Genomic DNA, 115,343 nt, shown 5'->3' on the forward strand with positions numbered 1-115,343 from the left:
GGGGCGGGGTGGGGGCGGTGCTCGGCCCGGGGGTGGCGTGGGCGGGCGCGGCGAGGGCCAGGACCAGCAGCGTCGTGAGCACGGCCAGCGGGGCGCGGGACGTCACAGCAGCCGCATCGCCGTGTACAGGTCCATGACCGCGAGCGCGAACGGCAGCACCGCGGCGATCCCGATGGCCTCGGCGATGTCGACGGCTCGGCGCGCGACGGGCGAGAAGCGCCGGCGGGGGACGACGACGCCGAGCACCAGGGCCAGCGCGCCCGCCGCGAGCGCCGCCGCCGGCACCGCGAGCACCGCGACCAGCGGGGGCGCGACGAGCAACCAGCCGACCAGCAGCCCGGCGCCGGCGAGCAGGGAGCACACGAGCAGCGCGACCGCCTGGACGCCGTTGGCGTAGGTGCGCGAGCGCAGGCCCAGCAGCGCGGTGAGCAGCGCGGCGAGGACCCAGCCGGCCACGCCGCGCCAGCCGCTCGCCGGCGCGAGGGCGATGACCGCGACCGCGCCCGCCGTCACCGCGCCGCACCCCAGGACCAGGCCCGACAGGGCGGCGTGGGCGCGGTCGGCTCGGCGCTCGATGTCGGCGTGCTCGGCGACCCCGGGGTCGTCGGCGAGCTCTTCGGCCGATCCGGGGACCCGCGGCAGCGGGAGGCGGGCGAGCGCGATGCCCGTGCGGGGCAGCAGCGCCGAGGCGACCAGCGCCAACGCGCCCGCCCCGGCCGCGATGCCGGCGGCGTCGCCCGCGTCGACGACGGTGGCGACGCCCGCGGCGAGGACCAGCAGCACGGCGGCGGTGAGGACGCCGAGCAGCGCGGCCACCCCGGTGCGCCCGGCGCTGCCCAGCGCCAGCAGGCACGTCGCGGCCGTGACGGCGGCCAGCGCGGCGCCGAGCAGCAGCTGGGGCGCACCGGACGTCGAGGTCAGCGGCCCCGGCCCGGTCCACGGCACGGCGGCGACACCCGCGACGCCGGCGAGCCCCACCGCACCCACCGCGAGCACCGAGCCCGCGCCGGGGTCGTCGAGCACCCGTGTGCCGACGATCGCCGCCGCGAACGCCCCCAGTGCCGCGACCCCGGCGACCGCCGCGGTACCGAGCCCGCCCGCGGTCCCCGGCGCCCTCCCGGCGACGACGAGCGCGAGCGCCGCCACCGCGAGGCCCAGCGCGAGCCCGCACAGCCCGAGCACCCGCGCGAGCCCCGGGCCCCACGCCCGGTAGCTCGCGGGCGTCGCCTCGGCGACCGCGTCCACGACGTCGTCGAACAGCGGCGGTGGCGCAGCGTCGGCACGGCGACGCAGGACCAGCTGGTCGCCGTCGAGGACGCCGAGCGCGGCGAGCGTGCGCGACGGGTCGACCGGGCCCTGGCCGAGCGGGGCGAGCGTCCAGCCCCCGCCGCGCACACCGGTCGCGGACTCGCCGGTCATGTCCAGCAGGACGGGCAGGAGGTCCGCGAGCGGGACGTCGGGCGGGAGCGCCACGTCGACGCGGGTGCGGGGCGCGAGCACCGACACCCGGCTCGCCGCGGCGACCGCCCCCGAGCCGGCGGGCAGCGACGTCCGCTCCGCCGGGGGCGCCACGCGCGCCTGCGCGCCGGTCAGGGTCCCGGGCAGCGCGGCACCCACACCACCGGCACCGCGGTGGTCGCGCCCGTTCCGGGCCGTGCCTGTCATGCGCTCCTCCCCGCTCGGGGTGCGGGTGTGCCGTTCGCCGATGTTCACCGAGACGGGCCCGGCGTGGCCCGTGGCTCCTTAGTATGGCCGGACCGAGGGGCTCCGGTGGTGCGAACGGGGGAACGGGGGGGTCGGGCGGTGGGCACACGGGTCTTCCGGCGCGCCGCGCGCCTGGCGCCCCCCGAGGTGCCCTCGGGAGAGGTGCACCTCGAGGCGCCCCCGGACATCCCCCGCGCGGTGCCCACCTCGCCGCTGCTGCGCCTGTTGCCGCTGCTCATGGTGGTCGGCTCGCTCGGCTTCATCGTCGTCATCGGCGTCGACAACCCGACGTCGTGGCTCTTCGGCGGGATGTTCGCGCTCTCGACGCTCGGGATGGTCGCCGGTGGGGTGACGCGCGGCGGTGGTCAGCGCCGCGCCGAGGCCGACGAGGACCGCAAGGACTACCTGCGCTACCTCGCGCAGATGCGCCGCCGGGCCCGCGACACCGCGGTCGAGCAGCGGCGCGCCCTCGAGTGGACCCACCCCGATCCCTCGACGCTCGTCGGGCTCGCCCGGGGCCCGCGGATGTGGGAGCGCCGGCCCGCGGACGCCGACTTCGTGCACGTGCGCGTCGGGCGCGGGTCCCAGCGCCTGGCGACGGCGCTCGTGCCCCCGCAGACCGGCCCGGTCGACGACCTGGAGCCGGTGTCGACGGTCGCGCTGCGCCGGTTCGTGCGCACCCACTCGATCGTCCCGGACCTGCCGACCGCGGTGTCGCTGCGCGCCTTCGTGTCGGTGGCGGTGGCCGGCGCCGACGCCGCGACCCGCCGCGGGCTCGTGCGGGCGCTCGTCGCCCAGCTCGTCACGTTCCACAGCCCGGACGACCTCGTCATCGCGGTCGCCGCCACCGGTCCGGCGCGCGCGGAGTGGGAGTGGGTGAAGTGGCTGCCCCACGTCGCGCACCCGCGCCTGACCGACGGTGCCGGGCCGGTGCGGATGGTGACGTCGTCGCTGGCGGCGATCGAGTCCTGGCTCGCCCCGGAGCTCGCGGGGCGGGCCCGGTTCGCCCGCGGCGCCGCGCCCGCCGCGGACACGCGCCACGTCGTCGTGGTGCTGGAGGACGCCGAGGTGACCGGCTCCGAGACACTCCTGCTCGAGGAGGGCCGCAGCGCGGTCACGGTGATCGACCTGTCGGACTCGCTCGGCACGCTGACCGCGCGGCGCGGGCTCGGGCTCGTCCTCGGGGAGGGCGGGGAGGACACGGGGGACGGCCGGATCGGCGCGGTGGGCCGGCAGGGCACGGAGTGGTTCGGGCGCCCCGACGTCCTCGGCGCGGCGGAGGCCGAGGCGCTGGCGCGGCGGCTCGCGCCGTGCCGCACCCCGGTGGTCGCGGGCGGCGAGGAGGAGCCGCTCCTCGCGAGCCCCGGCATCCTCGAGCTGCTCGGCGTCGACGGGGAGCCCGACACGTTCGACGTCGCCGCCGCGTGGCGCCCGCGCCCGCTGCGCGACCGGCTGCGCGTGCCGTTCGGGGTGTCGGCGGAGGGCGAGCCGGTCGAGCTCGACATCAAGGAGGCCGCGCAGGAGGGCATGGGCCCGCACGGGCTCTGCGTCGGCGCGACCGGGTCGGGGAAGTCGGAGCTGCTCCGGACCCTCGTCCTGGGCCTCATCACCACGCACTCGTCCGAGGCCCTCAACCTCGTCCTCGTCGACTTCAAGGGCGGCGCGACGTTCGCCGGGCTCGCGCCGGCCCCGCACGTCGCCGCCGTCATCACCAACCTCGCCGACGACCTGAGCCTCGTCGACCGCATGCAGGACGCGCTGGCGGGGGAGATGCAGCGCCGCCAGGAGCTGCTGCGCGCCGCGGGCAACCTCGCCAACGTCACCGAGTACGAGCGCGCCCGGGAGAACGGCGCGCCGCTCGAGCCGTTGCCGACGCTGTTCGTCGTCGTCGACGAGTTCTCGGAGCTGCTGAGCCAGAAGCCCGACTTCGCCGAGCTGTTCGTCGCCATCGGGCGGCTCGGGCGCTCGCTGCAGATGCACCTGCTGCTCGCCTCGCAGCGCCTCGAGGAGGGCCGGCTGCGGGGCCTGGACTCGCACCTGTCGTACCGGATCGGGCTCAAGACGTTCTCGGCGTCGGACTCCCGCGCGGTGCTCGGGGTCCCCGACGCCGCGGAGCTGCCGCCGGTGCCGGGCTCGGGCTACCTCAAGGTCGAGTCGTCGACGATGGTGCGGTTCAAGGCCGGCTACGTCTCCGCGCCGCACCGCACCGCCGAGCGCGTCGCTCCGGACCCCTCCCCGGTCGCGCGGGAGATGACGCCGCGTCCGTTCTCCGCGCGGTGGGTCGAGCCGGGGGAGACGGTGCATCGAGGGGAGCACGCCGATGGGGGAGCTCGACCGTTGACTGCTGCGCCGACCGTGCTGGAGGGCGCGCCCCGGCCCGACGACCGCGCGCCCGCGGTCATCGGCCCGCACGGCCCGTCGGCCCCGCGGGGCACGGGCGGCGGGACGCCGTCGGTGCTCGACGTCGTCGTCGAACGGCTGCGGGGGCAGGGCCCGCCGGCGCACGAGGTGTGGCTGCCGCCGCTGGCCGACCCGGCGACGCTCGACGCCCTGCTCCCGCCGCTGACCGAGACCCCCGACCGCGGCCTGACCGCCCCCGGCTTCCCCGCGAACGGCACGCTGACGGTGCCCGTCGGCATCGTGGACCGCCCCTACGACCAGCGCCGCGACGTGCTGTGGGCCGAGCTCGCGGGGTCGGCAGGGCACGTCGTCGTCGCCGGCGGGCCGCAGTCGGGGAAGTCGACGCTGCTGCGCACGCTCGTCGCGGGCGCCGCGCTCACGCACACCCCGGCCGAGGTGCAGTTCTACGCGGTCGACCTGGGCGGCGGGACGCTCGCGGGTCTGGCCGGGCTGCCCCACGTCGGCGCGGTCGCCGGGCGCGGCGAGCCCGACCTCGTGCGTCGCACCGTGGCCGAGGTGGCCGCGCTGCTCGCGGCGCGGGAGCGGTGGTTCCGCGAGGCCGGGGTGGAGTCGATGGCCGACCTGCGCGCGCGGCGGAGACGGAGCAATGGGGGGAGCACGCCGACAGGGGAGCTCGACCATCTCCTCCGGCGACGGGGCGAGCTCACGCCCGGCACCGGCGGGAGCGACCTGCTCGGCGACGTCTTCCTCGTCGTCGACGGCTGGCACGCGTTCCGCAGCGAGCACGAGCAGCTCGAGCAGACGGTGATCTCGCTGGCGACGGCCGGGCTGTCGTACGGCGTGCACGTCGTCATCACCGCCAGCCGGTGGGCCGAGCTGCGCCCGGCGCTGAAGGACCTGCTGGGTACGCGGTTCGAGCTGCGCCTCGGGGACCCGTCGGAGTCCGAGGTGGACCGCCGGACCGCGGCCGTCGTGCCCGCCGGGCGGCCGGGCCGCGGGCTGTCGCCGGACAAGCTGCACGTGCTCACCGCCCTGCCCCGCCTCGACGGGATCGCCGACGCGTCCGACCTGGGGCGCGCGACCTCCGAGCTCGTCGCCCGGGTCGCCGCCGCGTGGAGCGGTCCCGGCGCGCCGCGGGTGCGGCTGCTGCCCGAGCTCGTCGGGGTCGAGGCGCTGCCGGGTGCCGACGACGGGCCGCCGCACCTGCTGCCGCTGGGCCTGTCGGAGGACCGCCTGGCCCCGGTGCTGCTCGACGTCGCCGCCGACCCGCACTTCGTCTGCTATGCCGACGCCGAGTCCGGCAAGACGGCGCTGCTGCGGGGGCTGGCGCACCAGATCGTCACCCGGTACCGCCCCGACCAGGCGCGCCTCATGATCGTCGATTACCGGCGCTCGCTGCTCGGGGCCGTCGCGAGCGACCACCTCATCTCCTACACGTCCTCGGCGCCGGCCCTGACCGACGCGATGAGCGAGCTGGTCGGGTCGCTGCAGCGGCGCCTGCCCGGGCCCGACGTCACGCCCGAGCAGCTGCGGGCGCGCTCGTGGTGGACCGGGCCGGACGTGTTCGTCCTGGTCGACGACTACGACCTGGTCGCCGGCGCCGCCACCAACCCCCTCGCGGCGCTGCTCGACCTCCTCCCGCAGGCCCGCGACGTCGGGCTGCACCTGGTCGTCGCGCGGCGGACGGGCGGGGCGTCGCGGGCGGTGTTCGAGCCGGTCCTCGCCCGGCTGCGCGAGCTCTCCTCGCCGGGCATCGTCATGAGCGGCAGCCGCGACGAGGGCGTCCTGCTCGGCTCCGTGCGCCCGGGCCCGCAGCCGCCGGGGCGGGGCTGGCTCGTGGGCCGTCGTCACGGGGAGCGCCTCGTGCAGGTGGGGTGGCGCGCGCCCGACCCGCCGATCACCGGCCCGGCTCGTCCCGCCGGCCGCCCCGACCCGTGAGCGACGGACCGACGGTTGCGATCGACCTCGGGGTCACGACGGTCGCGGCGGCGGTCGACACCGCGTCGCCGGGCGAGCCCGTCGAGTCCGTCGACCCCGCCGACGTCCCCGCCGGCGACGGCGCGCCGGTCGAGCTCGCCGCGGTGTTCGCGCCCGCCGACGGCAGCGCGCTCGTGGTCGGCGCCGACGGCCGGCGCCTGGCGGTCACGGACCCGTCGCGCTACGAGCCGACGCCGCGGCTGCGCGTCGACGAGCCGGACCTGCTGCTCGGCACCCGGGTGGTGGGTGTGTCCGAGGCGTGGGGCGCGGTGCTCGCCGGGGTGCTCGACCGCGCCGGGCCGCTGCTGCGCGGCGGGCGCCCGCGCCGGCTCGTGCTCACGCACCCGACCGGGTGGGACGGCGGGCGCCGCGAGGTGCTGCGCCGGGCCGGGTCGGGGCTCGCCGAGGAGCTGAGCCTGGTCGCGGAGCCGGTCGCGGCGGCCGCGCACGCGACGTGGATGCGGCCCCGGGAGACGGCACGACCACGGCCGCTCGCCGTCCTCGACCTCGGCGCGCGCGGGGCGTCGGCGACCGTGCTCGCCCCGGAGCCCGGGCGCTGCGGCGGCGCGGCCGTGCTCGCCCACCGCGACGACGACCGCTTCGGCGGCGACGACGCCGACGACCTGCTCCTCGGCCACCTGCTCACGACGCTGGGCGGCGAGCCCGACGCCGACGTCGACCGGGTCCGCGAGGTCGTCGCCGGCACCACGCTCGCCGACCGCCGGCACCGCCAGGTGCTCCTCGACGACGTGCGCGCCGCGAAGGAGCAGCTCTCCGACGCCGAACAGGCCGCGGTCCCGCTGCCCGGGCGGGTCACGGCGTCGTGGCTGTCGCGGGGCGAGCTGACCGAGGTGCTGCGCCCGGCGCTGCGCGGGGTCGTCGACCTGCTCGCCGACACCCTCGCCGACGCGGGCACCGGCCCCGAGCACCTCGACGGCGTGTGGCTCACCGGCGGCGGCGCGCGGATCCCGCTGCTCGCGGCCCTCGTGCACCGCGAGCTGGGCGTGCCGGCGACCGTCGCGCCCGAGCCCCGGCTGGTCGTCGCGCGGGGCGCGCTGGTGGTGGCCCGCGAGGACGAGGGGGCGCGGTCCGGCGGGGCGGTGGCGTCGCGGGCGGGCGGGCCACGGCCCCGCGACCCGGTCGTCGCGTCGCCGGTGGGCGCGGCGGTGGGTGCCGCCTCGTCGGGCCTCGCCGCGGCGTGGCCGGCGGCGGGGCCCCTGCTGGACCCGCCGACGGTCGAGCTGCCGCCTGCCGAGCGGGCATGGGCACCGGCGCCGCGCGGGGGCGAGGTCACCGACGACCTGGGCGACGGGGTGGACGGGACGCCCGACTGGCTCACCCCGACGTCGCCGGGCCGTCGCGACGCGCTGCTGCCGGTGCGGCGGGTCGACCGCGGGGACGACGACCGCACCGGCCCCGCCGACCCGGTGCCGCCCCTCGAACCCGACGGTGCCGTCCCGTCGCGTCGGCTCCCCGCGCGCCGGCCGCGGCCCACGGCACCGGCGCGGGGACGGGTGGGCGTCGGCGCGGTGATCGTCGCCCTGCTGGCGGTGGTCGCCCTCGTCACGGGGGTCGTGCTCGGCGCCCGGGCCCTGCAGGGGCCGACGGGCACGACGACCGTCGTCGGCGGGCAGGCGTTCGTCGCGCCGCTGGGCTGGGTCACCGCGGGCGGCGACCCGGCGGCGCGCCGGGTGCTGCTGCGTCCCGCCGACGCGCCGCGCGGCACCGACCTGGTCGCGGTGCAGGAGAACCCGCTCGACCCGGCCGCGGCGAGCGACCCGGACCGCGCCCGCGCCCAGCTCGCCGCGCAGTACGAGGCCGCGCGGGCGGCGGGCGACCCCGTCGCCGACTACGAGCCGCGCGCGCAGTTCGGCGGCCGCGACGTCGCGCGCTACCGCCAGGACCCGGCGCCCGGGGTGCGGGTCGACTGGTTCGTCGTGCTGTCGTCGCCCTCGATGGTCAGCGTCGGCTGCCGTCACGGCACCGACGACGCCGACGCGCGCCGCGTCCTCGCCGCCTGCGAGCAGGTCGTGGAGACCCTCGAACCCAGCGGCTGACTTCTCCGAAACGGCCACCACGCCGCCCGCGCGGTCGTCATGCTCGATCCGCAGGCGAGCAGACGGGGCGAGCGCCCCGCGAGGGGAAGGAGGTGCGGCGTGGCTGGAGGATTCGGGACCCAGACCGGCGTCATGACCGAGGTGGCCAACCGGCTGGAGACCATCAACGGGGAGCTGCAGGGCCGGCTCCAGGCGCTGCGCGGGCGCGTCGAGCCGCTCGTCGCCGAGTGGCAGGGCCGGGGCTCCACCGCGTTCCAGGGGACGATGGCCACCTGGTCCACGGACGCGAAGCGCATCAACGACGCGCTCCTGGGCATCGCCGGGCGGGTCCGCGCCGGCGGCGTCCAGTACCAGGCGACGGAGGACGACATGAGCCGGCTGCTGAACGTCCTGGGCGACGGCGGCGGTGCCGGCGGCGCCGGCGGCGCCGGCGGGGCCGGTGGTGGAGCCCCGGCCGCGTCGTCCCCCGGGGCCATCAGCAGCGCCCTCGACGGCCGCTGAGCCCCCGCGCCCACCCACCCGAGACATCCGGAGACGAGGACGAGATGACCAGCCCCGACAACATCAAGGTGCGCTTCGGCGCCATCGCCCAGGCCGCCCAGGACATCCGCACCACCCAGGCGCAGATCGAGCAGGAGCTGGCGGACATCCGCACGGCGGTGGGCCGGCTCGCCGTGTGGGACGGCGCGTCGTCGGACTTCTACCGCACCCAGCAGCACGAGATCGACACGGCGTGGCAGGACCTGAACCTGCTGCTCAACAAGATCGCGACGAACACCCAGCAGGCCGGCGAGGGCTACGAGGACGCGGAGCGCCGGGTCGGCATGATGTTCCGCGGCTGAGCCGTGATCGGCCCGGCGGGGGGTGGTCGGTGTGCTCGGAGGAGGGACGCGTACCCTGGAGGATCGTTGCGCGGTGTACGTCCCGCGCCCGCTCGACCACACATCGGCCTCCGCGCCGACCCGCCCAGCCGTCCGTGACGAGGTAGCTTCCGTGCGCACGTTCAGTCCGAAGCCCGGCGACATCGATCGCGCCTGGCACGTCATCGACGCGTCCGACGTCGTCCTGGGGCGCCTGGCCAGCCAGAGCGCCCAGCTGCTGCGGGGCAAGCACAAGCCCACGTACGCCCCGCACATGGACACCGGTGACTTCGTGATCATCGTGAACGCGGAGAAGATCGCCCTCACGGGCGGCAAGCGCGACGACCGCTTCGTCTACCGCCACAGCGGCTTCCCGGGTGGGCTCAAGGCCCGCACCGTGGGCGAGGAGCTCGAGCGCTTCCCGGCGCGGCTGGTCGAGAAGGCCGTCAAGGGCATGCTCCCGAAGAACCGGCTGGGCCGTGCGATGGCCAGCAAGCTCAAGGTCTACGCGGGCCCCGAGCACCCGCACGCCGCGCAGAAGCCGGTGCCGTACGAGATTCGACAGGTGAGCCAGTGACCACCCCCGACGACCCGACCGACCTGCCCGAGGTCGCCGACAACGACGCGGCGCAGACGCTCGCGGAGGCTGCTGACCTCCCCGAGGGCGCCGAGGCCGCCGTCGGTGGCACGCCGACCTCGGCCACCGACGAGCCGGGCGACGACGAGGTCCTCGCCGACGTCGTGAGCTCGGACGCCGACGAGGACGCCGAGACCGACGTCTTCGGCGAGACCTCCGCTCCGGTGTTCGCCGGCATCGACCGGCCCGTCCAGACGGTGGGCCGTCGCAAGAAGGCCATCGTCCGCGTGCGCCTCGTGTCCGGCAGCGGGCGCATCGTGTGCAACGGGAAGGCCTTCGAGGAGTACTTCCCGAACAAGGTGCACCAGCAGCTCATCCGCGAGCCGCTGGTGGTCACCGAGCGCACCGAGCAGTTCGACGTCTTCGCGACCCTGCACGGTGGCGGCACCTCCGGCCAGGCGGGCGCCCTGCGCCTCGGCCTCGCCCGCGCGCTCACCGAGGTCGACCCCGACGACCGTCCGGGCCTCAAGAAGGCCGGGTTCCTCACCCGCGACCCGCGGGCCACGGAGCGCAAGAAGTACGGCCTGAAGAAGGCCCGGAAGGCCCCTCAGTACTCGAAGCGCTGATGGTGGGAGACGCAGCGGAGCGGAGCTCGACCCGGCAGGGGAGCGACGCTCCTCGTCTCTTCGGCACCGACGGTGTCCGGGGCCTGGCCAACGGCGACCTCTCGCCCGAGCTGGCGACCGCCCTCGCGGCGGCGGCGGCGGGCGTGCTCGCGGAGCACGCCCGCGCCGACGGTCGTCGTGGCGAGGCCTCCCGACCGGTGGCGGTCGTGGGTCGTGACCCGCGGGCCAGCGGTGAGATGCTCGAGGCCGCGGTCACCGCGGGCCTGAGCGCCGCGGGGGCCGACGTGCTGCGCGTCGGCGTGCTGCCGACGCCGGCGGTCGCGTTCCTGACCGGCGCGCTCGACGCCGATCTCGGCGTCATGATCTCGGCGTCGCACAACCCGATGCCCGACAACGGCATCAAGCTCTTCGCGGCCGGCGGGCACAAGCTGCCCGACGTCGTCGAGGACGAGATCGAGGCGCGCGTCCGCGAGGCCGACGGCTGCCCTCCCAGCGGCGCCGCCGCGCGGCCGACCGGGCGCGACATCGGCCGCGTCACCGACGTGCCGAACGCACTCGACCGGTACGTCGAGCACCTGGCGGGCGCGACGCCGACCGCGCTGGACGGCCTGCACGTCGTCGTCGACTGCGCGCACGGCGCGGCGTCGGCCGCGGCGCCCCGGGCCTACGCGGCCGCGGGTGCCCGGGTGACGGCGCTGCACGCCGAGCCCGACGGCTGGAACATCAACGAGGGCGTGGGCTCCACGCACATCGACGCGCTCGCCCGCGCCGTGGTGGCCGAGGGCGCGGACCTCGGCATCGCGCACGACGGCGACGCCGACCGGTGCCTCGCGGTGGCCGCCGACGGCAGCGTCGTCGACGGCGACCAGATCCTCGCGGTGCTCGCCCTCGACATGCTCGAGCGCGGCGAGCTCGCCGACGCCACGCTGGTCGTCACGGTGATGAGCAACCTCGGCCTGCACCTCGCGATGGCCGACGCCGGGGTCGCCCTGCGCACCACGGCGGTCGGCGACCGCTACGTCCTCGAGGAGCTGCGGGCCGGCGGGTTCTCGCTCGGCGGCGAGCAGTCGGGGCACGTGGTGCTCCCCGCGCACGCCACCACCGGCGACGGGCTGCTCACGGCGCTGCGGCTCATGGCGCGCATGACGCAGACCGGGCGCGCGCTCGGCGACCTGGCGTCGGTGATGACGCGGCTGCCCCAGGTGCTGGTCAACGTGCCGGTCGCGGACAAGGCCGCGGTGGGCTCGTCGCCCGAGGTCGCCGACGCCGTCGCCGCCGCGGAGGCCGAGCTCGGCGGCAAGGGCCGGGTGCTGCTGCGCCCGTCGGGCACCGAGCAGCTCGTGCGGGTCATGGTCGAGGCGCCGACGCAGGTCGTGGCCGGCGAGGTCGCCGACCGCCTGGCGGGCCTCGTCTCCACCGTGCGCTGAGGCCGGCGCCGGCGGATCGGTCCGCGCACGGCGACCGCACGGCGACCGCACGGCGACCGGACGGGCACGCACGGTGCCCGTGCGGGCCGGGTCCGATGCCGCGTGTCACCCACGTGGTCCCGCCGGTCCCGGGTTCCCGCCCACCGGTGTGCCGCCACGCGTTAACCTGGCGGTGGTCCCGCGGACCCGGGCGCCCGGGACGCGGACGTCGGCACACCCCCCGCGGCAGCGCGGGCCGGACGCGGAGGACGCGGATGGACTCGGTCCCGCCCGTTCACGGCCCGGCACGCGGCCTCGACGACGTCCTCGCCGAGCTCGGCGGCACCGGCGGTGCCGACGACACCGCCCCGGACGACGGCCCGCCCCCGGACCTGCCCGAGGTCGTGGAGGCGGTCAGCGGGCGCGCCCGCGACCTCCACCGCCTCGCCGACCGGCTGGGTGGGGACGACCCCACGACGGGCGGGCTCTCCGCAGTGGCGCTGCTCCGCGCGCACGCGGGCGCGGTGGGCGACCTCGCCGAGCACCTCCTCGCCGCCGGTGGCGAGCACGGCCGGGACGCCGCGGACGCCTCCACCCCCACGGGCGCGGACGCCGACGGGCCCGAGGGCGCCGACCCCGCGCCGGGCGCGCGTCCCGCGGTGCCGCGCGGTGTGCCGCGCAGCGTCGGGTGAACCGCCCCGACCGCCCGCTCCGGCTCGCTCCCGCCGCCGGCCCGGTCGACCTCGCGGGGCCGGACCGTCCTGCGCTCCTGGCCGCCGTCGACGCCGCGGTCGGCGTGCTGACCACCCACCTCGCGCGCTGGTCGGCGCTGCCCCCGCGCTGGCGGGGCGTCCCGGCCGGCCCGGACACCGACCCCGCGACGATCCGCCGCGCCGGCGCCGAGGCCCGCGAGCTGCCGGACCCGGCGGCGCTCGCCGCCCAGGCCGACGTGCTGCGCGAGGCCGTGACCCTGGTGCGCCGCCAGCACGTCGACACCGCCGAGGACCTCGGGCCGCTGTGGGACACGTGGGCGGGCCCGTCGGCCGACGCGGTGCAGCGGCGCGTCTCGGCGCTGGCGCGCTCCGCGCACGGTCTGGTCACCGAGCTCGGCGACACCGCCGACGTCTTCGAGGCCGCGGCGGCGCGCGTGGCGGCCGGGGTGCGCGACCTCGCCGCGGGCGCGGCCGCCGTCCGTCCCGCCGACCCCGTCGGCGGCCTGCTGCCCGCGCAGGTCGACGCCCTGCTCGCCCGCGTGCGCAGCGACCCGGCCGTCGAGGCCCCGCTGCGCGCCTGGGCCGCCGACCTCGAGGAACGGGCGAGCGCCTTCCTCGCGGCGGCGGCGCGCAGCCGCGCCGTCGGCCGGGAGGCCGGGGCCCGGGTCCGCGAGCGCCTGGCCGCGGGCGGGGGCGATCCGCTCAGGCCGAGCGGACCTCCGTCCCCTTGACCGCGCCGTCGAACGCCGCCGCGTAGCGGTCGTCGCCGCCGAGGCGGTGGAGCAGGAACCCGGTCAGCAGCGCGCGGGTCAGGGTGCGCGTCGCGGCCTCGCCCTTGCCGTCGAGCAGGACGTCGCTCCAGTGCTTGCCCTCGAGCAGGCCGAGGTGCGTGGCCTTCTTCAGCGTGCGCAGCGAGGAGTCGCCGGCCCAGGCGTCGTCGAGGAGCTCGGCGCCGGCGGCGGGCGGGGAGACGAGGTCGCGGCCGAACGCCAGGTGCATGCCGGGCAGGTGCACAGCGCGGGCGGCCTCGATCGCCGACGGACGGGTGTCGGTGAGCGCGATCGTGGCCACCGCCTGGATCGCGACGCCGTGCCCGACCTCCCAGTAGGGCTCGCCGACGGCCTGCACCCGGGTGTCCGCGGCGGGCACCGCGGCGGCGAGCACCGCCGAGCCCGCGCCCATCCCGTGGCCGGCGACGCCGAGCTTGTGCGGGTCGACGCTCACGGCGGCGCCGCGGGCGTTGCCGCCGAGGCGCACGCCGGCGCAGACGCCGAGCGCGGTGCGCAGGTCGTGGGCGAGGCCGCGGTGGGAGCCGACGGGCCCGCGCTGGGTGTCGGGCGCCGCGGCGACGATGCCCCACGAGGCGAGGTGGCGCAGGAGGCCGAGGTAGCGGGCGGCGGGCTGCAGCCAGTCGTGGCCGAACGCCACCGCGGGCAGCGCCGTGCCCGTGGCGGGCGTGAACACCACCCCCGGCAGGCCGACGAGCGCCAGCTCACCGCGCAGCACCGGGTAGGGGCCGGGCCGGGAGAGCTCGGCCACCAGCGCCTTGGGCGCGAGGGCCTTGCCTCCGATCACGCTCGCCATGGCCCGGGAACCTAGCGGAGCGGGCCGGTGACGGCCCGTCGTGACCCGCCCGGCGCCCCTGTCCGACGGTCCTCCGACCGCCGCCGCACGGCCGCCGGACCACGGGCGGGCAGGGCGCCGCGACGCCGTCGTTACCCTGAGGCGCGTGTGCGGGATCGTGGGATACGTCGGCTGGCGCGGTGCCCAGGAGGTCCTCGTCAACGGGTTGCGGCGTCTGGAGTACCGCGGATACGACTCCGCGGGGGTCGCCGTCGTCGACGGCAAGGGCGGGCTCGAGGTGCACCGGGCGGCGGGTCCGCTCGACAACCTCGTCGCGGTCCTGCCCGAGGACGGCGCCGTCGGCTCGGTGTCCGGCAGCTCCGCTGCGCTGCGTGCCACCACCGGCATGGGGCACACCCGCTGGGCCACGCACGGCCCGCCGACCGACCGCAACGCCCACCCGCACCGCGACGCGACGGGCAAGGTCGCGGTCGTCCACAACGGCATCATCGAGAACTTCGCCGCGCTGCGCGCCGAGCTCGAGGCCGAGGGCGTGGAGCTCGCCAGCGACACCGACACCGAGGTCGCGGCCCACCTGGTGGCGCGGGCGTTCAGCGCGGACCCCGACGGCGGCCTGACCGCCGCCGTGCGCGCGACGGTGGCGCGACTCGAGGGCGCGTTCACGCTGGTGTTCACGCACGCCGACCGGCCCGACGAGATCGTCGCCGCGCGCCGGTCGTCGCCGCTGGTGGTGGGCGTGGGCCAGGGCGAGATGTTCGTGGCGTCGGACGTCGCGGCCTTCATCGACCACACGCGCGACGCCGTCGAGCTCGGCCAGGACCAGGTCGTCACCCTCACCGCCGACGGCGCGGTCGTCACCGACTTCCACGGCGAGACCGCCCGCACCCGCCCGTTCCACGTCGACTGGGACATCGCGGCCGCCGAGAAGGGCGGCCACGACTTCTTCATGCTCAAGGAGATCGAGGAGCAGCCGGCGTCGCTGGCCGACACGCTGCGTGGGCACCTCGTCGACGGCCGGGTGGTGCTCGACGAGCAGCGCCTGTCCGACCAGGAGCTGCGCGACATCGACAAGGTGTTCGTCGTCGCCTGCGGCACCGCGTACCACGCGGGCCTGCTCGCGAAGTACGCGATCGAGCACTGGTGCCGCATCCCGGTCGAGGTCGAGGTCGCGAGCGAGTTCCGCTACCGCGACCCGGTGCTGGACCGCTCCACGCTCGTCGTCGCCATCTCCCAGTCCGGCGAGACCGCGGACACCCTCGAGGCCGTGCGCCACGCCCGCGAGCAGAAGGCGCGGGTGCTGGCGATCTGCAACACCAACGGCGCGCAGATCCCGCGCGAGTCCGACGCGGTGCTCTACACCCACGCCGGCCCGGAGGTCGGCGTCGCGGCGACGAAGACGTTCACCGCGCAGGTGATCGCCTGCTACCTCGTGGGCCTGGCACTGGCGCAGACGTTCGGCACGAAGTACGCCGACGAGGTCGCCCGCGAGTACGCGGAGCTGGAGTCGAGCGCCGACGCCGTGGCCCGGGTGCTCGAGGCGGTCGTCGAGCCGACCCGCGCGCTGGCCCGCGACCTCGCGCCGTCGAAGGCGGTGCTGTTCCTCGGGCGCCACGTCGGGTTCCCGGTGGCACTGGAGGGTGCGCTCAAGCTCAAGGAGCTCGCGTACATGCACGCCGAGGGCTTCGCGGCGGGCGAGCTCAAGCACGGGCCGATCGCGCTGATCGAGCAGGACCTGCCAGTGGTGGTCGTCATGCCCTCGCCCAAGGGCCGCGCGATCCTGCACCAGAAGCTGCTCTCGAACATCCGCGAGATCCAGGCCCGCGGCGCCCGGACGATCGTGGTGGCCGAGGAGGGCGACGAGACGGTGCGCCCGTTCGCCGAGCACCTCATCGAGGTGCCGGCCGTGTCGACGCTGCTCCAGCCCCTGGTCGCGAGCATCCCGTTGCAGGTCTTCGCCGCCGAGGTCGCCCGCGCCCGCGGCTACGACGTCGACAAGCCCCGCAACCTCGCGAAGTCGGTCACCGTCGAGTAGCGGGGTACGTGAGCAGTTACCACGCCCATAGGCGTGGCAACTGCTCACAGAGGCCGGAGGAGGCAGCCGGGGTGTACGGCGTCTGGACGCCCGAGCAGGTGCGCGCGGCCGAGGAACCGGTGCTGGCGCGCACCCCCGAGGGCGCGCTCATGCGCCGGGCGGCCCGGGGCGTCGCGCAGGTGGCGCTCGCCGAGCTCGGGCGCCGGACGGGCGGGGTGGCCGGGCGCCGGGTCGTCGTCCTCGTCGGCGCGGGCAACAACGGCGGCGACGGCCTCTGGGCGGGCTACGAGCTGCGCCGCCGCGGGGTCGCGGTCACCGCAGTCCTGCTCAGCCCGGACAAGGCGCACCCCGCGGGCCTCGCGGCGCTCCGGGCGCAGAGGGGCCGGGTCGTCACCGCCGTCGAGCACGGCGTCGCGGCCGTGGACCGCGCCGACCTCGTCCTCGACGCCATCGTCGGCACCGGCGCCCGCGGCGGCCTGCGGCCGGGGGCGGCCACGCTCGCCGACGCGGCGGCCACCGCCGGCGTCCCCGTCCTCGCCGTCGACACCCCCAGCGGCGTGGACCCGCTCACCGGGGTCGCCGCCGACGAGGCGGTCACGGCGGCCCTGACCGTCACCTTCGGCGCCCGCAAGCCCATCCACGTGCTCGCTGCGCCCCGCTGCGGCCCCGTGACGCTGGTCGACATCGGCCTGGGCCCCGAGCTGCCGCCCGCACCGATCACGGTGCTGCAGGACGCCGACGTCGCCGCGCGCTGGCCGGTGCCCGGACCCTTCGACGACAAGTACACCCAGGGCGTGGTCGGCGTCGCCGCCGGCTCGCGGACCTACCCCGGCGCCGCGGTGCTCGCCTCCGGCGCGGCCGCCCTGGCCACCAGCGGCATGGTCCGCTACGCCGGGAGCGCCGCCGACGAGGTGCGCGCCGCGTGGCCCGAGATCGTCGCCACCGACACCGTCGGCGAGGCCGGGCGCGTGCAGGCGTGGGTCGTCGGCCCGGGGCTGGGCACCGACGACGCCGGCGCGCAGACCCTCGCCGACGTCCTCGACGCGGGCCTGCCGGTGCTCGCCGACGCCGACGCGGTGACCCTGCTCGGGCAGCACGCGGAGCTGCGGGCCCGCGCGCGGGACACCCCGGTGCTCGTCACCCCGCACGCGGGCGAGTTCGGGCGGATCGCCACCCTCGGCGAGGACCGGGTGGCGTCCGCCCGGGATGCCGCCGCCGACCTCGGCGTCACCGTCCTGCTCAAGGGCAACGCCACGGTCGTCGCCGCCCCCGACGGCCGCGTGCTCGTCCACCCGGCCGGCAGCGCGTGGCTCGCCACCGCCGGCTCGGGCGACGTCCTGTCCGGCGTCGCCGGCGCCCTGCTCGCGGCGGGCCTCGACCCGTGGTGGGCGGGCGGCTGCGCGGCGTTCGTGCACGCCCGGGCAGCGGAGATCGGCGCCGGCGCGCAGGACGGTCCCGGCTCGCCCGTGCCCGCCTCGCACGTCCAGCGCGCCCTGCCGGCCGCGATCCGTCAGGTCAGGGAGGCCACGTGAGCGTCAGCACCGGTACGCGGACCCGCCCCCGCGTCGAGGCCCGCATCGACCACGACGCCGTGGCCCACAACATCCGGCTCCTCGCCGGCCTGGCGCGCGACTCGGGCGCCGCGACGATGGCCGTCGTCAAGGCCGACGGCTACGGGCACGGCGCGCCCGAGATCGCCCGCACCGCGCTGGCGAGCGGCGCCACCTGGCTCGGCGTCTGCACCCTCGAGGAGGCCGCCGAGCTGCGCGCGGCGGGCATCCGCGCGCCGGTGCTGTCGTGGCTGCACCTGCCCGACGAGGACTTCGCCCCCGCCGTCGCCGACGCCGTCGACCTCGGGGTCTCCTCCCGCGCCGAGCTCGACGGCGTCGTCGCCGGCGCGGGCCGGGCCGGGCGTCCTGCGCGCATCCACCTCAAGATCGACACGGGGCTGAGCCGCAACGGCTGCCCGCCCGGGGCGTGGGGCGACCTGCTCGCCGCGACCGAGGCGGCGCGCGCCGCGGGTGACGTCGAGGTGGCCGCCGTGTGGTCGCACCTCGCGCACGCCGACGCCCCCGACCACCCGACGATCGACGTCCAGGCGAAGCGCCTCGACGACGCCTGGCGCGCCGCGGGGGAGCTGCTCGGCGGCCCGCGCCCCTGGCGGCACCTCGCGAACTCCGCGGCCACCCTGACCCGCCCCGACCTGCACCTCGACCTCGTCCGGCCCGGGATCGCGGTCTACGGGCTCGACCCGCTCGAGGCTCCCGACCATCACGGTCTGCGCCCGGCCATGACGTTCCGCACCCGCGTGGCACTGGTCAAACGCATCGCGGCCGGGGAGGGTGTGTCCTACGGCCACGAGTGGATCGCGCCCGACGACCGGGTGCTGGCACTGGTGCCGACGGGGTACGCGGACGGCGTGCCGCGACGGCTCGGAGGAACGATGACGGTGCAGCTCGCCGGTCGGCGCCGACCGGTCGTGGGCCGCGTGTGCATGGACCAGGTCGTGGTCGACCTCGGCCCGGCGGAGGGTGACGTGCCCCCGGTCGCCCCCGGTGACGAGGTCGTGCTGTTCGGGCCCGGCGACGCCGGCGAGCCCACCGCGCTCGAGTGGGCGCGCTGGCTCGACACGATCCACTACGAGGTGGTCACGGGCGTGGGCTGCCGGCCGCGCGTGACCCGTACCCACGGGACGCCCTCGTGAGTGAGGACCACCGCATCTCGCCCGGCGGGGTCGCGGGTGCCGTCGCCGGCGCGGTGCTGGGCGGCGCGGCCGCGGCCGGTGCCGTCGGGGCCGGACGGGCCCGCTCGCGCATCCTGCGTCAGCGCGCGGCGCTGTCCGAGGAGGAGAAGGCCCATCCCTCGCAGCTCGGGCTGGTGCCGCCCGGGCGCGAGTCGTCGGTGGCCGCGGACGACGGCGTGCGGCTCTCGGTCGAGGAGGTCGACCCGGTCACCGAGGGCGCCCGCCCCGAGCTGACCGTGGTACTCGTCCACGGCTTCGCCCTGGACCGCAAGTGCTGGCACTTCCAGCGCCGCATGCTCTCGGAGCTCACCGAGCCGGCGGTGCGCACCGTGCTCTACGACCAGCGCCGCCACGGGCGATCCGGACAGGCGAGCGCGCGGTCGTGCACGATCGCCCAGCTCGGCGCCGACCTCGATGCGGTCCTGCGCGCGGTCGTGCCGGAGGGCCCGATCGTGCTCGCCGGGCACTCCATGGGCGGCATGACGATCATGGCGCTCGCCGAGCGCAACCCGAAGCTCTTCCGCGAGCGCATCGTCGGCGTCTCCCTGCTGTGCACCTCGGCCGGTGACGTCATGGCGGGGGGCCTCAAGCAAGCCGTGCTCTCGCACCGCAATCCCACGGTCAACGTGCTGGGCCGCATCGCGCACGCGCAGCCGGCGTTCGCCGACCGCGTGCGCCGCGTGGCCGGCAACGTCATCTGGGCGTTCGTGCAGGCCCTCTCGTTCGGCGACCGGAGCACCGACCCGGCGCTGGTCGACCTCGTCGACCGCACGATCGCCGCCACCCCGCTGGACGCGCTGACCTCGTTCGCCAACACCCTGTCCACGCACGACCGCCGCGCCGCGCTGGCGGGCCTGTCGCAGTGCGAGGTGCTGGTCGCGGGCGGCACGCGGGACCGGATGATCCCCTACGAGCACTCCGAGCTCATCGCCGCGGAGATGCCGCACGCCGAGCTCCTGCCCCTCGAGGGCGCGGGGCACATGGCGATGCTCGAGCAGCCCGGGGAGTTCGACGCCGCGCTGCTCGAGCTGCTGCGCCGCTGCACCCACCGCAGCCAGGTCCTGCGCCGGCTGCGCCCGGGCCGGACCGCGACCACCGACCGCCCGCGCCGCGGGCTGCGCCGGCCGCGGCGGCGGGCCTGATGGCGGCCGACGTCGTCACCGAGCGGCGCGTGCTCCTGCCCACCGCCGCGGACACCACCGAGCTCGGGCGCGCCATCGGCGCGCGGCTCGCGCCCGGCGACCTCGTCGTCCTCGCCGGCCCGCTGGGGGCCGGCAAGACCTGCCTCGCGGCGGGCATCGGCGAGGGGCTCGGCGTCGAGGGGCCGATCACGTCGCCGACGTTCGTCATCGCCCGCGAGCACCCGCCGCTGCCCGACGCCCTCGGCGGGCGCGGGGTCGTGCTCGTGCACGTCGACGCCTACCGGCTCGGCGTCGGGACCGGCGACCCGGACCCGCGCGAGGTCGCCGCCCAGCTCGACGACCTCGACCTCGACACCGACCTCACCCGCGCCGCCGTCGTGGTCGAGTGGGGCGAGGGCGTCGCCGAGCACCTCGCGAGCGAGCACCTCCTCGTCCGTCTCGACCGGTCCGAGGCCGACGAGACCCGCGAGGCGCACCTGCACGGACCCGCACGGTTGGTCGCTCCGTAGGGTCGGGCCCGTGCTCGTCCTGGCCCTCGACACCGCCACCGCCCGGATCACCGCCGGCGTGGTCGAGCTCGACCCGAGCGAGGGCCCCCCGACGACCCTCGCCGCCCGCGACGCCGAGGGCGCCCGCGCGCACGCCGAGCTGCTGGCGCCCGCCGTCGCCGAGGCCCTGGCGGAGGCCGGGCGCACGCGCGCCGACCTCGACGCGGTGGTCGCCGGGCTCGGTCCCGGACCGTTCACCGGGCTGCGGGTCGGGCTCGTCACCGCCGCGGCCGTGGGCGACGCGCTGGGCATCCCGGTGCACGGCGTGCCGACCCACGACGCGCTGGCCGCCGGCTCCGCTCCGCTCCGCGTCCCGGACGACGGGTCCGGCTCCGCTCCGCTCCGCGTCCCGGACGACGGGTCCGGCTCCGCTCCGCTCCGCGTCCCGGACGACGGGTCCGGCTCCGCTCCGCTCCGCGTCCTGGTGGTGACCGACGCCCGCCGCCGCGAGGTCTACTGGAGCCTGCTGGTCGACGGCGTGCGCACGCACGGCCCCGACGTGGTCGCGCCCGCCGAGCTCGCCGCGCGCCTCGCTCCGGACGGCGACCTGGGCCCCGTCGACCGGGTCCTCGGTGACGCCGCCGCCCAGGTGGGCGCCGGAACGGCGGAGACAACGGCGCTCGGCCCCACCCCTGAGGGCCTGGTCGCCGTCGCAGCGCCGGCCCTGCGGGCAGGCACCGACCCGGGCCCGCTCGTGCCGCTCTACCTGCGCCGCCCCGACGCCGTCCCGCCCGGGGCGCCGAAGGCCGTGACACGCGGATGACCACGCGGATGACCACGCGGATGACACGGCCGTGAGCGCCGTCGTCCTCGACGCGCTGACCCCGGACGACGCCGACCGCTGCGCCGAGCTCGAGGCGATCCTCTTCCCCGGTGACGACCCCTGGAGCGCCCGGGCGTTCCGCACCGAGCTGCGCGCCGGTCACCACTACCTCGCCGCGCGGGACGCGGGCGAGCTCGTCGGCTACGGCGGCATCGCCCTCATGCCCGGGCGGCTCGGCCAGCAGGCGGAGGCGGAGATCCACACGATCGGCGTCGACCCCGCCCACCAGGGCCGGGGGATCGGGCGCGCGCTGCTCGCCGGCCTGCTCGCCGCGGCCGACGCGATCGGGGCGACGACGTTCCTCGAGGTCCGCGTCGACAACGAGGCCGCGCTGGGCCTCTACCGCGGCACCGGCTTCGCCGTCCTCGGCACGCGGCGGCGCTACTACGCCTCGGGCGCGGACGCGTTCACCATGCGCCGCGACCCGCCTGCTCGCGACCCTCGTTGATGGCTTGGCACTCTCGGCGCTAGAGTGCCAATCAGCACGGCGTCGGAGCCGTTCCGGCACCCGCGACGGCGGGACGGCACCCCGGCGTCGTGATGGCAGAGGAAGCCATCCCGACCCCAGGACAGGTGGAGGTCACCGCTGTGGCCAGCGTGAACATCAAGCCGCTCGAGGACAAGCTCGTGGTGCAGGCCAGCGAGGCCGAGACCACGACCGCCTCCGGCATCGTCATCCCCGACACGGCCAAGGAGAAGCCCCAGGAGGGCAAGGTCCTGGCCGTCGGCCCGGGCCGCGTCGACGACAACGGGAACCGCATCCCGCTCGACGTCGCCGTCGGTGACGTCGTCATCTTCTCGAAGTACGGCGGCACCGAGGTCAAGTACAACGGCGAGGACTACCTGATCCTCTCCTCGCGTGACGTGCTGGCGGTCGTCAACTAGGACCCGCGCGCACCCACGTCGATCGCCGCCCCGGTGGCCCCACGGGGCACCGGGGCGGCGTCGTCTCCGCGGGACAAGGAAGGATCTCAGTGCCCAAGCAGATCACGTTCGACGAGACGGCCCGGCGCGCGCTCGAGCGCGGCGTCGACCAGCTCGCCGGGGCGGTGACGGTGACCCTCGGACCCCGCGGTCGCCACGTCGTCCTGGAGAAGAAGTTCGGTGGTCCCACGATCACCAACGACGGCGTCACCATCGCCCGCGAGATCGAGCTCGACGACCCGTTCGAGAACCTCGGCGCGCAGCTGGCCAAGAACGTCGCCACCAAGACCAACGACGTCGCCGGTGACGGCACGACGACGGCGACGGTGCTCGCCCAGGCGCTCGTGCGCGAGGGCCTGCGCAACCTCGCCGCCGGGGCCAACCCGGCCGCGCTCGGCGCCGGCATGGTCGCCGCGACCGAGAAGGTCACCGAGGTCCTGCGCTCTCGGGCGACCCCGGTGAACGGGCGTCAGGGGATCGCCGCCGTCGGCGCGGTCGCGAGCCGCGACCAGACGATCGGCGACCTCATCGGCGAGGCCATGGAGAAGGTCGGCGAGGACGGCGTCATCACCGTCGAGGAGGCCTCGACGCTCGCCACCGAGCTGGAGATCACCGAGGGTCTCCAGTTCGACAAGGGCTACATCTCGCCCTACTTCGTCACCGACAACGACTCGATGGAGGCGGTGCTCGAGGACGTCCAGGTCCTGCTGCACCGCGAGAAGATCAGTGCCATCTCGGACCTCCTCCCGCTCCTGGAGAAGGTCGTCGAGGGCGGCAAGCCGCTGCTGATCATCGCCGAGGACGTCGAGGCCGAGGCGCTCTCGACGCTCGTCGTCAACTCCATCCGCAAGACCGTCCGGGTCGCCGCGGTCAAGGCGCCGTTCTTCGGCGACCGCCGCAAGGCGTTCCTCGACGACCTCGCGGCCGCCCTGGGTGCGACCGTCGTCAACCCCGAGGTCGGCATCAAGCTGTCCGAGGTCGGCCCCGAGGTGCTCGGCACCGCGCGGCGCGCGGTCATCACCAAGGACACGACCACCCTCGTCGAGGGCGGCGGGCAGCGGGCCGACGTGGACGCCCGCGTCTCCCAGATCCGCCGTGAGATCGAGGAGACCGACTCCGACTGGGACCGCGAGAAGCTGCAGGAGCGGCTGGCGAAGCTCGCCGGCGGCGTCGCGGTCATCAAGGTCGGCGCGGCCACCGAGACCGAGATGAAGGAGCGCAAGCACCGCATCGAGGACGCCATCGCCGCCACCCGCGCCGCGGTGGAGGAGGGCATCGTCCCCGGTGGCGGCAGCGCGCTGCTGCACGCCGCGGCCGAGCTCGACGGCGGCCTCGGACGCACGGGTGACGAGGCCACCGGCGTGGCGCTCGTGCGCCGGGCGCTCTCGGCGCCGCTCAAGGCCATCGCCCACAACGCGGGCCTCGAGGGCTCGGTCGTCGCGGCCAAGGTGGCGGACGGGAGCTGGGAGACCGGTTACGACGCCGCGAGCGAGACCTACGGCGACCTCATGGCCGCCGGGATCATCGACCCGGTCAAGGTCACCCGCTCCGCCCTGGAGAACGCCACCTCCATCGCCCGCATGGTGCTCACCACGGAGAGCGCCGTCGTGGACAAGCCCGAGGAGGAGGAGCCGGCGGCCGCCGGCGGTCACGGGCACGGCCACGGGCACGGCCACTAGCCGGCCGTCACCCGGGCAGGGACGACGACGGGCCCCCATCGCCGCGAGGCGGTGGGGGCCCGTCGTGTCTCCGGTGCCCGGGGGCTCAGTTCAGGCGGCGGGGGCGGCCGGTCGCGGCCGCGACGCGCTCGGACTCCGACATGCCGCCCCAGATGCCGTACGGCTCGCCCGCGGCGATGGCGTGGCGGCGGCACGGCTCGAGGACGGGGCAGCTGCGGCACACGGCCTTGGCGCGGCGCTCGCGGTGGGCGCGGGCGGGTCCGCGCTCGCCGTCGGGGTGGAAGAAGAACGCGCTGTCCATCCCCCGGCACGCCCCGAGGCGCTGCCAGTCCCAGATGTCGGCGTTGGGTCCGGGAAGCCGGCGGACGTCGGCCATGCGCCACCTCCACGTCTGCAGGACCCGAGGGTCCGGCTGGGTCCGACGGGGCACGGCCGTCGCGGTGCCGGGGCTCCACACCGTGCCGTGCCTGGCGATCACGCTGCGTGCGCTCCTCGGCGCGCACCGCGATCGTCGGGGTGGACCCTATGGCGGTTGCGCACGACCCGTCCAGGGCATGCGACGTGCGCCATTCCCCGATCCATGCATCGGTGAGCGGTCGCCTACATGTCGGGGTGCTTGCCGAACCGGCTCCGATCCGTGATCATTCCCCGCACGCGGAGTACACGACGGTGTCGCCCGACGGTCGTATCCGGTGGATCTCCGGTCGTCACCGTAGGGTCGCCCGCACGTTGAACAGGGGGAGGGCCACCACACCGGCCGGTCGACGCAGCGGCCGGCGCCGATCAGCCGTGGAGGCCCTCGGCCCCATCGAGGCGTGGACCGTCCTGCGCCCGTCGAACGAGGAGAGCGCATGGACCGGCAGGCCGAGCGGGGACCCGACCGCGCACGCGAACCGGCCGGACGGCGGACCGAATTCGCTCCGGTCGGCGGGTCAAGCTCGGCGGCCGGTACGCCGATGGGGGAGAGTGCTCGCTCATCGGCTGCAGGGTCGCTGCAGAAAGGAGCTCCCGTGACCACGGTGCTGATCTGCGACGACCGTCGCAGCGTCCGTGAAGGCCTCACCAGGGTGATGTCCGCGGTCCCGGGTGTCCACCGCATCGACTGCGTCGCCCACGGCGACGAGCTGCTCACCCGCTTCTCGCGGCAGACGGTCGACGTCGTGCTCGTCGGCACCCAGCGCGCGGTGCCCACCGGCGTGGAGGCCACCCGCCGTCTCGTGGCCGCCCACCCGCAGGCCAACGTCATCGTCTTCGGCGCGCCCGACGACTCCGGCAGCATCGCCGCGGCCATCGCCGGCGGCGCCCGGGGCTACCTGCGCTGGGACGCCTCGCGGCCCGAGCTCGTCGCCGCCCTCGCCCACACGCTCGCCAGCACGTCGGTGCCCGCTCCCCGCACCCCGGCCGACACCGGCGTCCAGCTCACCGAGCGCGAGCTCCAGGTCCTGCGCGGCATGGCCCAGGGCAAGAGCAACGGCCAGATCGGGCGTGAGCTCTACCTCTCCGAGGACACGGTCAAGACCCACGCGCGACGCCTGTTCCGCAAGCTCGGCGTGCGCGACCGTGCGCAGGCCGTGGCGCACGGCTTCCGACGGGGCCTGGTCTCCTGACCGCGTCCCGGAACGACGGTCGCTCGGGAGGTCCGGCCGCCGTGACACGCGGGGTGCACGCCGGGTGGGAGACGGGGTATCAGGGGGAGCACGCCGACGGGGGAGCTCGACCCGTCGCCGACGACGTCCCGACGCCGGTCATCGGCATCCCGCGGGCGGTCCACCGCGCCGCGGACCGGTGGCGCGTTCCGGATCGGGGGAACGCCGCCCCGCCCCCGTCCTGGCCCGCGTCGGGTCCGCAGACGGCCCGCTACGCTGAGCCGACCATGTCGGCACCCGGCCCGCTCACCTCGGCCGGGGCGCCGGACCGTCCGGCGGTGGCCCCCGCGTCGATGGCAGTGCCGATGCGGCCGGAGTCGCCGCCCCGCGTAACACCGGGGCCACGTGCAGCGATGACTGACGCAGGGAACGATCTCGAGGGACTGGTGGCCGCCGCCAACGACGGCGACCGCTCGGCCCTCAACCGCGTTCTCGCGATCATCCGGCCGTTGGTCGTGCGGTACTGCCGTGCGCGCATCGGCCGGCAGGAACGATCGGCGGTCTCCGCCGACGACGTGGCCCAGGAGGTGTGTCTCGCCGTGCTCACCGCGCTGCCGGGATACCGCGACCAGGGCCGCCCGTTCCTCGCCTTCGTCTACGGCATCGCGGCCCACAAGGTCGTCGACGCCCACCGGTCGGTCGCGCGCAGCCGCTCCGAGCCCGTGGAGGAGCTCCCGGAGGAGCTCGATCCCCGGGACGGCCCCGAGCAGCGTGCACTGAACGGAGCGTTGTCCGTCCAGATGGGTCAACTGCTCGACACGCTGCCGCCCAAACAGAGGGAAATCCTCGTGCTGCGTGTCGTCGTTGGACTGTCGGCGGAGGAAACCGCGGAAGCGGTCGAGTCCACCCCCGGGGCGGTGCGGGTGGCCCAGCACCGGGCGTTGTCGAAGCTGCGGACCGCGGTGTCCGCGATCTCGGAAGAGGTGAGTTGAGTGGGCGGCCACCGGGCGTCGGGCGGGTCCGAGGGTGACCTCGTCGACGGCCCCGTCGACCTCGCGGCGGTCCGGGCGGACGACGCCCTGATCGACGCGCTCGCCGGCGGTGCCGGCGGGGCAGGTGACAGCGCGGCCTACGGCTTCGGCGGTACCGACGACGACCGTCTCGCGGCGATCCTCGCCGCGTGGCGGGCCGACATCGAGGCCGATCCGATGCCGGAGCTCGTGACGCTGGACGAGGCGGCCGAGGCCGTCGCCGCCGGCCACGAGAGCCGCGACCGGTTGCGCTCCCGCGGGCGGCGGCGCATGCCGTTCGCCATCGCGGCGGTCGCCGCTGCCGTGGCCTGCGCGGGCCTGACCGTCGCCGTCCACGGCGCCATGCCCGGCGACACGCTGTGGGGCGTCTCCAAGGTCTTCTTCTCCGAGCGTGCGCAGAGCGTCGAGCGCGTCGAGGAGGTCCGCACGCGGATCGAGGCCGCCAACGGCGCCCTCGCCCGCGGCGACACGCAGGCGGCCCGCAACGAGCTCGCCCAGGTCAACATCGTCATCCCGCAGGTCGCGCCCGAGGAGCGCGCCCCGCTGGTGGCCGAGCGCGACCGGGTGCAGAGCTCGATCGAGGCCGACCCGTCGCCGTCCACCCGCGAGCCCTCGTCGGGTTCGACGGAGCCGTCGCCGGAGGCCCCGGCGGCGGGTGCGGGCCAGACCCCGGAGGACACGGCCCCGCCGAGCCAGGAGGAGCCCGCGGCTCCCGCGCCCGAGGACCCGTCCTCGCCGGCGGCGGAGGACCCGGCGACGCCGGACACCCGCGACTCCGAGGAGCCCGGTACGAGCGACTCCACGCCCCCGGACACCACGTCCTCGACGCCGAACTGACGCACCACCCCGGACGCCGAACGGCCCGGCCCCCGCGAGGGGACCGGGCCGTTCGTGCGTGTGCGGGGTGTGCGGCTACTCGGCGAGGGTCGCGTCCGCGAAGCCCCGGCAGTACTCCCACGTGACGTAGGACGCCGGGTCCGGGTCGAACGGGGGCTCGTGGGGGCGCATGTGCCCCTCGTCGAGCAGCTGCTGCAGGCTCGCCCGCAGCAGGTCCCAGTCGTGGTAGTGCTGCTCGGAGCAGTCCTCGCAGTCGACGACGACGCCGCGGATGCCGCGCGGGGCGAGCAGCGCCTCGAACACCGCGAGGTCGCCGAGGTCGGCGACCACCTCGTCACGTTCGGCGTCGTCGAGGGGCGCGTCGTCCAGGGCGTCGGCGTCCTGTCCCCCGAGCGCGCGTGCGGGGTCCGCGGGATCTCCCGCGAACGGGTCGGGCGGCAGCGCTTCGTAGGCCACGACCAGCAATTTACCCGCCGTGGCGCGCGCGTCACCCAGCGGCGGTGTGCGCGCCCGGGGGACCCCGTCGGAGTGCGGACTACCATCGGGGTCATGGTGCTGTCGGACCCCGGTCTGCCCGAGAAGTTCGCGTTGCTCGGACTCACCTTCGACGACGTCATGCTCCTGCCGGGTGAGTCCGACGTCGTGCCCTCCGAGGCGGACACGTCGGCGCGCCTGACGCGCCGGGTCACCCTGCGGGTGCCGCTGGTCAGCTCCGCGATGGACACCGTCACCGAGTCGCGCATGGCCATCGCCATGGCGCGCCAGGGCGGCATGGGCGTGCTGCACCGCAACCTCCCGGCCGAGGAGCAGGCGGCGCAGGTCGAGGTGGTCAAGCGGTCGGAGGCCGGCATGGTCACCGACCCGGTCACGTGCTCGCCGGACGACACGCTCGCCGACGTCGACGCCCTGTGCGCGAAGTTCCGCATCTCCGGGTTGCCGGTCGTCGACGAGGCGGGGCGCCTCGTGGGCATCATCACCAACCGCGACATGCGCTTCGAGGTCGACCACTCGCGTCGTGTGCGCGACGTCATGACGGCCGAGGACCTCGTCACCGCGCAGGTCGGCGTCACCGCCGAGGCCGCGCTGGGGCTGCTGCGCCGACGCAAGATCGAGAAGCTGCCGCTCGTCGACGGGGCCGGCATCCTGCGCGGGCTCATCACGGTCAAGGACTTCGTCAAGACCGAGCAGTACCCGCTCGCCACGAAGGACCCGGACGGCCGGCTGCTCTGCGGCGCCGCGGTCGGCGTCGGCGACGACGCGTGGTCGCGGGCGATGGGCCTGGTGGACGCCGGGGTCGACGTGCTCGTCGTCGACACCGCCCACGGCCACTCCCGCGCGGTCACCGCGATGGTGGCGAAGCTCAAGCAGGAGCTCGGCGAGCGCGTCGAGGTCGTCGGCGGCAACGTCGCCACGCGCGCGGGCGCCCAGGCGCTGGTCGACGCGGGCGCCGACGCGGTGAAGGTCGGCGTCGGGCCCGGGTCGATCTGCACGACGCGCGTCATCGCGGGCGTCGGCGTCCCCCAGATCACGGCGATCCACGAGGCGGCGGCCGCGGCCGCGCCGGCGGGCGTGCCGGTGATCGGTGACGGCGGGTTGCAGTCGTCGGGCGACATCGCCAAGGCGCTCGCCACCGGTGCCAACACCGTCATGCTCGGCTCGCTGCTCGCGGGCACCGCCGAGACGCCGGGCGACCTCGTCCTGCTCGACGGCAAGCAGTTCAAGACCTACCGCGGCATGGGCTCGCTGGGCGCCATGCGCAGCCGCGGGCAGCAGGGGTCGTACTCCAAGGACCGTTACTTCCAGGACGACGTCCTCTCCGACGACAAGCTGGTGCCCGAGGGCATCGAGGGCCGCGTACCCTTCCGGGGGCCCCTCGCCCAGGTGGCCCACCAGCTCGTCGGCGGTCTGCGGGCGGCGATGGGCTACACGGGCGCGCGGACCACCGCGGAGCTGCAGCGCGCGCACCTCGTCCGGATCACGTCGGCGGGGCTCGCCGAGTCGCACCCGCACCACGTGACGATGACCGCCGAGGCGCCGAACTACGGCGCGCGCTAGCACAGGGGAGGCCTCCGCGTGCGCGAGCAGGTCGAGATCGGGCGGGGCCGCAGCGCCCAGCGCAGCTACGTCTTCGACGACCTCGACATCGTCCCGTCGCGGCGGACCCGGTCGTCGTCGGCGGTGTCGACGGCCTGGCAGCTCGACGCCTACCGCTTCGAGCTGCCGCTGCTGACCCACCCGACCGACGCCGTCGTCAGCCCGACCACGGCGGCGCGGGTCGGCGAGCTCGGAGGCCTCGGGGTGCTCAACGCCGAGGGCCTCTGGGCGCGGCACGCCGAGGCCGAGAAGGCGCTGGCCGAGGTCGCGGCGCGCGCCGCGGTCGACCCGGCCGAGGCCGTCGCGGAGCTGCAGCGCCTGCACGCCGCGCCCGTCCAGGCGTCGCTGGTCACCGAGGCGCTCGAGCGCGTCCGCGCGGCCGGGGCCACCGTCGCCGCCCGCGTCAGCCCCCAGCACGCCCGGGAGCTGACGCCGACCCTGCTCGCCGCCGGCGTCGAGGTGCTGGTGGTGCAGGGGACGATCATCTCGGCGGAGCACGTGTCGGGAGACGGAGCGGAGCGGAGCTCGACCCCGGGCGTGGGCGGCGAGGCGGAGGCCGAGGGCCCGCTGGACCTCGAGGACTTCATCGAGTCGCTCGACATCCCCGTCGTCGCCGGCGGGGTGGGCGACTACCGCACGGCGATGCACCTCATGCGCACCGGCGCGGCCGGCGTCATCGTCGGCTACGGGCAGTCCACGGCGACGTCCACCGACTCGGTGCTGGGCATCGGGGTACCGATGGCCACCGCGCTCGTCGACGCCGCCGCCGCGCGCCGCGACTACCTCGACGAGACCGGCGGGCGCTACGTCCACGTCATCGCCGACGGTGCGATGAGCACGTCGGGCGACATCGCCAAGGCCATCGCCTGCGGGGCCGACGCGGTGATGCTCGGCGAGCAGCTCGCGGCGGCCGAGGAGGCCCCGGGCGGCGGCTGGTACTGGACGCCGGCCGCGGCCCACCCGTCGCTGCCCCGCAGCGGCATCAGCCGCGTGCCGACGGTGGCGCCGGACCTCGCCACCGTGCTCACCGGCCCCGCCCGCTCCGGTGCCGGCACGATGAACCTGTTCGGCGCGCTGCGCCGCGCGATGGCCAAGACCGGCTACTCGGACCTCAAGGAGTTCCAGCGGGTGGGGCTGTCCGTCCGGCGCTGACGGGTTCGTTGCGGGGCTGCTGACAGGCCGCTGACCGGCTGCGATCGGTCGGTCTCCCACGGAAGTGGTCCTGGACAGGGCGCGAACGGTGCGCTTCGTTCTGGACCGTGAGGACGCGCGCGGAGCCCGGCGGGCCGCGGCGTGTCGCCCTCGGCCCGGTCTTCGTCGGACGCCGGGACGCGCTCGCCGTGGTCGACGCGGCGTACGAGGACGCGCGGGCTGGACGACCGGGCGTCGTGTGGGTCGAGGGCGAGGCGGGCGCCGGCAAGACAGCGTTCCTCGCGCGCGCCACGGCGGGGCGCCGGGCGGCCGCCGTCCTCACCGCCACCGGCGACGCGGACGAGAGCGGGCTCGCGCACGGGCTGCTCGACCAGGTGGTCGCGGGACTGCCCCCGGAGCTCGTCGAGCGCTTCCCGCTGCTGCGCGGTGACCGGGCGCCCCGCGCCGACCCGCTCGCCGTCGGTGCGGAGCTGCTCGGGGCGCTGGGCGCCCTGCCGAACGACGAGCCGGGCGACGACCCGGTGCTCGTCGTGCTCGACGACGTGCAGTGGGCCGATCCGGCGTCGGTGCGCGCGCTGGTGTTCGCGCTGCGGCGGCTGCGCCACGACCGGGTCCTCGTGCTCGCGGGCCTGCGCCGGCCCGCGGGCGGGCCCGGGGAGGTCGACGCCCGCCCTCCCCCGGACGCCTGGTGGGAGCGGCTGCCCGCGACCGGGCAGTCGGTGCACCGGGTGCGCCTCGAGGGACTCGACCCCGGCGAGCTCTCGGAGCTGGCCGCGGCCCTCGGCCGGCCGCTGGGCTCGATCGGCGCCGCCGACCGGCTGTGGCGGCACACGCGCGGGCACCCCCTGCACGCGCGGACGCTGCTCGAGGAGCTGCCGTCCGAGGTCCTGGCGGGCACGGCCGACGTGCTGCCGGCCCCACGGAGCCTGCCCTCGGTGCTGCTCGTGCGCCTCGCCCGCGCCGCGCCCGCCACCGCGGCCCTCGTGGTCGCGACGGCCGTGCTCGGCGAGAGCGCCCCGCTCGCCCTCGCCGCCGCCGTCGCGGACCTCGACGACCCGGGCGACGCGCTCGACGAGGCGGTCGGCCTCGGGCTGCTCGAGGAGCTCCCCGGCGGGCCGCCGGTACGCGTCGGCTTCGTCCACCCCCTCGTGCGCGCCGCGGTCCGCGGCGACCTGCCACCCGCGCGCCGCCGGGCCCTGCACGCCGCCGCGGCCCGCCGGCTCACGGGGCGCGCCGCGCTCGTGCACCGGGTCGCCGCGGCCGCCGGCCCGGACCCGGCGCTGGCCGCGGAGATCGAGGAGCTGGTCACCGGGCCCGGGCCCGGGGCCGCCCTCGCCGGCGCCGAGGCCGCGGACCTCCTGCGGGCCGCCGCCGACCTGAGCACCGAGCCCGCCGACCGCGAGCGCCGCCTGCTCGCGGCGACGTCCCGACTCGTCGCCGACGGCGAGATCGCCCGGGCGGTGGCGCTCGAGGAAGCAGTGACCGGGTGCGGGCCGAGCCCGTGGCGCGCGGCGGTGCTCGGGCAGCTGGCGCTGTTCACCGGCCGGTTCGGGGTGGCGCGGGAGTGGTTCGCCGCGGCGGCCGCGACCGAGCCCGGCGAGCCGGGGGAGGAGCGCCCGGGCGACCGGGCGCGGGCGGGCGCGGCGGCCCACCTCGCGGTGCTCCAGCTCCTGCAGGGCGACCCCGAGCGGGCGGTGACGATCGCGGCGAGCGCGCTCGCGCACGACGCCCGCGGCGACGACGTGCGCCTGCCCGCGGGCTTCGCGCTCGTCGTCGGGCTCGCGGTCGCGGGCCGCGGGGCGGACGCGCGCGCGGTGCTCGACCGCGCGCCGGGACCCGACGGTGGCCCGCCGCCGGTGGACGCGCTGCTGGTCCGGGGCGTGCTCGCGACCCTCGCCGGCGACGACGCCGCGGCGGCCGCCGACCTCGACGAGGCCGTCCGGCGGGCCCGCGCCGGTGAGCCCGTGCGGGGGCTGGCGCTCGCGCTGGCGTTCCGGCCCGCCGTGCTGGACCGCGTCGGCGTGCCCGACGGCGTCGTCGAGGGCTTCGAGCTCGCGGTCACCCTCGCCCGCGACGGCGGCACCGCGCTGCCCGGGGGGCTCGCCCACACCTTCGCCGCCGAGGCCCTGGCGCTGCGGGGACGCGCCGACGAGGCCCGCGCGCACCTCGCGGCCGCGGCGTCGTCGGGACCGCGGTGGTGGGGCCTGGACCTCTACAGCGCGATCGCCGCGGCCCGGCTCGCCGAGGTCGCGGACGACCCCGCCGCCGTGCTCGCGGCGCTCGCACCGACGCGCGATCCGGCGGTCCGGGCGCTCGCCGACGGGCTGGGGCTGCTCGCGCCCCGGGTCCTCGAGACCGAGGCGCTGCACGCGCTGGGCCGCGCCGACGAGGCGGCCGCGGCGCTCGCGACGCTGTCGGAGCGGGCTGCCGGGCGCTACCGCGTCGACGTCGCCCGATTGCGCCTGCTCCTGGACCCCGGTGGCCCGGTGCCGCGCTCGGTGTCCGAGGCCGGCGTCGACGGGATCGTCGCCCCGCACGGGCTCGCCCGGCTGGAGACCGAGGTCGGCCGCCGCCTGCTCGCCGCCGGCGAGCGACGCGCCGGCGTCGACCTCCTGCGCAGCGCCCGCGACACCCTCGCCCGGCTCGGGGCGGCGCCGTGGCGGGCGCGGTGCGAGGACCTCCTGCACGGCGCCGGGCTCACCCCGTCCGGCGCCGACGACTCGCTGGGCCTCACCCCGCACGAGGAGGCCGTCGTCGCACTCGTCGCCCGGGGCCTGACCAACCGCGAGATCGGGCGCGACCTCTACATCACCCCGCGCACCGTCGCGTACCACCTGTCCAACGTCTACGCGAAGCTCGGCATCACCTCCCGACGCGAGCTGGTCCGCCTCCGACAGCGCTGACTGGAACCCGGACTGGAAGGTCCGGACGGGGTGCCCGGCCCCTCCCGCGGCGCACGCTCGGCGGCGTCGCGGAGGAGGACGCCATGCACCTGACGGTCGATCTCCTCCGCACGGCCGACGGGCGTCTGGAGGGCACCGTGATCACCGAGACCGGTCGGGAGCAGCCGTTCTCCGGCACGCTCGACCTGCTGCGCATCCTCGAGGACCTGGAGCCCGCGCCGCCCGATGCCGACCGGTGGCCGCGGTGAAGCCGGCGACGCCGCGCTCCGCGGCGGTCCTGGGTCTCGTCTTCGCCGCCCTGTTCGTCGCGGCGCTCGTGACGGTCAACGGGGTCCCGCACCTCGACGCGCCGGTGTCGGCCTACGGCGCGTTCTACGACGGCGCCGGCGACACGGTCGTCACCGCCGTCGCCATCTACCTCGTGCCGCTGGCCGGGATCGCGTTCCTGTGGTTCGCCGTGGCGCTGCGCTCGGTCCTCGACGGGCCGGCGAGGACGCCGTCGGCGATGGCCGACGGGCTGAACCTGCTCTCGGGCGTGCTGTTCGTCGGGCTGCTGTTCGCCGGCACGGCCGCCCTCGCGACGCCGGTGCTGCTGACGACGATCGGCGGTGGCGCCCCCCTCGACCCGGAGATCGCCCGCGGGCTGTCGGCGTTCGGCTACGGCCTGGTCTTCCTGTTCTCCGTGCGCGGCGCGGGCATGTTCGCGCTGACGACGACCACCCTGCTGCGCGGCGCCGGTGTGATGCCCCGCGGCGTCGCGGTCCTCGGCTACCTCCTCGCGGCCTGGCTCCTCCTGACCGCGACCGACCACCCCGCGAGCCTGCTCGTCCTGCCGGCCTGGGTGGTGCTCGTCGCCGTCGCCCTGCTGCGCCACGACCGTCGGGCCCATCGCGCACCCGTCGACGCGAGCACCGACCCGAGCCCCACCACCCCGGACCCCGCCGTCCTGACCCCGAGGAGCGAGCCATGACCACCACCGCCGACGCGCCGGCTCGGCCCCTCGCCGCCATCCCGGGGCCGAAGCCGCTGCCGATCATCGGCAACGCGCGCGACATCGACACCCACCGGCTGGTCCAGAGCATCATGGCGCTGGCGGACCGGTACGGACCGATCTTCCAGCTGCACACCCCCGGCGGGACGACCTACGTCGTCTCCGGGCTGGAGATGGTCCAGGACCTCTGCGACGACAGCCGCTTCGACAAGCTCGTCGGCCGGGGCCAGCGGGAGATCCGCAAGACGCACACGAGCGCCGGTCTGTTCACCGCCGACACCGCCGACCCGCTGTGGAAGTCGGCGCACGACATCCTGCTGCCGAGCTTCTCGACCTGGGCGATGAAGGGCTACGTCGACCCGATGGTCGACATCGCCCAGCAGCTGATGCTCAAGTGGGAGCGGCTCAACCCCGACGAGCCGATCGACGTCGCGGGGGACATGACCCGGCTGACGCTCGACACCATCGCGCTGTGCGGCTTCGGGTACCGCTTCAACTCCTTCTACCGCGACACCCAGCACCCCTTCGTCGAGGCGATGATGGCGTCGCTCTCGGAGAGCCTCAAGCGCCAGCAGATGCTCCCGATCCAGATCAAGCTCCGCCGGGGCGCCCAGCGGCGCTTCCTCGCGAACGCGAAGTTCATGGACGACACGATCGACGAGATCGTCAAGGAGCGGCGTGCGTCCGGCGACCCCGGCACCGACCTGCTCGGGCACATGCTCGTCGGCACCGACAAGCAGGGGAACACGCTGCCCGACCACAACATCGTCGCGCAGTGCGGCACCTTCCTCATCGCCGGTCACGAGACGACGAGCGGGCTCCTGTCGTTCGCCGTGTACTACCTGCTCAAGCACCCCGAGGTGGTCGCCCGCGCCCAGGAGGAGGTCGACCGCGTGCTCGGCACCGACCCGGGCGTCGCGCCGACCGTGGCGCAGATCGGGCAGCTCGGCTACGTGCGTCAGATCCTCGACGAGACGCTGCGGCTCTGGCCCACCGCGCCCGCGTTCACGCGCCAGGCCCGGAAGCCGGGGGAGACGGTCGGTGGGTACGGCCCGTTCGACCCGGGGACGGGGATCGTCGCCCTGACCCCGATGCTGCACCGGCTCCCCGAGGTCTGGGGACCCGACGCCCGGGAGTTCGACCCCGACCACGTGGCGCCGGAGCGCCTCGACGCGCTGCCCCCGAACGCCTACCGGCCCTTCGGCTCCGGGCAGCGGGCGTGCATCGGGCGGCAGTTCGCACTGCAGGAGGCGGTCCTGGTGCTCGGGATGGTCCTGCAGCGCTTCGAGCTGGTGGACCACGCGGACTACCAGCTGAAGATCAAGGAGTCGCTGACGATCAAGCCCGAGGGGCTCACGATCACCGTGCGGCCCCGGGAGGGGCGCACGTGGGGGTCGGCGCCGCGGTCCGCGGCCGTGGCCGCCGCCGAGCCGCGGCCCGCGACCCTGCCCGTCACGCCGTCGGACCGGCACGGCACGCCGCTGCTCGTGCTCTTCGGGTCCAACCTCGGCGCGGCCGAGGACCTCGCCACCCGCATCGCCCGCGACGCAGGAGACCGCGGCTACACCTCGCGCACCGCCGCGCTCGACGAGGCCGTCGGGGAGCTGCCGACCGAGGGTGCCGTGGTCGTCGTGACCTCGTCGTACAACGGGGAGCCGCCGGACAACGCCGCGAAGTTCTGCGCGTGGCTCGACTCCGACGCGGCGTCGGCGGCGGGCGTGCGGTTCACCGTCTTCGGCTGCGGCAACCGCGACTGGGCCGCGACCTACCAGGCCGTGCCGACCCGCGTCGACGCCGGACTCGAGGCGAAGGGCGGCACGCGCGTGCACCCGCGCGGCGAGGGCGACGCGCGCGGCGACTTCGACGGGCAGTTCGACGACTGGTACCGCGGGCTGTGGGACGCCCTGGGCGTCGCGCTCGGGCTCGACGCGACGGCCACGGCGACCGCGGGGAGCGGTCCGCGGCTGGCGGTGGCGCTCGAGCAGCGTCGCACCGCGAGCCCGGTGCTGCAGTCGTACCGGGGGCAGGCGGCGACGGTGCGGGTCAACCGCGAGCTCACCGCGCGCGCCGGCAGCCCGGGCGGTCGCTCGGTGCGCCACCTCGAGATCGCGATGCCCGCCGGGGTCACGTACGGCACCGGCGACCACCTCGGCGTCCTGCCCCGCAACCCGATGGGGCTGGTCAACCGCGTCATCAGGCGGTTCGGGCTCGACGGCGGCCAGTTCGCGACGCTCACGGTTGTCGGTTCCCCCGCCCTCCCTGCCCCGACCCACCTGCCCGTCGGCGAGCCCTACCCGCTGCTCGCGATCCTCGCCGGCTGCGTCGAGCTGCAGGACGTGGCGAGCCGCGCCGGGATCGCGGCGATGGTGGCGGCGATGCCGGAGGGACCGGCGCGTGACGAGCTCGCGGCGACGGTCGGCGACGACGACGCCGCGAAGGAGCGCTACCGGGAGACGATCGCGAAGCCCCGCCGCACGCTGCTCGAGCTGCTCGAGGCCCACCCGGACTGCGAGCTCGAGTTCGCGGCGTTCCTCGACCTGCTGCCGCCGCTGCGCCCGCGCTTCTACTCGATCTCGTCGTCGCCGCAGATGTCGTCGGAGGTGGCGCTGACGGTCGGGGTGCTCGAGGGCCCGGCGCGCTCCGGCGACGGCACCTACCGCGGCGTGTGCTCGGGGCACCTCGACGAGGTGCCCGAGGGCGGCACGGTGTTCACGTTCGTCCGCTCGCCGAGCATCGCGTTCCGCCCGCCGGCGAACCCGCACGTCCCGATGATCATGGTGGGTGCGGGCACCGGTATGGCGCCGTTCCGGGGGTTCCTGCAGGAGCGCGAGGCGCAGCGGGCGAAGGGTGTGCCGATCGCGCGCTCGCTGCTGTTCCTCGGCTGCCGCGACCCCGAGGACGACCTGCTCTACGCCGACGAGCTCGCCGCGTTCGAGAAGGCGGGCGTCGCCACGCTGTTCCCGGCGTACTCGCGGGTGCCCGGCTACCCGTATCGCTACGTCCAGCACGCGCTCGAGGGCGCCGCGGACGAGGTGTGGGCGGCGATGCAGGACGACGCCGTGGTCTACGTGTGCGGCAACGCCTCGACGATGGCGCCCGGGGTGCGCGCGGCGTTGGTGGCGGTGTTCCGGGCGAAGACCGGTGCGGGCGAGGCGGACGGTGCGGCGTGGCTCGCGGGTCTGCGCTCGTCGGAGCGCTACCTCGAGGACATCTGGGGCGAGACCGCGGTGGTGTAGGCGCGGGGCACCACCGCGGCTCGGCTCGGCGGGTGACGTGCGAAGGGCCCCTCCGGTCGACCGGAGGGGCCCTTCGCTCGGTCAGGGTCAGGGTCAGGCGTCGAGGTCCGTGGCGAGGAGCTCGGCGAGGGCGTCGACGCTGGCCTGGGCGCCGTGCTCGCCGGTGTCCGCGCTGAGGGTGATCTCCTGGCCGCCCCGGACACCGAGCCCGAGCACCGAGAGCATGCTGCGGGCGTCGGCGGTGGAGCCCTCCGCGGTCCCGATGGTGACCTTGGCGGGCTGCGCGGCGGCGGCCTTGCAGAACACCATCGCGGGGCGGGCGTGCAGCCCGATCGGGGTGGCGACGACGACCTGGCGCGTGATCATGACGGTCTCCTGGGCCAAGGGGGTGCTCTGCGGGGCGCTCATGCGGTGGCCCCGGCGGGGGTGGTCGAGGACGGGCTGGACGACGCGCCGGCCGGGGCGGCCTCGGTCGGCGCCTCCCCGACCGGGACCGGTGTGCCGTCGTCGCGGCGGCGGGCGACGGTCTTGAGCAGCAGGACCAGGGCGGTCGCGACGAGCGTCCCGGCGACGACCGCGACGAGGAAGCCCAACGGGTTGCCCATCAGCGGCACCACGAAGACGCCGCCGTGCGGGGCGCGCAGGGTCGCGCCGAAGGCCATGGACAGGGCGCCGGTCACCGCGCCGCCGGCCATGATCGAGGGGATGACGCGGAACGGGTCGGCCGCCGCGAACGGGATCGCGCCCTCGGAGATGAACGAGGCGCCGAGCAGCCAGGCGGCCCGGCCGTTCTCGCGCTCGGCCTCCGTGAACAGCGACCCGCGCACCACCGTGGCCAGCGCCATCGCGAGCGGGGGCACCATGCCGGCGGCCATGACCGCGGCCATGATCGTCAGCGCGGTGGGCGAGGGCGTCGTGAGGCCGGCGACGGCGAACGTGTACGCCGCCTTGTTGACCGGGCCGCCCATGTCGAAGCACATCATCAGCCCGAGCAGCAGGCCGAGCAGGATCGCGTTGGTGCCCGAGAGGCCGTTGAGCCAGTTCGTCAGGCCCTCGGTGGCCGCCGCGATGGGGCGCCCGACGACGACGAACATCAGCAGGCCGACCACCGCGCTCGACAGCAGCGGGATGACGACGACGGGCATGATCCCCGCCAGCGCCCGGGGGACGCGCCAGGTCTTGATCCACATGACCAGGCCGCCGGCGGCGAAGCCGGAGACGAGGCCGCCGAGGAAGCCGGCGCCGGTGGTCACCGCGATGGCGCCGCCGACGAAGCCGGGCACGAGCGCGGGCCGGTCGGCCATGGCGTAGGCGATGTAGCCGGAGAGCACCGGGACGAGGAAGTTGAACGCCGCCGACCCGATGCCGAACGCCAGCGCACCCCACGCGGTGAGCGAGCCGGCGTCGAAGCCGCCGGAGAGGATCGTCTCGTACAGCGGCGCGTCCTCGGGCAGGTTGATCTGGTAGCCGCCGAGGGCGAAGCCCAGGGCGATCAGCAGGCCACCGGCGGCGACGAACGGGATGACGAAGCTGACGCCGGTCATGAGCCAGGCCCGGACCTTCGACGCGGCGCCGGGGCCCGCAGGGGCCTTGGCTCCGGCGGGGGCGCCGGCCGCCGCCGGGGCGCCCGCCGTCGCGCGTGCCGGCGCGTTCGCGGCGGCGTCCTCGGCCTGCGTGATGAGCCCCGGGGCGCCGGAGATGGCCTTCTTGACCCCGACCGCCACGAGCGGCAGGTGGGCGAAGCGGTCCTTGTCGCGCACCTCGACGTCGGCGGCGAAGATCGCGGCGTCGGCCTCGGCGAGCTGGGTCGCGGTCAGGGGCGTCGAGCCGGCCGAGCCCTGGGTCTCGACGACGATCGAGTGCCCGGCCTCCTCCGCGGCGGCCTCGAGGGCCTCGGCGGCCATGTACGTGTGGGCGATGCCCGTCGGGCACGCGGTGACGGCGACGATCTTCACGCCGACACCTCCTTCGCGATGAAGTCGGCGGCCTCGGCCGCGTCGGTGGCGGACCGCAGGGTGTCCTTGAACGACGACCGCACGAGGCGGCGGGCGAGTGCGGCCAGCACGGTCATGTGGGCGTCGCCGCCGCCGGCGGGCGCGGCGATGAGGAAGACGAGGTCGGCGGGGCCGTCCTCGGCGCCGAAGTCGACGCCGGCGGCGCTGCGGCCGAAGCCGAGGGTGGGCGCGGTGACGGCGGCGGAGCGGCAGTGCGGGATGCCGATGCCGCCCTCGAGCCCGGTCGGCATCTGGGCCTCGCGGGCCTCGATGTCGGCGAGGAACTGGTCGAGGTCGGTGACGCGGCCGGCGGCGACGAGGCGCTCGGCGAGCGAGCGCACGACGGCGGCGCGGTCGCCGGCGGGAAGGTCGAGGTCGACGAGGTCGGCGGTGATGAGGGCGGTGCTGGTGGTCATGCTGCCTCTCCGGTGAGGTCGAGGGACTCGGGCGGCGCGGACGCCGGTTTGACGGACGTGACGTCGACGTCGGCGGGACCGGGCACGGCGGTGCCGGGCAGTCCGACGGCGGCGGCCCCGCAGGCCACCGCGTGCACCAGGGCGTCGGCCGGGGACGCGCCGGAGGTGCGGGCGAGCAGGTAGCCGGCCAGGGTCGAGTCGCCGGCCCCGACGGTGCTGCGCACCGCGGTGACGGGCTCGGCGGCGCAGTGCCACGTGCCCTCAGGGGCGGCGACCAGGGCACCCGCGGCGCCCATGCTCACGAGGACGGTCCCGACGCCGCCGGCGCGGAGCTCGTCGGTGGCGGCGAGGACGTCGGCGAGGCGGGGCAGCGGGTGGCCGACGAGCTCGGCGAGCTCGGCGACGTTGGGCTTGACCAGGTCGGGCCCGGCGGCGACTGCGGCCGCGAGTGCGGGCCCGCTGGTGTCGACGGCGACCCGGGTGGCGGGGCCGCCGCCGCGACGGGCGGCGGTGACGATCCGGGCGTGCAGGTCGTCGGGCGCCCCGCGGGGCACGCTGCCCGCGGTGACCACCCAGGCCGCCGGGGCGGCGTGGACGGCGACGGTGTCGACGAGGACGTCGACCTCGGCCGCGGCGAGCTCGACGCCCGGCTCGTTGACCTTCGTCGTGGTCCCGTCGGGCTCCACGAGCGCGGTGTTCACCCGGGTGACGCCGCGCGCCGGCGTGCTGACCGGCTGGATGCCCGCGGCGCGCAGCAGCTCGGCGAGCTCGCCGGTGCCGCCGGGCATGACCGCGAGCGTCGGGTGCCCGAAGCGGGCCAGGACGCGCGAGACGTTGACGCCCTTGCCGCCGGGGTCGACGCGGTGGGCGGTGGCACGCAGGACGGCGCCCCGGGTCAGCGCGGGGACCTCGACGGTGCGGTCGAGGCTGGGGTTCGGGGTGACGGTGACGACGATGCCGCCCGCCGTGCCCGCAGTGCCTGCCCCGCTCACGCGATCACCAGCTCGGGACCGGCCGCGCGCAGCGCCTCGGGGGCCTCGGGATGGGCGGCGGCGAGGCGGCCGTCGGTGACGAGCGTGTCGACCATCTCGAGGGTCGCGAAGCGCGAGAACGAGTCGGCGCCGTACTTGCTGGCGTCGGCGACCACGATCGTCCGGGCGCCGGCGCGCACCATGGCGCCCTTGACGGCGGCCTCGGCGACGTCCGGCGTCGTGAGGCCCCGGTCGACCGAGAAGCCGTTGGTGCCGAGCACCGCGACGTCGACGTTGACGCTCTCGAGCGTCTGCAGCGCCCAGCGGTCGACCGCGGAGAGCGTGGTGCCCCGGACCCGACCGCCGATCATGTGCACCGTGATGCGGTGCCGGCCGGCCAGCAGGGACGCGATCGGCAGCGCGTTGGTGACCACGGTGAGCTCGACGTCGTCGGGCAGCAGCGCCGCGATCCGGGCGGTCGTGGTGCCCGCGTCGAGCAGGATCGTCGAGGCCTGGCCGAGCTCGGCCACCGCGGCCTTGGCGATCCGGTCCTTCTCCTCCTGGTGCGTGACGTCGCGCGTGGCGACGCCCGGCTCGACCTCGAGGCGACCCGCGGCGATGGCCCCGCCGTGCACCCGGTGCAGGAGGCCCTGGCGTTCGAGGGCGGTGAGGTCACGGCGGATGGTCTCGGTGGTGACCCCGAGCTCCGCGGCGATGGCGGTGACCTCGAGGCGCCCGAGCTCCTGGGCCCGGCGGACCAGGACCTGGTGACGCTCGGCGGCGTACATGCCCGATCACCTCCGTTCCTTTGTTGGTCTGGTTGGAAGTTTGTGGTTTTACCTGTGGACTGTCAAGGGGTTCGTCTCGTAGCGTTTCCGGCGGTGACACGGGGACGACACACATCCGCACCCCGGTGGTCGCCACACCGACACCACGAAGAACCACACATCCGGACACGACCGGGCGCAGCCGGGGGACACGGGAACGGGAGCCGACGATGAGCACGACCGAGACGCGCGAGCAGCAGGCCGGGACGCAGGCCGGGACGCAGGGAGGGGACGGACCCCTGCACGGGACCCCGGCGAGCCGGGGTGCGGCGGTGGGCCCCGTGGTGCGCGTCCCGGAACCGCTGGGCGAGCCGGCCGCCGGACCGGAGGTGCCCGCCGAGCGCCGCGAGGCCGAGGCCGCGCGGATCGCGCCGGCGGCGGCGGAGGTCGGCGCGCGCCTCGTGGCGCTGGGCAGCAGGCCCGGCCTCGCGCCGGACGTGGCGAACGTGCTGTTCGCGACGTCGATGATGGCCGAGGACCCGGCCCTGCTCGACGCCGCGACCGCCCAGGTCCGCGAGCACGGCACCCCGCCCGCCCGGGCCGTGTACGAGGCCGCCGCCGGGTTCGTCGCCGCCCTGCAGGCCGCGGGCGGCTACATGGCCGAGCGGGCCGGCGACGTCGCCGACGTCCGCGACCGGATCGTGGCCGAGCTGCTCGGCGTCCCGGCCCCGGGCGTGCCGCCGCTGGACGGTCCGTCGGTGCTCGTCGCCCGCGATCTGGCCCCCGCCGACACCGCGACGCTCGAGCCGGCCACCGCCCTCGCCCTGGTCACCGAGGAGGGCGGCCCGACCAGCCACACCGCGATCCTCGCCCGCTCCCTGGGCGTGCCCGCGGTCGTCGGCTGCCGCGGTGCCGCCGGGCTCGACGAGGGCACGCTCGTGCGCGTCGACGGCACCGCCGGGACCGTGGCCGTCGTCCCGGCGGACACCCCCGTCGGCGCCGACCTCGCCGCGGCCGGCCCCAGCACGGTGGCCGGCCCGGTCACCACCACCGACGGGCACCGCGTCGCGGTCGTCGCCAACATCGCCGAGGCGAAGGACGCCGAGCGCGCCGCCGCGGTGGGCGCCGAGGGCGTGGGCCTGCTGCGCACCGAGCTGACCTTCCTCTCGGCGGCGACCGAGCCCACGCCGGAGGACCAGCGCGCCGGCTACGCGGCGACGATGGCGCCGCTGGCGGGCCCCGCGGGGTCCCGTGTCCTCGTCACCGCGCGCACCCTCGACGCGGGCGCCGACAAGCCCGTCCCGTTCCTGCACATGCCGCCCGAGCCCAACCCGGCGCTCGGGGTGCGGGGCCAGCGGGTGTTCGACCAGGACGTCGCCGACCGCGACGGCGTGCTCGACCGCCAGCTCGCCGCCCTCGTCGGGGGCGCGGCGGACGCCGGGGTCCGGCTCAAGGTGATGGCGCCGATGATCGCCACGGCCGGCGAGGCCGCGCGGTTCGTCGCGCGCGCCCGCGCGGCCGGGGTCGAGGAGGTCGGCGTGATGATCGAGGTGCCGGCCGCGGTGCTCGGCGCGCGCGAGCTGCTCGCCGAGGTCGACTTCGTCTCGGTCGGCACGAACGACCTCACCCAGTACCTCTTCGCCGCCGACCGCCAGTCGGGCGCGCTCGCCGGGCTCAACGACCCGTGGCAGCCGGCCCTGCTGCGCCTGCTCGACCAGCTCTGCCGCGAGGCGGCGGTGTCGGCCACCCCGGTGGGCGTGTGCGGCGAGGCGGCCGCGGACCCCGACCTCGCGGTCGTGCTCGTCGGGCTCGGCGTGACGTCGCTGTCGGCCTCGCCGGCGGCACTGCCCGCGGTGGCGGCCCGGATCGCGGCGCTGGACCTCGACACGTGCCGCGGTGCCGCGAGCACCGCCCTCGCCGCGCCCGACGCGGACGCGGCGCGGGCGGCCGTGCGCGCTGCGGCGACCTGAGCGCCGGGCGCGCCCTCAGGTGCCCTTGACGTTCACGATCTGCCGCAGGGTGTGCCGGACCTCGACGAGGTCGGCCGCGTCGGCCATGACCACGTCGACGTCCTTGTAGGCCGCCGGGATCTCGTCCAGGAACGCGTCGGTGTCCCGGAACTCGATGCCCGCCATGGCCTCCCGCAGCTGCTCGTGGGTGAAGGTCCTGCGGGCCGCCGTCCGCGAGTACGCCCGGCCCGCCCCGTGGGGCGAGCTGCGCAGCGACTGCGGCTCGCCCTTGCCGGTCACCACGTACGACGCCGTGCCCATCGAGCCCGGGATGAGGCCGGCCCGGCCCTCCGTGGCGTCGATGGCGCCCTTGCGCGAGACCCAGACCTCCTCACCGGCGTGGGTCTCCTGCGTCGTGTAGTTGTGGTGACAGTTGACCCGCTCCTGCTCGAGCACCTCGGCGCCGAGGAACTCCGCGGTCTGCCGGACCACCCGGTCCATCATCTCCTCGCGGTTGAGCAGCGCGTAGTGCTGCGCCCACCGCAGCTCCCGGATGTAGGTCCAGAACTCGTCGGTGTCCTCGGTGAGGTACGCGAGGTCCTGGTCGGGGAGGTCGACGCGGGCGCACGCCTCGCGGGCCACCGCCGTGTGCCGCTGCGCGATCCTGTTGCCGACGCCCCGCGAGCCGGAGTGCAGGAACAGCCACACCCGGTCGGTCTCGTCGACGGTGACCTCGATGAAGTGGTTGCCGCTGCCCAGGGTGCCGAGCTGCGCCTCCCACCCCTTCTTGTCCCGCGACGGGTCGAACCCGGCCTCCTCGGCGAGCGTCGTCAGCTCCTCCACCCGCGGCACGGAGGTCGCCGCGACCTTGCGGTTGTGGTGCCCGGCGCCGAGCGGGATCGCCCGCTCGATCGCCTCCCGCAGCGGGGCGAGCGAGCCCTTCTCGCGGAGTTCATCGAGGTGGAACTGCGTCCGCACCGCGGCCATGCCGCAGCCGATGTCGACGCCCACGGCCGCCGGCATGATCGCCCGCAGCGTCGGGATCACCGACCCGACGGTGGCGCCCCGGCCCAGGTGCGCGTCGGGCATCAGCGCGACGTGCGGGTGGATGAAGGGCATCGCCGCGGTCCGCTCGGCCTGCGCCAACGTGCCGTCGTCGAGGATGGACGCCCAGTTGAGCAGTCGGTCGTTGATCTTCTCCATGGTCGTTCGTCTCCCCTCCGCGGCTCGGTGCCGACGGACGGGGGAACGGTAGCCACCGGGGGCGGGCCGGCACCTCAGGATTACGCGACCCCGAGCTCGGCCGACATCGCCGACGTCGCCTCGAGGAGCGCCGTCGTGACGTCCTCGAGGACCTCCGGGGACGCGGCCCGCTCGGGCAGGGCCAGCGCCACGACGAGCGGCAGCGAGTCGCCCGTGGTGAGCACCGGCGCGGCGACCGAGGCGATGCCGGGGATGACCCCGCCCGAGGTCAGCGCACAGCCGCGTCGGCGGACCTCCTCGGTGATCCGGTCGATCTCCGCGGGCGCCGGCTCCGCGCCCTGCGCCCGCAGGACGGGCTCGGTCAGGGTCCGGGGGAGGTGCGCGAGGTACACCCGTCCGACCGACGACGTCAGCAGCGGCATCGTGGCGCCGACCCGCACGGTGATGGGCAGCGCGTAGGCGCCGTAGTCCCAGCGGACGATCACGGGGCCGTGGTCGCCCCAGACCGCGAGGTTGACCGCGTGCCCGGTCCGGTCGCGCAGCCCGGGGATGTACTGCGAGACCAGGCCGACCTCGTCCATGCGCCGCAGCGACTCGGCGCCGAGCCGCCGCAGGGCCGGCCCCATGTCGTAGAGCCCCGAGCTGGGCGACTGCGCCACCATCCCCGCCCGGCCGAGGCTCACGAGGTAGCGGTGGGCCTTGCTCGCCCCCATCCCGCTGGCGTGCGCGATCTGCGTGAGGCTCATCGGTCCACCGCCCCGCTCGAGGGCGTCGAGGACGGTCATCGCGATCTCGACCGACTGGATGCCCTGGCGGGCGGTGCCCGACGGGCCGGGCGGGTCGGCGTCGTCGTCCGTGCCGGCGGGGGCCACGACGTCGACCCTAGTCGTGACGACGTGGCCCCCCGTGCTCATGCGCTGACCCGCGGGGTGTCCCGGTCGGCGGTGCGGGACCGGATCGCGGGCACGGCGGCGGCCAGGAGCGCGCCGAGGACGCCGGGGACCGCGAACAGGTAGAAGTTCCACGCCACGCCGAGCCCGGAGGACAGGATCGCCGCGCCCAGCAGCGGCCCGGCGATCGCGCCCAGGCGCCCGATCGACAGCGCCCAGCCGATCGCGCGCCCCCGCAGCTCGGGCGGGTGGTGGCCGACGATGTAGGCGTTGGTGAGCACCTGCGAGCCGATGAGGCCGAGGCCGCTGACGAACATCAGCAGGAAGAGCAGGCCCAGGGCCGGGCGGGCGCTCATGACCAGCAGGCTCGCGGCACCCGCGAGGAACGCGACGGCGACGACGGGCTTGATGCCGACGCGGTCGGCGACCTTCCCGCCCAGCACCATGCCCACGCCCGCGCCGACCCACATGGCCGCGGTCTGCAGCAGCGACGAGCCGAGCGAGTAGCCCGCGGTCTGCATGATCGTCGGGAGCCACGTGCTGATGCCGAACACGAGCAGGAGACCGCAGAACGACATCGCCCAGAACAGCAGCGTCGCGCCGCGCACGCCGGGGGCGAGCAGGGGACGCAGGCCGAGCAGGTCGCCGCGGCCGGTGCCCGCCGCAGAGCCGCCGGACTCCTCGTGCACCGGGCTCTCGGGGAGCAGCCGGATCGCCAGCGGGAGCAGCACGAGGGCGGGAGCCGCGCCGATGACGTAGATCCAGCGCCAGCTCCCGCCGGTGAGCAGTGCGGCGCCGAGCAGCGGCGCGAGCAGGGCCCCGGCGGCGTAGCCGGACATCATGATCCCGACGTTGCGGGCCCGGCGTCCCGGCGCGGAGAGGTCGGCGACGTAGGCGGTCACCGTCGGGAGCACGATGCCCAGCCCGACGCCGACGCCGAACCGCGCGGCGCCGAACAGCGCGAAGCCCGGGGCGATCGCGCACACGAACATGCCCAGGGAGAACAGGGCCGCGCCGCCGATCAGCAGGCGCCGGCTGCCGAGGCGCCGGATGGTGGCCGCGCAGATCGCGGCGCCGACCAGCATGCCGATGGCCACCAGCGAGCCCACGGTGCCGGCGGACGCCTTGTCCGCGTCGATGCCGGGGTCGGCGAGCAGCGAGGGGACGGTCACGCCGTAGCAGGCGAGGTCGTAGCCCTCGAGGGCGGCGAAGCCCGCGGACAGGACCAGGACGAGGCGCTCGGAGGCGCGGGTGGGTGGTGCGGTCGGGGGTGTCGACACGGTGGCTCCAGGCGGCGTCGGCGGGAACGGTCAGTGGGTGACGAGTGCGGGCGCGCCCAGGGCGGCCGCGAACGCGCGGGCGAGGGCGCCGACGGCGGCCGGGTCGGCGGCGGTGCCGTAGACGTAGAAGTCGGGCCGGACCGCGACGGCGAGCGCGTCGTGGGCCGCGAGCCAGCCCCGGTGCGTGTCCTCGACGTCGACCACGTGGCCGGGCGCGAGGCCGGTCGTCGGGGTGCCGGGGCCGTGCAGCGGCACGACGCGGACACCGGCCCCGGCGAGGGCGCTGACCGCGGCGTCGTCGAGGGACACCCGCCCGGCGTCGAGCAGCAGGTGCGCGCCGGGCCCGACCACCTGGTCGAGGCGGTCGCGCCGGGCGCCGTCGTCGACGACGCCCTGGACCATCAGCGCGCCGCGCCCGGCACCCGGCTCGTCGGCGAGCAGGCCGTCGACCAGGCCCGGGAACCGGATCTTCTCCGGGTGCTGGTCCGCCGCCCGGCGCCCGAGCAGGACGCGGTCGCGCTCGGCGGCCCGCACCGGGTCGCGCACCGTCTGCTGGCGGCCCAGCTCGATGCCCTTCTCGATCACCGCGCGGACGTGGGGCTCGCGCTCCTGCTGGTAGGTGTCGAGCACCTCCTCGCCGAGGCGCCCGCGAAGGACGGCGTCGAGCTTGAAGGCGATGTTCTGGGCGTCGCGGATGCCCGAGCACATGCCCTGCCCCAGGAACGGCGGCATCTGGTGGGCGGCGTCGCCCGCGAGCAGCGTGCGCCCGACCCGCCACCGGTCGGTCACCAGGGAGCGGAACGTGTAGGTGGCGACGCGGATGAGCTCGGCGTCGTCGGGGGAGAGCCAGCGCCGGGTGCGGGCCCAGACCTTCTCGGGATCGCGCTCGGTCGCGAAGTCGTCGACCGAGTCGAGCATGTAGCTGAAGCGGTGGTGCGCCGGTCCCAGCGAGATGATCGAGGTCGGGCCGGCCGGGTCGCCGACCTGCCGGGCCGTCGGCACCGACGGGGGCGCGGCGGGGTCGCGGAAGCGGAAGTCGCAGACCATCCACGGCTCGGAGAACCCGTAGTCGTCCATGGTGCGCCCGAGCGCGGCGCGCACGAAGCTGTTGCCGCCGTCGCAGGCGACGACCCAGCGGGCCCGGACGGTCTGGTCGCCGCCGACCCGCAGCTCGACGTGGTCGGCGTGCTGGACCAGACCCGTCACCGGGCTGGAGAGCCGGACCTCGACGCCGGCGGCGCGCACGCGCTCATCCAGCGCCGCCTCGAGATCGGGCTGGTACATCATGTACCACTCCGCCCACCCGCTGCGGCCGCTCGCGGCGAAGTGGTGCTCGATCAGCAGCTCGCCCGCCGCGTTGCGCCACTCGTAGTTGCGCTGCACGTGGATCCTCGGCAGCAGCTCCTCGGCGATCCCGACGCGCGCGAAGGTCCGCATCGTCTCGTCGTCGAAGATCGCCGCCCGCGGCAGGTTGTAGAGCCCGGCGTAACGCTCCAGCACCACGACGCGGTGCCCGGCGGCGCCGAGCAGCGCGGCGGTGACCATCCCGACCGGCCCGTAGCCCACGACGGCCACGTCGACCGCGTCGACCGCGTCGTCGAGGTCGTCGGTCTCGACCGTGTCGATCATGCGCTCTCCCCCTGTGAGGTTTGACACCGCCGAACCGTAGGATTCATCATTACGCAAGTCAATGCACGATGGTGAAACGGGATCGAGGGCAGGATGCGGACGATCGGCCTGGAAGAGCACTTCGTGACCCCGGAGCTCGCCCCGTACGGCAAGGGAACGGCGACGATCGCGGAGCCCCACGTGTGGGAGGAGATGTCGCGCCGGCTCCTCGACCTCACGGGCGCTCGCCTCGAGCGCATGGACGCCGCCGGGCTCGACGTCCAGGTGCTCTCGCTGAACTCGCCGGGGCTGCAGGCCGAGCCGGACGCCGCGCTCGCCGTCTCCCGCGCCGCCGCGGTCAACGACCTGCTCGCCGCGACGATCGAGGCGCACCCGATCCGCTTCGCCGGGTTCGCCGCGCTGCCGCTGCAGGACCCGCAGGCCGCGGCCAAGGAGCTCGAGCGCTCGGTGACCCAGCTCGGGCTGCGCGGGGCGCTGGTCAACGCGCACACCCACGGCCGCTACCTCGACGACCCCGAGCTGCGGGTGGTCTGGGAGTACGCGCAGGGCCTCGACGTGCCGCTCTACCTGCACCCGGCGAACGGGGTCGACACCGCCCACGTGCTCTCGGGCCACCCCGAGCTGATCGGGCCGATGTGGAGCTGGGGCACGGACACCGCGTCCCACGCCCTGCGGCTGGTCTTCGCCGGCGTGTTCGACGACTTCCCCGAGGCGAAGCTGCTGCTCGGGCACATGGGCGAGGCGTTGCCGTTCGTGCTGTGGCGCCTCGACTCGCGCTGGGACTTCCACGCCCACCACGGCATCGAGCTCGCCCGCGGCCGGCCGTCGGAGTACCTGCGGCACAACCTCTACATCACGACCAGCGGCGTCTGCTCGGCCGCGCCGCTGCTGTGCTCGCTGCTCGCGCTGGGGTCCGACCACATCCTCTTCGGCACCGACTACCCCTTCGAGGAGATGGACGTCGCCACCGAGTTCCTGCGTACCGCCCCGATCAGCGAGGCCGACCGGGAGAAGATCGCGCACGGCAACGCCGAGCGGCTGCTGCGCCTGTGAGCCCCGCCGACTCACTGACCGACTCGCTGACCGACTCGCTGACCGACGAGGTGCTGGCGAGCTTCGCGACGACCCCCGACGCGCGGCTGCGCACGGTCCTCGAGCGCGTCGTCGTGCACCTGCACGAGCTGGTCCGCGAGGTGGAGCCGACCGTCGCGGAGTGGGAGGCCGCGATCGGGTTCCTCACCGCCGTCGGCGCCACCTGCGACGACACCCGCCAGGAGTTCATCCTCCTGTCGGACGTGCTCGGGGTGTCGTCGCTGGTGGAGACGGTGAACGGCTCGGGGGAGGGCACCGAGAGCACCGTCCTCGGCCCGTTCCACATGACCGCGTCCCCGCCGCGCGAGCTCGGCGACAGCATCGACGACCTGGGCGGCGGCCGGCGGGCGCTCGTCACCGGCCGGGTCGTCGACCCCGCCGGGGACCCGGTGCCGGGCGCGGCGATCGACGTCTGGCAGTGCACCGAGGACGGCTTCTACGACGTCCAGCAGCCGGAGCGGCAGCCCGCGGGCAACGGGCGCGGGCTCTTCCGCGCCGACGAGCGCGGCCGGTTCCGCTTCCGGACCGTCGTGCCGGGCCACTACCCGATCCCGACCGACGGACCGGTGGGCGCGCTGCTGGGGGTCACCCGACGGCACCCCTACCGTCCCGCCCACGTGCACCTCCTCGTCAGCGCCCCCGGGTTCGCGACGCTGACGACGCACCTGTTCGTCCGGGGCAGCCCCTACCTCGACGAGGACGCGGTGTTCGCGGTGAAGGAGGGGCTGGTGGTCGACTTCGCGGAGGTGGACGCCGCGGTGGGCGGAGACGGAGCGCAGGGGAGCTCGACCACGGAGGACGGCATGGACCGGCCGTACCGGCACGCCGACGTCGAGATCGTCCTCGTCCCCGCGGTCGTACCGTGACCGGCGTGAGCCTCTCCTTCGTCCACGACGCCCTGCCCATGCGCGTGGTCTTCGGTGCCGGTCGTCTCGCGGAGCTGGGCGCGGAGGTGGACCGCCTCGAGCTGCGGCGGGTGCTCGTGCTGGGGACCCCCGAGCAGGAGGCGACGCTGCGGGCGACCGCCGACGGGCTCGAGGGGCGCGCGGCCGGGGTGTTCCCGGAGGCGCGCCAGCACGTGCCGGCGGCGGTCGCGGCCGCGGCGGCGGACCGGGCCCGCGAGCTCGGGGCCGACGGGTGCGTCGCGGTCGGCGGCGGGTCGTCGGTCGGACTGGGCAAGGCCGTCGCCCTGCGCCACGGCCTGCCGGTGGTCGCCGTCCCGACGACCTATGCCGGCTCGGAGATGACCCCGATCTGGGGCCTGACCGAGGACGGGGAGAAGCGCACCGGCCGCGACCGTGCCGTGCTGCCGCGCACCGTCGTCTACGACCCCGAGCTGACGCGGACGCTGCCCGCCGGGCTGTCGGTGACCAGCGGGCTCAACGCCGTCGCGCACGCCGTCGAGGGGCTGTGGGCGCCGGACGGCACGCCGATCACCGCGCTGATGGCCGAGGAGGGCACGCGCTCGCTGCTCGCGGCGCTGCCGACGATCGTCGAGCGCCCCGGCGACCTCGACGCGCGCGCCGGCGCGCTGCAGGGCGCGTGGCTGTGCGGGGCGGTGCTCGGGATGACGACGATGTCGCTGCACCACAAGCTCTGCCACGTGCTCGGCGGGTCGTTCGACCTGCCGCACGCCGAGACCCACGCGGTCGTCCTGCCCCACGTCGTCGCCCACAACGGGCCGGCCGCGCCCGCCGCCGTCGCCGCGCTGGGCCGGGCGCTGGGCGTGGCCGCCGACCCGGGGACGGTCGCGACGGCGCTGGCCGACCGGGCCCGCGAGCTCGGTGCGCCGACCTCGCTGGCGGCGATCGGGATGCCCCGCGACGGGCTGGCGCAGGTCGTCGACCGGGTGCTCGCCCAGCCCTACGCGAACCCCGCCCCGGTGACCCGCGAGAGCCTCACCGCGCTGCTCGAGGCGGCGTACTAGCCGCCCCGAACGCCACGGCGAGGTGCGCGTCCAGCGTCGCGAGGGCGTCGGCGGGGGCGAGGTGCCCGCCCAGGACGTGCACCGCGAGGCCCTCGACCAGCGCGAGCAGCCCCGTCGCCGCGACCTCGGGGTCGAGCACGCCGGGCGCGGCGCGGATCTGGGCGGCCACCGCGGCCCGCATGCCCCGCGTGTCCTCCCGCAGGCGGGCCGCGACGTCGGGGCGCGAGGCGGCGTAGGCGTGGTAGGCGACGGCGACCCGGCCCTCGAGCTCGCGGTCGGCGTCGAGGGGCAGGAGCTGGACGAGCAGGGCACGGACGAGACGGCGCGGGTCCCCGGCCGCGACGTCGGGGTCGCTGGCGAGCCGGGCCTGGACGCGCGCGGCGACGACGTCCAGCGCGAAGATCATCATCTCGTCCTTGGTGCGGAAGTAGTGCTGCACCATCCCCGCGGTCACGCCCGCCTCGGCCGCGACGTGGCGCAGGCTCACGTCCATCAGTCCCCGCTGGGCGGCCACGCGCACCAGCGCGTCGGCGAGCAGCGTCCGGCGCTCGTGGTGGTCGACCTGCTTCGGCACGGCGCCCACCCTGTCACATTGCACTCGCAACGCCACCTCCGATACGTTGCACCTGCAACGCGAAGGAGGGCCCCGTGACGACGCTGCCGCTCGACCGTCCCGACCCGACCGCCCCGCCCGCGGCCTACCGGCGGCTGCAGGAGCACGAGCCGGTCGCGCGCGTCACCGGCCACGACGGCGCGCCGGCGTGGCTCGTCACCTCCCACGACCTGGTCGCGGCCGGGCTCGCCGACCCGCGCCTGGGGCTCACGCCGCCCGGGGTGCCGGTCGACGAGCGCGCCTCGCTGTTCCAGGACGGCCCGGCGCACGCCCGCCTGCGGCGCCTCGTCGCCCGCGCGTTCACGCCGCGGCGGATCGCCGAGCTCGCGCCGCGGGTCGAGGCCCTCGCCGAGTCGCACGTCGCCGCGCTGGTCACCGCGTCCGCGGACGGGCCGGCGGACCTCGTCGACCTGGTCGCCGCGCCGCTCGCCGTCGGCTCGCTGGGCCTGCTGCTCGGCGTGGACCTGGACGACCACCCCCGCTTCCGCGTGCTCGTCGACGAGGCCCTGCGCGCCGATCCGGTGGCGGCCGCCGACGACCCCCCCGCGCTGCTCGCCGAGGCCGAGCGGGCGTGGGGCGCGCTGATGGGGTTCACCGCGGAGCTGGTCGCCGGAGCCCGGGACGCGCCGGGCGACGACCTGCTCGGGACGCTGGTGGCGGTGCGCGACGCCGACGACGGGCGGCTGGACGACGGTGAGCTGATCGCGCTGGTCACGGCCCTGCTCGCGGCGGGCGTCATCACGGTGCGGGGCGGCCTGGCCGTCGCCGTACTCCACCTGCTGCGCGACGACGCCCTGGCCGGGCTCGCCGAGCGTCCCGGGGCCGAGGTCGCGGGGCTCGTCGACGAGCTCGTGCGGCGGATGGGCGTCGAGGTGTTCCCGCGCTGGGCTCAGGAGGACCTCGTGCTCGGCGGCGTGGCCGTCGCCGCCGGGGACCGGGTGCTGCTGCGCCTCGAGGCGGCCAACCACGACCCGGCGCGTTTCGCCGAGCCCGAGGCGCTGCGCCCCGGGCGGGTGGGACCGCACCTCGGCTTCGGACGCGGGCCGCACCACTGCCTCGGCGCCGCCCTGGCCCGCCTCGAGCTGACCTCGGCCCTGACGGCCCTGTCCCGCCGGGCGCCGGGCCTGCGCCTGGCGGTGCCGCTCGCCGAGGTCCCGTGGCGCCGCGGCGAGGTGGACTCGGGCCCGCTGGCCCTGCCCGTCCGGTGCGCTCCGCGCTCGTGAGCACTTTCAGGTGCTACAGCACGCGATGGTGCTCACCTGAGCGGAGCTCACACCAGCTCGGAGTCCCGCACCTTCTGCATCCCGCGGGCCATGCGGCGCTTGGCCGGCGGGATGCGGTCGACGACCCGCATGCCCGTGCGCTGCGCCATCACCGACAGCGGCCCGATCACCGGACGGCGCGCGGTGCCGTTGTCGTTCATGAACTCCAGGGACTCGCGCACGGCGAGGGCCGCGTAGCGGCGCATGAGCTCCTCGTACTCGCCGACGCCCTCGAGCAGCGAGAGCTCGCCGTCGCGCACGCGGACGAGCCGGTCGCGCAGCTCGCGGGCGTCGCGCAGCGCGGTGTTCGCGCCGGCCCCGCGCCCCGGGGTCATGGTGTGGATCGCGTCGCCGACCATCGTCACCGTGCTCGGCGTCCACGCCGGCACGGGGTCGGAGGTGCGGATGCTCAGCGCGACCGTCGAGCCCGGGTCGGCCGTCGCGACGAGGTCGAGCCAGCGGGGGTCCCAGCCCTCGCTCAGGTCGCCCGCCAGGGCGAGGGCGTCGCTGCCGGTGCGCTCGAGGAGATCGGGCGGCGCGATCGTGCGCGACGTGGTGATGGCCCAGGAGATGTAGTCGGTGGTGTTGTCGAAGCGCAGGCCCGGGTGGCGGGCGACGAGCTCCTCGTCGCTCGTCGAAGGGTCCGGCTCCCCTGTCGGCGTGCTCCTCTGAACGCCTCGTGCCCCGGCGCTGCCCCACGGCATCCGCATCACGTGCGTGATCCCGAACTGGCCGCGGCGGTCGAAGTACATCCCGAAGCCGTGACGCACCTGCTCGGGCAGGAGGCGCTCGGACCGCTCGGTGAGCAGCGTCTTGCCGCCGATGGCGACGAGCCCGGTCTCGGTGTGCGTCGCGTGCGGCAGGTACTGCTGCCGCACGCGGGAGCTCGCCCCGTCCGCGCCGACGAGCAGGTCGCCGGTGTCGCTGCTGCCGTCCTCGAAGTACGCGGTCACCCGCCCGTCGGGGTGCTGCTCGTAGTGCGTGAACCGGCGGTCGAACGTGATCACGTCCTCCATGCCCGTGAACAGCACCTGGCGCAGCGTCATGCGGCTGACGTTGTGCTCCCTGTCCTCGGCGGCACGGCCCTCGGGGTCGCCGCTCGCGTGGGGGAGGTCGGCGAAGTCGATGCTGATCAGCGGGCGGTACCGCTCGGTGAGCATCGCGAGCTTCGTGTACGGCGCCGCGGTGGTCGCGACGAACGTCGCGAAGAGCTCCGGGTCCAGGCAGGCCTTGAGCGCCCGGGCGCCGTTGGGCGAGATGCCGACGCGATAGCCGTGCAGGCCGCTCGTGCGGGTGCGGTCGCGCTCGTGGACGGCGACGTCGATGCCGGCGCGGCGCAGGCCGTGCGCGAGACACATCCCGCCGGTGCCGGCGCCGATGATGATCACCTTCATGGTGGGTCCTCTCCCTCGACGGGTCGAGCTCCCCTGTCGGCGTGCTCCCCCCATCGCTGTGTCTCCCCGCGGGCGGTGCGCCGCGCGATGTCGAGCAGGTGGTCCTGGTTCCAGGTCAGGGCGCCGGAGCGGAGGTCGTCGAGGAGCGCGCCGATCCAGGCGACGTCGGTCTCGAGGTGCGCGAGCGCGTACTCCGCCTCGACGAGCACGATCCGCGGGAGCGTGCCGCCGACGTGCTGGAGCTCGCGGCGCAGCCGGTCGCGCTCGCCGCGGCGGTCCGACAGGCGCAGGGCCAGCGCGTCGGCGGCGACCTCGGGCTCGAGCAGCGGGAGGTAGGCGAGCGCGGCGGTGAACTCGGCGAACTCGTGGCGGGGCGCGGTGAGCATGTCGAGGGTCCAGGTGACCGCGAGCTCGCGCCCGGCGTCGGTGACCGCGTAGACCGTGCGCTCCGGGCGCGCGGACTCCCGCTCGGTGCCCTGCGCGACCAGCAGCCCGTCGCGCACGAGGCGGTCGATCGTCTTGTAGAGCTGCGAGCGCTGGCCGACGTTGACCACCTGGTCCTTGCCGCGCTCCCGGATGAGCTGCTGCATCCGGTACGGGTGCATGGGCTCCTCCGCGGCGAGGGCGAGGACGGCGAGGGCGAGGCCGGAGCGCTGAGTCATGGTGTCGGCGAGATTAGTGTCATCGACACTATGACGGCAAGGGTCCGCGCCTGGCGGGGATCTGGACAATGGAGGGCGTGACCGCCAGCGGTGATCGCCCCGTCCTCGTCGTCGACTACGGCGCGCAGTACGCGCAGCTCATCGCCCGGCGGGTGCGGGAGGCGCAGGTCTACTCCGAGGTCGTGCCGCACACGACGCCGGTGGACGACATGCTCGCCAAGGACCCGGCCGCGATCGTGCTCTCGGGCGGCCCCGCGAGCGTGTACGAGGAGGGCGCCCCGAGCATCGACCCGGCGCTGTTCGACGCCGGGGTGCCGGTGTTCGGCATCTGCTACGGGTTCCAGCTCATGGCCGGCGCGCTCGGCGGCACCGTCGCGCACACCGGCGATCGCGAGTACGGGCGCACCGAGCTGTCGGTCGCCGGCGACGCCGGGCGGCTGCACGACGACCTGCCCGACGCCCACCCGGTCTGGATGAGCCACGGCGACGGCGTGACGAAGGCACCCGAGGGCTTCACGGTCACCGCGTCCTCGCCCGGCGCGCCGGTCGCCGCGTTCGAGGACGTCGCGCGGCGCTTCGCCGGCGTGCAGTACCACCCGGAGGTCGGGCACTCGCCGCACGGGCAGGAGGTGCTGCGCCGCTTCCTGCGCGACGTCGCCGGCGTCGACGCCGACTGGAACACCGCCAACATCATCGACGAGACGGTGGCGGCGATCCGGGAGCAGGTCGGCCCCGAGGGCCGCGCGATCTGCGGCCTCTCGGGCGGCGTGGACTCCGCGGTGGCCGCGGCGCTCGTCCAGCGGGCCATCGGCGACCGTCTGACGTGCGTGTTCGTCGACCACGGCCTGCTGCGCGAGGGCGAGCGCGGCCAGGTCGAGCGCGACTTCGTCGCCGCCACCGGCGTCGACCTCGTCACCGTCGACGCCGCCGGGACCTTCCTGCGCGAGCTCGACGGCGTCGTCGACCCGGAGGAGAAGCGCAAGATCATCGGACGCGAGTTCATCCGCGCGTTCGAGGGTGCCGCCGGCGAGATCGCGAAGGGCGAGGGTGCGGACTTCCTCGTCCAGGGCACGCTCTACCCCGACGTCGTCGAGTCCGGTGGCGGGTCCGGGGCCGCGACCATCAAGTCGCACCACAACGTCGGCGGGCTGCCCGACGACCTGCAGTTCTCGCTGGTCGAGCCGCTGCGGGCGCTGTTCAAGGACGAGGTGCGCCGCGTCGGCGCCGAGCTCGGGCTGCCCGAGACGATCGTGCGCCGCCAGCCGTTCCCGGGCCCCGGGCTCGCGATCCGCATCATCGGGGCGGTCGACGCCGACCGTCTCGCGACCCTGCGCCGCGCGGACGCCATCGCGCGCGAGGAGCTGACGTCGGCCGGGCTGGACGAGGTGATCTGGCAGTGCCCGGTGGTGCTGCTCGCCGACGTGCGGTCGGTCGGCGTGCAGGGCGACGGGCGCACCTACGGCCACCCGGTGGTGCTGCGCCCGGTCTCCAGCGAGGATGCGATGACCGCGGACTGGACGCGCCTGCCCTACGACGTGCTCGAACGCATCTCCACCCGGATCACCAACGAGTGCGCCGAGATCAACCGCGTCGTCCTGGACGTGACGAGCAAGCCGCCGGGGACGATCGAGTGGGAGTAGCTGTCTGATGGCTGAGACGATCTTCAGCGAGATGTCCCGGCTGGCGGCCGAGCACGACGCGATCAACCTCGGTCAGGGCTTCCCGGACACCCCGGGGCCCCGCGAGGTCGTCGACGTCGCCGTGGCCGCGATGCACAAGGGCTGGAACCAGTACCCGCCGGCCGTCGGCATCCCCTCGCTGCGCACGGCGATCGCGGACCACCAGCGGCGCTGGTACGGCCTGGACGTCGCCGCGGACGGCGGGGTCGTCGTGTGCTCGGGCGCGTCGGAGGCGCTGTCGTCGGCGATGACCGCGCTGCTCTCCCCGGGCGACGAGGTGATCGCGCTCGAGCCGTACTACGACCTCTACGCGGCGACCGCGGCGCTGCTCGGCGCGCGCCTGGTACCGGTGCGCATCCACGCGCCGGACTACGCGCTGGACGCCGAGGCGCTGCGGGCGGCGGTCACCGAGCGGACCAAGATGATCGTCCTCAACACCCCGCACAACCCGACGGGCGCGGTGCTGTCGACGGCGGAGCTCGAGGCGGTGGCCCAGGTCGCCCGGGACCACGACCTGGTCGTCCTGTCCGACGAGGTCTACGAGCACCTGGTCTTCGACGACAACCGCCACGTCCCGATCGCGACGCTGCCCGGGATGTTCGAGCGCACGATCACCGTCGGGTCGGGCGGGAAGACGTTCTCGGTCACCGGTTGGAAGATCGGGTGGGCGACGGGGCCGCCGGACCTGGTGGGCCGGGTGCTCGGCGTCAAGCAGTGGTTCTCGTTCGCCGCCGGCACGCCCCTGCAGCACGGGATCGCGGCGGGGCTCGAGCTCCCCGACGAGCGGCTCGCGCACCTCGGCGACGACCTCGCCCGCAAGCGCGACCTGCTCACCGACGGGCTGCGCGAGCTGGGCCTCGAGGTGTTCCACTCCAAGGCGACCTACTTCGTCACCGCCGACGTCGCGCCGCTGGGCGTCACCGACTCGCTGGAGTTCTGCCGCTCCCTGCCCGAGCGCGTGGGCGTGGCCGCCGTGCCCAACCAGGTGTTCCACGCCTCGCCCCGGGGCGTCGAGACCCAGGTCCGCTTCGCGTGCTGCAAGCGCGACGAGATCCTCGCCGACGCCCTGCTGCGGCTGCGCAAGCTCTGAGCGCCCGTGTCAGCGAAGTGCCGTCGCTGACACTGAACGTCCGTATCGGTACTTCGATCACGCTCCGGCGCGCGGTGCCGCCACGCCCTCGGTGGTCATCTCCGCGTCCGGGACGTAGAGCCGCGGCGCGAGGAGGCCGCTGACCACGGTGACCAGGGCGATGCCGACCAGCAGCAGCCCCGGCGCCCACGACCTCCCGCCCGCCGCCGCGAGCACGGCGGTGGCGACGAGCGGCACGAAGCCCGACACGATCCCGGCGAGGTTCGCCGCGAGCGCGATGCCGCTGTAGCGCAGGCGCGCCGGGAAGAGCCGCGCGAGCAGGTCCCCGGACACCGCGTAGGGGATCGAGAGCATGGCGACCCCGAGCGTCACGCCGAGCACGACCGCGACGCCGTTGCGGGCGTCGAGCAGCCAGAACATCGGCAGCGCCACCAGTGCGGAGGCGATCCCGCCGGCGACGGTGACGCGCGCGGCCCCGAAGCGTTCCGCGAGCCGCCCGCCGAGCACGAGCACGCCGATCTCCACGACGGCGGCGACGAGCGTCGCGCCCAGGACGAGCGGGCGCGGCAGGTCGAGGTCGCCGGTGGCGTAGCTGATGACGAACGTCGTGGCGAGGTAGAAGCCGCCGACCCCGAGCAGCGCCGACCCGGCCCCGACCAGCAGCCCCGGCCAGGCCCGCACCACGACGTCGCGCACGGGTGCGGAGGCGCGCGCGTCCTCGGCGAGCAGGCGGTCGAACAGCGGTGACTCCTCGACGCGCCGGCGCAGCCACAGGGCCACCCCGAGCAGCGGGAACGCCACGAGGAACGGGATGCGCCAGCCCCAGGCGTCGAAGTCCTCGGGCGGCAGCAGCGCGACCAGCAGGAACGCCCCGGACGACAGCAGCGTCCCGACCGGCGACCCGATCTGCGGCATGGCCGCGTAGCGCCCGCGCTTCTCCGGCGGGGCGTGCTCGACGGCGAGGGTGATCGCGCCGCCCCACTCGCCGCCGACCGCGACGCCCTGCAGCAGGCGCAGCAGCGTCAGCAGGACCGGGGCCGCGACGCCGATGTCGGCGAACCCCGGGAGCACCCCGATGAGGCCGGTGACGGCGCCGATCATCACCACGGTGATCAGCAGGCACGCACGCCGGCCGATCCGGTCGCCGAGGTGGCCGAAGATGACCCCGCCGAGCGGCCGGGCCACGAAGCCGACGGCGAACGACGCGAACGCGGCGAGCGTCGCGACGACGGCGTCGTCGGTGGCGAAGAACAGACGGTTGAACACCAGCGACGCGGCGGTGCCGTAGAGGAAGAAGTCGTACCACTCGAGCGCGGTGCCGACGAAGGCGCCGACGGCGACGCGGCGGGCGTCCGCGGAGGTGGGGGCCGGGCTGGACGCAGGGGTGGGCGTGCGATCGCTCATGGGGGTCCTCCGTCGGGCGGCAGGTCCAGGACGTCGGCGCCGTGGGTGGCGCCCCCGCCCCGCAGGGTGGCGACGACCTCGACCTCGCCGAGGCGGTCGGGATCGACGCGGGTGGGGTCGTCGCCGAGGAGCACGAGGTCGGCGACGAAGCCGGGCGCGAGCCGCCCGCGGACCTCCTCGTCCCCGGCGAGCCACGCGGCGTCGACGGTGTAGGCGCGCAGGGCGGTGTCGACGTCGACGGCCTCGTCGGGGCCCAGCGTCCGTCCCGCGGCCGTGCGCCGCTGCACCATCGACTGGATCCCGCGCAGGGGGTGGCCGTCGGCGACGCACGGGCGGTCGGAGCTGGCGGGCACCCGCAGCCCCGCCCGCAGGAAGGACGCGTGGCGGTAGAGCAGGTCGGCGCGGTGCTCGCCGACGGCGGCGGCCATCGAGTCCCCGATCTCGTACAGGAACCGGGCCTGGGGGACCGGGGTGACGCCGAGGGCGGCGAGCCGGGCCAGGGCGGTGTCGTTGACGACACCGGCGTGTTCGAGGCGGTGCCGGGGCGGGCGCACCCCGGGCCAGGGGGTCCGCGCCGCGTCGGCGAAGGCGTCGAGCGCGGCGTCGACGGCGCGGTCGCCGATGGCGTGCGCGGCGACGGTCCACCCGCCCGCGACGGCCTCGACGACGGCGGCGTGCAGGACCTCCGGGTCGTCGCCGAGGTAGCCCGCGTGGTCGCGGTCGGCGTAGGGCTCGCGCATCGCGGCGGTGCGGGAGCTCAGCGCGCCGTCGAAGAAGATCTTCATGGGGCCGATGCGCAGGTCGAGGTCGCCGAGGCCGGGGCGCAGGCCCAGGTCGAGGCCCCGGCCCGGCTCGCCGGGCGTCGCGCGCAGGACCGAGGTCTCGGGCATGAGGTCGACGCGCACCGCGAGGTCGCCCAGCTCGCGCGCGAGCTGGTAGGCGGCGAGCTCGCGGGGGGAGCGCCCGATCCACCCGCCGCCGATGCCGGCCTCGGTGACGTGCGTGAGGCCCTGGCGGGCGAACACCGCGGTCGCCGCGCCGATCGCGTCCGCCAGCTCCGGTACCGGGTAGGGCCGCAGCAGGTCGCCGGCCAGCGCCTGGGCGGCCTCGAGCAGGACGCCGGTCGGGTCGCCGGCCTCGTCGCGGACCACGACGCCGCCGGCGGGCACCACGGCGGTCCCGTCGAGGACCCCGGCCCGCCGCAGCACCTCGCTGGACACCGCGCACACGTGAGCCGAGCGGTGCTTGAGCCACACCGGCCGCCCGCCCCCGACGCGGTCGAGCGCGTGCCGGTCGGGCGAGCCGCCGAGGGCGACGTCGTCGTAGCCGCTGCCGATGACGAACGCGTCCTCCGGCAGCTCCGCGGCGCGGGCGGCGACGGCGTCGTACAGGGCGTCGAGATCGGTCAGCCCGGCGAGCGGGACCTCGGCGAGCGACTGCCCGAACCAGGCCGCGTGCTGGTGGGCGTCGTCGAAGCCGGGCACCACCGTGGCGCCGCCGGCGTCGACGGTGCGGCGCGCCCGCACGCCGGCCGGCAGCGCGTCGTCGTCGAGCACGGCGAGCACGCGCCCGTGGTGCACGGCCAGCGCCCGGGCCCGCGGGTGCGCGTCGTCGAGGGTGAGGACGTCGGCGCCGGTCAGCAGCAGGTCGATCTCCACGAGGTGCGGCTCCTCACGCCAGGTGGTGCAGGCGGGTCAGGGGCAGGGAGACGGCGTGGTGCAGCGGCACCTCGCGGCCGTCGACCCGCACCGGGGACGGCTCGCCGGGGATGTCCACCCGCGGCGTCGCGGTGTTGTGGAGCATGTCGGCGGCACCGAGCCCCCGGCTCCCGGCGACGGGCAGGTAGCGCGGCCCGGTCGGCAGGGCCGCGCGGGCGGTGGGGTCGTCGAGGCAGGCCGCGGCGACGAACTGGTGGGCGAGGCGGGCCGGCGCGCCGCCGCGGGCGCCGTGGAAGCCGCGCATCCGCCGGGGCTGGGTGAGCCGCGTCGACCCCGATCCCGAGCCGGCGGCGCCCCACGCGACGAACCCCGACTTGATCACCAGCTCGGGCGTCGCCCCGAACCACGCCGGCGACCACAGCAGGATGTCGGCGAGCCGGCCCGCCCGCAGCGAGCCCACGTGCCCGGCGAGCCCGTGGGCGACCGCCGGGTTGTGCGTGAGCTTGGCGAGGTAGCGCAGCACCCGGGCGTTGTTCGCGACGTGCGGGCCGACCTCTCCGGCGAGGTGGGCCTGCACGTGGGCGAGCTGCCAGGTGCGTCGCACGGTCTCGCCGATCCGGCCCATGCCGAGCGCGTCGGAATTGACGATCGCGATCGCGCCCTCGTCGTGCAGGTGGTTCTCCGCGGCGATGGCGTGCTCGCGGATGCGGCTGGCGGCGATGCTCCGGTCGCTGGGGAGGTCGGGGTGCCCGCGGTGCACGGTCATCGTCATCGGGCCCAGCTCGCGGACGGTCGCCGGCGTCAGGGGCAGCGTCGGCGTCGTCGAGGACGTCAGGACCGCCGGGTCGCCGACGATGCGCAGCAGGTCGGGGTGCCCGCCGCCGCCCTCCACGTGGTACGCGTGCACGGTCCGCCCGCCGATCGCGTCCAGGGTGTCGTCGAGGAAGCCCGACTCGTTGAGGGTGTCGGTGTGCAGGGCGACGGGGAGGTCGGCCTGCTCGGCGACGCGCAGGCAGGTGTCGACGGCGTCGGGCCCCGCGCCCCAGTCCTCGTGGACCTTGAACCCGCCGGCGCCGGCGAGGACCGCCCGTTCGAGCAGGTCCGCCGAGCCCGAGGAGCCGCGGGCGAGGAACGCGGCGTTGACGGGGGCGCCGGTCCACGACGCCATGAGGGTGTGCAGGTTGGGCGCGGGGTTGGCGCCGACGTCCCACACCCCGCCGATCCCCATCCCGACGATCGTCGTCACGCCGGTGGCGAGCGCGGCCGGAGCGAGGTCGGCGTTGGAGAGGTGGACGTGCGAGTCGACGACGCCGGGGGTCGCGATGAGTCCCTCGCCGGGCACCATCGCCGTGTGCGCGTCGACGACGAGCTCGACGCCGTCCTGGACGTCCGGGTTGCCGGCCCGGCCCACCCCGACGACGCGCCCGTCCTTGACCCCGATCGAGGTCTTCCGGATCCCGAGCACGGGGTCGAGCAGCAGGACCCCGAGGACGACGAGGTCGAGGGCGCTGTCGCGCGGGGCCCGGTCGGCGACCAGCGCGCCCTGGCGGGCGGTCTTCCCGCAGCCGCCGAGCATCTCCTCGCCCGGTTCGGCGTCGTCGTGCTCCACCTCGACCCACAGGTCGGTGTCACCGAGGCGGACACGGTCGCCGGTGGTCGGCCCGTAGACCCGCGCGTAGGCGCCCCGGTCGAGGGCGCTCACCGGACACCGCCGAGGTGCACGGCCGTCGCGGCGCGCGTCCCGCCGGCCTCGACGCGCAGCGCGGTGCCGGCGGGGAGGTCGAGGCGCAGGTGGGCGGGGTCGGTGCCGTCGTCGACGTCGACCCGTAGCCGGCGGTTGAGTCGGTCGAGGGGGACGTGCGAGGTCACCCAGACCGCCTGCTCCCCGTCGTTGCGCAGGACGACGCCGGAGCGCGCCCGGCCGGGGGCGAGCTCGACCTCTCCGGGCGCCGGGCGGACCGCGCCGGGGCCGTCGGGCTCGGGCGGCCCGAACGGCCGGTCGACGTGGACCAGGGTCGTGCCGTGCGGGAAGAGCGCCTCGACCTGCAGGGACGGCACGGCTGCGGCGGTGCCGTCGAGCAGCTGCTCGGGGCCGACGATCTCCCGGGCGCGGCGCACGACGTCGTCGAGGTCGTGCCCGTCCCAGGCGAGCTCGCAGATCTCGTCGCAGACCAGCGCGATCGCCTCGGTCGCCCCGAGCCGCGCGCCGCGGGCGAGGCGCCGGCGCGCCAGCTCCGCCGCGCCGTGCAGCAGGACCCTCTCCTCCTCGCGCGGGGTGAGGTGCACCGGCGGTCCTCCCGGGGCGGCGGTAGCGGTGGGTGAGCAGCCCAGCGTGCCGCGTGACGAGGCCGGGGGGAAGGTGCGTCTCCTCCGTGTCAGCGAAGTGCCGTCACGGACACTCAACGTCCGTATCGGTACTTCGATCACGACGGATGATCACGAATCACCACCGATCACCACCGATCACCACGCCGGCCGCAGCGGCCCCGGGGTGACGACGCGCCGCAGCATCGCGTGCAGCGCCCCCAACGACGCGCCGGGCAGCACGTCGCTCCACCCCGCGACCACCTCGGCCGCCGCCTCCTCCGCCGCGCGCGTGCACGCCTCGCCCGCGGGCGTCAGGCGCAGCAACCGGGCCCGGGCGTCGCGGGGATCGGGCTCGCGCACGACGTAGCCCCGCTCGACGAGCCCCGCCACGAGCTGGCTCGCGGCCTGCTTCGTGGTCCCGAGGTGCTCGGCGAGGTCGACGACCGTCGTGTCCGCCGCGGCGATCCGGGCGAACGCGAAGCCGTGGGCGGGGCGCAGGTCGTCGTAGCCCCGGGCGGCCAGGCCCTCCTGCACGCCGTCGACCACCTCCGTCGCCGCGCGCAGGACGAGCATCGCCAGGTCGGTCGCCGCGCGGTCGTCCACGGGCACGAGCTTGACACGGTGGTCAAGCAGGCTGACCATATGGTCAAACAGGTTGACCACCAAGGAGCTGCGATGCCCGTCCTCCGTCCCGCCGACGCCGTCCGCCACGAGGCGCACGGCGCCGCGTTCCACACCCTCGTCGCGCCCTCGCGCGGCAGCGCCGAGCTCTGCGCCTGGCGCCTCGAGGTCCCCGCCGGCCAGGTCGGCGCACCGCACCGACCGAGCCGCGAGGAGGTGCTGCTCGTCCTCGACGGCGACCTGCACGTCACCCTCGACGGCACGACCACGACGGTCGTTGCCGGGGACGTGGTCCTCGTGCCGGCCGGGGCCGAGCTCCGGGTCGACGGCGGGGACGCGCCCGCCTCGGTGTGGGTCACGACGTCACCGGGGCTGGAGGCCGAGCTGGCCGACGGCTCACGCCTCGTCCCGCCGTGGGCGAGGTAGTTCGACGATCGAGAGGTATGATGATGGAGTGAGTGACATCGTGGTCGTCGGTGGCGGGCCCGGCGGCGTCCTGCTGACCTACCTGCTCGCCCGCGGCGGGGCGTCGGTGACGCTGCTGGAGTCGCGGCACGACTTCGCGCGCCGCTTCCGCGGCGACACGCTCGCGCCGGGCGTGCTCGAGTACCTCGACACGCTCGGGCTGGCGCGGCCGCTGCTCGACGAGGTGCCGCACACGCGCTCGGACGCCTTCCGCTGGCACACCGCCGAGCGCACGTGGACCCTCGTCGACTACCGCGGCGCCAGCCGGCGCTTCCCCTTCTACGCGCTGATCCCGCAGGCGTCGTTCCTGCCGTGGCTCGCCGAGCGGGCGCGGGCGCACGGTGCGCAGATCCACATGGGCGCGCGGTTCTCCGCGCTGCGCCACGACCCCGACGACCCAGCGGGCCGCGTGTGCGGGGTCGCGTACAGCGTCGACGCCGTCAGGCACGAGCTGGACGCGGCGCTCGTCGTCGGCGCCGACGGGCGGAACTCCAAGGTCCGCGCGGCGTCCGGGCTCGCGGCGACCGAGCTGGGCGCGAGCCTCGACATCCTCTGGCACGCCTTCCCGCGCCGCGCCGACGACCCGTCGTACTCGGGGCTCGACCTGTTCGGCACGCCGACCGGCAGCGTCGCCCTGCTCGACCAGGGGCGGGACTGGCAGCTCGGGTGGACGATCCGCGCCGGCTCGCTGCCGGAGGTCCGCGCGCAGGGGATCGGCGCGCTGCGGGCGGCGGCGGTCGGGGTGCTGCCGTGGCTCGAGGGCCGCCTCGACGACCTCGCCGACGTCGCCGACCTGACCCTGCTGCCCGTGCGCATCACGACGGTCGAGCGTTGGACGCGGCCGGGACTCGTGCTGCTCGGGGACGCGGCGCACGTCGTGTCGCCGGTGGGTGGCAACGGGATCAACCTCGCGCTCGCCGACGCGGCGGACCTCGCCAACCGGCTCATCGGCCCCCTGCGCCGCACCCCGCCCGACCCGGCGCAGCTCGACGACGCGGCCGCGGGGCTCGAGGCCGCCCGCCGGCCGGCGGTGGAGCGCGAGCAGCGGGGGCAGGTGCGCACGGAGCGCCTGGCGGCGCAGAGGATCGCGAGCGGCGACGCCGGGCCGCCGGAGGCCCTGCGCGCGCTGACCCGCGTGCCGGGGTTCGCGCGCCTGGCGGGGCGGCGGGCGCGGGTCGAGGTGCCGGCGCCGGTGCCGGTGATCGCCGCCGGCGCGCCGTGATCGTGGGGGTCGGCCCGGGTGGCGCGCTCGGACGCCCGCTCACGCCAGGAGGGGGGCCAGGTCGCCGGCGTGGGCGTGGAGGAGGTCGACCAGCTCGGTGTTCGGGGCCGCGACCCGCTCGGCCGGGCCGGTGAGGGCGAGGCCCGCGACGAGGCGCCGGTCGTCGGGGGCCCGGACGGCGACGGCGAGGCAGCCCAGCGTCGCGTGGAACTCGCCGCACTGGCGCGCCAGGCCGGTCTCGCGGACCTCGTCGAGGCGCCGGGCGAGCTCGTCGCGGTCGACGACGGTGTCCGGGGTCAGGCGGGTCAGCGGGCCGTCGGGCAGGCCGTGCTCGGCGAGCAGCAGGCGTCCGAGGCCGCTGGCGTGGGGGTGGCGGGAGAGCTCGTCGGCGTCGGTGGGCGGGTGGTCGGGGTCCGGGTCGAGGAACGTCAGCCGGTGCCGGTCGAACGCGACGAGGTGCGCGCCCCAGCGGACGCGGTCGCGCAGCCGGCGCATCACCTGGCGGGCCGCGGTCGGCGCCGCCACCGACGACGGCGCGAGGTTCGCGCTGCGCCGGCCCAGGGCGAAGCCGCCGAGGTCGGGCAGGCGCACGAGGTACTCCTCGGCGACGAGCAGGTTGAGCAGCCGGTAGGTCGTCGCCGGGGGGATGCGCAGCGCCGTCGAGATCTCCTTCGCGGTGATCCCGACCCCCGCCGCCGCGACCTCCTCGAGGATCGCCAGCGCGCTGCGGACCGCCTGCGGCTGCCGCCCGCTGATCGAGGACGACGTCACCGCGCCCTCACGGCGAGGACGTCGGCGGTCGTCGTCTCGTCGTAGACCCCCATCGCGCGCAGCGCCGGCCCCCGCAGTCGTCGCAGCAGCAGCCACCCGCCGGTGCCGACCACGAGGAGCGCGGCGAGGGTCACCACCAGCCCGGTGCCCGCGTGCAGCACGACGACGACGGCCGTGGCGGCCAGCGCGACGGAGGCGAGCACCGAGGTGATGACCACCCCGCGCGTCAGCTCGCCGATCCGCGCCAGGAACCGGGGCGCGGCCACGCAGACCAGCAGGTAGGCGGCGAGGAAGGCCAGCGTGCCCACCGAGAGGAGCCCGCCGAACACCGCGCCCGGCGCGATCCCGGCGAGGGTGCCGACGACCACGACCGCCGCGAGCACCGGCACCGTGACGGCGACGGCGATCGCGGGCGTGAGGTGCCGGCGGTGCGTGCGCCCCAGGGCCGCCGGCGCGAGCCCCTCGCGCGCCAGCGAGAACAGCACCCGGACCAGCGTGTTCAGTGCGGCCAGGGCGCAGGCGCCGAACGAGGCGACGATGCCGGCGTCCATGAGCACCGACGCCCAGCTCAGGTCGCCGCTCGGCGGGCTCGTCACCCCGGACGCGGCCGCCCCGGGCGCGGCGAGCAGGACCAGGGTGGCGACGAGGTAGAGCACCGCGGTGACCGCCGCGGTCGCGCCGATCGCCCGCGGCACCGATGCGTAGGGCCGCCGGGCCTCGACGCCGAGCGTTGCCGCGCTGTCGAAGCCGATGAACGCGGCCAGGGCCGGGAGCACGCCGACCGCGACGCCACCGATGCCGACCGCGCCGACCGCGCCGACCCCGGAGACCCCGGAGACCCCGGAGACCCCGGAGACCCCGGAGACCCCGGAGACCCCGGAGACACCGGCGACCCCGCCCTCCGCCACCATCCCGGACGGCGCCGTCGTCACCGCGAGCGCCACGAGCACGACGAGGATCAGCCCGATCGACGCCGCCTCGATCACCAGCATCACCCGGCCCGCGAGGCGCACGCCGCGGACCGCGCACACGGCCACCGTCACCGCCAGCACGACGACGAGCGCGACGCCCGCGCCGACGGCGGGCACCCCGGGGAACACCCGGGCGAGCAGCGCCCCGCCGTACCAGGACACCCCAGAGAACGCGGCCGCGACGAGCAGGCCGTAGCCGACCACCATCGCCACCGCGCACGCGTACGCGCCGCCGGCCCCGAGGCCCTTGGCCGTGAAGCTGTAGAGGCCGCCGGCCGCCGCCATCCGGCGCGCGAACACCGCGATGCACGCCGCGACGAGCCCGACGAGCACGGCGGCCACGGCGAACGACCACGGCGCGCCCCGCCCGGCGACGGCGATGACGAGCAGCGGCGTCGAGGCCATCGCGCCCGCCGGCGCCGTCGTCGCCACGGACTGCGCGAACACCCCGAGCGGGCGCAGCGCGCGCCGGTGCAGACCGGCCACCGGGGACCGCGCACGCAAGCCGGGGATCCGCGTCACGCCGTCACCGTAGAGCGCGGACCGCTCGGAGCGAAGGGCCCGCGCCCCGAACGAGAATCCCGCCCGACAGTTTCTCGTTCGACCGCGGAAAAGCCGGTGCCGTTCTCCGTTCGGAGAATCCGGCCGCCATTCTCCGCGGGAAGCGAGAGACCGGATCTCGCCGGCGACCGCGCAGCTCAACGAGGGGTTGACCCCGTGGGAACGCCTCGGCAAACGTGACGCGCGACATTCTTCTCGCCCCCCCGTCCACCATTGTCCCGGGAGTCGCCATGGCCGCACCCGTCGAATCCCCCGCACCACCCGCCCGCCTGTCGGGCACGCTCGGTGTGGGGTCGATCGTCTTCATGGTCATCGCGGCCGCGGCGCCGCTGACCGTCATCGCGGGCACGATCCCGCTGGGGGTCGGCGCCGGGAACGGCGCGGCCTTCCCGATGACCTTCGTGCTCTGCGCGGTCGTCCTGCTGCTCTTCGCCGTCGGCTTCTGCGCGATGAGCCCGCACGTCCCCGACGCCGGCGCCTTCTTCACCTACATCCGCCACGGCCTCGGCCGGCCCCTCGGGCTCGGCGCCGCCTTCCTCGCCCTCGCGACCTACACGGCCGTGCAGGCCGCGGTCTACGGCTACATCGGCGCGGCGATCAACGAGCTCGTCACCAGCTTCGGCGGCCCGAGCGTGCCGTGGTGGGCGTGGACGCTGCTCGTCGTCGCCGTCGTCGGCGTGCTGGGCTACCGCCACATCGAGCTCTCCAGCCGCGTGCTCGGGGTGCTGCTCATCGCCGAGATCGCCATCGTGCTCGTCCTCGACGTCGTCGTCGTCGCCCGCGGCGGCGGGGCCGAGGGCTTCTCGACCGCGCTGCTCGACCCCGCGCAGGTCGTGTCCGGCGAGGTCGGCATCGCGATCATGTTCGCGATCGCCAGCTTCATCGGCTTCGAGGCCACCGCGGTGTTCCGCGACGAGGCGCGCGACCCGCAGCGCACGATCCCCCGCGCCACCTACCTCGCGCTGGTCGTCGTCGGTGTCTTCTACGCCCTGTCGACCTGGGCCATCGTGTCCGCCTGGGGCGACGAGGCCGCGGTCGCCGAGGCCGGCGCGGACCCCGCGACGTTCCTGCTCAGGACGTTCGAGAACTGGCTCGGCCCGGTCGGCCTGCACCTCGTGACGGTCCTGCTGGTGACGAGCCTGTTCGCGGCGATCCTGTCGTTCCACAACGTCGCCGCCCGCTACTGGTTCGCCCTCGGAGGGCACGGCGCCTTCCCCGGCGCGTGCGCCCGCACCCACGACCGCCACGGCTCGCCGCACGTCGCCTCGCTGGCCCAGACCGTGCTCGCGGCCCTGCTCGTCGTGGTCTTCGCGATCGCCGGCCTCGACCCCGTCGCCCAGGTCTTCGCGTGGATGGCGGGCACCGCGACGCTCGGCGTGCTCGTGCTCATGGTGCTGACCTGCGTGGCCGTGCTCGCCTTCTTCGCCCGCAGCGGCGTCGACCGCCGGGTCTGGCACACGCGCGTGGCGCCCGCGCTCGGCCTCGTCGGGCTCCTCGTCTGCCTCGCGCTGACGATCAACAACTTCGCGACGCTCATCGGCGGCTCGACCGGCCTGGCCGTCGCCATCGGCGCGGTGCTCGTCGTCGTGTTCCTCGCGGGCGTCGTCGTGGCGCTGGTCCGGCGGCCGACGACGGCCGACGGAACCGATCCGGACAACACGGACGGTGTTGCACGCCGCACCCCGCGCGAGAACGTCTGAGACGCGGCCCAGTCCAGCCCCGAACCCCCCACCAGGAGGAGTGCCCGTGACCGCCACCGCCCCCACGTCCACCGGCGTCGCCCCCGGCGCCGCCACACACCCGCTGGACATGGCCACCCCGGAGGAGTTCCGCACGGTCCGCGAGGTGCTGGCCGACGCCGGGCTGCTCGGCGAGGCCGTGCGCTACTGCTTCGCCGGGCTCGAGGAGCCCGACAAGGCCACCGTGCTCGCGTACACCGACGGCGACCCGATCGACCGTCGCTTCCGGGTGCTGCTGCTCGACATGAGCGGCGCGGCGTCGCGCGACGTCGTCGTCTCCGCCACCCGCCGCGAGATCGACGCGGCCGTCGAGCTCGACCCCGCCACGAGCGGCCAGCTCCCGATCATCGACGCCGAGTTCGACATCATCGAGGGCATCGTCAACACCTCCGACGAGTGGCGCGACGCGCTGCGCCGTCGCGGCATCGATCCGGACAAGGTGCGCGCCGTGCCGCTGTCGGCCGGCGCCTACTACCCGGAGGAGGTCGGGCACCGCATGGCGCGGGTGCTGGGCTTCCGCCAGGACCACGAGAAGGACTCGCCCTGGGCGCACCCGGTGGACGGCCTCGTCGCCTACATCGACCTCACCCGCCAGGAGGTCACCCGGGTCATCGACCACGCCGAGATCCCCGTGCCCGACGAGCCCGGCAACTTCGACGACCCCGAGCAGGTCGGCCCGCAGCGCACCACCCTCAAGCCGATCGAGATCACCCAGCCCGAGGGCGTCAGCTTCACCGTCGAGGGCAACCGCCTGCGCTGGGAGGGCTGGGACCTGCGGATCGGGTTCAACGAGCGCGAGGGCCTGACCCTGCACCAGATCGGCATCCACGGCCGCCCGGTGATCTACCGGGCGTCGATCGCCGAGATGGTCGTGCCCTACGGCGACCCGTCGCCGGTGCGCTTCTGGCAGAACTACTTCGACGCCGGCGAGTACATGTTCGCCCGGTACGCGAACTCCCTCGAGCTCGGCTGCGACTGCCTCGGCGAGATCCACTACATGGACGTCGTGGTGGCCGACGACCTCGGAGAGCCGCGCACCATCACCAACGCGATCTGCCTGCACGAGGAGGACTACGGGGTGCTCTGGAAGCACACCGACCTCTTCACGAACGCGCAGGAGACCCGCCGTCAGCGGCGCATGGTGGTCTCGTTCTTCACCACCATCGGCAACTACGACTACGGCTTCTACTGGTACCTCTACCTCGACGGCTCGATCGAGTGCGAGGCCAAGCTGACCGGCATCCCGTTCACCTCGGGAATGCCGTCGGGCGAGCACCGGTTCGCCACCGAGGCCGCGCCCGGCCTCGGGCTGCCCTTCCACCAGCACCTGTTCTCGGCCCGGCTCGACATGACCGTCGACGGCACCGCGAACGCCGTGGAGGAGGTCGAGGCGGTCCCGCTGCCGGTCGGCGAGGAGAACCCGTGGGGCAACGCGTTCGTCGAGTCGCGCACGCGCCTGACCCGGGAGTCCGAGGCCTCGCGCCTGGCGAACCCGGCGAGCAACCGGAGCTGGCAGGTCGTCAACCCGGGCTCGACCAACCGGTTCGGCCGCCCCGTCGGGTACGCGCTGCTCGCGGAGGGACGCCCGACGCTGCTGTCCGACCCCACCGCGGTGGTCTCGGGTCGCGCGGCCTTCGCGACGCGGCACCTGTGGGTCACGGCGTACGACGCCCACGAGCGCTACCCCGCCGGTGCCTACGTCAACCAGCACCCGGGCGGCGCGGGCCTCCCCGAGTGGACCGCCGCCGACCGGAGCCTCGACGAGGGCGGGCAGGGCGCCGACGTCGTCCTCTGGCACACGTTCGGCCTGACCCACGTGCCGCGTCCCGAGGACTGGCCGATCATGCCCGTCGACTACGCGGGCTTCCGGCTCATGCCCGTCGGGTTCTTCGACCGCAACCCCACGCTGGACGTGCCGCCGTCGTCGAACGGTCACTGCCACAGCTGACACGACGAGCACCGGCCGGTATCGCAGGTGCGGTACCGGCCGGTGTCGTGTCCGGTCAGGAGCGGCGGCGCACCGTCACCCAGAGGACGGAGACCCCGACGCCGACGGCGGCGAGGACGAGCACCCAGCGCGGGTCGACCGTGGCCAGGGTGCTGGTGACGGCGAGGACCGCGACGACGATCGCGGTCAGGCCCGCCACGAGGGCCAGCGGGTCGGGACCGGGACGCCGGGCCGGCGCCGTGTCCTCGTCGTGGGTGTCGGTCGTGGTGTCGGTGGTGGTCGTGGTGTCGATCGCGTCGACGTCGTCGTGGATCGTGTACGGGTCCCGGGGCGAGCGCTCATCCACGGCGCACCTCCACGTCTCCGCCGCCGCTGACGGCCTGCACATCGATGACCGGTCCGCCCGGTCCGTCGGATCCGAGGTCACGGATGGGTCCGGCACCGAGGCACTGCGCGTCGCCGCCGCCGGACTCGCAGGTCGCTGCCACGTCGGCGTTCGCCGGGACGATCACGGTGACGTCGCCGGCACCGCTCTGCGCCTGCGTGCGGACCGGCGGGGTGCCGGGCGGGACCGCGGCGAGGCCGCGCAGGTCGAGGGTGATGTCGCCGTAGGCGGTCTCGTACGCCGGTGCGACGGCGTACGGGGCGGGCGCCCACGTGGCGTCGCCGAGCGCCTGGACCGCGCCGGTGCGGTCGTCGGTCCACGGGGCGACGCCGTCGTCCCACGGTCCGCCGCGGCCCGGCCCACCGTTGGCGGCGGCCACGAGGACCAGCGCGAGCGGCACCGCGGCGACGACGAGGCCGCGCCCCTTGTGCAGGAACGCCCCGACGACGAGGCCGGCGCCGACCACGGCGAGCGCGGTCGCGATGACCGCGGTGGCCCCGAGCGGCAGCACGCCGAGCAGGCCCAGCCCGGCGACGGCCGCGGCCGCGAGCAGCGCGGCGGCGAGCGTCACCGGCACCAGCCGGGAGCGTGGCGGCTTCGGCGCGGGCGGCTCGGCGGGCTCCGGCAGGTCCCACGCGAACGGCGCGGCACCCAGCGGGTCCCACGACGGCGGGCGCGGGGTGTCGGTGGTGTCGCCGGCCGCGAGGCCCTCCGCCGGCGTGCTCGCGTCGGCCGGGTCGATCGGGCGCTGCGGGTCGCGCAGGTGCCCGCGGGTGCGGTGCAGCGCGTAGAACAGGCCGACCACGGTGACCACACCGATGACGGTGCCGAGGTCGCCGGAGAACGCGCCGGCGACCGCGGCGATCCCGAGCAGGCTCCCGAGGACGATCGCCCAGACCGGGGTCTCGCGGCGGCCGTGCTCGTCGACGCGCGGCAGCACCAGGATGCCGGCGAGGTAGACCAGCAGGCCGATGCCGTAGAACGCCGCCACGACGAAGGCGACCCGCACGATCGTCGGGTCGATCGCGTAGCGGCGCGCGATCGCGGCCGCGACGCCCGCGACCTTGCGGTCCTCCTTGAGGCGCGCGGGGCGCGTCGCCCACATCTCGCGCAGGGTCGTGCCGACGTCGGCGCCGGCCGGCGCCCGCGACCCCTGCCCCGGACTGCTCATCGTCCTCATCCTCCCTCGTCGACCGTCGGAGCCGGGCTCCGCGGCGCGTGTCCCGCCGACCACGTCCGGGCCGGCTCGCCCCACCGAGACTGGGCGAGCGGGAGGGCCGCGGAATCCGGGAGCGACCCCGGTCCCCACCCCGAGGCGACCCCGAGGACCCCGGGGGTCGCACCGGAGCCACCGGGGGCCGGTGCCGTGTGACGATGGGTGACGTGGAGGACGTGGCACCCCGGCGCGAGGGGATCGACCCCGCCGTCGCTCCCGCCGCCCCCGGTGCCACCGGCGCGGGCGGCGCGGGTGGCGGCGCGGGTGCTGCTGCCGCCTCCACGGTTCCGTCCGCCCCGGCCACTCCCGGGATCCGCCGCGTCCGGCGCCGGCGGGAGGGTGCGGTCATCGCCGGCGTCACCGGCGGCGTCGCCGACCACCTCGGCGTCGACGTCCTGCGCGTCCGGCTCGTGTTCGTGCTGCTCGTGGCCGCCGCCGGCTCGGGGTTCGCCGCCTACGCGCTCCTCTGGCTGTTCTGCCCGATCGAGCCGCGCGGGGTGCGGCGCACCGTGCCGCCGCGCGAGCGCCGGCAGGGCCTGGGCCTCGCGACGCTCGGCGTGCTCCTCGCGCTCGTGCTCTCCGGCATCGGCGGGCAGCTCTCCGGCTGGATCGTCGGGCCGCTGGCCGTGGTGCTCACCGGCGTCGCGCTGGTGTGGCGCGAGGCCGACACCCCGGACGCCGAGACGGGCCTGGCGCGACGCTCGCGCCGGCTCGTCGGGGGCCGGCTGGGGCTCCTGCGGCTGCTCGCCGGCGCCGTGCTCGTGACGGCCGGGATCGCGGCGTTCCTGCTCGGCAACGTCGACCTCTCGCAGGTGCAGTTCGGCCTGCTCGCCGCGCTCGCGACGCTGGCCGGGGTCGTGGTGCTCACCGTGCCGTGGTGGATGCGGCTGGTGCGCGAGCTCGGTGCCGAGCGCCGCGAGCGCATCCGCGGCCAGGAGCGCGCCGACATCGCCGCGCACCTGCACGACTCGGTGCTCCAGACGCTGGCGCTCATCCAGAAGCAGGCCGGCGAGGACGCCGCCGGCCGCGAGGTGCGTCGCCTGGCCCGCAGCCAGGAGCGCGAGCTGCGCGCCTGGCTCTACGGCCCGCCCGGCGGGGACGCGGGACACCCCGCGGGCGCCGGCGACGCCACCTTCGCCGCGGCCCTCGCGTCGACGGCGGGCGAGGTCGAGGACGACTACGGGCTGCGGGTCGCGCCGGTCGTCGTCGGCGACGCCCCGCTCGATCCCGACACCACCGCGCTCGTCGCCGCGGCCCGCGAGGCGATGGTCAACGCGGCCAAGCACGCGGGCGTCGACGAGATCGACGTCTACGCCGAGGTGGAGCCGGAGACCGTCGAGGTGTTCGTGCGCGACCGCGGGTGCGGCTTCGATCCCGACGCCGTCCCCGAGGACCGCCGCGGCCTCGCGGGCTCGGTCCGCGACCGCATGACCCGCCACGGCGGCCGCGTCCGGCTGCGCACCTCGCCCGGCGAGGGCACCGAGGTCGGCCTGGTGCTGCCCCGGACCCCGCGCAGCACCAACGGGACCAACGGCACGAACGGCACGAACGGCACCGTGACCGAGGGCCCCGACCCCAGCGAGCTCGAGGAGGAGGCCCGATGACCGAGCCGTCCGCCACAGCCACACCCGACGAGCCCGTCACCGTCGTGGTCGTCGACGACCACGCCCTGTTCCGGCGCGGGGTGCGCGCCGAGCTCGAGTCGCTGGCGCGCCGCACCGTCAGCGTCGTGGGCGAGGCGGGGTCGGTCGACGAGGCCGTCGCGGTCATCGGGCACCGCAAGCCCGACGTCGTGCTGCTCGACGTCCACATGCCCGACGGCGGCGGGGCCGCGGTGCTCGCGCGCACCCGCCCCGAGCACCCCGAGGTCGTGTTCCTCGCGCTGTCGGTGTCCGACGCCGCCGAGGACGTCATCTCGGTGATCCGCGCCGGCGCCCGCGGCTACGTCACCAAGACGATCTCCGGACGCGAGCTCGCCGACGCCGTCGTGCGCGTCCGCGCCGGGGACGCCGTGTTCTCCCCGCGGCTGGCGGGCTTCGTGCTCGACGCGTTCGCCGACCGGCCGGGCGCGACCGGCGTCGTCGACCCGGAGCTCGACCAGCTCACCCGCCGCGAACGCGACGTGCTGCGCCTGCTCGCACGGGGCTGGTCGTACAAGGAGATCGCCGCCGAGCTCGTCATCTCGGTGAAGACCGTCGAGACCCACGTGTCGAGCGTGCTGCGCAAGACGCAGTCGTCGAACCGCCACGAGCTCTCGCGCTGGGCGAGCGACCGCCGGCTCGTCTGAGCCGGGCGCGCTCAGCCGTCGTCCCCGTGCCCGCGGTCGTCGGACCCGCGGTCGGACCCACGGTCGGAGCCACGGTCGGAGCCGCGGTCGGAGCCACGGTCGGAGCCACGGTCGGAGCCGCGGCCCGGGTCGTCGTCGCCGGAGTGGTCGTCGTCCCCGCGGTCCCGGTCGTCCCCGTGGTCCGCGCCGGACTCGGCCGCGGGAGAGGGGGAGGCGGAGGTGGTCGGGCCCTCCGCCAGCGGCGTCTCGAGGCGCAGGCCGGTGGCCGCGGCGCGCGGGCTCGCCCCGTCGACGCTCTCGTCGCTGTCGATCAGCCAGCGACCGTCGGGGCCGCGGACCATCCCGAGCTCGTGCACCTCGCGGATGGCGGCGCGGCCCTCGGGCACGAAGTCGAGGGTGGCACGCACCGTGTCGCCGTCGACCGCGGCGGCGTCCACGACCTGCACCGACGCGATCGTCGCCCAGAACGCCTGGTAGCGCGCGAAGCCGCCGGTCTGGTTCTGCAGACCCGGGCCGAGGCGCGCCCAGCCGGCGGCCTCGTCGCTGGTGACCACGCCGTAGTAGTCGCGGACGGCGGCCACCATGGCGGCGGCCGGGTCCGCGCGCGGCGCGTCCGGTGACGCGACCGTGGCGCCGCTCGAGTCGGAGCCGTTCCCCGACAGGAGCGCGACGCCGACGATGCCACCGGCCGCGAGGGCGACGAGCAGGACGAGGACCGCGATCGCCGCCGTCGGCCGCCGCGGGAGTCGCCGGCGGGCGGGCGCGTCGGGGATCGGCATGCCCTGGCGCGTGGGCGGGCCGGCGGGGGCGGGGCCGCTGCCGGGGGCGGCGAGGTGACCGGCGTGCGCCGCGGGGCCGGCGAGCCACGGGTCGGACGAGTGCCGCGCCTCCGGGACCGCCGGGGCCGGCGGGCCCGGGGCCACGAGGTCGGCGAGCGGCTCCTCGGTGCGCCCGCCCGCGTGGGCGATGCGGCCCAGCTCCTGGCGGGCCTGCGCGGCGCTGGGGCGCTCGGCGGGATCGTCGCGCAGCAGCCGCATGAGCAGCGCGGTCAGCGGCCCGGCCTGCGCGGGCGGCACGACCTTGCCGGCGGCGACGTTGTGCAGCAGCGCGAGGGCGTTGTCGTCGGCGCCGAACGGCGGCACCCCCTCGACGGCGGCGTAGAGGGTCGCGCCGAGGGAGAACACGTCGGACGCCGACGTCGAGTCCTCGCCGCGGGCCACCTCGGGGGCGAGGTACGCGGGGGTGCCCGCGAGCATCCCGGTGCGCGTGAGCGTGAGGTCGCCGGTGGCGCGGGAGATGCCGAAGTCGGTGATCTTGACGGTGCCGTCGGCCCCGAGCAGCACGTTCCCGGGCTTGACGTCGCGGTGGACGATGCCGGCCTGGTGGGCGGCGTCGAGGGCGTCGGCGACCTGCCGCCCGATGCGCGCCACCGTGCGCGGCTCGAGGGTGCCCTGCTCGCCGAGCACGTTCGCGAGGCTGCGCGAGGGCAGGTACTCCATGACCAGCCACGGCTCGTCGCCCTCGATGGAGGCGTCGAACACCGAGATCGCGTGCGGGTGCTGCAGACGCGCGGCGATGCGGCCCTCGCGCAGCGTGCGCTGGCGGACCTCCTCGGCCTCGCGGTCGTCCAGACCCGCGTGCAGGAAGACCTGCTTGACGGCGACGACCCGGCCCAGGCGCTCGTCGGTCCCGCGCCAGACCACGCCCATCGCCCCGGACCCGATGCGCTCCTCGAGGCGGTATCGCCCGGCGACCACGCGGGGAGAGCTCACCGGCTGCTCCGGGTCCGCGGGTCCACGGGGGTCACAGTAGAGGTCCCGACCGGGTGACGACCACGCGCCCGGCGGCGGCCCAGGTCACCGCCGGCCCGCTCAGTCGTCGCTGCCGCCGGCGCCGTCGCCGCCGTCGTCGCTGCCGGTGTCGCCGCCGGTGTTGCCGCCGTCGTCGCTGCTGCTGGCGCTGCTGCTGCCCTCGTCGCTGCCGGCACTGCTGCCGCTGTCGTCGCTGCTCTCGGACGCCGAGCTGCTGCTCTCGTCACCGGCCTCGTCGCTGCTGCTGGCGCTGCTGCTGGCGCTGCTGCTGGCGCTGCTGCCGCCCTCGTCGCTGCCGGCACTGCTGCCGCTGTCGTCGCTGCTCTGGTCGCTGCTGTCGTCGTCCCCGCCGAGGCCGAGCAGCCCGTCGACGGTGTCGCCGACCGCGTCGCCGGTGTCCTCGAGGGTGTCGCCGGTCGAGTCGACGACCGAGCCGACGGCGTCCGCGGTGTCGTCGACGGTCTCCTCGACCGCGTCGGTGGTGTCCTCCACCGCGTCGCCGGTCTCCTCCACGGTCGAGGAGACGGTGTCGACGGTGTCGCCGACCGTGTCGGCCGTGTCCTCGACCAGCCGCGAGGTCGACCCGCCGACGACCGGCACGTCGCCGGTGGCGGCCCCGACCGCGTCGAGGGTGCCGGTGACGGTCGCGCCGGCCGGGTCGACGACGTCGGCCGCCGTGGCGCGCAGGGTGGTGGACGCGGTCGTGCCGGTGTCGCCCACGGCGCCGGAGACGGTGCCGGTGAGGGGCGCGACGACGTCGTGGTTCGCCGAGCGCAGCGTGCCGCCGACGGTCCCGCCCGTGTCACCGACGGCTCCGGTGACCGTGCCGACGGCCGGGTCCACGACCTGCGACTCGAGGGAGCGCAGCGTGCTGTTCACCGTGCCACCGAGGCCGGTCACCGGGCCGCCGAGCGGGCCGGGCAGGGCACCGCCGAGGGTGCCGGTGGTGTCGCCGACGACGGTGCCGACGGTGCCCACGAGGCCCGGGTCGCGCGTGGGGGCGGGCGTCCCGCCGCCGAGCAGGCCGTCGAGGACGCCGCCGACCCCACCGACGGTGGTGCCGAGGCCGTCGGTGACGCCGGTGACGGTGGTGCCGACCCCGTCGGTGAGCGTCTCCACGGTGCGGCCGGCGCCGGAGACGGTGGTGCCGAGGCCGTCGGTGGCGTTGCCGACGGTGTTCCCCACGCCGCCCACGGCACCGCCGACCACGCCGCCGGCGCCGCCGATCACCCCGCCGACGCCGCCGACCACGGGACCGATCACGCCGCCGCCGCCACCACCGCCACCACCGCCGCCACCGCCGGTGCCGCCGCCGGTGCCCGGGCCGCCGGGGGTGCCCGGGGTGCCGGGGCCGCCCGGCGCACCCGGCCCGCCGGGGACCCCGGGGGTGCCCCCACCGGCGCCGCCACCGGGCGGGACCACGACACCGACGCCGCCCGGCGCCCCGGTGAGGGGCCCGTCGACGCCGGCGAGCCCGCCGCCGGCGACCGCCGAGCCACCGGGCGCGCCGAGGCCCAGACCCAGGTCGGCGACCGCGGCGCTGAGCGTGATGCCGGTGCCGATGGGCAGGCCGTCGGGGCCCAGGACGACACCGGGGATCGCGCCCGGCGCACCCGGCAGGCCGGGCAGGCCGCCGTCCGCGCCGGGCGGGAGCGCGACCGGGCCGCCGGGCGACGGCGCCTCCTCGACGGGCAGGCCCGGGAACGGCAGCCCCGCGACGCTCGCGACCGTGCCGGCCACGAGCAGCGCGCCCGTGGTGGCGCCGAACGCGCGGGTGTTGGTGCGGCGGAACGGGTTGGTGCGCCGACGGGCCGATCGACCGGGGGTCGGCAGCGGGCGCACGAGCGCCGGGCCGGTGTCGCCCTCGCGGACGAACGCGCGGAGGTCGGCGGCCGCCGCGGCCCGCGCCGCGCCGAGCCCGGAGACGGGGCCCGAGTCCAGGCCCGCGAGCGGGGCCGGGACGTCGGGCCGGGACTCGGCGGGAGCGACGGGAGCGGGAGCGGCCGGAGCGGCCGCGACCGTCACGGCGCCGGCCGCCTCGGCGGCCTCGGCCTCCTCCAGCGCGGCCGCGAAGGCCAGCGCCGCGTCGAGCTCGGTGGAGCCGGTGGCGGTGGTGTCGGCGCTGTGCGGGGTGGCGACCGGCGTGAGGGCGCGCCGCGCGGCGTCGGCGGACGCGCCGGCGGTCCGGGGCGCCGGCACGGCCTCGCCGCGCTCGGCCTCGCGGACCCGGCGGGCGGACGCGGTGAGGCGGGCGAGGAGCTCGGTCACCGGGACGCCGTCGGTGTGACGGGCCTCGTCCTGGGGCGGTACGGGCGGCAGGTCGTCGACCGGACGTCGGGGCACGGGAACCAGATCGATCGCGACCTCGTCCGGCGTTACGCCCTCGGCCGGACGGTCGTCGGCGTCCGGACCGTCACCGGGCAGGGCGGGCGGCGGGACGGTCGGCGGGGCCACCAACGTGCCCGTGACCTCCGCGGGCTCGTCGAACCAGGCGTGCCTGCCACCACGCTCGTCCATGTCCCTCGGCTCCTCGTCCCGTGTCCACTCCCCGTAGGGGAATAGCTACTCGGGCGTCACCCGATCGTGCAGAGCCGTCCAGGGGACGAGGTGCCACCGTTCGTGTCCGGGCGCCCAACGGGCGTGTCCGCGGGTTGGGCCGACCACTGACGTTCGTTCGCCGGACAGCCGAAGGTCAAGCACCGCCGGGCGCCGGAACGTGACCGTTGGGCTCAGCGCGGCGGGGCGGCGAGGCGCTTGCGGGCGCCCTGGAGCTGGTTCGTCGCGACGAGGCCCACGCCACCGCCGACGAGCAGCCCGATGACGTCGAGCGGGATGCCGCCACCCGTGAGGAGCAGGGCGACGAGCGCGCCCAGGGCCAGGCCGCCGGCGGCGGGCAGCCGCTTGCGTGCGTCGGTCGCGAGGTGCGCGGCCCCCGGGCGCTTGGAGGCCACCGACGAGATCATGAGCAGGTAGCCGCCGTAGCCCACCGCGGCGAGCAGGCTCAGCACGGTGACGATCGTGGCGATCAGGTCGATGACCGTTCCCATGACACCAGCGTGCCACCACCGGCGTGTGGTCGGTGCTCGTCGGACCCCGGAACACCTCAGGGTGTCGGGTCGGGGTCGCCGGCCGCCCGCGGTGCTAGGGGGTCAGGCCCGCCCGCCGAGCCGTCCGCGCCCGAGCCGCAGCAGCAGCATGGCGAGCTCCCGGCCCTCGGCGCCGAGCTCACGGAACCGGGCGAGGACCTGCATCTCGCGGTTGTAGACGATCCGGGGCCCGCCGGCGGCCATCCGCGCCAGCCCGATGCGCTGCGAGATCTCCGAGCGGCGCCGGACGAGGCGCAGCAGCTCGGCGTCGATCGCGTCGATCTCCTCGCGCAGGGAGGGGATCTCGTCGGCGGTCGCCGGGGCGAGGGGGGCCGACGGGGCACCGGTGGACGCGTCGGCGGACCCGTCCCCGGTGTCGGCGGGGCTGTCGGTGGAGCTGGTCGCGGCACTCACGGGGATCGGCCTCCAGGGTGTGTCCGGGTGGTACCCGGGTCGGTGGGCCCTCGCGACCCCGGACACGAGAACGCCCCGGGGTCCGTGGACTCCGGGGCGGCGTGGCAGCGCGGCGGACGCGTCAGCTGACCACGGGCACCGGGGTCCGGTACCCGTAGGAAAATCGACGGGACTGCTCGCGCACGGCGGTCATCATGCCATCGGCGGCGCGTGCGGCCAAACGGCCCGCCGTCCGGGGTGGGCGGCCGGGGCAGACCCGGGACGCCACGGGACCACCGCTGTCGGAGGGCCCCGGTAGCGTGGACCGACGATGAGCACCGGTCCCGCCACCCGCCACGCCGCGTCGGACACCACGTCGGACGTCGGGTCGGGCCCGCCCGTGCGCTCCGCGGCGTCCGCCCTGTCGCGCCGGCTCGCCGCGGCCGCTGCGGGCGGCGACGACGCGGGCGCCGGCGGCGCGCTGCGTCGCGGGACCGACCGTCCCGACCCGGCGGACGACCCGCTGCTCGAGGGCATGAACCCCCCGCAGCGCGAGGCGGTGGTGCACACCGGGTCGCCGCTGCTCATCGTCGCGGGCGCGGGGTCCGGCAAGACGCGGGTGCTCACCCACCGCATCGCCTGGCAGATGCGTCACCAGGGCGTCGGCCCGGGCCAGGTCATGGCCATCACGTTCACCAACAAGGCCGCCGCCGAGATGCGCGAGCGCGTGGCCGCGCTGGTGGGCCGGCGGGCGAACGCGATGTGGGTCTCGACGTTCCACTCGATGTGCGTGCGCATCCTGCGCCGCGAGTACCGCCACCTCGAGCTGAGCTCCACGTTCTCCATCTACGACGCCGACGACTCGCGGCGGCTCGTCGCGTCGGTGGCCCGCGGGCTCGACCTCGACGCGAAGAAGTACTCGCCGCGCGGGCTGCTCGCGCGCATCTCGGCGTGGAAGAACGAGCTGGTCTCGCCGATCGAGGCCGCCGACGCCGCGGCCACCGAGGCGGAGAAGCGCACCGCCGAGGTCTACGCCGTCTACCAGCAGCGCCTGCAGCAGTCGAACTCGCTCGACTTCGACGACCTCATCGGTCGCACGGTCGACCTGCTGACCCGCTTCCCCGACGTCGCCGAGTACTACCGGCGCCGGTTCCGGCACATCCTGGTCGACGAGTACCAGGACACCAACCACGCGCAGTACATGCTGGTCCGGGCCCTGGCGGCGGGCAGCGACGACGGCTCGGTGCCCCCGGCCGAGCTGTGCGTGGTGGGCGACGCCGACCAGTCGATCTACGCCTTCCGCGGCGCGACCATCCGCAACATCGTCGAGTTCGAGCGCGACTACCCCGAGGCGCGCACCATCCTGCTCGAGCAGAACTACCGATCCACCCAGCGCATCCTCACCGCCGCCAACGCCGTCATCAGCCGCAACCCGGACCGTCGCGACAAGCGGCTGTGGACCGACGCGGGCGACGGCGAGCTGGTGGTCGGGTACGTCGCCGACAACGAGCACGACGAGGCCGCGTTCGTCGCCTCCGAGATCGACCGGCTGGTCGACGCCGGCGAGGCCCGCTTCGGCGAGGTCGCCGTCTTCTACCGGACCAACGGCCAGTCGCGCGTGTTCGAGGACGTGTTCATCCGCCTCGGGCTGCCGTACAAGATCGTCGGCGGCGTGCGCTTCTACGAGCGCCGCGAGGTCCGCGACGCCATGGCCTACCTCAAGGTGCTGTCGAACCCCGAGGACACGGTCTCGCTGCGGCGCATCCTCAACGTCCCCAAGCGCGGGATCGGCGACCGGGCGGAGTCGGTGGTCGCCGACGCCGCCGACCGCGAGCGCATCACCTTCGCGGCCGCCCTGCGCCGGGCCGCCGCGGGCGAGGTGCACGGCCTGGCCACGCGGTCGCAGCGCAACATCGCCGACTTCGTCGAGATGCTCGACGGGCTCGCGGCGCTGGTCGCCGACGGCACGTCGGTCGACGAGGTGCTCGAGGCGATCCTCGACCGCTCGGGCTACCGGGCGGAGCTCGAGGGCTCGGAGGACCCGCAGGAGCAGTCGCGGCTGGAGAACCTGCAGGAGCTCGTCAGCGTCGCGCGCGAGTTCGTCCAGGACGCGCTCAACGCCGAGGGGCTGGACGAGGCCGTCGAGGAGCAGACGGCGGAGCAGGCGCAGGGCACCGACGGCCAGGCGGTGCCCGGGTCGCTCGAGGCGTTCCTCGAGCGCGTGTCGCTGGTGGCCGACGCCGACTCGATCCCCGACGGCGGCGACGGCGTGGTCACGCTGATGACGCTGCACACCGCGAAGGGCCTCGAGTTCCCGGTCGTGTTCACCACGGGCTGGGAGGACGGCGTCTTCCCGCACTCACGGGCGCTCGCCGACCCCGCCGAGCTCTCCGAGGAGCGCCGGCTCGCCTACGTCGGCATCACCCGCGCGCAGAAGCGGCTCTACCTCTCCCGCGCGATCATGCGCTCGGCGTACGGGCAGCCGCAGGCGAACCCGCCGTCGCGGTTCCTCGACGAGGTGCCCGCCGACGTGTGGGAGTGGCGCCGCGTCGAGCCCAGCTCCGAGCGCTCCTCGCCGGTCGGGCGCACGCGCTTCGGCTCCGGGCGCTGGGCGAGTCCCGGCACCGACCTGTCCGGCCGGGCCTCGCGTCCCTCGCCGGTGCGCCCGGACTGGAAGGAGGCGCCGACGATCTCGCTCGACGTCGGCGACCGGGTGAGCCACGACAAGTACGGCCTCGGCACGGTGGTCACCGTCGACGGCGTCGGCTCGCGCGCCACGGCCACCATCGACTTCGGCTCCTCGGGCACCGTGCGGCTGATGCTCATCGGCGGCGTGCCGCTCACGAAGCTGTAGCTCCACCGGCGCCGGCGAGGCGCGGGGGCAGGAGCGCGTGCTCGTGATCATGCGCTGGGCGCTGCTCCTGGGCGGCGCTCGTCCGCGTCGGGGTGATCAGGAGCGTCGTCATGTCCCTGCTCGGCGAGTGCGCGGGCCGTCGTGGTGATCAGGAGCGACACCACGCGCCTGCGCGGGCGGGGCCCGGTGCACCGTGCGCTCGTGATCTCCGCGGGGTGCCGCCGCCGCGCTCGTGATCTCCGCGGCGTGCCGATCCCCCGCGAGCGGCACGTTCTGCGCGCCCGCGAGCCCGCCGGTCATGCGCACGGTGCCGTTCGCCCCGGCACCCCGGTGATCGAAGTACCGATACGGACACTCAACGTCAGCGAAGGCACTTCGCTGACACACCCCGCACACGACGACGAGGGCCCCGGAGCGCGTGCTCCGGGGCCCTGGCCGTCCTGCGGGGAGCGGACTAGTCCTGGGGGGAACCCAACGAGATGCCGCGCTCGGCGAGCCACGGCAGCGGGTTGATCTTGCGGGAGCCGTCCTCCCACACCTCGAAGTGCAGGTGGGGGCCGGTGGAGCGGCCGCGGTTGCCGATCTCGGCGATCTCCTCGCCGGCCCGGACCCGCTGCCCCTCCTCGACGTAGGAGCGGTTGACGTGGCCGTAGACGTTGATCGTGCCGTCGTCCAGCTCGACCTTGACCCACATGCCGAAGCCGCTGGCCGGCCCGGACTCGACGACCGTGCCGTCGGCGACCGAGACGATCGGGGTGCCGATCGGGCCCGCGATGTCGATGCCGCGGTGCGAGGAGCCCCAGCGGGCGCCGAAGCCCGAGGTGAAGCGGCCCTCGGCGGGCTTGACGTAGTCGGGGCGCGCGGCCTCGGCGGCGGCACGCGCCGCGGCGGCCGCACGGTCGGCGGCCTTGCTCAGCGAGCCGACCTGGTGGCCCTCGTCGGCGGACGCGGAGCCCGCGGACCCGGTCGACGTGGTGGCGGCCGGCGCGGCCACCGGCAGGACGCCCGAGGTGGCCGCGTCGAGGCCGGCGGCGCGGGACGAGGTCGCGTCGCTCGTGGTGGCACGGTCAGAGGCCAGGGCGAGCTCGGCGGTCGTCGGCGCCTCGGAGAGGGCGTCCATTCCGGCGAGGCTGTGCCCCGCCGTGGCCAGGGCACCCGCGGCGACGGCGGCGACGGCGAGACGCCCGCGCAGCGGCGACGGCCCGCGACCGACCGGCGGCGCGGGTCGCGGCGGACGGCCGGGGTCGAGGTCGCGACGGCGGGGAGCGCCCTGCTGCGGGCGGGGCGCGCGGTGGTCCCGGGGGTCGCCGGGACCACCGGGACCACGGTGCTCGCGCGGCAGCTCGCGCAGCGTCTCCTCGCGGGGCACAGCGCCGGGGACATCGCGGTGAGCGGGCCGCGGGTGGCCGCCGGTGGTCGGGCCCGCGGGCCGCTGCGGCGCGGGCGCCGGGGGAGCGGCGCCGGGACGCAGCCCGACGGGACGGGCAGGCACCTCCGGTGCGCGGCCGGTGCCGCTGACGAACCCGGCGGCGTCACCGCCGCGGCGCCCGCCGCGGGCACCGAGACCGGGCAGGCCGGCGAAGTCGGGGAAGCGCGGTCCCGCGGGGCCGCCACCGAAGCCGCCGGCGAGGGCGGGGGTGAGGCCGAGGGAACCGAACAGGGGCGCGGACGGCGGGCGTGGGGAGCTGTTCGCCAAGACCATCCTTCCCGCGGATCGGGGTCGGTCCCGGCGACATCCAGGGCGGGGAGTTCGGGGAGAGCCCTGACGGAACGTTCGGGGTCGTTCCGTATGTCGTTCGTGACCTGACCGTGATGAGGACGGCGAGAAGGTAGCGACGCGGTCACGGGCTGAGCAAACGACAGGAGTGCCTCGAGCCGGTCGCTACGCCGTGCGTGCGGGCGTGCGCGCCGAGCGGTCATCACCGTGTCGGGTGACCCGTCCTCGCTCGGTCGGACGCATCCTCCCCGTTCGGCGCGCGCTCGGCGCGGGCCGTCACGCCTGGTCGACCGCTCACCCGGTGCTGGGGCCTACGCGGCGTCCGGATCGCCCCGCATGTCGGGTTTTCCCCGGTCAGCCCGCCACGGCGTGGGGCGAGCCCGCGCGCTCGCGACGGCCCGGCACCGGTCGGCGGGAGAGCAGGCGGGTCACGAGGTGCACGACCTCCGGGTCGATCGTCATCGACAGGTGCCCGACGTGCTCGAGCTCGACCTCCGTGACCGCGAGATCGGGGTGGGTCAGCCGCGCCGCCGACTGCGGGACGATCAACTGGTCCTGGCGGCTCCACACCGCGAGGAAGCGGGTCCGGCAGCCCGGCGCCGGCTCCTCGAGCTCGCGCAGCAGGTCCGAGCCCGGCTGCAGCTGCTGCGGGACCCGCGTCGGCGGCAGGAAGTGGGCGATGAGGCTGCCGCGGTGCGGGGTCCCGAGCGTCACGAGCGTGTCGACGCGCGCGTCGCCCCCGAGCCGCTGGACGTAGTAGCGCGCCATCAGCCCGCCCAGTGAGTGCCCGACGATGTGGACACGGTCGGCGCCGGTGCTCGCGCAGAGCCGCTCGACGTGGTGGCCGAGCTCGCGGGCGGCGGCGCGGACGTCGCCGGTGAACGCGGTGAGGACGCTGAAGTTCACCGCGTGCACCACGCCGAACCCGCGCCGGCGCAGCGCGCGGGAGAGCAGCGCGAAGATCGAGCGGTTGTCGACGATGCCGTGCACGAGCAGCACGGGCGTCGTCGAGGTCTCCATGTCCGAGACGACGAGGCTGCGCTGCGCGGTGGAGAGCGCGGCGGTGCGGTGGTGGACGAACGTGCCCGCCGGGCGCAGCACCTCGTCGACGAGACCCCAGGGATAGAGGGAGACGTGGACCGCGGTCCACGCGATCTCGACGGCCAGCCCGCGCACACCCGCCGGCACCCCGACGGTGCGCGCCGCGTAGCCCAGCCCGCGCCAGACGGCGCCCGCGACGGTCGCCAGCGGCCGCTCGGCGGGCGTGGGGAGGCCTGCCGGCTCGGTCCCCGTCTCCTCGGCAGGATCGACGGGTCCGGCTCTCCTGTCGGCGTGCTCGTCCGGATGCGGCGCGTCCCGCGACATGACGCCCGTCACGTCCATGAGGTGGACGTTAAGGGTTGTTCACGCGAACCGTCGCGATAGGACGTGCCCGGACCGATCAAGTACGGCCCCGATCGGGCGCACCCGAGCGCACCCCGAAACGATTCAGCACCGCGCCGACCGGCGCGTGTGTCCGGTGTCGCCCCCGCCGCACCGCCCGGGTACCCGTCGCGTGGATAGGGTCGCCGCGCATCCGTCGGGACGTGGGCGCGCCGCTGGACAGGTGGGCGCCACGCGACCTCGCCCGGCCGTCGCCGCCGGCGGCGGGCCGGGGAGTTGGTGAGGAGAGTTCACGAGTGGACCTGTACGAGTACCAGGCGAAGGACCTCTTCGCCGCCCACGGGGTGCCGGTGCTGCCCGGGCGCACCGTCGACACCGCCTCCGAGGCCGAGCGGGCCGCGCAGGAGATCGGCACCGCCGTGGTCGTCAAGGCGCAGGTGAAGACGGGCGGTCGCGGCAAGGCCGGCGGCGTCAAGCTCGCCCAGACCCCCGCCGAGGCCAAGGAGAAGGCCGAGGCCATCCTCGGGCTCGACATCAAGGGCCACATCGTGCACCGGGTCCTGGTCACCGAGGCCAGCGACATCGCGCAGGAGTACTACTTCTCCTTCCTCCTCGACCGCTCGAACCGCACCTTCCTCGCCATGTGCTCGGCCGAGGGCGGCATGGAGATCGAGGAGCTCGCGGTCGAGCGGCCCGAGGCGCTGGCCCGGGTGCCGATCGACCCGATCGCCGGCGTCGACCGCGCCAAGGCCGACGAGATCGTCAAGCAGGGCAACATCCCCGCCGAGGTCGCCGACGAGGCCGCGCAGGTCATCGTCAAGCTGTGGGACACCTTCGTCGGCGAGGACGCGACGCTGGTCGAGGTCAACCCGCTGGTGCGCGACCCGCAGGACCGGGTCGTCGCGCTCGACGGGAAGGTCACCCTCGACGAGAACGCCGACTTCCGGCACGAGTCCCACACCGAGCTGGTCGACGAGCGCAGCCAGAACCCGCTCGAGGCGAAGGCCAAGGAGAAGGGCCTCAACTACGTCAAGCTCGAGGGCGGCCAGGTCGGGATCATCGGCAACGGTGCCGGCCTCGTCATGTCCACCCTCGACGTCGTCGCGTACGCGGGCGAGCAGTACGGCGGGATGAAGCCCGCCAACTTCCTCGACATCGGCGGCGGCGCGTCGGCCGAGGTCATGGCGGCCGGGCTCGACGTCATCCTCGGCGACGACGACGTCAAGAGCGTCTTCGTCAACGTCTTCGGCGGCATCACCGCCTGCGACGCGGTGGCCAACGGCATCGTCGAGGCGCTGAAGATCCTCGGCGACAACGCGACGAAGCAGCTCGTCGTCCGCCTGGACGGCAACAACGTCGACGAGGGCCGCCGGATCCTCGCCGAGGCGAACCACCCGCTGGTCACGGTGGTGGACACGATGGACGACGCGGCCGCGAAGGCCGCCGAGCTGGCGGCAGGGGCGTAGAAGCGATGTCGATCTTCCTCGACGAGAACAGCAAGGTCATCGTCCAGGGGCTCACCGGCTCCGAGGGCATGAAGCACGCCACCAAGATGATGGCGTCCGGGACGAACATCGTCGGCGGTGTCAACGCCCGCAAGGCCGGCACGACCGTCGAGATCTCGGGCACCGACGTGCCGGTGTACGGCGCGGTCGAGGAGGCCATGAAGGAGACCGGGGCGAACGTCTCGGTGCTCTTCGTGCCCCCGAAGTTCGCCAAGGACGCCGCGGTCGAGGCCATCGACGCCGGCATCGGGCTGGCCGTGGTCATCACCGAGGGCATCCCGGTGCACGACTCCGCCTGGTTCTGGGCGCACGCGTGCGCCAACGGCAACCGCACGCGGATCATCGGCCCGAACTGCCCCGGCATCATCAGCCCGGGCAAGTCGAACGCCGGCATCATCCCGGCCAACATCACGGGCCCCGGCAAGATGGGGCTCGTGTCGAAGTCGGGCACGCTGACCTACCAGATGATGTACGAGCTGCGGGAGATCGGCTTCTCCACGGCCATCGGCATCGGCGGTGACCCGATCATCGGCACCACGCACATCGACGCCCTCGAGGCGTTCGAGGCGGACCCCGAGACCGAGGCCATCGTCATGATCGGCGAGATCGGCGGCGACGCCGAGGAGCGCGCGGCCGACTACGTGAAGGCCAACGTGACCAAGCCCGTCGTCGGCTACGTTGCGGGGTTCACGGCCCCCGAGGGCAAGACGATGGGCCACGCCGGCGCCATCGTCTCCGGCTCCGCGGGGACCGCGCAGGCCAAGAAGGAGGCGCTCGAGGCCGCGGGCGTCAAGGTGGGCAAGACGCCGACCGAGACCGCGGACCTCGCGCGCTCGCTGGTCAGCCGGGGCTGACGACCCGGCCGACCGTCACCGCGCCACCGCCGACGTCGTCGTCCCGGGAGGACACCTCATGAGCTCACCGACGCAGGGCCCGCCCCCGGGCGGCCCGTCCGGCCAGCGGCCGGGGCAGACCGGCCCCGGCGGCTGGGGCGCCGGCGGGGGCTCGCCGTACGGGGGGTCCTCCTGGGCCGGCGCCGGCCAGCAGCAGCCCTACGGCGCGCCCGGTCAGGGCGGGTACGGGGGCTACGGCGGCCAGACGCCGGGCCAGGGTGCGGCGCCGGGCCAGGCGCCCGGCCAGGGCTACGGCCAGGGCCCGGGGCAGGCCGGCGGGCAAGGCGGCCAGGGCTACGGCCAGGGCTACGGCCAGGGCTACGGCCAGGGCTACGGCCAGGGCCCGGGGCAGCAGGCCCCGGGATGGGGCCAGGGCGGGTCCGCGCCGGGCCAGCCGAACACCGGCGGCTTCCCCGCCGCCGCGACGACGGTGACGCCCGCGCCGGACCTGGGTGCCCAGGGCGGCGACGCCGGCACCGGGCCGACGGCCCGGGGCGGCGCCACCCGCGGCGCGTCCGGCACCTCCGGAGCCTCCGCTGCCGAGCGGGGCGTGGCGCTGGCCGCGGGCGGGCTCGCCCTGCTGGCCTACATCCTCGGGTTCTTCGGCTCCGCCGAGGCCTCGGGCGTCGCCTCCGACCTCAGCGCGGCCTTCGGGTCGCTGTTCTACATGCCGCTCGTGATCGCCGGCGGCCTGCTCACGGCGGCGTCGCTGCTGCCGCGGAGCCCGCAGACGCTCGTGCCGGGCGCGGTCGTCGGCGTCACCGGGGCGCTCGCGATGCTCCCGCTCCTCGCCTACGCCGACTCCGTGCTCGTCGTGCAGGTGGTCCTCGCGGTGCTCGCCGCCATCGCCTCGGTCGTGGCGGCCCTGTTCGGCGCGGGCGTCATCTCCGCCCCGGCCGGACGGCCGGCGTCGTCGGGCTTCGGTGCGCCGGCCCAGCAGGGTGGCGGCGCGCAGGCCGGTGCGGCCGCGTCCTCGACGCCGCCGACCATGGCCGGGCCCTGGGGCGGGCCGGGCGGCCCGCCGTCGGGCGGCCTGCCCGCGCCCGGCGCGCAGCAGCAGCAGGCCTACGGCGCGCCGGGAGCGGCCACCGGTCCCGGCTCCGGGCAGTTCGCCGCCCCGCGCGGCCAGGGCGGGCTCGGCGGCCAGCAGGGTCCGGGTGGGCAGCACCAGGGCCCCGGCGGGCAGGGCGGCCAGCAGGGCCCGGGCGGGCAGCAGGGCGGGGCGGCGGCCGGCCCACCGTCGGGCCCGTTCGGCGCCGGCTACGGGTCCGCGGCGGCCACCACGCAGGTCGTGCCGGGCGCCACGGCCGCCGGCCAGGGCGGTGACGGCGGTGACGGTGGTGCCGGGACCTCCCGGTCCGACCGTGACGACGCCGTGACCACCACGACCGAGGGCGCGTCGTCGACGACGTCCGGGTCGGGCGGCCCGTCGTTCAGCACCTACGGCTCCGGCGAGGGCGCGTCCTCGAGCGACGCCGGGCCGAGCACACCGCCGCACGGCTCCCCGTCGAGCGCGTCGGGCGGGTCGTCCGGGTCGTCCGGGTCGTCCGGGTCGTCGACGCCCGGGTACGGCATCCCGTCCACCGGTTGGGGCGCCCCGTCGAACGGCGGCTCGTCGGGATCGCCGGGGCCGTCGAACGGCCCGGTCGCCCCGCCGCCCGGCGGTGAGCACCGCGGCGCCCACCACTCCGGCGAGGACCCGGGCCGCCCGCGCGAGACCACCGACAGCGCCGACGACCGGCGCGGCGAGTGGGGCTCGCCCCGCTGACCCCACCGGCCCCACCGGCCCCACCGACCCCACAGCCCGCGGCGTGGGAGCGCCGGTCGGGACCCGTCACCTGACAGGGTCCGAGCGTGACCGTCCGGACCAGCCCCTCGCCGCGGCGCGGTGGCCGGCGCGGCGGGCGTGGCGCCGACACCCCTGACGGCACCGCCGGGAGGAGCGCACCCGCCTGGGTGCCCGTCCTCGCGCGCGTGGCGCTCCTGCCGCCACTGACCTGCTACGGGATCGCGGTGGTGGTCGCCGGGGTGGTCGCGGCGCTGGCGTCGGGCACGACGCCCGGCGGCGAGCCCGGCCTCGGGCAGGCGCTGGCCGTCGGGATCCCGCTGTGGCTGGTCGCGCACCTGGTCCCGCTGCAGGTCACCGGCGTCCCGCTGGGCGTCCTGCCCCTCGCGCCCGCCGCGCTGCTCGCGGTCCTGGTGGCCACCGTCGCGCGGGGTGCGGTGGCGCGTCTCGAGGGCGACGGGCGGTCCGCCGGCCTGCTGCACGGGGTCGGGGTGCCGGTCGTGGCGACGGCCGCGGCGGCGCACGCGGTCATCGGGGTGCTGGCGGCCGCCCTGCTGACCCCGGAGACGGTGGTGGACGCCTCGCCCGGGCTCGCGGGCGTCGTGTGCGGGGTGCTCGCCGGGCTCGCCGCGGTCGCGGGCGTGGCGCGCCCCTGCGGGCTGCTCGCGCTGCCGCGCCGCCTCCCGCGCTGGGCGCGCCACGGGCTGCGCGGCGGTCTCCTCGCGGCGTCGGCGCTGCTCACCGCCGGTGCCGCACTCCTGCTCGCGGCCCTGCTCGCGGACGCGGCCGCGGTGGCGGACGTGGTCGCCGACGTCGCCCCGGAGGCGGGCAGCGGCGCCGGGCTGACGCTGCTGACGCTCGCCTACCTGCCGAACGCCGTCGTCGCGGCGGCGTCCTGGCTGATCGGTCCCGGGGTGTCGATCGGGGCCGCGTCGGCCACCCCGACCGCCATCAGCTCCGGCCTGCTGCCGCCGATCCCGCTGGCCGCGGTGCTCCCGCAGAGCCCGCCGCCGACCTGGGCCGGGCTCGCCTTCGCGGTCCCGCTGGCCGTCGGGAGCCTCGTCGGCTGGCGCCTCGCCCCCACCGCGCCGGACGCGGCGACGCGCGTGCGCTCGGTCGTCGTCGCGGCCGTCTCCGCGGCGCTGCTGCTCGGGCCGGCCGCGGCCCTGTCCGGTGGGCGGCTCGGGGCGGGCCCCTTCGACCCGGTCACCGTGCCCGCCGGCCCCGTCGCCCTGGCGGTGCTGGGCTGGGTGCTGGTGCCGGGGCTGGTCGTCGCCCTGCTCGCGGTCCCGCTCGGGACGGCGTCGGACACCCGGCGGCGGTCGCGACCGGCCCCGTCGGCGGCCGCCGACCAGGCCCCGGCCGACCCTGCGGAGCAGGACGCGGCCCCCGCGGAGGAGGACGGGAGCGGGTCCGAGGGCGTTGCTGCTGGTGGCGACGGTCGCAGCTAACCTGGTCGGGACATCCACATCCGCCCGGGAGCAGCGCTGACCACCACCGAGCCGCACCGGCTGCGTCTGCCCGTGCCCGCCCGCGTCGTCGTCCTCGCGTCCGGCTCGGGGAGCCTGCTGCAGGCCCTGCTCGACGCGTGCGAGGGCGCGGACTACCCGGCGCGCGTCGTCACCGTCGTCTCCGACCGTGCCGGCGTGGGCGCCCTGGACCGCGCGACGGCCGCGGGCGTCGCCACCGCGGTGGTCCGGCCCGCCGAGTACGGCGACCGGGTCGTCTGGGACGCCGCGCTGGCCGACGCCGTCGCGGCGGCCGAGCCCGACCTCGTCGTGTCCGCGGGTTTCGGGCGGCTGCTCGGGGAGGCGTTCCTGGCCCGCTTCGGCGGCCGCACCATCAACACCCACCCGGCCCTGCTCCCGGCGTTCCCGGGCGCCCACCCCGTGCGCGACACCGTCGCCTACGGGGTGAAGGTCACCGGCGCGACCGTGCACCTGGTCGACGCCGGCGTCGACACGGGGCCGGTCCTGGCCCAGGAGGCCGTCGGGGTCGAGCCGGACGACACCGAGGACACGCTGCACGAGCGCATCAAGGTGGTCGAGCGCCGGATGCTCGTCGAGACCGTGGCCGCGCTGGCCCGCCACGGTGCCACCGTCACCGGACGAGGAGTGAACATTCCGTGACAGCCACCGAGGCCCAGCCCACCGCCGGCGTCGAGGGCCGGCGTCCCGTCCGTCGCGCGCTGGTCAGCGTGTTCGACAAGGCGGGCCTGCTCGACCTCGCCACCGGCCTGCACGCGGCGGGCGTCGAGGTGGTCTCCACCGGCTCGACGGCCGGCCGCATCGAGGACGCGGGCGTGCCGGTGACGCGCGTGGAGGAGGTCACGGGGTTCCCGGAGTGCCTCGACGGGCGGGTCAAGACGCTGCACCCGCGCGTGCACGCGGGCCTGCTCGCGGACATGCGGCTGCCCACGCACGCCGAGGCGCTCGAGTCGCTGGACATCGCGCCGTTCGATCTGCTCGTGGTCAACCTCTACCCGTTCACCCAGACCGTCGCGTCCGGCGCCGCCCCCGACGACTGCGTCGAGCAGATCGACATCGGTGGTCCGGCGATGATCCGCGCGGCCGCGAAGAACCACGAGTCGGTGGCCGTCGTCACCGACCCGACGCGCTACGCGTGGGTGCTCGAGCAGGTCGCGGCGGGCGGGGTGACGCAGGCCGACCGCCGGGGCCTGGCCGCCGAGGCGTTCCGGCACACCGCGTCCTACGACGTCGCCGTGGCCTCCTGGATGGGCAACGTCCTGGCGCCCGACCCGGACCCGTCGGTGCCCGGCTCCCCCTTCCCCGGCTGGGTCGGCACCACCGCCCGGCGCCGCGCGGTGCTGCGCTACGGCGAGAACCCGCACCAGGCCGCCGCGCTCTACGGCGACCCGGAGGTGGCCACGGGCGTGGCCGGCGCGACGCAGCTGCACGGCAAGGAGATGTCGTACAACAACTACGTCGACACCGACGCCGCCTGGCGCGCCGCGCACGACCACGACGGGATCTGCGTCGCGATCATCAAGCACGCCAACCCGTGCGGGATCGCGGTCGCGACGGGTCACGACCCCGATGACGACACCGTGGCCGCGGTCCACCGCAAGGCCCACGCCTGCGACCCCACCAGCGCGTTCGGGGGCGTGATCGCCACGAACACCGAGGTCAGCGTGGCCATGGCCGAGACCGTCTCAGAGATCTTCACCGAGGTGATCGTCGCCCCGTCCTACGCCGACGGCGCGCTCGACGTGCTGACCCGCAAGAAGAACATCCGCGTGCTCACCGCGACCTGGGCGCCGTCTCCGGTCGAGCAGCGACCGATCTCGGGCGGCCTGCTCCTCCAGCAGCGCGACGCCGTCGACGCCCCCGGCGACGACCCGGCGAGCTGGACGCTGGCGTGCGGCGAGGCGGCCTCGCCGGAGGTGCTGGCGGACCTCGCGTTCGCCTGGCGGGCCTGCCGGGCGGTGAAGTCGAACGCGATCCTGCTGGCCCACGACGGCGCCACCGTCGGGGTCGGCATGGGCCAGGTCAACCGGGTCGACGCCGCCCGCCTCGCGGTGACGCGCGCCGGCGACCGCGTGCGCGGCGCGGTGGCCGCCTCGGATGCGTTCTTCCCGTTCCCCGACGGGTTCGAGGTCCTCGCCGAGGCGGGCGTCGCGGCCGTCGTCCAGCCCGGCGGGTCGGTGCGCGACGAGCAGGTCATCGAGGCGGCGCAGCGGGCCGGTGTGACCATGTACCTCACCGGCACCCGGCACTTCGCTCACTGAGCCGCGAGCACCTGCCGCAGCCAGGCGCCGGCGCGGTCCAGGGCGGCCGCGGCCTCGGGGTAGACCCCGACGCCGAGCTGGAAGAAGTGCTGCATCCGCGACCAGACGTCGAGGGTCACCGGGACGTCGGCGAGCGCCGCCGCGCGGGCCACGGCCAGCGCGTCGTCGAGCAGCACCTCGTGGCTGCCGACCTGCACGAGCAGCGGCGGCCACGCGGCGGCGACCTCGGCGGGTGACGCGAGGGCGGGGGAGGCGGCCGGGTCGGCGGGGTCGTGGCCGTCGAGGTACTGGCCGGCCATCCGTCGCAGGCTCTCCCGGCTGCACTCGAGGTCGACGTCGCTGCGCTGCTCGAACGAGCCGGACCGGCACGTGAGGTCCGCCCAGGGCGACATCAGGTAGGCCGCGGCGGGGCGCGGGAGCCCGGCACGGGCGGCGGCGAGGAGCGTCTCGAGCACGAGCCCGCCCCCGGACGACTCGCCGACGAGGACGAGACGGTCGGCGGTGACGCCCTGCTGCTCGAGCAGCCACCGGGCGGCGCGGACCGCGGCGTCGACGTCCTGCGGGTACGGGTGCTCGGGCGCGAGGGGGTAGTCGAGCAGCAGGACGCGGGCGTCCAGGGTGCGGGCGAGGTGGCCCGCGAACTTGTGGCGCGCGGCCGGCGAGGTGATGACGTGCCCGCCGCCGAACAGGTAGAGCACGGTGGCGGTGTGCGTCGGGCCCACCGCCCAGACCCCCGCGACGCCGTCCGCGGCGACGGTCTCGTAGGTGACGTCCTCCGGGGTCGCGGTGAGGTCCTCGGCGTGCTCGCCCGCGGCCCGCTGCTGGTCGAGCGGCATCTCGGCCATGCGCGGCGCCTGCCGCAGCATGTCGGCGAACTGCTCGGCCTCCACACTGGCCACGGCCGTCCTCCTCAGGCGTGTACGGGATCGGTGGACTCGGCGGCGCGGCGGCGCGGCCACTGGCTGATCAGCGTCGCCACCCCGGCGACGAGCAGGAGCGCGGCGAGCGCGACGAGGGTCACGTCGATCCCGGCCGAGGTCGGCGGCCGCGCACCGACGGCCTCGATGACCGCCGTGGCCGCGACGACGCCGATCCCGCCGACGCAGATCAGCGCGGTGAGCATGACCCCGGAGCCCTCCGCCGACCGCTGCGGCGGCAGCACGTTCTGCACCGCGAGCTGGCCGAGCCCGTAGCCCATGCCCGTGGTCAGGCCGCACAGGCCGAGCGCGAGGACGTAGAGCGGCAACGGTCCGGCGACCGCCAGCAGGAGGAGCGCCGGCGTGCACGCCAGCACCGAGACGGCCATGAGGAGGCCGGCGGGCACCTTCGTCGTCAGCCACCCGGACAGCGGCCCGCACGCCGCGAGCCCCACCGAGGACACGACGAACGCCAGCCCGGCGGTGGCGGCGGAGAGACCGCGCAGGGTCTGCAGGTCGATGGTGGCGGCGACGACGTAGCTCACCGTGCCGATGTTGGCCAGCGTCCCGGCGGCGCAGAGCACGACGAACAGGCGGTTGCGCACCAGCGAGGGCCGCACCAGCGGCGCGGGGGCGTGCCGCTCCCGGACCGCGAACGCGACGAGCAGCGCGATCCCCCCGAGCAGCGGTCCCCAGGTCGCCGGGGTGGTCCAGCCCTGGACGCCCACGTCGTCGATCGCGACGCTGACCGCGGCGAGCCCGCCGACGACGGTGAGCACGCCCCACCAGTCCAGCGTGCGCAGGTCCCGCCCGGCCTCCTCGTCCCGGGAGGTCCGCAGGCGCCGGCCGCTCCACAGCGCGAGCAGGGCCACGGGCACGTTGACGAGGAAGACCCAGCGCCAGCCCACCGTCGAGGACAGGACGCCGCCGACGACCGGCCCGAGGGCGGTGCCGACGCCCGCGATCCCGAGGAGCGCCCCGGTGACCCGCGGTCGCTCCTCGGGGGTCGTCGCGTTGGTGACCAGTGCGAAGCTCGCCGGCATGATCAGGGCGGCGCCGACGCCCTGCACCACGCGGGCCGCGATGAGCACCGGGACCGCGGTCGCGAGACCGCACACGAGCGAGCTCAGGCCGAACACCGCGATCCCGGCGAGGACCACCTCCCGGCGCCCGAGCATCTCGCCGAGCCGGCCCGCCGGGATGAGCAGGGCTCCGAGGGCGATCATGTAGCCGCTGAGCAGCCACTGCAGGTTCGTCACCGTCGTGCCGAGGTCGACGGCGATGGTCGGCAGGGCCAGGCCCAGTGAGAAGAAGTCGAGCTGGATGCAGAACAGGCCCGCGGCCACGGGCAGGAACGGCGCTGTCGCACGCAACGTAGTCGCGGACAGCGCCATGCGACGTACGTTAGGGCCTTGCGTCCCGACAGTCATCACTCTGCGTCGAGAGGATCGGAACCGTGACCGCTGCGGACGAGCTCGCCGTGCTGCGCGCCGAGCTCGACGAGATCGACGACGCCCTCTACGACCTCGTGCGACGGCGGATGCGGTGCATCGAGCGCGTCGGCGCGGTGAAGGCGCGGGCCGGGATACCGGTGTTCCAGCCCGGGCGGGCGGCCGAGGTGGAGCGCCAGGCCGCGGCCCGGGCGCGCGAGCACGGCCTCGACGAGGGCCTCCTGGTCCGGCTGGCCGACCTGCTCATGGCGGAGGCCATCCGGATCGAGGAGGGGATCGTGGCTCAGCCCGGGTCGTCGGCGGGGCCGCAGAACTCCCCGCCGACGTAGACGTCGGTGTCGGCGACCCGGTCGCCGACCTCCGCGGCGAACACCTCGGCGTCGTCCTGCGGGCGGTACCCGAGCTCGTGCGCGCCCGCGAGGGCCCAGCGCCGGCGGGTGTTGGCCGAGACGCCCCACACCACGCGGAACCCGGGTGAGCGGCAGGTCAGGGCGGCCTCGACCAGGCGGCCGCAGTCGTCGGGGGAGAGCCAGGTCGCGAGCCCGCGGGCGTCGGTCGGGGCCTCGCGGCACGTCCCGATCCGCAGGCAGACCACGTCGAGGCCGTGGCGGTCGTGGTAGAGGCTGCCGAGCGCCTCCCCGGCCACCTTGCCCACGCCGTAGAAGGTGTCGGGCCGGGGCGGGAGGTCGTCGGGGACGGGGTCGAGGGTGGGGTGGAAGCCGGCGGCGTGGTTGCTGCTCGCGAACACCACCCGCGGCACCCCGGCCCGGCGCGCGGCCTCGAGGACGACGTAGGTGCCGTGGATGTTGGTGGCGAGGATGTCCTCCCACGCCTCCTCGCCGGCGTACCCGCCGAGGTGGACGACGGCGTCGACGTCCCGGCAGGCCCCGACCAGCGCGTCGAGGTCGGTGACGGAGGCGGTGACGGTCTCCTCGTGCCCGCCCGGGTCCGCCGGTCCCTGCACGTCGAGCAGGCGCAGGACGCGGCCGGGTCGGGCGAGACGGGGCCGCAGGTAGCCGCCGATCCGGCCGGCGGCGCCGGTGACGAGGACGCGCTCGGTCATGGGGTGACCCTGCCCGGCCGCCGGACCGTCGGCGACCGGAGCACCGGTCCCGGACCGCTCCCGGTCCCGTCGTGGACCGTCGCTACGCTGCGCCGATCTTCCGGCGGACGAGGGGGCGCGGGTGGGCGGGATCGACTGGGGCCAGGAGTGGCTCGCGTCCCTGATCTGGATCGCCGCGGTCTTCGTCGCGACCGTCGTGGTGGTCGTGCTCGTGGCCGTGGTCCTCGCCCGGACGACCACCTGGGGCCGGCAGGTCCGGCGCCTCGTGGGTCCGTGGTTGCGGCCCGGCGGCGAGGACGGGTGGCGCCCGATCCTGCTCGCGCTCGTGCTCCTGGCGCTGGTCGTCGTCTCGGTGCGGCTCAACGTCCTGCTGTCGTACAACAGCAACGCGCTCTACACCGCGCTGCAGGAGCTCGACGCCGGCGGCTTCTGGGCCGCGGTGGGCGTCTTCGCGGTCCTCGCGACCATCTACGTGGCCCAGGTCCTGGTGGCCTACTACCTGGGTCAGGCCTTCGTGATCCGGCTGCGGGAATGGCTGAACGAGCGGCTGCTCGGCGACTGGCTCGCGGGACGGGCCTACCACCGGTCGCGGTTCACCTCGCACCAGGTCGACAACCCCGACCAGCGCATCCAGGAGGACATCACCTCCTTCGCCGACACGTCCGTCGACCTGTCGGTGGGGCCGTCGGGGGCGGTCAACGCCGTGCTCTCGGTCGCGTCGTTCACCTACGTGCTGTGGGAGCTGTCGGGCCCGTTGTCGATCGCCGGCGTGGAGATCCCGCGGGCGATGACCTTCCTCGCGTTCCTGTACGTGATCGTCGCGACCGTCATCGCGTTCCGGATCGGCAAGCCGCTGATCAGGCTCAACTTCCTCAACGAGGGGCTCGGCGCGAACTACCGGTACGGCCTCGTGCGCGTGCGCGACAACGCCGAGAACATCGCCTTCCTGCGCGGCGAGGCGCCGGAGAAGCGCACGCTCGACTCCCGCTTCGCCGCCGTGATCGCCAACTACTGGCGGATCGTGCGGCGGAACCTGCGGTTCCAGGGCTTCAACCTGGCGGTCACCCAGATCTCGGTGGTCTTCCCGATCGTCATCCAGGCGCCGCGCTTCTTCGCCCAGGCCATCACCCTCGGCGACGTCCAGCAGACCGCGAGCGCCTTCGGCCAGGTGCACGACGGGCTGTCGTTCTTCCGCAACGCCTACGACCAGTTCGCGGCCTACCGCGCGGTGCTCGACCGCCTGACCGGCCTGCTCGACGCGGACGCCGAGGCGCGCGAGCTCCCCGAGGTCGGCGTGACCGAGCGGGGGGACGGGATCGCCGTCCGCGACCTGACCGTGCGCCGACCCGACGGGGAGGTCCTCGTCGACGGCCTGGACCTCGACCTCGGCCCGGGGGACCGGCTCCTCGTCACCGGACGGTCCGGGTCCGGGAAGACGACGCTGCTGCGCAGCCTGGCGGACCTGTGGCCGTTCGCCGACGGTGACGTCGCCCGGCCGTCCGGCCCCCGCGCCGTGTTCCTCTCCCAGCAGCCCTACGTGCCCCTCGGCGACCTGCGCACCGGCGTGACCTACCCCGAGCGGCCCGAGGACGTCGGCGACGACCGGATCGCGGCCGTGCTGCGCGCGGTGTCCCTGGGGCAGCTGGCCGAGCGGCTCGGCGAGGAACGCGTGTGGTGGCGGGAGCTCTCGCCCGGTGAGCAGCAGCGCCTCGGCTTCGGCCGGTTGTTGCTCGCCCGCCCGGACGTGGTCTTCCTCGACGAGGCCACGGCGGCGCTCGACGAGGGGCTGGAGCACGAGCTCTACACGCTGCTGCGCCGGGAGCTGCCGGAGCTGATCGTGGTCAGTGTGGGCCACCGCAGCAGCCTCGAGGCGTTCCACGACACCCGCCTCGACCTGCAGGGCGACGGACGATGGGAGCTCGGCCCGCTGCGGGCGGCCGCGCCGGGCTGAGACGCGGGCCGGTCACCGGGGTGACCCTCGCCCGGGGACTCGGCGACTGTCGGGGGTGTGGGTTAGCGTTCTCCTGTCGTTCGAACACGTGTTCGAGGAGGGCGCTCATGGGCGGTGCGTCGTCGTTGCTCGACGAGCAGGGTTCCCCGTCGCGGCGGTGGTCCGACCTCGGGGTGGTGCGGGCCTCGGAGCTGCGGGGGCGGCGCGCCGGGCGTCGTGGCCCGGCGCCGGTGGAGGAGCGGCCGGAGCCGGTCGCGAGCCCGGCTCCACCGGCGACCCCGGCCACGTCCCCGGTGGAGCCGGCGCCGGTGGAGCCGGCCCCGGTCGACCGCGAGGGCAGCGCGGTGCTGCCGGTGAGCGCGCCGCTGGCCGGGCTGCTGCCCCACGGCGGGCTGCGGCGCGGGTCGGCGGTCGCGGTGTGCGGGTCGACGTCGCTGCTGCTCGCGCTGCTGGCCGAGGCGTCGCGGGCCGGGTCGTGGTGCGCGGTGGTCGGGCTGCCGGACCTGGGGATCCAGGCCGCCGCCGAGGCGGGGCTCGACCTGGCCCGCACGGCGCTGGTGCCCCGGCCCGGCCCGCGCCCGGCGGCGGTGGTGGCGGCGCTGGTCGACGGGGTGGACGTGGTCGTGCTCGACACCACGCTGCCCGGCGTGCGGTGGCCGGCGGGGGAGCGGCAGCGGCTCGGCGCCCGGGTCCGGCAGCGGGGCGCGGTGCTGGTGCCGGTCGGGGCCGCGGGCGCCTGGCCGGGTGCCGAGGTCGAGCTGCGCGCCGAGGGCAGCGCCTGGGCCGGGCTCGGGGGAGACGGCACGGGGCGGCTGCGCTCGCGGCGGGTCCGCGTCCGCTGCGCCGCCCGGGGCCGCCCCGGCGAGCAGGAGGAGCCGCTGCTGCTGCCCGGGCCGGCCGGGACGTGCCTGCCGGACGGCGAGCTGCCGATCGGCGCGCCGCTCACCGGCCCGCCCCGGCGGACGGGGCGGGCGGACGAGCCCCTCCCCGCGCCCGCCCGCATCGGGGTGGCGGGGTGAGCGCGCCGGCGCGGGTGCTCGCGCTGTGGTGTCCCGACTGGCCGGTGGTGGCGGGCGCCGCCGACGCGGGGCTGCCGCCCGCCCGGCCCGCGGCGGTCCTCGCGGCGCACCGGGTGGTGGCCTGCTCGGCGACGGCGCGCGCCCAGGGGGTCCGCCGGGGGCTGCGCCGGCGCGAGGCCCAGGCCCGCTGCCCGGACCTCGCCGTGCTCGCCCGCGATCCCGAGCGCGACGCCCGCTGCTTCGAGCCCGTCGCGGCCGCGGTCGAGGAGCTGGCGCCCGGGGTCGAGGTGGTCCGCCCGGGGCTGGTCGCGCTCTCGGCACGCGGGCCGGCGCGGTACTTCGGCGGCGAGGAGGTCGTGGCCGAGCGCCTGGTCGACCACGTGGCGGGGCGCACCCGCGTCGAGTGCCAGGTCGGGGTGGCCGACGGGCTGTTCGCGGCGGGGCTCGCCGCGCGCCGCTCGCTGCTCGTGCCGCCGGGGGAGAGCCCGGGGTTCCTCGCGCCGCTCCCGGTCACCGAGCTCGAGCTCGAACCGGGGGTCGAGCCCGACACCGCCGGCGCCGACGACGACGCGAGCGCCGCCCGCGCGGAGCTCATCGGCCTGCTGCGCCGGCTCGGGCTGAGCACGCTCGGGGCCTTCGCCGCCCTGTCGGCCACCGATGTGGCCTCGCGCTTCGACGCGGCCGCGGTGCGGGCCCACCGGCTGGCCCGCGGGCTCGACGACCGCCCGCCGTCGCGGCGGCGCATCCCCGACGAGCTCACCGTGGAGCTCCCGCTCGACCCGCCGGTCGACCGGGTCGACGCCGCCGCCTTCGCCGCCCGCTCGCTGGCCGAGCGGCTGCACGAGGCGCTGGGCCGGGCGGGGCTCGCGTGCACGCGCCTCGGGGTGCAGGCGCGCACCACCGAGGGCGAGGAGCTGGCCCGGGTGTGGCGCTGCGCCGAGCCGCTGACCCCGCACGGCACCGCCGACCGCGTGCGCTGGCAGCTCGAGGGCTGGCTGTCGCGGCGGGGTCAGGCCGGGAACGGCCGGGACGGCGGGCTCGTCGTGCTGCGCCTGGTGCCCGAGGAGGTCGTCGAGGCCGGCCGCCTGCAGCTCGGGCTCTGGGGCGAGGTCGGGGTCGCCGACGAGCGGGCCGGGCGGGCGCTCGTGCGGGTGCAGGGCCTGCTCGGTCCCGAGGAGGTGCTCACCGGGGTCGCCGGTGGCGGGCGCGGGCCGGGGGAACGGATCCGGCTGGTCCCCTGGGGGGACGAGCGCACCCCGGCGACCGACCCGGAGGCGCCCTGGCCCGGCGCGCTGCCCGCGCCCTCGCCGGCCCGGGTCCCGCCCGAGCCGCTGCCCGCGCGGGTGCTCGACGCCGACGGCGCCCCGGTGCGCCGGGCCTCCCGCGGCCGGCTCACCGCGTCGCCCGCGCACGTGGCGCTCGGCACCGACCCGGCCGCCCCCACCGCGCCGGTCCGCGCCTGGGGCGGCCCGTGGCCCGACCCCGGCCGTTGGTGGGACCCCCGCGCGGTGGCCGAGGTCGGGGCCGAGGGCAGCGTGCGCATCCAGGTCGTGTGCAGCACCGACGCCGACGAGCTCGCCGCCGGCCGCGACCCCGAGCCCGACCCGGCGGCCGACCTGGCCCCCGACCCGGTCGCCTCCGGTGCCGACGCGGTCGGCCGGGCTCTGCTGCTCGTCCACCGCGACGGCCGCTGGGCGGTGGAAGGGATCTACGACTGATGGGGTGGGGCAATCCGCCGGTGAGCTGGTCGGAGATGGAGCGCCTGCTGTCCGGGCGCCCGTCCGACAACCCCAGCATGCAGGGGCGGGGCAACGGGTCGCGCGACGCGATCCAGGGTCGCGGTGGACGGGACGGTCGCGGGCACCGCGGGAGGCACCGCGGGAGGCACCGCGACGAGCCGCACGAGGGGCACGTCGGTCCCTGGCCGCCGGAGGCGGAGGTCCCGGACGGCTTCGTCCGCGACCCCCTCGCGTTCGACGACAGCGAGCGGGTCGACGGCCCGGGGCGGCTCCGTCCGCCGCGCGACGAGCAGTTCCCCGGCGACGGGGGCGACAGCCCGGCCTGGTCGCGGCACCGCACGCCCTACCGGCCGCCGGCGGGGACGCTGGCCGAGCCCGCCGCGGGCCTGACCGTCCCCTACGCCGAGCTGCACGTGCACTCCAACTTCAGCTTCCTCGACGGCGCGTCACACCCCGAGGAGCTGGTCGAGGAGGCCGCGCGGCTGGGGCTCGAGGCGATCGCGCTCACCGACCACGACGGCATGTACGGGGTGGTCCGCTTCGCCGAGGCGGCCCAGGAGCTGGGAGTCCCGACGGTCTACGGCGCGGAGCTCTCGCTGGGCCTGACCGCCCCGCAGAACGGCGTGCCCGACCCCGAGGGCGACCACCTGCTGGTCCTCGCCCGCGACCCCGACGGCTACCGGGCGATCTCGCGGGCGATCACCGAGGGGCAGATGCACACCCACGGCGAGAAGGGCCGCCCGGTGTACGACCCGGAGCGCGTCGCGGCGACGCTCGGCGGGCACGTGCAGGTGCTGACGGGCTGCCGCAAGGGATCGGTGCGCCGGGCCCTGGCCGCCGAGGGGGCCGACGGCGCGGCGCGCGAGATCGACCGGCTGGTCGCGCTGTTCGGGGCCGAGAACGTCGCGGTGGAGCTCACCGACCAGGGCCTGCCGGACGACACCGAGCGCAACGCGGCGCTCGCCGAGCTCGCCGGGCGCGCCGACCGGGGGCGGGGGCTGCGCACCGTGGCGACCACCGGCGCCCACTACGCGACGCCGGACCGCGCGCGGCTCGCGGCCGCGCTCGGCGCGGTGCGGGCACGTCGCAGCCTCGACGACGCCGAGGGCTGGCTGCCACCGGGCCCGGCGCACCTGCGGTCCGGCGCGGAGATGGCGCAGCGGTTCGCCCGCCACCCGCAGGCCGTCGCCCACGCCGCGCGGCTGGGGCGCGAGTGCGCGTTCGGCCTCGAGCTGCTGGCGCCCGAGCTGCCGCCGTTCGCGGTGCCCGAGGGCGAGACGGAGGCGAGCTGGCTGCGCCGGCTGACGTGGATGGGGGCGGCGGTGCGTTACGGCGACCGGCTGCGCTCGCCCCGGGCGTTCGAGGTGATCGACCACGAGCTCGACGTCATCGAGCGCCAGGGCTTCCCCGGCTACTTCCTCATCGTCGCCGACATCGTGCAGTTCTGCGTCGACCACGACATCTACTGCCAGGGCCGGGGGTCGGCGGCCAACTCGGCGGTCTGCTTCGCGCTGGGCATCACCCACGTCGACGCCGTCGAGATGAACCTGCTGTTCGAGCGCTTCCTGTCCCCGGAGCGCGACGGCTACCCCGACATCGACCTCGACATCGAGTCCGACCGTCGCGAGGAGGCCATCCAGTACGTCTACGCGCGCTACGGGCGCGACCGGGCCGCGCAGGTCGCCAACGTCATCACCTACCGGCCGCGGTCGGCGGTGCGCGACGCGGCCCGCGCGCTGGGGTTCGCGCAGGGCCAGCAGGACGCGTGGAGCAAGCAGATCGACCGGTGGGGTCCGGGGGCGGAGCTCGCCGGGCAGGTGCCCGAGATGCCGGCGGCGGTGGCGTCGCTCGCCGAGCAGATCGCAGGCTTCCCGCGCCACCTCGGCATCCACTCCGGCGGCATGGTCATCTGCGACCGGCCCGTCGACCAGGTGGTGCCCGTCGAGTGGGGGCGGATGCCGGGGCGCAGCGTCATCCAGTGGGACAAGGACGACGCGGCGGCGGTGGGCCTGGTCAAGATCGACCTGCTGGGCCTCGGGATGCTCTCGGTGCTGCACTACGCCGCCGACCTCGTCGCCGAGCACCACGGGGTGCGGGTGAAGCTGCACGACCTGCAGGCCACCGACCCGGCGGTGTTCGCCATGCTCGCCGAGGGCGACTCGGTGGGCGTGTTCCAGGTCGAGTCCCGGGCGCAGATGGCGACGCTGCCGCGGCTGCGACCGCGGACGTTCTACGACCTGGTCGTCGAGGTCGCGCTCATCCGGCCCGGGCCGATCCAGGGCGGGTCGGTGCACCCCTACATCCGGCGCCGCAACGGGCTGGAGCGCATCGTCTACGACCACCCGCTCTGCGAGCCCGCGCTGGAGAAGACCCTCGGGGTGCCGCTGTTCCAGGAGCAGCTCATGCAGCTCGCGGTCGACGTCGCCGGCTTCTCCGCCGCCGAGGCCGACGAGCTGCGCCGGGCGCTGTCCGCCAAGCGCTCCTCCGAACGGATCGAGCGGATGCGCGAGCGGTTCTACGAGGGCATGGCGGCCAACGGCATCACGGGCGACCTCGCGGACACGATCTTCGGGAAGACCAAGGCGTTCGCGAACTTCGGCTTCCCGGAGAGCCACTCGATCAGCTTCGCGTCGCTGGTCTACGTCAGCGCCTGGTACAAGCTCTACTACCCGGCCGCCTTCTGCGCGGCGCTGCTGCGCGCCCAGCCGATGGGCTTCTACTCGCCGCAGTCGCTCACGGCCGACGCCCGCCGGCACGGGGTGGTGGTGCTCGGCCCGGACGTCCTGGTCTCCGCCGACACCCCCGGTCTCGAACCGCACCCCGACAGCACCGGCGGGGTCGCCGTGCGCCTCGGGCTCGCCGGGGTGCGCGGGCTCGGCGACGAGGTGGCCGCCCGGATCGTGGCCCGCCGGGACGGCACGGAGGACGGCGCCGAGCGGGGTCCCTACCGCGACGTCGCCGACCTCGCCCGGCGCGCCGAGCTCACCACCGCCCACGTCGAGGCCCTCGCGACGGCCGGGGCCCTGGGGTGCTTCGGGCTCGACCGCCGCGAGGCGCTGTGGGCGGCGGGCGCCGCGGCGGCGGGGGTCGGGGTGGTGCGCGACGGCGTGCGCCACGACCGCCTGCCCGACACCGCCGTCGGGCTCGAGGCGCCCGCGCTGCCGGGCATGAGCGCGGTCGAGCTCACCGTCGCCGACGTGTGGGCCACCGGGCTGACCCCCGACAGCCACCCCGTGACCCACCTGCGCGCCGCGCTCGACGAGCGCGGCGCGCTGTCGGTGGCCGCGGTCGCCCGCGTGCCCGAGGGCGAGCGCATCGAGGTCGGCGGGGTGGTGACCCACCGCCAGCGCCCCGCCACCGCGGGCGGCACGACGTTCCTCAACCTCGAGGACGAGACGGGCATGCTCAACGTCGTCTGCTCGGAGGGCCTGTGGGCGCGCCACCGGGTGGTGGCCCGCACCAGCGCCGCGCTCGTGATCCGCGGGCGCGTCGAGCGGGCCCACGACGCCCCGAGCGTGGTCAACCTCGTCGCCGATCGCGTCGAACGCCTCGACCTGCGCGTCCCCTCGAGCTCGCGGGACTTCCGGTGACGCGGGCGCCGGGGTCAGCCGCCGATGATCGGCTTGCCCATCGGCAGGGCCTTGCCGCCGGTGGCCTGGCCGAGGGCGTCGACGAAGAGGTAGACGCCGACGAGGGTGAACGCGAACACCGCGATCCCCCCGCCGAACAGCAGCCCGGTCGAGCCGTTGGCCGTGCCCAGCAGCACGAGCAGCAGTGCGGCGTCGACCAGCACGAACAGCAGCGTGAAGATCGACGGCAGGCGCAGCGAGGCCAGGGTGAGCACGACGATGCCGACCAGCCAGGACAGCAGGAAGGTCTCCTGCGCCCCGGTGGCGACGGCGGTGTCGGTGGAGGTCGGCCCGAACCAGTCGGCGCCCAGCGCCGTCGCGAGCACGGCGAAGCTCAGCCAGAAGCCCGCGAAGATGCCGAAGATGGCGGCGACGGGCCCGGCCCCGGTGCGGATCGCCCAGAACGTGGCGATCAGCTGCCCGATGCCGGTGCACATGAACAGGATCGGGAGCATGCCCACGAGCGCCGTGCTCGAGGCCCCGGTGAACCCGACGAGGTAGAGGCCGAGGGCCACCGATCCGACGACGAAGGTGGGTACGCCCACCAGTGCCGGGTTGGCGGCGGCTGCTGCCGCAGCGGCCTCGTCCGCGCCGGTGTCGGCTGCCGCGTGGGCGGCGGTGGGTCGCTCGTCGATCGTGCTCATCCCCAGCTCCTCCGTGTCCGACCGGGACCACGCGATGGGGGCTCCCCCCGGCGATGCGCCACGGAGCGCAACGACGTGGTCCCGATGCGCAGTCGAGTGTGGTGTGGGGCATGTCACGAGGGGCACCGGCCGAACGGACGGGCACAACAGGAGGGGGCACCTGCCCGACCGCATCGTGTACCGATCCAGGGCACGATGGGTCTCCATGGGGCGACGGAGGGGCGGACCGGTGCTGCGGGAGATCGCCCGGGGAGTGGTCGCGGGGGCCGTCGGCACCGGGGCGATGAGCCTCGCGGCCGTGATCCGCCGCCGCCGCTACGCCCGCCGGCAGGGCATCGACGCCTCCGAGATCGACGTCATCCTCGACTACGACGACAGCGAGCACGTCGTCATCGCGGCGTCGACGCTGCTGCGCCACGTCATCGGCTGGGCGCCGCGCTCCGCGGAGGGGCGCGAGGCCCTCTTCTGGCTCGTGCACTGGGGCTACGGGTCGGCGGTCGGCACCGCCCACGTCGGCCTCCAGCACCTCCTGGGCCGCGAGCCGGGCCCGGGGCTGGCCTTCTTCGCCGGGAGCCAGGCGATGGCCCTCGGCCTCTTCCCGGTGCTCGGCGACACCCCGCCACCGTGGCGCTGGGAGCGTCGGCTGCTCGTGACGAGCTTCGTGCAGCACGGCATCTACGCCGGCGCCGTCGCGGCGGCGAACACGGCGACGGCGCGGATGATCACCAGGCGCTAGGTTCCCCGGACCGTGGCCGCTCCTCGCACCGCTCTCGGGCTCGCCGGTGCCTTCGTCACCGGCGGGTTCATCGTGGCCCAGGCGCGGGTCAACGCCGAGCTCGGCGTGGCCCTCGGCGACGGGGTGCTCGCCGCGGTCGTCTCGTTCGGTCTCGGCCTGGTCCTGCTGCTCGTGCTCCTGGCGCTGCTGCCCGCGGGGCGGCGCGGGTTCACGCGCGTCCGGGCCGCCCGGCGCCGGGGCACCCTGCGGCCCTGGCAGCTGCTCGGCGGTCTGGGCGGGGCGCTGCTCGTCGCCGGGCAGGGCCTCACCGCCCACGTGCTCGGCACCGCCCTGTTCACGATCGCCGTCGTCGCCGGCCAGTCCAGCGGCGGCCTCGTCGTCGACCGCGTCGGGCTCGGGCCGGCGGGACCGCGGCGCACGACGCCGCCGCGGGTGCTCGGCGCGGTCCTCATGCTCGGGGCGGTCGTGCTGTCGGTGGCGCCGTCGGTGAGCACCGAGGCCCCGTGGCGCTCGCGCTGCTCCCGCTCGCCGCCGGCGTCGCGATCGCCACGCAGCAGGCGCTCAACGGGCGCGTCGCCGCCGCGGCCAGCGGGGCCGGGGCGGGCGGGACCGCCGGGGACGGAGACAGCCCGGGCGAGCGCGACTCCGTCGTCGCGTCCGTGCTGCCCGCGGCCACGATCAACTTCGTCGTCGGGCTCGCCGCGCTCGTCGTCGCCGGGGTCGTCGCGGTGCTGCTGCTCGGACCGCCGCACCCGTTCCCGAGCGCCTGGTACCTCTACCTCGGCGGGCCGTTCGGCGCGATCTTCATCGGGCTGAGCGCATGGATCGTCGGGCAGATCGGGGTCCTGCTGCTCTCGCTCGGTGCCGTTGCCGGGCAGATCGTGGGCTCGCTGGCGTTCGACCTCGCGCTCCCGTCGGTGGCGGGCACCCCGAGCGCCACCACCGTCCTCGGCGCGCTGCTCACGCTGGTCGCGGCGGGGGTGGCGTCGGCGCCGTGGCCGCTGTCCCGGCCGCGGCGACGGTCGGCTCCGCGGGAGACGGGGTCCGACCTGCCATCATGAGGTCGTGACCGCGACCAAGCTGGACGGGAAGGCCACCCTCGCCGCGATCCTGGAGGACCTGCGCGCCCGGGTGGAGAAGCTCACGGCCGCCGGCCGCACACCCGGTCTCGGCACCGTCCTGGTCGGCGACGACCCGGGCTCGCACTCCTACGTCAAGGCCAAGCACAGCGACTGCGCGAAGGTCGGGATCGACTCGATCCGCCGCGACCTGCCCGCCGACGCCACCCAGGCCGACGTCGAGCGCGCGATCGACGAGCTCAACGCCGACCCGGCGTGCACCGGCTACATCGTCCAGCTCCCGCTGCCGAAGGGCCTGGACTCGGGCGCGGTGCTGGAGCGCATCGACCCCGACAAGGACGCCGACGGGCTGCACCCCACCAACCTCGGGCGCCTCGTGCTCCAGGAGCCGGGCCCGCTGCCGTGCACGCCGCGCGGCGTGGTCGAGCTGCTGCGCCGCTACGACGTGCCGCTGAACGGCGCGAAGGTCACCGTCCTCGGCCGTGGCGTGACGGTCGGGCGCCCGCTGGGCCTGCTGCTGACGCTGCGCTCGGTCAACGCCACCGTGACCCTGTGCCACACCGGCACCAAGGACGTCGCCGCCGAGCTGCGCGCCGCCGACGTGGTCGTCGCGGCGGCCGGGGTGCCCGGGCTCGTCACCGCGGACATGGTCAAGCCGGGCGCGGCGGTGCTCGACGTCGGCATCACGCGCGGCGAGAACGGGCTGGTCGGCGACGTGGCCCCCGAGGTCGCGGAGGTGGCCTCGTTCCTCGCCCCGGTCCCCGGCGGCGTCGGCCCGATGACGCGCGGGATGCTGCTCACCAACGTCGTCGAGCGCGCCGAGCGGATGAGCGGATGAGCACCGGATGACCGCCGTGACACCCCGCCCGGGCCCGCCCCCACAGGCGCCGCCGTCGCGGCAGGCGCCGCCGTCGCAGCAGGGACCCCCGGCGCCGCAGGAACCCCCGCCCGTCACCCCCGCGCCGCCGCCCGACGAGAGCCCCACCGAGATGCTCCCGGCGGGCCGGCACGCGCGCCCACGCCGCACCCGCGCCGAGCTGCTGCGCAAGCTCCGCGGGCACCTGGCGTTCCTCGCGGTGATGGTCGTCGTGGTCGTCGCGTTCGGGCGGATCGGCCTGCAGCACTGGCGTGAGGGCACCACCGAGCTGGGCCTCGCGCTGCTGCTCGCGGGGGTCCTGCGCGCGAGCCTCACCCGCACCGCGGCGGGCCTGCTCGCGGTGCGCAGCCGGCGCGTCGACATCGTCACGTACGTGCTCTTCGGACTGGTCATGATCGCGGTCTCGCTCACGATCACCGGTGGCCCACTCGCCTACCGATGACGTGCCGGTGACACCGCCCACCTGGGTATTCCTCACCCGTCGTGGTCGCCGGACGCGTTGATAGCGTGCGGTCAAGTCAGCCGGGCGTCGGTGGTCGGCGCCCCAGGAGGAGGTCTCCCGAGTCGTGGCGAAGATCAAGGTAGAGGGCACCGTCGTCGAGCTCGACGGTGACGAGATGACCCGGATCATCTGGCAGTTCATCAAGGACAAGCTGATCCACCCGTACCTCGACATCGACCTCGAGTACTACGACCTGGGCATCGAGCACCGCGACGAGACCGACGACCAGGTCACGGTCGACGCGGCCAACGCGATCAAGAAGCACGGCGTCGGCGTCAAGTGCGCGACCATCACGCCGGACGAGGCGCGGGTCGAGGAGTTCGGGCTCAAGCGGATGTACCGCTCGCCCAACGGGACGATCCGCAACATCCTCGGCGGCGTCATCTTCCGCGAGCCGATCGTCTGCCAGAACATCCCGCGCTACGTCCCGCACTGGACGAAGCCGATCGTCGTCGGCCGCCACGCCCACGGCGACCAGTACCTGGCCCAGGACTTCAAGGTCCCCGGCCCCGGCACGGTCACCATCAGCTACACGCCCGACGACAGTGCCGACGGTTCCGGGGCCGAGCCGATGGAGTTCCAGGTCGCGAAGTTCCCGGAGAACGGGGGCGTCGCGCTGGGCATGTACAACTTCCGGGACTCGATCGTCGACTTCGCCCGCGCCTCGCTGCGCTACGGGCTGGACCGCAACTACCCGGTCTACATGTCGACCAAGAACACCATCCTCAAGGCGTACGACGGCATGTTCCGCGACACCTTCGAGGAGATCTTCGAGTCGGAGTTCAAGGCCGACTTCGAGAAGGCGGGCCTGACCTACGAGCACCGCCTCATCGACGACATGGTCGCCGCCGCCCTGAAGTGGGAGGGCGGGTACGTCTGGGCCTGCAAGAACTACGACGGCGACGTGCAGTCCGACATCGTCGCGCAGGGCTTCGGCTCGCTCGGCCTCATGACCTCGGTGCTCATGACGCCCGACGGCACGGTCGAGGCCGAGGCGGCCCACGGCACCGTGACCCGGCACTTCCGCCAGCACCAGCAGGGCAAGGAGACGTCGACCAACCCGGTCGCGTCGATCTTCGCCTGGAGCCGTGGCCTGTCCCAGCGGGGCAAGCTCGACGGCAACGACGCCCTCGTCGACTTCGCGCAGAAGATGGAGGACGTCTGCGTGAACACGATCGAGAGCGGCAAGATGACCAAGGACCTGGCGCTGCTCATCGGCAAGGACGCCGACTACCTCAACACCCAGGACTTCCTGGACGCGATCGACGAGGGCCTGCAGAAGGCCGTCGCGAGCTAGCCGCGAGCCGGCACGCTCCTCGGGCCCCTTCCCGCACGTCGGGGAGGGGCCCGACGCGTGTCCGGGCGCACACGGTGACGGGGACGGCCACGGACGGGTACGGCGCGGGGCGGTTGGGCATCCCGCCGCCGACCACGCCCCCACGTCCGCCACCGCGCGGCGTGACCTCGAGCCCCGGAGGGCCTCGATCGCTGAGAGACTCACGTCCATGGACGAGGCGCCCGCGTCCCGGGACATCGAGCGAGGGCACTCGCCCTCGCGCGGTCACGTCATCGGTGAGGGCCTCGCCTGGACCGCCCGGTGGAGCCTGCGGTTCCTGCTGGTGGCGGCCGCGCTGACGCTGCTCGGCCTGCTGTCCGTCTGGCTCTGGGCGATCGTCTTCCCGGTGTTCCTCGGGCTCGTCATCGCGACCGTGCTGGAGCCGCCGGTGACGCGCCTGCGCCGCCGCGGCGTGCCGGCCGCGCTGGCCACCGCGCTGGTGCTCGTGCTGGGGCTCGGCGTCCTCGGGGGGATCGTCGCGCTCATCGCCCCGGCCGTCGCGGGGCAGGCGCCGGCGATCGTCCAGGGCGCGATCCAGGGCATCCAGCAGATCCAGAACTGGTTGCAGGGCCCGCCGTTCAACCTGGGCGCGAGCCAGATCGGCGGCTACGTCCAGATGGCGACCGAGCGCCTGCAGCAGAGCGCGGGCCAGATCGCCACCGGCGTCCTCACCGGCGTCACCACCGTCGCCAACGGCGTCGTCAACGCGGTGCTCGCGCTCGTCCTCGCGTTCCTGTTCGTCAAGGACGGCCCGAAGTTCCTGCCCTGGCTGCAGCGTGTCGCCGGCCCGACGTCGGGCGGGCACCTCGCCGAGGTCGGCCGCCGCAGCTGGCGCAGCCTCGGCGGGTTCATCCGCAGCCAGGCGATCATCGGCTTCGTCGACGCGGTGTTCATCGGCATCGGGCTGGTGATCTTCGGGGTGCCGCTGGCGCTGCCGCTCGCCGTGCTGACGTTCTTCGGCGCGTTCATCCCGATCGTCGGCGCGCTCGTGGCCGGCGCCCTGTCGGTGCTCATCGCGCTCGTCGTGCAGGGCCTCGGCACCGCGATCGGGGTGCTGATCCTCATCCTCGCCGTGCAGCAGATCGAGGGGAACCTGCTCCAGCCGCTCGTGCAGGGCCGCGGCCTGGGGCTCAACGCGGCGCTGGTGATCCTCGCCGTGACCGCCGGCTCGAGCCTCGCCGGCATCGCCGGGGCGTTCCTCGCGGTGCCCGTCGCGGCGGTGATCGCCGAGATCCTGCGCTACATCGGCCAGCAGATCGACGTCCGGACCGGGGAGCGGGCGGCGTCCCCCGACGAGGCCGCGGCGTCGGAGACCCCGGAGCCCGACGAGGAGCCGACGGGCGTGCGGCCGGTCGAGGAGGCGCTCGGCACCCAGGACGGGAGACCGGAGGGCGCCTCGCCGGACACCCCGCTCGACACCCGGGCCGACACCCCGCCCGACACCCCGCCCGACACCCCGCCCGACACCCCGCCCGACAGCCAGGCCGACCCCGGCGTGCCGTCGCGGGACGGCGCGCCGGAGGGCCGGGGCGGGTCGGGGTCGTCGTTGCGGTCCTGACCCGGCTCAGGGCTCAGCTGGTGACCCGGCTCGTGACCCGCTCGTGACCAGGCGCTGCGTGCTGCGCCGGAAGGCCCAGACGGTGATGACCAGGGCGACGACGGACAGCGGCGTGCCCATGACGATGCGGGCGACGCCGAGGGCCCCGGTGGCCTCGGCGACGTAGAGCCACTGCTGCACGGCGAAGCGGGCGCCGAACACGAGGGCCGTCGCGACGGTGGCGACGTCGTGGGCGCGCAGGACGGCACGGTCGGCGCGCCAGTCGTGCGCCCCGCCGTGCAGGGCGTTCCACACGAGCCCCGTCACCGGGCGGCGGGCGATCACCGTGGCCAGCGTGGCGACGAACCCGGCCAGCGAGATCCAGATGCCGATCGCGAAGAAGTCGCGCGCCGACCCCGTCCAGGCCACGAGGCCCGCCGCGACGGCGACGCCGACGAGGCTGCCGAGCGCGGACGCGACGCGCTCGCCCCGCAGCAGCCGGAACACGGTCAGCCCCAGGCCGGCGGCGAGCGAGACGGCGATCGTGACGCCCAGCGGGAGGAACGCGTTCGCCGTGACGAACACGATCACCGGGACCGCCGAGGAGACGAACCCCAGAGGTCCGCCCACCTGCTCGAGGACGGTCGGCGTCCTCCGGGTCGGCGTCGGGGGGACGGTCACCGGAGCGGTCGGGGGGTCCTCCTCGGACGGGGCGTGGGGGTGGCGGTGCTCGGTCATGGTCATCCCGTCCTCCGGGCGGCAGGCGTGGCCGGCGTGGCCGGCGTGCTGGAGGACAGGGAACTCCGTGCCGCAGCGGCACACTCAACGTCGCGTCGCTGTGACCCGCCTCTCCGACGAGCGATGCGGCGTCGCTCCCACCGATCGTCAGGACGGCCACGTCCTCGCGAGACGACACGCCGCGGCGCCCGCCCCGCGAGCGAGGTCGGGCGCCGACGACCGGCGGGATCACCGCCCGAGCAGGACCGCGCGCGGGTTGCGGAGCAGGGCGACGGTCTCGTGGCGGCGCACCCAGGAGACGACCGCGACGAGCACGAGCACGACCGCCGGGACGAGGATCATCGTGCCGCCCAGCGTGGACGCCGTGATGATCACGGCGCCGGTCATCAGCGCGACGCACCCGGCGGCGGCGAGGCCGGCGAGCCGGGGGACGAGCAGCCCGACGGCCGCGGCGAGCTCGACGACGCCGATCGCCACGGTGCCCGCGGTGCCGATCCCCATCATCGCGAAGCCGGCGACGACCATCGGCTCGAGCGAGATCTTGCCGGCAGCGGAGAACAGGTAGACGGCGGCCAGCAGGACCTGGAGCACGCCGAGGGCCCAGCGGACGGCGCGGGGACGCGTGGTGGCGGTGGTGACGGTGGCGGTGCTCATCGTGGACTCCTCAGCTGCTCAACCCCTTGGTTGAGTATGAAATCAGGACTGAAGAGTCCGGTCAAGGGGTCAGACGAGATCGAGCTCGTACGACTGGCCCCGGACCTCACCCCCGAACTCGGTGTGGCTCGCCTCGCCGGGGAGGACGAACCCGGCCTCGAGGTAGAGGTGGCGGGCGGCCGCGAGGGGCTCGTTGGTCCACAGCACGAGGCGGGCGGCGCCGGTGTCGCGCGCGAAGTCGACGCACCGCGTCACGAGCCGGCGCCCGACGCCGTGTCCGCGCGCGACGGGGTCGACGAGCAGCAGGCGCAGGCGCGCCGTCTCCTCGTCCTCGCG

At 75.9% G+C, this 115,343-nt stretch carries 96 protein-coding genes and 1 pseudogene (1 of these 97 running past the window's edge); 59 read left to right on the forward strand and 38 right to left on the reverse strand.

Annotated features, from left to right (window positions below):
• Positions 1-102 precede the first annotated feature (102 nt).
• Positions 103-1,665, reverse strand: coding sequence for a type VII secretion integral membrane protein EccD (eccD, locus tag PGB27_RS14660; protein WP_274201112.1), 1,563 nt, complete (start codon positions 1,663-1,665; stop codon positions 103-105).
• Between the two features lie 138 nt (positions 1,666-1,803).
• Between eccD and eccCa the strand changes: the two genes are divergently transcribed.
• The 9 genes from eccCa to PGB27_RS14705 all read left to right on the forward strand — a co-directional run bounded on the left by eccCa (position 1,804) and on the right by PGB27_RS14705 (position 13,012).
• Positions 1,804-6,003 carry a type VII secretion protein EccCa gene (gene eccCa / locus PGB27_RS14665; RefSeq protein WP_274201113.1) on the forward strand — a complete coding sequence of 1,400 codons (4,200 nt, stop codon included), beginning with the start codon at positions 1,804-1,806 and terminating at the stop codon, positions 6,001-6,003.
• Positions 6,000-8,099, forward strand: coding sequence for a type VII secretion-associated protein (locus PGB27_RS14670; protein WP_274201114.1), 2,100 nt, complete (start codon positions 6,000-6,002; stop codon positions 8,097-8,099). Before eccCa ends, PGB27_RS14670 begins: the two co-directional genes overlap by 4 nt.
• Positions 8,100-8,198: 99 nt before the next feature.
• Positions 8,199-8,600, forward strand: coding sequence for a WXG100 family type VII secretion target (locus PGB27_RS14675; RefSeq protein WP_274201115.1), 402 nt, complete (start codon positions 8,199-8,201; stop codon positions 8,598-8,600).
• Positions 8,601-8,644: 44 nt separating this feature from the next.
• Positions 8,645-8,941 carry a WXG100 family type VII secretion target gene (locus PGB27_RS14680; RefSeq protein ID WP_274201116.1) on the forward strand — a complete coding sequence of 99 codons (297 nt, stop codon included), beginning with the start codon at positions 8,645-8,647 and terminating at the stop codon, positions 8,939-8,941.
• 151 nt (positions 8,942-9,092) lie between these two features.
• The gene (rplM, locus tag PGB27_RS14685; RefSeq protein ID WP_274201117.1) at positions 9,093-9,536 is read left to right on the forward strand and encodes a 50S ribosomal protein L13; all 444 of its coding nucleotides are present in this window, start codon (positions 9,093-9,095) and stop codon (positions 9,534-9,536) included.
• A complete protein-coding gene (rpsI, locus tag PGB27_RS14690; RefSeq protein ID WP_274201118.1) occupies positions 9,533-10,162 on the forward strand; it encodes a 30S ribosomal protein S9 in 630 nt (209 codons plus the stop codon). The genes rplM and rpsI overlap by 4 nt, the downstream gene beginning before the upstream one ends.
• Entirely contained in the window at positions 10,162-11,589 is a 1,428-nt protein-coding gene (glmM, locus tag PGB27_RS14695; RefSeq protein ID WP_274201119.1) for a phosphoglucosamine mutase, read from the forward strand. Before rpsI ends, glmM begins: the two co-directional genes overlap by 1 nt.
• A gap of 254 nt (positions 11,590-11,843) precedes the next feature.
• Positions 11,844-12,260, forward strand: coding sequence for a hypothetical protein (locus PGB27_RS14700; protein WP_274201120.1), 417 nt, complete (start codon positions 11,844-11,846; stop codon positions 12,258-12,260).
• Entirely contained in the window at positions 12,257-13,012 is a 756-nt protein-coding gene (locus PGB27_RS14705) for a hypothetical protein (protein ID WP_274201121.1), read from the forward strand. Before PGB27_RS14700 ends, PGB27_RS14705 begins: the two co-directional genes overlap by 4 nt.
• Here PGB27_RS14705 and PGB27_RS14710 read toward each other — a convergent pair.
• Complete coding sequence (locus PGB27_RS14710; protein ID WP_274201122.1) at positions 12,984-13,865, reverse strand: dienelactone hydrolase family protein; 882 nt, start codon at positions 13,863-13,865, stop codon at positions 12,984-12,986. The two genes, PGB27_RS14705 and PGB27_RS14710, sit on opposite strands and share 29 nt — an antisense overlap.
• Positions 13,866-14,010: 145 nt before the next feature.
• Here PGB27_RS14710 and glmS point away from each other — a divergent pair, with 145 nt between their 5' ends.
• From glmS to groL, 9 genes are all read left to right on the forward strand, one after another.
• Positions 14,011-15,897: a glutamine--fructose-6-phosphate transaminase (isomerizing) gene (gene glmS, locus PGB27_RS14715; RefSeq protein WP_274201123.1), complete on the forward strand. Its 1,887-nt coding sequence runs from the start codon at positions 14,011-14,013 to the stop codon at positions 15,895-15,897.
• A 71-nt stretch (positions 15,898-15,968) separates the two neighbouring features.
• Complete coding sequence (locus PGB27_RS14720; RefSeq protein ID WP_274201124.1) at positions 15,969-17,429, forward strand: NAD(P)H-hydrate dehydratase; 1,461 nt, start codon at positions 15,969-15,971, stop codon at positions 17,427-17,429.
• Positions 17,426-18,601 carry an alanine racemase gene (gene alr / locus PGB27_RS14725; RefSeq protein WP_274201125.1) on the forward strand — a complete coding sequence of 392 codons (1,176 nt, stop codon included), beginning with the start codon at positions 17,426-17,428 and terminating at the stop codon, positions 18,599-18,601. Before PGB27_RS14720 ends, alr begins: the two co-directional genes overlap by 4 nt.
• Positions 18,598-19,782: an alpha/beta fold hydrolase gene (locus PGB27_RS14730; RefSeq protein ID WP_274201126.1), complete on the forward strand. Its 1,185-nt coding sequence runs from the start codon at positions 18,598-18,600 to the stop codon at positions 19,780-19,782. The genes alr and PGB27_RS14730 overlap by 4 nt, the downstream gene beginning before the upstream one ends.
• Positions 19,782-20,291, forward strand: coding sequence for a tRNA (adenosine(37)-N6)-threonylcarbamoyltransferase complex ATPase subunit type 1 TsaE (gene tsaE / locus PGB27_RS14735; RefSeq protein ID WP_274201127.1), 510 nt, complete (start codon positions 19,782-19,784; stop codon positions 20,289-20,291). Before PGB27_RS14730 ends, tsaE begins: the two co-directional genes overlap by 1 nt.
• A 10-nt stretch (positions 20,292-20,301) precedes the next feature.
• Positions 20,302-21,093, forward strand: coding sequence for a tRNA (adenosine(37)-N6)-threonylcarbamoyltransferase complex dimerization subunit type 1 TsaB (gene tsaB, locus PGB27_RS14740; RefSeq protein ID WP_274201128.1), 792 nt, complete (start codon positions 20,302-20,304; stop codon positions 21,091-21,093).
• A gap of 31 nt (positions 21,094-21,124) precedes the next feature.
• Positions 21,125-21,601: a ribosomal protein S18-alanine N-acetyltransferase gene (gene rimI / locus PGB27_RS14745; RefSeq protein ID WP_274201129.1), complete on the forward strand. Its 477-nt coding sequence runs from the start codon at positions 21,125-21,127 to the stop codon at positions 21,599-21,601.
• Between the two features lie 92 nt (positions 21,602-21,693).
• The gene (gene groES / locus PGB27_RS14750) at positions 21,694-22,038 is read left to right on the forward strand and encodes a co-chaperone GroES (protein ID WP_274201130.1); all 345 of its coding nucleotides are present in this window, start codon (positions 21,694-21,696) and stop codon (positions 22,036-22,038) included.
• Positions 22,039-22,127: 89 nt separating this feature from the next.
• The gene (groL, locus tag PGB27_RS14755; protein ID WP_274201131.1) at positions 22,128-23,756 is read left to right on the forward strand and encodes a chaperonin GroEL; all 1,629 of its coding nucleotides are present in this window, start codon (positions 22,128-22,130) and stop codon (positions 23,754-23,756) included.
• A gap of 85 nt (positions 23,757-23,841) precedes the next feature.
• Here groL and PGB27_RS14760 read toward each other — a convergent pair whose 3' ends face one another.
• Positions 23,842-24,132: a WhiB family transcriptional regulator gene (locus PGB27_RS14760; RefSeq protein WP_274201132.1), complete on the reverse strand. Its 291-nt coding sequence runs from the start codon at positions 24,130-24,132 to the stop codon at positions 23,842-23,844.
• Between the two features lie 634 nt (positions 24,133-24,766).
• Here PGB27_RS14760 and PGB27_RS14765 point away from each other — a divergent pair.
• From PGB27_RS14765 to PGB27_RS14775, 3 genes are all read left to right on the forward strand, one after another.
• A complete protein-coding gene (locus PGB27_RS14765; RefSeq protein WP_274201133.1) occupies positions 24,767-25,363 on the forward strand; it encodes a response regulator transcription factor in 597 nt (198 codons plus the stop codon).
• A 392-nt stretch (positions 25,364-25,755) separates the two neighbouring features.
• The gene (locus tag PGB27_RS14770; protein WP_274201134.1) at positions 25,756-26,334 is read left to right on the forward strand and encodes a sigma-70 family RNA polymerase sigma factor; all 579 of its coding nucleotides are present in this window, start codon (positions 25,756-25,758) and stop codon (positions 26,332-26,334) included.
• The gene (locus PGB27_RS14775; RefSeq protein WP_274201135.1) at positions 26,335-27,210 is read left to right on the forward strand and encodes an anti-sigma-D factor RsdA; all 876 of its coding nucleotides are present in this window, start codon (positions 26,335-26,337) and stop codon (positions 27,208-27,210) included.
• Between the two features lie 75 nt (positions 27,211-27,285).
• Here PGB27_RS14775 and PGB27_RS14780 read toward each other — a convergent pair whose 3' ends face one another.
• Positions 27,286-27,672 (reverse strand): DUF5319 domain-containing protein, encoded by a 387-nt coding sequence (locus PGB27_RS14780; protein WP_274201484.1) that lies wholly within the window; start codon positions 27,670-27,672, stop codon positions 27,286-27,288.
• An 87-nt stretch (positions 27,673-27,759) separates the two neighbouring features.
• On the opposite strand from PGB27_RS14780, the gene guaB reads away from it, so the two are divergent.
• From guaB to PGB27_RS14810, 6 genes are all read left to right on the forward strand, one after another.
• The gene (guaB, locus tag PGB27_RS14785; RefSeq protein WP_274201136.1) at positions 27,760-29,265 is read left to right on the forward strand and encodes an IMP dehydrogenase; all 1,506 of its coding nucleotides are present in this window, start codon (positions 27,760-27,762) and stop codon (positions 29,263-29,265) included.
• An 18-nt stretch (positions 29,266-29,283) separates the two neighbouring features.
• Positions 29,284-30,456 (forward strand): GuaB3 family IMP dehydrogenase-related protein, encoded by a 1,173-nt coding sequence (locus PGB27_RS14790; RefSeq protein WP_274201137.1) that lies wholly within the window; start codon positions 29,284-29,286, stop codon positions 30,454-30,456.
• 107 nt (positions 30,457-30,563) lie between these two features.
• On the forward strand, positions 30,564-33,359 hold the full coding sequence (locus PGB27_RS14795; RefSeq protein ID WP_274201138.1) for an AAA family ATPase: 2,796 nt from the start codon (positions 30,564-30,566) through the stop codon (positions 33,357-33,359).
• 83 nt (positions 33,360-33,442) lie between these two features.
• Positions 33,443-33,607 (forward strand): hypothetical protein, encoded by a 165-nt coding sequence (locus PGB27_RS14800; protein WP_274201139.1) that lies wholly within the window; start codon positions 33,443-33,445, stop codon positions 33,605-33,607.
• Positions 33,595-34,329, forward strand: a complete 735-nt coding sequence (locus tag PGB27_RS14805; protein ID WP_274201140.1) for a hypothetical protein — start codon at positions 33,595-33,597, stop codon at positions 34,327-34,329. The genes PGB27_RS14800 and PGB27_RS14805 overlap by 13 nt, the downstream gene beginning before the upstream one ends.
• Positions 34,326-37,586 carry a bifunctional cytochrome P450/NADPH--P450 reductase gene (locus PGB27_RS14810; protein ID WP_274201141.1) on the forward strand — a complete coding sequence of 1,087 codons (3,261 nt, stop codon included), beginning with the start codon at positions 34,326-34,328 and terminating at the stop codon, positions 37,584-37,586. Before PGB27_RS14805 ends, PGB27_RS14810 begins: the two co-directional genes overlap by 4 nt.
• A gap of 93 nt (positions 37,587-37,679) precedes the next feature.
• On the opposite strand, the gene PGB27_RS14815 is transcribed toward PGB27_RS14810, so the two are convergent.
• Genes PGB27_RS14815 through PGB27_RS14835 form a run of 5 tightly spaced genes read right to left on the reverse strand, consistent with a single transcriptional unit; the run spans position 37,680 to position 41,755 of the window.
• Entirely contained in the window at positions 37,680-37,952 is a 273-nt protein-coding gene (locus tag PGB27_RS14815) for an HPr family phosphocarrier protein (RefSeq protein ID WP_274201142.1), read from the reverse strand.
• A 38-nt stretch (positions 37,953-37,990) separates the two neighbouring features.
• On the reverse strand, positions 37,991-39,541 hold the full coding sequence (locus PGB27_RS14820; RefSeq protein ID WP_274201143.1) for a PTS fructose transporter subunit IIC: 1,551 nt from the start codon (positions 39,539-39,541) through the stop codon (positions 37,991-37,993).
• Positions 39,538-39,996 carry a PTS sugar transporter subunit IIA gene (locus tag PGB27_RS14825; protein ID WP_274201144.1) on the reverse strand — a complete coding sequence of 153 codons (459 nt, stop codon included), beginning with the start codon at positions 39,994-39,996 and terminating at the stop codon, positions 39,538-39,540. Before PGB27_RS14825 ends, PGB27_RS14820 begins: the two co-directional genes overlap by 4 nt.
• Complete coding sequence (pfkB, locus tag PGB27_RS14830; RefSeq protein WP_274201485.1) at positions 39,993-40,952, reverse strand: 1-phosphofructokinase; 960 nt, start codon at positions 40,950-40,952, stop codon at positions 39,993-39,995. The genes PGB27_RS14825 and pfkB overlap by 4 nt, the downstream gene beginning before the upstream one ends.
• Positions 40,953-40,984: 32 nt before the next feature.
• Positions 40,985-41,755: a DeoR/GlpR family DNA-binding transcription regulator gene (locus PGB27_RS14835; protein WP_274201145.1), complete on the reverse strand. Its 771-nt coding sequence runs from the start codon at positions 41,753-41,755 to the stop codon at positions 40,985-40,987.
• 209 nt (positions 41,756-41,964) lie between these two features.
• Here PGB27_RS14835 and PGB27_RS14840 point away from each other — a divergent pair, with 209 nt between their 5' ends.
• Complete coding sequence (locus PGB27_RS14840) at positions 41,965-43,704, forward strand: phosphoenolpyruvate--protein phosphotransferase (RefSeq protein WP_274201146.1); 1,740 nt, start codon at positions 41,965-41,967, stop codon at positions 43,702-43,704.
• A gap of 15 nt (positions 43,705-43,719) precedes the next feature.
• Here PGB27_RS14840 and PGB27_RS14845 read toward each other — a convergent pair whose 3' ends face one another.
• From PGB27_RS14845 to PGB27_RS14860, 4 genes are all read right to left on the reverse strand, one after another.
• The gene (locus PGB27_RS14845; RefSeq protein ID WP_274201147.1) at positions 43,720-44,886 is read right to left on the reverse strand and encodes an RtcB family protein; all 1,167 of its coding nucleotides are present in this window, start codon (positions 44,884-44,886) and stop codon (positions 43,720-43,722) included.
• An 80-nt stretch (positions 44,887-44,966) separates the two neighbouring features.
• Positions 44,967-45,800: an IclR family transcriptional regulator gene (locus tag PGB27_RS14850; RefSeq protein WP_274201148.1), complete on the reverse strand. Its 834-nt coding sequence runs from the start codon at positions 45,798-45,800 to the stop codon at positions 44,967-44,969.
• Positions 45,797-47,056: an MFS transporter gene (locus PGB27_RS14855; RefSeq protein ID WP_274201149.1), complete on the reverse strand. Its 1,260-nt coding sequence runs from the start codon at positions 47,054-47,056 to the stop codon at positions 45,797-45,799. Before PGB27_RS14855 ends, PGB27_RS14850 begins: the two co-directional genes overlap by 4 nt.
• A 30-nt stretch (positions 47,057-47,086) precedes the next feature.
• Positions 47,087-48,685, reverse strand: coding sequence for a bifunctional 3-(3-hydroxy-phenyl)propionate/3-hydroxycinnamic acid hydroxylase (locus PGB27_RS14860; protein WP_274201150.1), 1,599 nt, complete (start codon positions 48,683-48,685; stop codon positions 47,087-47,089).
• 93 nt (positions 48,686-48,778) lie between these two features.
• Between PGB27_RS14860 and PGB27_RS14865 the strand changes: the two genes are divergently transcribed.
• From PGB27_RS14865 to PGB27_RS14875, 3 genes are read left to right on the forward strand one after another with little or no spacing between them, the layout of a single operon-like run.
• The gene (locus PGB27_RS14865; protein WP_274201151.1) at positions 48,779-49,738 is read left to right on the forward strand and encodes an amidohydrolase family protein; all 960 of its coding nucleotides are present in this window, start codon (positions 48,779-48,781) and stop codon (positions 49,736-49,738) included.
• Positions 49,735-50,643, forward strand: coding sequence for a dioxygenase family protein (locus tag PGB27_RS14870; RefSeq protein WP_274201152.1), 909 nt, complete (start codon positions 49,735-49,737; stop codon positions 50,641-50,643). The genes PGB27_RS14865 and PGB27_RS14870 overlap by 4 nt, the downstream gene beginning before the upstream one ends.
• A 5-nt stretch (positions 50,644-50,648) precedes the next feature.
• The gene (locus PGB27_RS14875) at positions 50,649-51,704 is read left to right on the forward strand and encodes a maleylacetate reductase (RefSeq protein ID WP_274201153.1); all 1,056 of its coding nucleotides are present in this window, start codon (positions 50,649-50,651) and stop codon (positions 51,702-51,704) included.
• Here PGB27_RS14875 and PGB27_RS14880 read toward each other — a convergent pair.
• Complete coding sequence (locus tag PGB27_RS14880) at positions 51,676-52,278, reverse strand: TetR/AcrR family transcriptional regulator (RefSeq protein ID WP_274201154.1); 603 nt, start codon at positions 52,276-52,278, stop codon at positions 51,676-51,678. The two genes, PGB27_RS14875 and PGB27_RS14880, sit on opposite strands and share 29 nt — an antisense overlap.
• 74 nt (positions 52,279-52,352) lie before the next feature.
• Between PGB27_RS14880 and PGB27_RS14885 the strand changes: the two genes are divergently transcribed.
• Positions 52,353-53,540, forward strand: a complete 1,188-nt coding sequence (locus tag PGB27_RS14885) for a cytochrome P450 (RefSeq protein WP_274201155.1) — start codon at positions 52,353-52,355, stop codon at positions 53,538-53,540.
• A gap of 47 nt (positions 53,541-53,587) precedes the next feature.
• On the opposite strand, the gene PGB27_RS14890 is transcribed toward PGB27_RS14885, so the two are convergent.
• A complete protein-coding gene (locus PGB27_RS14890) occupies positions 53,588-54,973 on the reverse strand; it encodes an FAD-dependent oxidoreductase (RefSeq protein ID WP_274201156.1) in 1,386 nt (461 codons plus the stop codon).
• Positions 54,970-55,635 carry a PadR family transcriptional regulator gene (locus tag PGB27_RS14895; protein WP_274201157.1) on the reverse strand — a complete coding sequence of 222 codons (666 nt, stop codon included), beginning with the start codon at positions 55,633-55,635 and terminating at the stop codon, positions 54,970-54,972. The genes PGB27_RS14890 and PGB27_RS14895 overlap by 4 nt, the downstream gene beginning before the upstream one ends.
• 68 nt (positions 55,636-55,703) lie before the next feature.
• Here PGB27_RS14895 and guaA point away from each other — a divergent pair, with 68 nt between their 5' ends.
• Both guaA and PGB27_RS14905 read left to right on the forward strand, forming a co-directional pair.
• Positions 55,704-57,275: a glutamine-hydrolyzing GMP synthase gene (gene guaA, locus PGB27_RS14900; protein ID WP_274201158.1), complete on the forward strand. Its 1,572-nt coding sequence runs from the start codon at positions 55,704-55,706 to the stop codon at positions 57,273-57,275.
• Between the two features lie 7 nt (positions 57,276-57,282).
• Positions 57,283-58,404: an aminotransferase class I/II-fold pyridoxal phosphate-dependent enzyme gene (locus PGB27_RS14905; protein ID WP_274201159.1), complete on the forward strand. Its 1,122-nt coding sequence runs from the start codon at positions 57,283-57,285 to the stop codon at positions 58,402-58,404.
• Between the two features lie 57 nt (positions 58,405-58,461).
• Here PGB27_RS14905 and PGB27_RS14910 read toward each other — a convergent pair whose 3' ends face one another.
• The 5 genes from PGB27_RS14910 to PGB27_RS14930 all read right to left on the reverse strand — a co-directional run bounded on the left by PGB27_RS14910 (position 58,462) and on the right by PGB27_RS14930 (position 64,382).
• Positions 58,462-59,808: an MFS transporter gene (locus tag PGB27_RS14910; RefSeq protein ID WP_274201160.1), complete on the reverse strand. Its 1,347-nt coding sequence runs from the start codon at positions 59,806-59,808 to the stop codon at positions 58,462-58,464.
• The gene (locus PGB27_RS14915; RefSeq protein WP_274201161.1) at positions 59,805-61,466 is read right to left on the reverse strand and encodes an amidohydrolase; all 1,662 of its coding nucleotides are present in this window, start codon (positions 61,464-61,466) and stop codon (positions 59,805-59,807) included. The genes PGB27_RS14910 and PGB27_RS14915 overlap by 4 nt, the downstream gene beginning before the upstream one ends.
• A gap of 13 nt (positions 61,467-61,479) precedes the next feature.
• Positions 61,480-63,168: an urease subunit alpha gene (locus PGB27_RS14920; protein ID WP_274201162.1), complete on the reverse strand. Its 1,689-nt coding sequence runs from the start codon at positions 63,166-63,168 to the stop codon at positions 61,480-61,482.
• Positions 63,165-63,752 (reverse strand): urease subunit gamma, encoded by a 588-nt coding sequence (locus tag PGB27_RS14925; RefSeq protein ID WP_274201163.1) that lies wholly within the window; start codon positions 63,750-63,752, stop codon positions 63,165-63,167. The genes PGB27_RS14920 and PGB27_RS14925 overlap by 4 nt, the downstream gene beginning before the upstream one ends.
• 177 nt (positions 63,753-63,929) lie before the next feature.
• Entirely contained in the window at positions 63,930-64,382 is a 453-nt protein-coding gene (locus tag PGB27_RS14930) for a MarR family winged helix-turn-helix transcriptional regulator (protein ID WP_274201164.1), read from the reverse strand.
• Positions 64,383-64,448: 66 nt separating this feature from the next.
• Between PGB27_RS14930 and PGB27_RS14935 the strand changes: the two genes are divergently transcribed.
• Together PGB27_RS14935 and PGB27_RS14940 are read left to right on the forward strand one after the other, a co-directional pair.
• Entirely contained in the window at positions 64,449-64,820 is a 372-nt protein-coding gene (locus PGB27_RS14935) for a cupin domain-containing protein (RefSeq protein WP_274201165.1), read from the forward strand.
• 28 nt (positions 64,821-64,848) lie between these two features.
• Positions 64,849-66,081 (forward strand): FAD-dependent monooxygenase, encoded by a 1,233-nt coding sequence (locus PGB27_RS14940; protein ID WP_274201166.1) that lies wholly within the window; start codon positions 64,849-64,851, stop codon positions 66,079-66,081.
• Between the two features lie 39 nt (positions 66,082-66,120).
• On the opposite strand, the gene PGB27_RS14945 is transcribed toward PGB27_RS14940, so the two are convergent.
• Both PGB27_RS14945 and PGB27_RS14950 read right to left on the reverse strand, forming a co-directional pair.
• Entirely contained in the window at positions 66,121-66,852 is a 732-nt protein-coding gene (locus tag PGB27_RS14945; protein WP_274201167.1) for an IclR family transcriptional regulator, read from the reverse strand.
• Entirely contained in the window at positions 66,849-68,345 is a 1,497-nt protein-coding gene (locus tag PGB27_RS14950) for an APC family permease (RefSeq protein ID WP_274201168.1), read from the reverse strand. Before PGB27_RS14950 ends, PGB27_RS14945 begins: the two co-directional genes overlap by 4 nt.
• 269 nt (positions 68,346-68,614) lie before the next feature.
• On the opposite strand from PGB27_RS14950, the gene PGB27_RS14955 reads away from it, so the two are divergent.
• Together PGB27_RS14955 and PGB27_RS14960 are read left to right on the forward strand one after the other, a co-directional pair.
• Complete coding sequence (locus tag PGB27_RS14955; protein WP_274201169.1) at positions 68,615-70,084, forward strand: APC family permease; 1,470 nt, start codon at positions 68,615-68,617, stop codon at positions 70,082-70,084.
• A gap of 46 nt (positions 70,085-70,130) precedes the next feature.
• Positions 70,131-72,071: a primary-amine oxidase gene (locus tag PGB27_RS14960; RefSeq protein WP_274201170.1), complete on the forward strand. Its 1,941-nt coding sequence runs from the start codon at positions 70,131-70,133 to the stop codon at positions 72,069-72,071.
• A gap of 55 nt (positions 72,072-72,126) precedes the next feature.
• On the opposite strand, the gene PGB27_RS14965 is transcribed toward PGB27_RS14960, so the two are convergent.
• Positions 72,127-72,417: a hypothetical protein gene (locus PGB27_RS14965; RefSeq protein WP_274201171.1), complete on the reverse strand. Its 291-nt coding sequence runs from the start codon at positions 72,415-72,417 to the stop codon at positions 72,127-72,129.
• Positions 72,410-73,627: a PspC domain-containing protein gene (locus tag PGB27_RS14970; protein ID WP_274201172.1), complete on the reverse strand. Its 1,218-nt coding sequence runs from the start codon at positions 73,625-73,627 to the stop codon at positions 72,410-72,412. Before PGB27_RS14970 ends, PGB27_RS14965 begins: the two co-directional genes overlap by 8 nt.
• Positions 73,628-73,830: 203 nt before the next feature.
• On the opposite strand from PGB27_RS14970, the gene PGB27_RS14975 reads away from it, so the two are divergent.
• Positions 73,831-75,276 (forward strand): ATP-binding protein, encoded by a 1,446-nt coding sequence (locus PGB27_RS14975; protein WP_408630072.1) that lies wholly within the window; start codon positions 73,831-73,833, stop codon positions 75,274-75,276.
• The gene (locus tag PGB27_RS14980; RefSeq protein WP_274201174.1) at positions 75,273-75,959 is read left to right on the forward strand and encodes a response regulator; all 687 of its coding nucleotides are present in this window, start codon (positions 75,273-75,275) and stop codon (positions 75,957-75,959) included. The genes PGB27_RS14975 and PGB27_RS14980 overlap by 4 nt, the downstream gene beginning before the upstream one ends.
• A gap of 11 nt (positions 75,960-75,970) precedes the next feature.
• Here PGB27_RS14980 and PGB27_RS14985 read toward each other — a convergent pair whose 3' ends face one another.
• From PGB27_RS14985 to PGB27_RS15000, 4 genes are all read right to left on the reverse strand, one after another.
• Positions 75,971-77,731: a serine/threonine-protein kinase gene (locus PGB27_RS14985; protein WP_274201175.1), complete on the reverse strand. Its 1,761-nt coding sequence runs from the start codon at positions 77,729-77,731 to the stop codon at positions 75,971-75,973.
• Between the two features lie 99 nt (positions 77,732-77,830).
• Entirely contained in the window at positions 77,831-80,287 is a 2,457-nt protein-coding gene (locus PGB27_RS14990) for an autotransporter outer membrane beta-barrel domain-containing protein (protein ID WP_274201176.1), read from the reverse strand.
• A 212-nt stretch (positions 80,288-80,499) separates the two neighbouring features.
• Positions 80,500-80,817 (reverse strand): hypothetical protein, encoded by a 318-nt coding sequence (locus PGB27_RS14995; RefSeq protein ID WP_274201177.1) that lies wholly within the window; start codon positions 80,815-80,817, stop codon positions 80,500-80,502.
• A 102-nt stretch (positions 80,818-80,919) separates the two neighbouring features.
• Entirely contained in the window at positions 80,920-81,270 is a 351-nt protein-coding gene (locus tag PGB27_RS15000) for a chorismate mutase (protein ID WP_274201178.1), read from the reverse strand.
• A gap of 514 nt (positions 81,271-81,784) precedes the next feature.
• Between PGB27_RS15000 and pcrA the strand changes: the two genes are divergently transcribed.
• On the forward strand, positions 81,785-84,103 hold the full coding sequence (gene pcrA, locus PGB27_RS15005) for a DNA helicase PcrA (protein ID WP_274201486.1): 2,319 nt from the start codon (positions 81,785-81,787) through the stop codon (positions 84,101-84,103).
• Positions 84,104-84,557: 454 nt separating this feature from the next.
• Here the strand turns inward: pcrA and PGB27_RS15010 are convergent, their stop codons facing one another.
• Both PGB27_RS15010 and PGB27_RS15015 read right to left on the reverse strand, forming a co-directional pair.
• Positions 84,558-85,799: a M23 family metallopeptidase gene (locus tag PGB27_RS15010; RefSeq protein ID WP_274201179.1), complete on the reverse strand. Its 1,242-nt coding sequence runs from the start codon at positions 85,797-85,799 to the stop codon at positions 84,558-84,560.
• A 375-nt stretch (positions 85,800-86,174) separates the two neighbouring features.
• The gene (locus PGB27_RS15015) at positions 86,175-87,203 is read right to left on the reverse strand and encodes an esterase/lipase family protein (RefSeq protein WP_274201180.1); all 1,029 of its coding nucleotides are present in this window, start codon (positions 87,201-87,203) and stop codon (positions 86,175-86,177) included.
• 296 nt (positions 87,204-87,499) lie between these two features.
• Here PGB27_RS15015 and sucC point away from each other — a divergent pair, with 296 nt between their 5' ends.
• The 6 genes from sucC to purH all read left to right on the forward strand — a co-directional run bounded on the left by sucC (position 87,500) and on the right by purH (position 95,135).
• Positions 87,500-88,669: an ADP-forming succinate--CoA ligase subunit beta gene (gene sucC, locus PGB27_RS15020; RefSeq protein WP_274201181.1), complete on the forward strand. Its 1,170-nt coding sequence runs from the start codon at positions 87,500-87,502 to the stop codon at positions 88,667-88,669.
• Positions 88,670-88,674: 5 nt separating this feature from the next.
• Positions 88,675-89,562, forward strand: coding sequence for a succinate--CoA ligase subunit alpha (gene sucD, locus PGB27_RS15025; protein WP_274201182.1), 888 nt, complete (start codon positions 88,675-88,677; stop codon positions 89,560-89,562).
• Positions 89,563-89,620: 58 nt separating this feature from the next.
• Positions 89,621-91,369, forward strand: coding sequence for a DUF5336 domain-containing protein (locus PGB27_RS15030; RefSeq protein WP_274201183.1), 1,749 nt, complete (start codon positions 89,621-89,623; stop codon positions 91,367-91,369).
• A gap of 86 nt (positions 91,370-91,455) precedes the next feature.
• On the forward strand, positions 91,456-92,838 hold the full coding sequence (locus PGB27_RS15035) for a cell division protein PerM (RefSeq protein ID WP_274201184.1): 1,383 nt from the start codon (positions 91,456-91,458) through the stop codon (positions 92,836-92,838).
• A 60-nt stretch (positions 92,839-92,898) separates the two neighbouring features.
• Complete coding sequence (gene purN, locus PGB27_RS15040) at positions 92,899-93,516, forward strand: phosphoribosylglycinamide formyltransferase (RefSeq protein ID WP_274201487.1); 618 nt, start codon at positions 92,899-92,901, stop codon at positions 93,514-93,516.
• Positions 93,513-95,135 (forward strand): bifunctional phosphoribosylaminoimidazolecarboxamide formyltransferase/IMP cyclohydrolase, encoded by a 1,623-nt coding sequence (gene purH, locus PGB27_RS15045; RefSeq protein ID WP_274201185.1) that lies wholly within the window; start codon positions 93,513-93,515, stop codon positions 95,133-95,135. Before purN ends, purH begins: the two co-directional genes overlap by 4 nt.
• Here the strand turns inward: purH and PGB27_RS15050 are convergent.
• Both PGB27_RS15050 and PGB27_RS15055 read right to left on the reverse strand, forming a co-directional pair.
• Positions 95,129-96,034, reverse strand: a complete 906-nt coding sequence (locus tag PGB27_RS15050) for an alpha/beta hydrolase fold domain-containing protein (RefSeq protein WP_274201186.1) — start codon at positions 96,032-96,034, stop codon at positions 95,129-95,131. The genes purH and PGB27_RS15050 overlap by 7 nt on opposite strands.
• Before the next feature lie 11 nt (positions 96,035-96,045).
• Positions 96,046-97,446, reverse strand: coding sequence for an MFS transporter (locus PGB27_RS15055; RefSeq protein ID WP_274201187.1), 1,401 nt, complete (start codon positions 97,444-97,446; stop codon positions 96,046-96,048).
• A 62-nt stretch (positions 97,447-97,508) separates the two neighbouring features.
• Between PGB27_RS15055 and PGB27_RS15060 the strand changes: the two genes are divergently transcribed.
• The gene (locus PGB27_RS15060; protein WP_274201188.1) at positions 97,509-97,832 is read left to right on the forward strand and encodes a chorismate mutase; all 324 of its coding nucleotides are present in this window, start codon (positions 97,509-97,511) and stop codon (positions 97,830-97,832) included.
• Here PGB27_RS15060 and PGB27_RS15065 read toward each other — a convergent pair.
• The gene (locus tag PGB27_RS15065; RefSeq protein WP_274201189.1) at positions 97,787-98,566 is read right to left on the reverse strand and encodes an NAD-dependent epimerase/dehydratase family protein; all 780 of its coding nucleotides are present in this window, start codon (positions 98,564-98,566) and stop codon (positions 97,787-97,789) included. The genes PGB27_RS15060 and PGB27_RS15065 overlap by 46 nt on opposite strands.
• Positions 98,567-98,687: 121 nt before the next feature.
• Here PGB27_RS15065 and PGB27_RS15070 point away from each other — a divergent pair, with 121 nt between their 5' ends.
• From PGB27_RS15070 to PGB27_RS15085, 4 genes are all read left to right on the forward strand, one after another.
• Positions 98,688-100,517: an ABC transporter ATP-binding protein/permease gene (locus PGB27_RS15070; RefSeq protein ID WP_274201190.1), complete on the forward strand. Its 1,830-nt coding sequence runs from the start codon at positions 98,688-98,690 to the stop codon at positions 100,515-100,517.
• Between the two features lie 107 nt (positions 100,518-100,624).
• Entirely contained in the window at positions 100,625-101,536 is a 912-nt protein-coding gene (locus PGB27_RS15075) for a hypothetical protein (RefSeq protein WP_274201191.1), read from the forward strand.
• Complete coding sequence (locus PGB27_RS15080) at positions 101,533-103,254, forward strand: DNA polymerase Y family protein (RefSeq protein WP_274201192.1); 1,722 nt, start codon at positions 101,533-101,535, stop codon at positions 103,252-103,254. Before PGB27_RS15075 ends, PGB27_RS15080 begins: the two co-directional genes overlap by 4 nt.
• The gene (locus tag PGB27_RS15085) at positions 103,254-106,865 is read left to right on the forward strand and encodes an error-prone DNA polymerase (protein WP_408630073.1); all 3,612 of its coding nucleotides are present in this window, start codon (positions 103,254-103,256) and stop codon (positions 106,863-106,865) included. The genes PGB27_RS15080 and PGB27_RS15085 overlap by 1 nt, the downstream gene beginning before the upstream one ends.
• Before the next feature lie 14 nt (positions 106,866-106,879).
• Here the strand turns inward: PGB27_RS15085 and PGB27_RS15090 are convergent, their stop codons facing one another.
• Positions 106,880-107,548, reverse strand: coding sequence for a GPR1/FUN34/YaaH family transporter (locus tag PGB27_RS15090; RefSeq protein WP_274201194.1), 669 nt, complete (start codon positions 107,546-107,548; stop codon positions 106,880-106,882).
• 205 nt (positions 107,549-107,753) lie between these two features.
• Here PGB27_RS15090 and PGB27_RS15095 point away from each other — a divergent pair, with 205 nt between their 5' ends.
• From PGB27_RS15095 to PGB27_RS15125, 7 genes and pseudogenes are all read left to right on the forward strand, one after another.
• Entirely contained in the window at positions 107,754-108,284 is a 531-nt protein-coding gene (locus tag PGB27_RS15095; protein WP_274201195.1) for a hypothetical protein, read from the forward strand.
• A 12-nt stretch (positions 108,285-108,296) separates the two neighbouring features.
• Positions 108,297-108,743 (forward strand): annotated as a pseudogene (locus tag PGB27_RS15100) (DMT family transporter); the annotation flags it as partial.
• A 44-nt stretch (positions 108,744-108,787) separates the two neighbouring features.
• Positions 108,788-109,345, forward strand: coding sequence for a DMT family transporter (locus tag PGB27_RS15105; RefSeq protein WP_274201196.1), 558 nt, complete (start codon positions 108,788-108,790; stop codon positions 109,343-109,345).
• A gap of 4 nt (positions 109,346-109,349) precedes the next feature.
• Positions 109,350-110,201, forward strand: a complete 852-nt coding sequence (locus tag PGB27_RS15110; protein ID WP_274201197.1) for a bifunctional methylenetetrahydrofolate dehydrogenase/methenyltetrahydrofolate cyclohydrolase — start codon at positions 109,350-109,352, stop codon at positions 110,199-110,201.
• Positions 110,202-110,208: 7 nt separating this feature from the next.
• Positions 110,209-110,682 carry a DUF3017 domain-containing protein gene (locus PGB27_RS15115; RefSeq protein WP_274201198.1) on the forward strand — a complete coding sequence of 158 codons (474 nt, stop codon included), beginning with the start codon at positions 110,209-110,211 and terminating at the stop codon, positions 110,680-110,682.
• A gap of 124 nt (positions 110,683-110,806) precedes the next feature.
• On the forward strand, positions 110,807-112,039 hold the full coding sequence (locus PGB27_RS15120; protein WP_274201199.1) for an NADP-dependent isocitrate dehydrogenase: 1,233 nt from the start codon (positions 110,807-110,809) through the stop codon (positions 112,037-112,039).
• Positions 112,040-112,247: 208 nt separating this feature from the next.
• Positions 112,248-113,636 (forward strand): AI-2E family transporter, encoded by a 1,389-nt coding sequence (locus PGB27_RS15125; protein ID WP_274201200.1) that lies wholly within the window; start codon positions 112,248-112,250, stop codon positions 113,634-113,636.
• A gap of 6 nt (positions 113,637-113,642) precedes the next feature.
• Here PGB27_RS15125 and PGB27_RS15130 read toward each other — a convergent pair whose 3' ends face one another.
• The 3 genes from PGB27_RS15130 to PGB27_RS15140 form a co-directional block, all read right to left on the reverse strand.
• Entirely contained in the window at positions 113,643-114,359 is a 717-nt protein-coding gene (locus PGB27_RS15130; protein ID WP_274201201.1) for a DUF3159 domain-containing protein, read from the reverse strand.
• A gap of 222 nt (positions 114,360-114,581) precedes the next feature.
• A complete protein-coding gene (locus PGB27_RS15135; protein ID WP_274201202.1) occupies positions 114,582-115,007 on the reverse strand; it encodes a DoxX family protein in 426 nt (141 codons plus the stop codon).
• Between the two features lie 69 nt (positions 115,008-115,076).
• Positions 115,077-115,343, reverse strand: partial view of a GNAT family N-acetyltransferase gene (locus PGB27_RS15140; protein WP_274201203.1) — the 3' portion only. 216 nt of this gene lie beyond the right edge of the window; 267 of the gene's 483 nt are visible here — the last part of the coding sequence; its start codon lies beyond the right edge, outside the window; its stop codon occupies positions 115,077-115,079.

Origin of the sequence: Actinomycetospora lemnae, from assembly GCF_028737315.1 — a bacterium.
Classification (GTDB): Bacteria; Actinomycetota; Actinomycetes; order Mycobacteriales; family Pseudonocardiaceae; genus Actinomycetospora; species Actinomycetospora lemnae.

Excerpts from the sequence above, each read along its gene's own strand:
- eccD (WP_274201112.1), bottom strand. The coding sequence starts at position 1,665 with ATGACAGGCACGGCCCGGAACGGGCGCGACCACCGCGGTGCCGGTGGT.
- PGB27_RS14680 (WP_274201116.1), top strand. The coding sequence starts at position 8,645 with ATGACCAGCCCCGACAACATCAAGGTGCGCTTCGGCGCCATCGCCCAG.
- glmM (WP_274201119.1), top strand. The coding sequence starts at position 10,162 with ATGGTGGGAGACGCAGCGGAGCGGAGCTCGACCCGGCAGGGGAGCGAC.
- PGB27_RS14700 (WP_274201120.1), top strand. The coding sequence starts at position 11,844 with ATGGACTCGGTCCCGCCCGTTCACGGCCCGGCACGCGGCCTCGACGAC.
- PGB27_RS14710 (WP_274201122.1), bottom strand. The coding sequence starts at position 13,865 with ATGGCGAGCGTGATCGGAGGCAAGGCCCTCGCGCCCAAGGCGCTGGTG.
- tsaE (WP_274201127.1), top strand. The coding sequence starts at position 19,782 with ATGGCGGCCGACGTCGTCACCGAGCGGCGCGTGCTCCTGCCCACCGCC.
- groES (WP_274201130.1), top strand. The coding sequence starts at position 21,694 with ATGGCAGAGGAAGCCATCCCGACCCCAGGACAGGTGGAGGTCACCGCT.
- PGB27_RS14760 (WP_274201132.1), bottom strand. The coding sequence starts at position 24,132 with ATGGCCGACGTCCGCCGGCTTCCCGGACCCAACGCCGACATCTGGGAC.
- PGB27_RS14770 (WP_274201134.1), top strand. The coding sequence starts at position 25,756 with ATGACTGACGCAGGGAACGATCTCGAGGGACTGGTGGCCGCCGCCAAC.
- guaB (WP_274201136.1), top strand. The coding sequence starts at position 27,760 with ATGGTGCTGTCGGACCCCGGTCTGCCCGAGAAGTTCGCGTTGCTCGGA.
- PGB27_RS14800 (WP_274201139.1), top strand. The coding sequence starts at position 33,443 with ATGCACCTGACGGTCGATCTCCTCCGCACGGCCGACGGGCGTCTGGAG.
- PGB27_RS14810 (WP_274201141.1), top strand. The coding sequence starts at position 34,326 with ATGACCACCACCGCCGACGCGCCGGCTCGGCCCCTCGCCGCCATCCCG.
- PGB27_RS14815 (WP_274201142.1), bottom strand. The coding sequence starts at position 37,952 with ATGATCACGCGCCAGGTCGTCGTCGCCACCCCGATCGGGCTGCACGCC.
- PGB27_RS14825 (WP_274201144.1), bottom strand. The coding sequence starts at position 39,996 with ATGACCACCAGCACCGCCCTCATCACCGCCGACCTCGTCGACCTCGAC.
- PGB27_RS14835 (WP_274201145.1), bottom strand. The coding sequence starts at position 41,755 with ATGTACGCCGCCGAGCGTCACCAGGTCCTGGTCCGCCGGGCCCAGGAG.
- PGB27_RS14840 (WP_274201146.1), top strand. The coding sequence starts at position 41,965 with ATGAGCACGACCGAGACGCGCGAGCAGCAGGCCGGGACGCAGGCCGGG.
- PGB27_RS14845 (WP_274201147.1), bottom strand. The coding sequence starts at position 44,886 with ATGGAGAAGATCAACGACCGACTGCTCAACTGGGCGTCCATCCTCGAC.
- PGB27_RS14850 (WP_274201148.1), bottom strand. The coding sequence starts at position 45,800 with ATGAGCACGGGGGGCCACGTCGTCACGACTAGGGTCGACGTCGTGGCC.
- PGB27_RS14860 (WP_274201150.1), bottom strand. The coding sequence starts at position 48,685 with ATGATCGACACGGTCGAGACCGACGACCTCGACGACGCGGTCGACGCG.
- PGB27_RS14865 (WP_274201151.1), top strand. The coding sequence starts at position 48,779 with ATGCGGACGATCGGCCTGGAAGAGCACTTCGTGACCCCGGAGCTCGCC.
- PGB27_RS14890 (WP_274201156.1), bottom strand. The coding sequence starts at position 54,973 with ATGAAGGTGATCATCATCGGCGCCGGCACCGGCGGGATGTGTCTCGCG.
- PGB27_RS14895 (WP_274201157.1), bottom strand. The coding sequence starts at position 55,635 with ATGACTCAGCGCTCCGGCCTCGCCCTCGCCGTCCTCGCCCTCGCCGCG.
- guaA (WP_274201158.1), top strand. The coding sequence starts at position 55,704 with ATGGAGGGCGTGACCGCCAGCGGTGATCGCCCCGTCCTCGTCGTCGAC.
- PGB27_RS14905 (WP_274201159.1), top strand. The coding sequence starts at position 57,283 with ATGGCTGAGACGATCTTCAGCGAGATGTCCCGGCTGGCGGCCGAGCAC.
- PGB27_RS14910 (WP_274201160.1), bottom strand. The coding sequence starts at position 59,808 with ATGAGCGATCGCACGCCCACCCCTGCGTCCAGCCCGGCCCCCACCTCC.
- PGB27_RS14935 (WP_274201165.1), top strand. The coding sequence starts at position 64,449 with ATGCCCGTCCTCCGTCCCGCCGACGCCGTCCGCCACGAGGCGCACGGC.
- PGB27_RS14955 (WP_274201169.1), top strand. The coding sequence starts at position 68,615 with ATGGCCGCACCCGTCGAATCCCCCGCACCACCCGCCCGCCTGTCGGGC.
- PGB27_RS14970 (WP_274201172.1), bottom strand. The coding sequence starts at position 73,627 with ATGAGCAGTCCGGGGCAGGGGTCGCGGGCGCCGGCCGGCGCCGACGTC.
- PGB27_RS14975 (WP_408630072.1), top strand. The coding sequence starts at position 73,831 with ATGGGTGACGTGGAGGACGTGGCACCCCGGCGCGAGGGGATCGACCCC.
- PGB27_RS14980 (WP_274201174.1), top strand. The coding sequence starts at position 75,273 with ATGACCGAGCCGTCCGCCACAGCCACACCCGACGAGCCCGTCACCGTC.
- PGB27_RS14990 (WP_274201176.1), bottom strand. The coding sequence starts at position 80,287 with ATGGACGAGCGTGGTGGCAGGCACGCCTGGTTCGACGAGCCCGCGGAG.
- PGB27_RS14995 (WP_274201177.1), bottom strand. The coding sequence starts at position 80,817 with ATGGGAACGGTCATCGACCTGATCGCCACGATCGTCACCGTGCTGAGC.
- pcrA (WP_274201486.1), top strand. The coding sequence starts at position 81,785 with ATGAACCCCCCGCAGCGCGAGGCGGTGGTGCACACCGGGTCGCCGCTG.
- PGB27_RS15015 (WP_274201180.1), bottom strand. The coding sequence starts at position 87,203 with ATGGACGTGACGGGCGTCATGTCGCGGGACGCGCCGCATCCGGACGAG.
- sucD (WP_274201182.1), top strand. The coding sequence starts at position 88,675 with ATGTCGATCTTCCTCGACGAGAACAGCAAGGTCATCGTCCAGGGGCTC.
- PGB27_RS15030 (WP_274201183.1), top strand. The coding sequence starts at position 89,621 with ATGAGCTCACCGACGCAGGGCCCGCCCCCGGGCGGCCCGTCCGGCCAG.
- PGB27_RS15055 (WP_274201187.1), bottom strand. The coding sequence starts at position 97,446 with ATGGCGCTGTCCGCGACTACGTTGCGTGCGACAGCGCCGTTCCTGCCC.
- PGB27_RS15065 (WP_274201189.1), bottom strand. The coding sequence starts at position 98,566 with ATGACCGAGCGCGTCCTCGTCACCGGCGCCGCCGGCCGGATCGGCGGC.
- PGB27_RS15075 (WP_274201191.1), top strand. The coding sequence starts at position 100,625 with ATGGGCGGTGCGTCGTCGTTGCTCGACGAGCAGGGTTCCCCGTCGCGG.
- PGB27_RS15085 (WP_408630073.1), top strand. The coding sequence starts at position 103,254 with ATGGGGTGGGGCAATCCGCCGGTGAGCTGGTCGGAGATGGAGCGCCTG.
- PGB27_RS15090 (WP_274201194.1), bottom strand. The coding sequence starts at position 107,548 with ATGAGCACGATCGACGAGCGACCCACCGCCGCCCACGCGGCAGCCGAC.
- PGB27_RS15095 (WP_274201195.1), top strand. The coding sequence starts at position 107,754 with ATGGGGCGACGGAGGGGCGGACCGGTGCTGCGGGAGATCGCCCGGGGA.
- PGB27_RS15115 (WP_274201198.1), top strand. The coding sequence starts at position 110,209 with ATGACCGCCGTGACACCCCGCCCGGGCCCGCCCCCACAGGCGCCGCCG.
- PGB27_RS15125 (WP_274201200.1), top strand. The coding sequence starts at position 112,248 with ATGGACGAGGCGCCCGCGTCCCGGGACATCGAGCGAGGGCACTCGCCC.
- PGB27_RS15130 (WP_274201201.1), bottom strand. The coding sequence starts at position 114,359 with ATGACCATGACCGAGCACCGCCACCCCCACGCCCCGTCCGAGGAGGAC.
- PGB27_RS15135 (WP_274201202.1), bottom strand. The coding sequence starts at position 115,007 with ATGAGCACCGCCACCGTCACCACCGCCACCACGCGTCCCCGCGCCGTC.